This window comes from Pseudomonas sp. 8(2025) (assembly GCF_052665325.1).
In genome coordinates, this window is record NZ_JBQOIE010000001.1 from 56571 (window position 1) to 167257 (window position 110687).

Here is a 110687-nt window from a genome sequence, read left to right on the forward strand (position 1 = left end):
TGGCAAACAACGCGAGGCGAAATCCAGGTTTGGCCATGACGATGCCCTTATCCGATGTTCGACAGTTTCAGCAGGTGGCGCAGGTCGTTGAGCAGGTCCTTGCCCTTGACCCGGGCGTCGTAGCGCAGCACCAGGTTGCTGTGGGGGTCGACGATCCACAGCTGCGGCGCCTCCTTGTCGTTGGCGCCCTTGGTGAAGGTCGCCAGGTCCAGGGGGTAGCGTTGCAGTTGCGGGTATTCACGCTGCAGCTTGGCTTCGTATTCGGCGCTCAGGGGCCGGGCGCTGGCCAGGGCATGGCTGGCCCGCGAGGCATCACGGCCCAGGGCGATCTGGATCTGCCGCGCCAGGTACACCAGTTGCTGGCAATCCACTGCGCACTCCCCGGGCGCGGTGACCAGAACCTGCCAGCGATCCTCCTCGGCCTGCACGCCGATCTGGGCGCGGGTCTGGCCATTGCCGATCAGCTCGCCGTGATAGCTGCGGCTTTCCGGTACCCAGAACTGCAGCTTGTACATGCCGGTGGCAAGGATCATCGGGCCGATCACCATCAGCAGGATCAGCACCAGTTGCCAGCGGCCGCGCCGCCGGTTGGGCGCCTGGGCGTCAGAGATGTTGGGTGGATTCATGGCCGTTCCCATGGCGTTTCTCCCGAGTGTTGTGCCAGCCGAAATAGAGATAGAGAGCGAACAGCGCCAGGGCCATGGCGAACCACTGCACCGCATAGGCCTGGTGTTTTTCCGGGCCCATGGCGACCACCGGCCATTCGGTCAGGTAGGCCCCTGGGCCCGACTCCAGGCGCACTTCATGGTCGAAACCGCTGCGGCCCAGCTCGGCCCAGAGCGCCTGCGGAGCCACGGCGGTAATCAGCCGCGGCCAGCTTGCGCCGCTGGGGTCGGCGTGCAGCTGGAATGCCGCGCCCGGCGAAACGTAGACCCAGGCATCCAGGCTCAGGCTCTGCTGCGGGGTGCTGAATACGGGAGGCGTGCGCCGGTCGGGCCAGGGCAGCCAGCCGCGGTTGACCAGCAGCCAGCGACCGCTGGCCTGGTCGAGGAAGGGTTGCAGCAGCTCGACCCCGACCTTGCCGTCATGCAGGCGGTTATCCAGCAACAGGCTGTGGTCGGCATCGAAATGACCGTGCAGGCGTACCCGGCGAAAAGCCGGATCCTCGCTGGCCAACAGCTCGAACAGGGCCACCGGCTCCGCCGCACGGCGCTCGGCGTAGCTGGCCAGCAACTGGCGCTTCTGCTCGCCCCGGCCCAGTTGCCAGAAGCCCAGGGCAACCAGCACCGGCAGCAGCAAAAGCACCACCAGGGTCGGCCCGATGCCCGGCCGGAAGCCCTTCATGGCTGGCCTGCAAGGCTGAGAAATCCACTCGCTATACTGCTGTACATCGCGTTTCCCCCGGAGTCCCACCATGCTCAAAGCAGCCATCGTCCTGATGCTGATTGCCACGGTTGTCAGCCTGTTCAGCGGCCTGTTCTTTCTGGTCAAGGACGACAGTTCATCCAAGCGCCTGGTGACCTCACTGAGCATTCGGGTCGCGCTGGCCGTGGTCACCGTCGGCTTGATCGCCTGGGGTTTCTTCAGCGGCCAGCTGGTCTCCCACGCGCCCTGGTAGGGCGCCTCAGAGCACGTAGACGAAAACGAACAGGCCGATCCAGACCACGTCGACGAAGTGCCAGTACCAGCTGGCGGCCTCGAAGCCGAACTGGTGCTCGGCGTCGAAATGCCCGCGCATGATGCGCATCAGCATCACGAACAGGATCAGGGTGCCAATGGTCACGTGGGCACCGTGGAAACCGGTGAGCATGAAGAAGGTGGCGCCGTAGATCCCCGAACCCAGGGTCAGCCCCAGCTCGTGGTAGGCATGGATGTATTCCTCGGCCTGAAAGCCCAGGAAGGCGCAACCCAGCAGCACCGTCAGCGCCAGCCAGATCTTCAGCGCGCCGCGATGGCCTTTCTTCAAGGCGTGGTGGGCTATGGTCACGGTGACGCTGGAACTCACCAGCAGGATGGTGTTGAGCAGCGGCAGGCCCCAGGGGCTGATGGTGCCCTTGGGCGGCGGAAAGAGTTTCGGGTCGGGGTTGTTGAGCAGCGGCCAGACGAACTCGAAGTTCGGCCACAGCATGTGGGCGATGCCCTTGTGCCCCTCACCGCCGAGCCAGGGCCCGGACATGTGCCGCACATAGAACAGCGCACCGAAGAAGGCCATGAAGAACATCACTTCGGAAAAGATGAACCAGCTCATGCCCCAGCGGAACGAGCGATCGAGCTGGGCGCTGTAGAGCCCGGCGCGGCTTTCCTTGACCACCGCACCAAACCAGCCGAACAGCATGTAGGCCAGCAGCAGGCCGCCGACGAAAAAGATCAGCGGGCCGTGGGATTCCGGTCGCGCAGCCTTGAGGTCATTGAACCAGGTGCCTAGGCCCACCACGGTGACGAACATGCCCACCGTTGCGATGATCGGCCACTTGCTCTGGGCGGGAACGTAATAGTGCTCATGAGTCGCCATGGGTTGTTCTCCTTATCGGGCACGCTAGATCGTCTAGCCACCGTTCTTGGCGGCAACCGCCACCGGTGGATGACGCGCGGTGATATCGAACAGCGTGTAAGCCAGCGTCAGGTGCTTCACATCCTTGGGCATGTCACGGTCAACGATGAAACGCACCGGCATCTCGATCTTCTCGCCCGGCTGCAGCACCTGCTGGGTAAAGCAGAAGCACTCGGTCTTGTGGAAATACATGGCCGCGCTGCTGGGGGAGATGCTCGGGATCGCCTGGGCGCTCATCGGGTGGTCGCTGGGGTTGCGGGCGATGAAGATCATCTCGTTCACCGCCCCCGGATGGACCACGATGTCATCGGACTTGGGATAGAAATCCCAGACCATGTCGATGGCATTGGTGGACAGGAACTGCACCCGCACCTGGCGCGATACATCCACCTGCTGCCCCTGGTCCGCATACTGCCCACCGGTCTTGCCGTTGATCCCCAGGGCCTTGCACATCACGTCGTAGATCGGCACCAGGGCAAAACCGAAGACGAACATCGCCACCACCACCAGCAACAGGCGGGTCACCAGTTTCTTCAGCGTTACCTCGGCCATCTCAACGTCCTCCCAAGCCTGTAGGAGCCGGCTTGCCGGCGAAGCGGGCACCACCCTCTGGCGCCTTCGCGAGCGAGCTCGCTCCTACAGCACAGATGTTCATTTCACTTCCGGCGGGGTGACAAAGGTGTGGTACGGCGCCGGCGAGGGAATACTCCACTCCAGGCCTTCGGCACCTTCCCAGGGTTTGGCCGGAGCCGCTTTGCCGCCGCGGATGCACTTGATGACGATGAACAGGAAGAAGATCTGCGTCGCACCGAAAGTGAAGGCACCGATGGAGGACACCATGTTGAAGTCGGCGAACTGCAGGTTGTAGTCCGGGATCCGCCGCGGCATGCCCGCCAGCCCCACGAAGTGCATGGGGAAGAACGCCATGTTCATGCCGACGAAGGACAGCCAGAAGTGCAGCTTGCCCAGGGTCTCGTCGTACATGTGCCCGGTCCACTTGGGCAGCCAGTAGTAGGCCGAGGCGAAGATCCCGAAGATCGCCCCCGGCACCAGTACGTAGTGGAAGTGCGCCACCACGAAGTAGGTGTCCTGGTACTGGAAGTCCGCCGGAGCAATGGCCAGCATCAGCCCGGAGAAACCGCCGATGGTGAACAGGATGACGAAGGCCACCGCGAACAGCATCGGTGTCTCGAAGGTCAGCGAGCCCTGCCACATGGTACTCACCCAGTTGAACACCTTGACTCCAGTGGGCACGGCGATCAGCAGGGTGGCGTACATGAAGAACAGCTCGCCCACCAGCGGGATGCCCACCACGAACATGTGGTGCGCCCAGACGATGAACGACAGGAAGGCGATCGCTCCGGTGGCATAGACCATCGAGGTGTAGCCGAACAGTGGCTTGCGGCTGAAGGTGGGGATGATCGAGCTGACCGCGCCGAAGGCCGGCAGGATCATGATGTACACCTCGGGGTGGCCGAAGAACCAGAACACGTGCTGGAACAACACCGGGTCACCGCCGCCGGCTGCACTGAAGAAGCTGGTGCCGAAATGGATGTCCATCAGCATCATGGTCACCACCCCGGCCAGTACCGGCATCACCGCAATCAGCAGGAAGGCGGTGATCAGCCAGGTCCAGACGAACAGTGGCATCTTCATCAGGGTCATGCCCGGGGCTCGCAGGTTGAGGATGGTGGCGATCACGTTGATCGCGCCCATGATCGAGCTGACGCCCATCAAGTGGATGGCGAAGATGAAGAAGGTCACGCTTTCCGGGGCGTAGGTGGTGGACAGGGGGGCATAGAAGGTCCAGCCGAAGTTCGGCCCGCCGCCGGGCATGAACAGGGTCGAGATCAGCAACAGGAAGGCCGCCGGCAGCAGCCAGAAGCTGAAGTTGTTCATCCGCGGCAGGGCCATGTCCGGCGCGCCGATCATCAACGGGATCATCCAGTTGGCCAGGCCGACGAAGGCCGGCATCACCGCACCGAAGACCATCACCAGGCCATGCATGGTGGTCATCTGGTTGAAGAACGCCGGCTCGACGATCTGCAGCCCGGGCTGGAACAGTTCGGCACGGATCACCATGGCGAACGAGCCGCCCAGCAGGAACATGCAGAAGCTGAACCACAGGTACAGGGTGCCGATGTCCTTGTGGTTGGTGGTCAGTACCCAGCGCATCAGGCCCTTGGCCGGGCCATGGGCGTGGTCATCATGGCCGGCGTGGCCGTGGTCATCGATCACAGCACTCATGTCCTGTCTCCTGCGAGCGAATGGACTGGATGATCGGCGGCGAAACGCCGCGACCGGTTGCGCACATACCCCATGAGCCGGCTCATTTGCTTTCCGCCTGCTTCAGCGCCAGGACTTCCTTGGGCGTCACCATGTCGCCCTTGTTGTTGCCCCAGGCGTTGCGTTCGTAGGTGACGACGGCGGCGATGTCGACTTCCGACAGCTGCTTGCCGAAGGCGGCCATGGCGGTGCCCGGCTTGCCGTGGAACACCAGGCTCAGGTGAGCCTCCTTGGGACCGGTAGCGATCTTCGAGCCCTTGAGGGCCGGGAACATCGGCGGCAGGCCCTGGCCTTCCTCCTGGTGACAGGCAACGCAGGTGGTGTGGTAGATCTTGTCACCGCGGGCCACCAGCTCGTCTAGGGTCCATTCCTTGCTGGTCAGCTCCTTGAGCTTGGCCGCCTCGGCCTTGCGCTCGCCCATCCAGGTGTCGTAGTCGGCCTGGCTCTTGACCTCCACCACGATCGGCATGAAGCCGTGGTCCTTGCCGCACAGCTCGGCGCACTGGCCACGGTAGATGCCGGGCTTGTCGACCCGGGTCCAGGCTTCGTTGACGAAACCCGGGATAGCATCACGCTTGACCGCAAAGGCCGGCACCCACCAGGAGTGGATGACGTCGGCGGCGGTCACCAGAAAGCGCACCTTGGCGCCCACCGGAAGTACCAGCGGCTGGTCGACCTCCAGCAGGTAGTGCTCGCCCTTGGTGCTCTGGTTGTGGATCTGGTCGGCGGGGGTGGCCAGGTTGCTGAAGAACTCCACGTCCTGGCCGAGGTATTTGTAGTGCCACTTCCACTGGTAGCCGGTGATCTGGATATCCACGTCCGGCTCGCTGGTGTCGTACATCTTGATCAGCGTCGCCGTGGCAGGCACGGCCATGGCCACCAGGATCAGGAAGGGAATGATGGTCCAGAGGATTTCCACCGTGGTGCTTTCGTGGAATTTGGCCGGGACCTGGCCGACGGAACGGCGGTGAACGATCATCGACCAGAACATCGCACCGAAGACGATGACGCCGATCACCACACAGATCCAGAAGATGGTCATGTGCAGGTCGAATACCGCGTGGCTTATCTCGGTCGCCCCAGGCGTCATATTCACGGTCCAGGCGGCTTGCGCCTGGCTGAATACCGACCACAACAGGAGGCCCATCCAGACATGTGGATGTCGCATCATTGCGGGTTCCCCTTATCGTTCTTGTTATCCCGCCGGCTTAACACCTGCGGCAAGGGAGCGGCTGCCTAGACTACGAACTTAAACCGGCCGAGCCTTCGCTGCATTTGCAGTCGGGCGTCATCAGCTAACTTCATACAAGGGCGAGTATAGACAGCGACTCCCACCTCGCAACGCGAGGGCGTAAATCAGCTGAAACACTAATAAGGAGGTTTGCAGGCCACGGCGGGAAAGGGATCGAGTGCCCTGGATGGCGAAACGATATAACCGTGGTGACTAAGCATGAAATAATTATGACAAATGCGTCTTAAGCGCTTTTGTAAGCAGGCTAACTTATGTTCTCCCTATTCAATTGCCCTTGTTCCCTGGAGTTTTCATGAACACCGCCGCATTGCGCGAGCAGATCAAACTGGCCCAGCAGCACGAAGCCAGTACCGGCCTCCTGACCCGTCAGTTGGAGAGCCAATTGCCTCACCTGCACCCCGCCATCCAGCTGCCCGAAGTCGACGCCAAGGGCGTCATGACCCGTTTTGTCAGCGCCTATATCGACCAGGTTCCAGACCTTCTGGACGCCGCCAACTCTGTAGCCCGGGAAGCCGGCATCGAGTCGCAGATCAAGCCGGTGCTGAAGATCGCCGAGCAATTCTTCCTCCAGCCGCCGGCCATCATGGATGGCCACGTCGGCCTCGACGGCCTGCTGGATGAAGCCTATCTGGCCCACCGTCTGGTGGAAGAGGTCAACGACCTGTACATCAAGCATTTCGGCCGTCCGCTGATCCCCCTGGACATGACTGTCGCCAACCTCATCGCCCACCAACTGATCGGCGAAACCTTCGCCAACCAGCTGGACGAAGCGGTGCACCACGCCGTCGACGCCATGCTCGACGAAGAAAGCTTCGCCCTGGAGTCGGTGGAAGCCTACCGCGAGAAACTCAGCAGCCCGGACACCGAGGCAGCCTGGAAACGCTGGCCTTGCCTGTCACGCCAACTGGGCGTGGAACTGGAACTCGACCAGCCAGCCGCCTGACCCACTCCTCGCCAGCAAGGCTCGCAGCGAGCCTTGTGGCGAAGGGCCTGGCTCGCCCAAGCCCCTCTCGCCCACCCGGCGATTCAACCTCTCGCCGCAGCCGCCCCCACGCCGCTGGTGGTGGTCAACCGGCCCTCCAGGCGCCGCTTCAAGCCCCGCGTTTCGATCACCAGCCGCGAGCCCTTGGCACTGTTGGCCCGATTCCAGTCTTCCAGCAACTCCAGGCACGCATGGTCGATATAACTGAGGTTGCTGAGGGGCACATGCACAGTGGTGGCCGGGGGAATCGTCGCCAGTACCCGAGTCAGGGCCGGCACCTTGAGAAAGGTCGCAGCGCCCACCAGACGCAACTCCATCTCGCCTTCCTCTGCCAGGTCGATCAGGCTGATCTTCAAGCGCGACGCCTTGAACGCCAGCTTGGCCAGGGTCAGGGCAAAGCCGATCAGTACCCCGGTCAGCAGATCGCTGAAGACAATCGCCAGGGCCGTCACCGCGTAAGTCAGCATCGGCATGCGCCCGTAGCGCCCCAGGCCGCGAAAGACCTTGAGGTCCACCAGCTTGAAGCCGGTGTAGACCAGCACCCCCGCCAGGCTCGCCACCGGAATGCTCTGCAGCACGCTGGACAGCACCAGCACGAAACCCAGCAGCCACAGGCCATGGAAAATCGTCGAATAACGGGTCTGGGCCCCGGCCTGGACATTGGCCGAGCTGCGCACGATGACCCCGGTCATGGGCAGGGCACCCAGCAGACCGCAGAGCATGTTGCCCACGCCCTGGGCCGACAGTTCACGGTCGAAGTCCGAGCGCTGGCCGCTGTGCATGCGATCCACCGCGGCGGCGGACAGCAGGGTTTCGGCACTGGCGATAAAGGCCACGGCGAAGGCGGCGATCAGCAGGTTGGGGTCCGCCAGGTTGAGCAGGTCGGCGGGGCGCAGCCAGTCGATGGCCTCGGCCAGGTTGGCCGGCACCTCGACGCGCTTCACCGGCAGCGCCAGCAGCAGGCTGGCCAGGGTCGCCAGCCCGACACCGAGCAGGGCTCCGGGGATGAACCGCAGTGCCCGGGGCCGCCACTTGTCCCAGCCCCACATCACCGCGATGGTCGCCAACCCCAGCAAGCCTGCCTGCCACCCCAGGCTCGGCAAGGCCTGCGCCAGAGCCTGGGGAAAGCCCACAAGGTTATCCAGGCCCGAGGCCTGGGGCGCGGCATCGAGCATCACATGCACCTGGGACAGCACGATCAGCACGCCGATGCCCGCCAACATGCCGTAGACCACCGCTGGCGCCGTGACCCGGAACCAGCAACCCAGGCGCAGGCGCCCGGCCAGCAATTGCAACAGCCCGGCCAGCAGCAGGATCGGCCCGAGCATGGCCACCCCATGCTGGCGCACCAGCTCGAACACCAGCACCGCCAACCCGGCCGCCGGCCCGCTGACCTGCAAGGGCGAGCCCGCCAGCCAGCCCACCACCAGGCCACCGATGATCCCGGTGATCAGGCCCTTGGCCGGCGGCAGGCCCGAGGCAATGGCGATCCCCATGCACAGGGGCAGGGCCACCAGAAACACCACCACCGAAGCCAGCAGCTCCCGTGGCAGGACACTTTTCAACTGTGCTGCACGCATGACAGTTCTCCAGACTTTTCTTCAGGCGTGGCAAAGCCGGGCCGCCAGATGGCAGCCCTGGCTACAACCACTCAGGGGGATTGAGGTGGGATCAGAAACGCGCTTTGGGCGTCGCTACCGGGATCGGGTGGCTGCCATCCAGAGGCAGGAAACAACCCTTGTCGGCGTCGTAGGCCTTGATCGAGCTGGTCTCGATGTCATAGACCCAGCCATGGATGAACAACTGGCCGTTGGCCATGCGCGAGGCCACGGAAGGATGGGTGCGCAGGTGCTGCAGTTGAGCAATGACGTTCTCTTCGGTCAGCACATGCATGCTGGAGGATTCGTCGGCGCAATCGCAGTTCTCGTGGACCATGGTCCGCGCCACTTCGGCGTGGCGCAGCCAGGCCTTGACCGTGGGCATTTTCTCCAGGCTCTGCGGGTTGAGTACCGCGCGCATGGCGCCGCAATCCGAGTGCCCGCAGACGATGATGTGATGCACCCCCAGGGCCAGCACCGCGTACTCGATCGCCGTGGAGACACCACCGTTCATCTGCCCGTAGGGCGGCACCACGTTGCCCACGTTGCGGGTCACGAACAGATCGCCCGGGGAGCTCTGGGTGATCAGCTCGGGAACGATGCGCGAGTCGGCGCAGGCAATGAACATCGCTCGCGGCCGCTGAGCGGTGGCGAGTTTCTTGAACAGCTCTTCCTGCTGCGGGAAGACTTCATGATGAAAATGCAAAAAGCCGTCAACGATGTGCTGCAGCGCTGCATCGGCGGTCTCGGCGACTTCTGTGGGTGCCGGAGCCGACGCAGCCAACGGCTGTTTATCCTTGTCACTCATGATTCATCCTCTCTGTCGGATTTGGTGAATTTTCCAGAAATATCCGGCACGACGCCAGCCATCGATAAAAAAACCACCGACCCGCTGGCGGCGACCCATAGGTCACTCGATGAACAAGGTAGCCATGAATACTTAACTCAAACTGAACGGAAGGCTCTAGAACGCCACTATGAGCGATGGCAAAAGGCGACCAGAGTACCTCGGGAACGCTGCGCCCACTACTCAACGATAGGCCAATGCCGCTCACAACAACGACATCTGCCCGCCCGGCGGACAGAAGGCTGAACAGTCGAGATCGAAACCCTCGCGACGGTTGAGCCCCAGACGCTTGAGCGCCTTGGCAAAACGCTGGGCCAGCAGATCGGCGAAGGGCCCTTCACCGCGCATGCGGGCACCAAAACGGCTGTCGTAGAGCTCACCGCCACGGCTCTGGCGGATCAGGCTGAGCACATGGGCCGCCCTTTGCGGGTAATGCGCCGCCAGCCACTCCTCGAACAGCGGCGCCACTTCCAGGGGCAGGCGCAGCATCATGTAGGCCGCGCTCTGCGCCCCTGCGGCATGGGCCTCGCTGAGCAGGCTTTCCAGCTCGCTGTCGTTGATCATCGGGATCATCGGCGAACACAGCACGCCCACCGGGATGCCCGCCCCGCGCATCACCCGGATGGCCCGCAAGCGCGCCTTGGGCGCCGCCGCCCGGGGCTCGAGAATGCGCTTCAACTCATCGTCCAAAGTGGTCAGGCTGATCATCACCGCCACCAGGCGCTGGCGCGCCAGCTCGCTCAGCAGGTCCAGGTCCCGGAGGATCAACGAGCCCTTGGTGACGATGGTCACAGGGTGTCGATAGCGCAGCAGCACCTCCAGGGTGCGCCGGGTCAACTGCTGTTCGCGCTCGATGGGCTGGTAGGGATCGGTATTGGACCCCAGGTTGATCGGTGCGCAGCGATAGCCGGGCTTGGACAGTTGCTGTTCCAGCAAGGCCGCGGTGTTGCTCTTGGCGATCAGCTTGGTTTCGAAATCCAGCCCCGGGGACAGGTCCCAATAGGCGTGGCTGGGCCGCGCGTAGCAATAGATGCAACCGTGCTCGCAACCGCGATAGGGGTTGATGGAGCGGTCGAAGGGCAGGTCCGGCGAACTGTTGCGGGTGATGATCGACTTGGCCGTTTCAAAGCGCACCTCGGTGCCCTGGGTCAACGGCACTTCCTGGTACCAGCCATCATCCTCGGCCACCGAACGATTGGGCGCAAAACGGTTGTGCGGATTGCTCGCGGTACCGCGACCACGGGGAGGCAGGGGGTTGAACATGGAAGCACTCCATAACTGTATGCACATACAGTAATGGAGCCGGATTTACCTGACCAGCACCTTCGGACCGAAACCCACCCCTGCCAGCGGACGTTCCCCAGTGCGACACAAGGCGTCCCGCATCCTTGGCCGACAAGCCGGCTACTGCGGGCGTGTGGCGTTAGGGTATAAGGCAGGCTCAAAGAACAGGAGCACAAGCATGCCCAGGACACCCGGCACGCTGGAAAAGATTTTCTACGCCGCAGAGGCCTACCTCCCCAGCTACGAACAAGGTGCCGACCTGATCATCGTCAGGGCCCCCGACGGGCAGTTGTGGGGAGTGGCCTGCGAATTCGAGCTGTGCACCCAGGACATCGAAAAGGCCACTGTGAACGGCCAGCAACCCTTCGATGAAGCGGACCCGAAGTTCGCCGAGGTGCGCTGGAGCCCCTGCCACGACGGCATCGGCCTGCTCCCCGCAAGCTGGCAAGACCTGATGACCGCCGGGCTGGCGGACTGCATCGCCGGCTATCAACTGGAAAGCCGCCTGGGCATCCAGCGCTTCACCCAGGGCTGAACGGCCATCCCGGGCCGGCGCCCGCAGCGAGCGCCGGCCTTGGGGCTAGTGGCTGGTGACCTGCCCCAGGTCGTCGTTGGAGATGCTCTGCAAGTCGCCGTTGCGCAGCGCCGCCACATCCCCGGGCTTCACCGCCGAGGCCTGGTTGCCCCAGCTGCTGCGGATGAAGTTGACCACATCGGCCACCTCCTGGTCCGACAGACGCCAGGCGAAGGCCGGCATGGTGAAGGTCGAAGGCGCGCTGTGGGTCGCTGGCAAGGTGCCGCCCTTGAGCACGATATGGATCAGCGAGGTGGCATCCGCCGATTGCAGCACGGGGTTGCCCGCCAGCGCCGGGAACACCCGGGTGTAGCCGTGGCCGTCGGTGCGGTGGCAGGCCGCGCAGTTGTCGATGTACACCGCCGCGCCCGGCTTGCTGTCGTCACCGTTCCACAGGGCCTGGGCCACTTGCTTGTCGTACTGGTGCGGCTGGTCCTTGGGGTCATTGGCCGGCAGGGACTTGAGATAGCGGGCAATCGCCGTCAGGTCTGCGTCGGTCATGTACTGCATGCTGTGGACCACCACATCGCTCATGCCGCCGAACACCGCGCTGCGATCACTGCGACCGGTCTTGAGGAACTGCACCAGTTGCTCTTCGCTCCAGCTGCCCAGGCCATCCTTGTGATCGCCACGCAGGCTCTTGGCGATCCAGCCCTCCAGCGGCGCGCTGCCAGACAGGAAGTCGCTGCCATCGCTGGCGCTCAGGGCCTTCTCCTGCATGGTCAGGGCCCGTGGCGTGTGGCAGGCGCCGCAGTGGCCCAGGCCTTCCACCAGGTAGGCACCACGGCTGATCACCGGATCGCTGCCAGCCGCAGGTGCCGGGGTCTCCACGCTCGGGGCGAACATCCAGCGCCAGATGGACAACGGCCAGCGCATGCTCAGGGGCCAGGGAATGTCACTGTCCTGGTTGTCCCGGGCCACCGGTGCCACGCCCTTCATGAAGTAGGCATACAGCGCCTGCATGTCGGCGTCGCTGACTCGGGCGTAGGAGGGAAATGGCATGGCCGGGTACAGGGTGCTGCCGCCCTTGGCCACGCCATGGCGCACGGCTTTGTCGAAGTCCTCGAAGCTGTAGTCGCCGATGCCGGTCTTGTCCGGGGTGATGTTGGTGGAATAGATCACGCCGATGGGGGTCTCCATCGGCAGCCCGCCGGCGAACGGCTTGCCGTCCTTGGCGGTATGGCAGGCTACGCAGTCACCGGCGCGGGCCAGGTATTCGCCCTGTTGCACCAGGGCTTGCTGATCCGCTTCGGCAGCATTGGCGGCTGCGCTGCCCAGCAGCGCCAGGGTGGCGATAACGAGTGCTTTCATGGTCATCGCTCCTTATGCCTGAACCAGCGGGCCGGGGTTTTTCAGGTACTGCTCGCGGATCGCCCGGGCCGACCAGTAGGTCAACGCCGCCACCAGGCCGGTAGGGTTGTAGCCCAGGCCTTGAGGGAAGGCCGAAGCCCCGGGCACGAAGACGTTGTGCACGTCCCAGCTTTGCAGGTAGCGGTTCAGCGCGCTGGTCTTGGGGTCGGTGCCCATGATCGCGCCGCCGTTCAAGTGGGTGGTCTGGTAGGACGCAGTGTTGAAGTGCTCACCGACCTTCTTGCCCAGCAGGGCGATGGCCTTGGGGTTCATCGCCTCGGCGATCTTGCCCATTTTCTCCACCATGAAGCGGTTCATCTTGATGTCGTTTTCCTGCCAGTCGAAGGTCATCCGCAGCAGGGGCAAGCCGTAGGCATCGCGGTACACCGGGTCCAGATCCAGGTAGTTGCCCCGGTAGGACTGATGCGCGCCGTGGGCGTCCATCGACACCTGGTGGGTGTAGTAGTCGGCGGTGGCTTTCTTCCAGGCACTGCCCCAGGCCGGGGTACCCGGTGGGTTCGAGGTGCCGGCGATGGGCCGGCTGCCGGCCTGGTTGACCCACATCGGCGAGCCGCCGACAAAGCCGTGGGGGCCGTGGTCGAAGTTATCGGCGTTGAAGTCGTCCACCGCCACGCCGTTGCCGCCGGCGCCGATGAAGTTGTTGGTGTGCACGTCCTTGTCGAAGTAGGCCTTGATGGTGGCCATGTTCTGGTAGGCGAAGTTCTTGCCCACCACGCCTTCGCCGGTGATCGGGTCGTAGGGCTTGCCGATGCCCGACAGCAACATCAGGCGCACGTTGTGGAACTGGAAGGCACCGAGGATCACCAGGTCCGCCGGCTGCTCGATCTCGCGGCCCTGGCCATCGACGTAGGTGACGCCGGTGGCGCGGGTCTTGCTGCTGTCGAGGTTGACCCTGAGCACGTGGGAGTTGGGCCGCAGCTCGAAGTTCGGCAGCGGCTTGAGGGCCGGCAGGATGTTCACGTTGGGCGAGGCCTTGGAGTACATGTAGCAGACGTAGCCGCTGCAGAAGCCGCAAAAGTTGCACGGCCCCATCTGTGCGCCATAGGGGTTGGTGTAAGGCCCCGAGGTATTGGCCGACGGCAGGTTGTAGGGCTTGTAGCCCACCTCATTGGCCGCTTTCTGAAACAGCTGTGCGGAATAGGTGTTCTTCTGCGATTCCAGCGGGAAGTGGTCCGAGCGATCCGGCGCATAAGGGTTGCCGCCCTTGCCGTCGCCCACCAGTTGGCCCTTCACGGTCCAGGCCTGGCCCGAAGTGCCGAAGACCTTTTCCGCGTAGTCGAAGAACGGCTCCAGCTCTTCATAGCTGACGCCGAAGTCCTGGATGGTCATGTCCTTGGGGATGAAGTTCTTACCGTAGCGTTCTTCGTAGTGGCTGCGCATGCGCAGCTCGATGGGGTCGACCCGAAAGTGCACCCCGGACCAGTGCAGGCCGGCGCCGCCCACGCCATTGCCCGGCAGGAAGGCCCCCAGTTGCCGGTTGGGCAGGGCCACGTCGTTGACGCTGTGGCGGATGGTCACCGTCTCTTTGGAAATGTCCTGGAAGAGTTTCTTGCGCACGCTGTAGGTGAGTTCGTCGATCACCTGGGGATAGTTGCCATCCGGGTAGGTGTCCTGCATCGGCCCGCGTTCCAGCGCCAGCACATTGAGCCCGGCCTCGGTCAGTTCCTTGGCCATGATCGCGCCGGTCCAGCCGAAACCGACGATCACTGCGTCGACCTTCTTCATCACTGTTGCCATGCTCAAGCCCTCTCGCCGCGAATCGATACAGCCGGGAAGGGGTATTGCTCGTTGCGTTCCACCCAATCCATGAAATCGGCGCGAGCGCCGGGAAAGCCGATCAGGGTCCAGCCCACCAGGCCTTTATTGCCACCGTGGATCGGATCGCTGAAGAAGCCTTCCTTGGTGTTCTGCAACAGCAGATTGAAGAAAAGCTTGGCCGGGACCGCGTCGAACTGCGGGGTTCCGGCCTCCAGTTGCTTGAGCAAGTCGTCTCGGGTAGCGCTGTCTTGCGCAGCAAATGTTTGCCCCTTGAGCTCTTTGCACCACGCATCCGTGGCGGCAATGCCCAGGCGATAGATGTCCTTGGGCACCAGTTTGCTCTGCCAGCCCATCTCCGGTGCGGCATCGGCCTTGAACGGGCCTTGCATGTACCACAGGGCGCCAGCGGCGTAGGGGGTATTCATCTGCCGGTCGATGTATTCCGGCACGCCGGCTTCCAGGGCGCCCGGGCCCATTTCATCGGCAGGGATCAGGCGTTCCACCGCGGCCTTGATGAAGGCCCACTCCTCGGCGGTGAAATAGCCCGGCTCATAGCCCTGGCCGCTGCCGGCGGGCTGCTTGCCCGGCGTGGCTGGTGTGGCAGCGGCGGCCGTTTCAGGTGCAGCCGCCAGCAGGGAGCCGCCCAGGCCGGTGCTGGCGACGGTGACCACAGGGATCAAGGTCAGGGATTTACGCAAGAACTCACGCCGCGGGTTGTCTCGATCTTGATCAGACATGGGTGCACCTCATCAGGCATTGATGGATTGGTCAGCCGCGTCATGGCGCGACTTTGTGTTTTGGCAACGCAAAAGGCCGGGAAGACCCGGTTTTATGAACACATCAGCAAACTTTAGTTACAAATGGTAGCAGGCTAAGCATCCAGATGAATCGTTTCAGGCGGAAAAAAGATCAGAAATCGCCGGAAAAAGCGGATCAGCTTCACGATTCTTTGACAGAGGGCTCACGGGGCTTTGACCCCGGCAAATCGATACTGCGCGGCATTGAATCCCCTCATCGGTGATCCCGCGCATGTCGAGCATTCGTTTCATCCCGGCCCTTTGCCTGTCGTTGCTGGCGCTGCTGGCCGGGCCACAGGTACAAGCCGCAGAGGCCCCCTCCAGCCGCCCGGACCAATGGGCGCAGCCAGTGGAAAAGCAGTACAACCTGTACCAGATGTCCCCGACCCTGTATCGCAGCGCCCTGCCGGACAAAGGCGCGGTGCCGCTGCTGCAGCAGCTCAAGGTGGCAACGGTGATCAACTTCCTGCCGGAATCCGACGCCAGTTGGCTGTCGGCACCGGGCATCAACCAGGTGCAGTTGCCTTATCGCACCAACCATGTGGACGACGCCGATGTGCTCAAGGCCCTGCGCGCGATCCAGAGCGCCGAAGCCCAAGGCCCGGTGCTGATGCACTGCAAGCATGGTTCGGACCGCACCGGCCTGATGTCGGCCATGTACCGGGTGGTGATCCAGGGTTGGAGCAAAGAAGAAGCGCTGAATGAAATGACCCAGGGTGGGTACGGCGACAGTTCCCACTTCAAGGATGGCATTCGCTACATGATGCAGGCCGATGTCGACAAACTGCGCACCGCCCTGGCCAATGGCGATTGCAGCACCAGCGTATTCGCCACCTGTTCGGTGAAGAGCTGGTTCGAGACGGTGAGCGCGACCAAGCCGCTGAGCAACTGAGCGCCACACCCTGTGTAGGAGCGAGCCTGCTTGCGAAAACCCAGGGATCGAAAGAAGGGGGGCGAATCGCTTCGCCGGCAAGCCGGCTCCTACGGGGGAGCCGGCTTTTTACTGCGGGGTCAGTCAGTCTTTTTCTTCAACTTGGGGTTGGGGAAAAACTGCACCGATTGCACCTTGATGTCCGCCACCTTGGGCGTCGCGCTGTTGACCCGGGTCCCGAGTTCCTTGGGCACCGACAGCCCCTGTTCGTTGAGGGTGTCGGAGTAGCCACAGGCCACACACTCGCGATGAGGCACATCGTCCTCACTCCACATCATCAGCTTGTCCTGCTCACTGCACGCCGGGCATACCGCCCCGGCGATAAAGCGTTTCTTGGTCTTCACGGGTGCGTCACTCATGCTGCCGCGTCCTCGCTGAGGCCGCTGTGGCGCAAGAGTGCGTCAATCGACGGCGCGCGTCCGCGGAAATCGACGAACAGCACCATAGGCTCCTGGGAGCCGCCACGGGCCAGGATCGCCTCGCGGAACGCACGCCCGGTGGCCGAATTGAGCACACCCTCTTCCTCGAACCTGGAGAAGGCGTCGGCCGACAGCACTTCCGCCCACTTGTAGCTGTAGTACCCCGCGGCGTAACCGCCGGCGAAGATGTGCGCGAAGCTGTTGGGGAAGCGGTTGTAGGCCGGCGGGCGCATCACCGAGACTTCGTCGCGCACGGTTTCCAGCACTTGCAGCACGCTGCGGCCGTCGCCGTGGGTGGCGTGCAGTTCGAAGTCGAACAGGGAAAATTCCAGCTGGCGCACCATCATCAGCCCGGACTGGAAGTTCTTCGCCGCCAGCATCTTCTGCAGCAGGTCCTGGGGCAGCGGTTCGCCGCTTTCATAGTGGCCGGAGATCAGTGCCAGGCCTTCCGGCTCCCAGCACCAGTTTTCCATGAACTGGCTCGGCAGCTCGACGGCGTCCCAGGCCACGCCGTTGATCCCGGACACTCCGGCGTGCTCGACCCGGGTCAGCAGGTGGTGCAGGCCGTGGCCGAATTCGTGGAACAGGGTGGTGACTTCATCGTGGGTCAGCAAGGCCGGCTTGCCGCTGACCGCCGGAGTGAAGTTGCACACCAGGTTGGCTACCGGGCTTTGCAATACCCCGTCCAGCGTGCGACGGCGATCGCGGGCACCGTCCATCCAGGCACCGCCGCGCTTGTTGGCGCGGGCATAGAGGTCGAAGAAGAAGCGGCCGACGTGCTGGCCGTTTTCCTTGATCTCGAACAGGCGCACGTCCGGGTGCCAGGTATCGAAACCTTTCTGCTCGGCGATCTCGATGCCGTACAGGCGCTGGACAATGGCGAACAGCCCGCTCAGCACCTTGTCGATGGGGAAATAGGCGCGCAGGGCTTCCTGGGAAACGCTGTAGCGCTGCTCACGCAGCTTCTCGCCGTAGAAACCGCTGTCCCAGCTTTGCAGGTCGGGGCAACCCTGTTCGGCGGCGTAGGCCTTGAGCTGCTCCAGGTCCTGGGCGGCAAACGGCTTGCTGCGCTTGGCCAGGTCCCGCAGGAAGCTCAGCACCTGGTCGCTGGACTCGGCCATCTTGGTGGCCAGGCTCAACTCGGAGAAGCTGGCGAAACCCAGGAGCTTGGCCAACTCCTGACGCAGGTCGAGGATTTCTTCCATCACCGGACCGTTGTCGTTCTGACCGGCGTTAGGGCCCTGGTCCGACGCGCGGGTGCTGTAGGCGGCATAGACTTCTTCGCGCAGGGCACGGTCCTGGGCGTACGTCATCACTGCGTAGTAGCTGGGGAATTCCAGGGTGATCAGCCAGCCTTCCAGGTCCTTGGCCTGGGCGGCGGCAGCCATTTGCGCCTTGGCCGAGTCGGTCAGGCCGGCCAGGGCGGCTTCGTCGGTGATGTGCTTGGTCCAGGCCTGGGTGGCATCCAGCAGCTGGTTGGAGAACCGGCTGCCCAGCTCGGAAAGCTTGCTCTGCACCTCGGCATAACGCTTTTGCTGCTCGGGCGGCAGGTCGATGCCCGACAGGCGGAAGTCCCGCAGGGAGTGTTCGAGGATAGTCTTCTGCGCCACGTCGAAACCGGCGGCTTCCGGGCTCTTGGCCAGGGCGTCGAAGGCCTGGAACAGCTCGCGGTTCTGGCCCATTTCCGTGGAATAGGCGCTCAGGGCCGGCAGGCAGGCCTCATAGGCTTCACGCAGTTCGGCGCTGTTGCACACTGCGTTGAGGTGGCTGACCGGGCTCCAGGCAGCGCCCAGGCGATCATTGAGCTCGTCCATGGCCAGCACCAGGCCAGCCCAGGTCGGCTGGGTGGCTTGGGTCTTGAGGATGTCAGCGATGGCGGCGCGGTTGTCAGCCAGGATCTGTTCGATGGCCGGTTGCACATGCTCGGCGCGGATCGCCGAGAACGGCGGCAGGTCGTAGGGCTGCAGAAGAGGGTTGTTCACACTCACGGTGGGCACCTTGGCTGGAAGAAACATTGAGCCATCTTAATTACAATCGACGCCCACCGCAGCTATAGCCCCCATTAATAAATCTCAGAGAGGCATTCGCACTTGGCCATTCGCAGCTACCAGAACCACACCCCGAACCTGGGCGAGCGGGCCTTTGTCGACCACTCGGCGGTGGTCATCGGCGACGTGGAAATCGGCGCCGACAGCTCGGTCTGGCCGCTGACCGTGATCCGCGGCGACATGCACCGCATCCGCATCGGCGCGCGCACCAGCGTGCAGGACGCCAGCGTGCTGCACATCACCCACGCCGGCCCGTTCAACCCCGACGGCTTCCCGCTGCTGATCGGCGACGACGTGACCATCGCCCACAAGGTCATGCTCCACGGTTGCAGCATCGGCAACCGGGTGCTGATCGGCATGGGCAGCATTGTCATGGATGGCGCGGTGGTGGAGGACGATGTGATAGTCGGCGCCGGCAGCCTGGTGCCGCCGGGCAAGCGCCTGGAAAGCGGCTTCCTGTATGTCGGCAGCCCGGTGAGGCAGGCGCGCCCGCTGACCGACAAGGAGCGCGCCTTCTTCACCTACAGCGCCGCCAACTACGTGAAGCTCAAGGACCTGCACCTGGCCGAAGGCTACGACCGGCCCTGACCCCCCTTGCACAGCCCAGGAATCCCCATGCATTACCAAACCGTACTGTTCGACCTCGACGGCACCCTCACCGACCCTCGCGAGGGCATCACCCGTTCGATCCAGTTCGCCCTGGGCAAACTGGGCATCGACGAGCCGGACCTGAGCAAACTGGAGCACTTCATCGGCCCGCCGCTGTTGCAGGCCTTCATGCAGTTCTACGGCTTCGACGAGGCCCGGGCCTGGGAAGCGGTGAACTTCTATCGCGAACGCTTCAAGGTCACCGGCCTGTATGAAAACCGCGTCTTCGATGGCGTCACGCCGCTGCTGGAAACCCTCGGCGGGCAAGGGCGGCAACTGTACATCGCGACCTCCAAGCCCTGGATCTTCGCCCGGGAGATCGCCCGTCACTTCGACTTCGCCAAGCACTTCAAGGTGATCTACGGCAGCGAACTGGACGGCACCCGCACCGACAAGGTGGAGCTGATCGCCCATCTGCTGGAGCAGGAGCAACTCGACCCTGCCAGCACATTGATGATCGGCGACCGCAAGCACGACCTGATCGGCGCCAGGCGCAACGGGCTGGACGCGGCGGCGGTGGGGTATGGCTTTGGCAGCCATGAGGAATTGACTGCCGAAGCCCCGGCCTATCACTTCCAGACCCTGGGCGAGCTGCACCAGGCGTTTTTGCCGCGTTAGGGCAGAGGCTTCGCCGGCAAGCCGGCTGCTACAGGCCCGAAGCAGGAGCCGGCGCCAGGGCGACGGTGTCCTGCAACCGGATCAGGGCCGCCTTGCGCTCCTCGGCCGGCAAACGTCCCAGCGTCTCCACGGCGGCGAAGAATGCCGGCCAGTCCCCCTTCACCTGCATGAACAAGGCGGCAAACGCCGGCACCCATTGGTCATACAGGCCGAAGGGCAGCAGCCGGGCGTTGTTCAGCGGGGTGTTGATCCAGGCGTCATAGCGCTTGGAACCCGCCCATTGGCTGTCGCGCAACTGCCGATACTCGCTGCGCATGCGCTCGAACTCCGCGGCCTTGCGCTGGCGCATCTGCTCGGCGGGCAAGGGCAGGGCATACAGCTGCTCCAGGCGCTTGCGGGTATCGAGCACCAGCTGGGTGAACTGGTCACGCTGGCGCAACTCGCCGTCGCTCAATGGCGCCAGCCCGCGATAGGCGCGCCACTGACGGGTGCCTTCCTGCTCGACGAAGGTGGCGTAGGACTCGTTGAACTCGGTGTCGTCCTTCACATAGAAGCGCTGGTGCGCCAGCTCGTGGAAGATCAGAGTCGCCAGGCGCTCGTCGCCCCAGTGCATCATCGAACTGATGATCGGGTCGTCGAACCAGCCCAGGGTGGAATAGGCCTCGACCCCGCCGATCGCCACGTCCATGCCCTTCAACTGCTGCAACGCCGCCTCGCCCCGGGCCGCGCCCTGGCTGTAATAGCCGCGGTAAGCCACGCAACCGGCAATGGGAAAGCAGTGGGTTTGCGGGTTCAGGGAAAACTCCGGGGTGGCGAACACGTTCCACACCACATAGGGCCGCCCGATGTCGACGTACAGCCGATAGCTGCGGTTGTCCGGCAGGTGCAGGTGCTCGCTGGCAAAGCGGCGTGCCTGCTGCGACTGGGCCAGATGGGCGCGCAGGCTCGCATCGCGGCTCGGGTCGGCGACGACTTGCGCCACCGGCACACGGGCTCGCAGCAGCTGCAATTGGCCACTGGCCAGCTGGCTGTAATAACCGACGCTGCTGCAACCGTTGAGCAGCAAAAGCATCAGTGCCGGAAACAAAAGCCGTAAAAGAGGATCAAGTAACCCATGGCTTGAACACGGCCTAGTCAAATCGAATCATCCACAGAGAGTCTGTCCGCAAGACTATCTCGCCAGCCTGGAGTTTCGCCATGCGCGTGTTGCTGTTGACCACCGGCCTGCTGACCCTCGGCGGTTGCGCCGGCCTGCCCGACCCCGACCCGGCCCAGGCCTGGGTCGACCTGGCTCCGCCCCGGGACACCCACCTGCAGGCATTGGAGGTGGACGCCAAGAACATCGATGATCCGCGCTATTTCCAGGTCCAGCCCGGCAGCCATGAACTGACCCTGCGCTACCAGTTCGCCGTGCAACCCAGCAACATCGGGCCAGACGCCGAGCCGCTGTGGCGCGATTGCCAGCTGAACGTGAAATTCAAGGATTTCGGTGCCGGCCAGCGCTACCAGGTACAGGCCGGGAACATCGGTTTCCACCCCTGGGCCAGGCTCTACGACGAGCAGCACACCCTGCTCGACAAAGCCCGGCCGGCAGGCTGCCAGCGCAGTTGAACGGCGCTATGCTGAGGGCCTCTCGCTCACTCGGCCCCAGTCATGCGTCCATTTCTACTGTTTCTCGCCCTTGGCACCCTCAGCGCCTGCACTACGCCCCTGCCGGGCGTCGATCCGCAACAGGCCTGGATCGACCTGGCCACCCCGACGCCCGGGGGCAAGCTGGTCATGGCCGAACGCCTGGACAACCAGCGCCTGGACGACGGGCGCTTCTTCCAGGTCAGCCCCGGCAGCCACGAATTGATGGTGCGCTTCGATTTCGAAGTGTTCGCCGGCGGCATGGGCATGAACAACGATCCCCAGGAGCGCCTGTGCTACCTGAGCCTGCGCTACGACCATTTCCAGGCCGGCCAGCGCTATCGCCTGGAGGCGCGCAACCTGGGGTTCACCCCCAGCGCCCGGCTGTACAACGCCCAGCGCGAAATAGTCGCCGAGGAGCGCATGATCAACTGCGTGCCCTGAGTCGGGTCAGCGATCGTTCTTCTGATAGATGATCTTCCTGGTGCCGTTTTCACAGCTGCCTACCACCATGTTGTTGTCGTGGACCTCGTCGTTGGTGACGATTTCCAGGGTGTAGGAAGGTACGCCCTGGGCCTGGATCTTGGCTTCGATCTCGGCCTTGAGTTCCTCGCAGGGCTTGGGCGCGGCCAGGGCCGATGTGGCCAGCGCACAACTAACAACCGCCAAGGCAAAACGTTTCATGATCTAAAGCTCCCTTGCTGCGGTGCACACGGGGGTGCGCTGAAGCCGCAGTCGCGTATTCGACCACAGGTGCTTGTCCGCCGCACAGGCGCATTCGCCGGCAAGCCCGCTCCTACGGACCGGTGCAGGAGCCGGCTTTCCGGCCAAGCAGTTGCCTCAACTCAGCAGCGTCGCATCCAGGCTGATCTTGGCGTTGAGCACCTTGGACACCGGGCACCCTTCCTTGGCCTTCTTGCTCAGCTCATCGAACTGCTGCTGGCTGGCACCGGGGATCTTCGCCTTGAGGATCAGGTGCACCGCGGTAATGGCAAAGCCGCCATCGACCTGGTCCAGGGTCACTTCTGCCTGGGTGTCGATGCTGTCCGCCTTGAGCCCGGCCTCGCCAAGGATCATGGAAAAGGCCATGGAGAAACAGCCCGCGTGGGCCGCGCCAATCAGTTCCTCCGGGTTGGTGCCCTTGCCGCCTTCGAAACGCGCCTTGAAGCCGTAGGGCGCCTCACGCAACACGCCGGTTTCGGTCGAGATCGAGCCAATGCCGGTTTTCAGGTCGCCTTCCCAGTGCGCCGAGGCTTTCTTTTTGATGCTCATCGCTTTCTCCTCAAGAACCGGTGCGAAAGTTCGCACCCTGATGTTTTTTGCTGCCTAAGGGTTCTGAGGATAGATCCGATGGCAAAGTTCAGCCGTTGTCGCCGATGCCCGTTTACCCGACAAATTCACTCAGGCTATTGAAACTCGGGTATATGCCCACATTGCATAGATCTGACTTACAGACTTCGGCAGGTTTTGGCTCATGACAAAAGCCTGCGCACCCCAAGGAGAAGCAGGCTTATGAAACCGCTGTCCGCTGTTAAATACTCGACCCTCGACCTGGTGCCCGTGCGTGAAAACGGCAGCCCGGGGCAGTCCCTGCGCAACTCCCTGGACCTGGCGCAGCATGTGGAGAAGCTCGGTTACACGCGCTTCTGGGTCGCCGAGCACCACAACATGGACGGTATCGCCAGTTCCGCTACCTCGGTGCTGATCGGCTACCTGGCGGGTGGTACTTCGACCATTCGTGTCGGTTCCGGCGGGGTCATGCTGCCCAACCACGCGCCCCTGGTGATCGCCGAACAGTTCGGCACCCTGGAAAGCCTGTACCCGGGGCGCATCGACCTGGGACTGGGCCGCGCCCCGGGTTCCGACCAGATGACCGCCCGCGCCCTGCGCCGGGAACGTTCCGGCAGCGCCGACGATTTCCCTGAGGACGTGGCCGAACTGATGGCCTACCTGGGCCCGCGTACCCCCGAACAACGGGTGATCGCCATGCCGGGCACCGGCACCAACGTGCCGGTATGGCTACTGGGCTCCAGCCTGTTCAGTGCACAACTGGCCGGGGAACGGGGCTTGCCTTACGCCTTCGCCTCGCATTTCGCACCGCGCTACCTGCACGAGGCGATTCGCGTCTACCGCAACCACTTCAAGCCTTCGGCGGTGCTCGACAAGCCCTATGTGATGCTTGGCGTGCCGCTGGTGGCAGCCGACACCGATGAACAGGCCGATTACCTGGCGACTTCGGTGTACCAGCGCATCCTGGCGCTGATGCGTGGCCAGAGCCTGGTCCAGCGCAAACCGGTGCAAAGCATGGACGGCCTGTGGCTACCCCATGAGAAGGAAGCGGTCGCCAGCTTCCTCGGCCTGGCGATGGTCGGCAGCCCGGCGAAAATCCGCGCCAAGCTGCAGGTGCTGATCGAGCAGACCGGAGCCGATGAGCTGATCTTCACCTGCGATCTGTACGAACACGCCGATCGGCTGCACTCCTACGAGCTGCTGTCACAGGTAATGAAAGGCTGAAACGACAGGCATGAAAAAGCCGACGTTCTGCGTCGGCTTTTTTTTGACCATCCACAAGGCTCAACCGCGCTTGTAGACAATTTCCTTGGTACCGGCTTCGCAGGAGCCGACTACCTTGCCATCCGCCGCCGCGCCCTTGTCCACCACTTCCAGCGAGTAGTGCGTGGCGCCGTTGGCGTCGATCTTGGCGGCAATCTCGCTCTTGAGTTCTTCGCACGGCTTGCCAGCGGCAAGGGCTGTTCCCGCAAGACTCAACAAAGCAGCAGCTAATACTAGTTTTTTCATCGGTCACATTCCCTGGTCGGATCAAAAGAGGCGGCATTGACGCCTGCCTGACAGAGGCTCAAGACACTTGTAGCGCTTTGCCATTTCCTATGGCACTCGGCCAGCGCACAAGTTCCAGAGCCTAGCTCAAGCCTTCAACTATTGGCAATTCGGAAGCCCACCTTGAGCGTGACCTGAAAATGCGCCGCTTTGCCGTCCTTGATATGGCCCCGGGTTTCAGTCACTTCGAACCATTCCAGGTGCTTGATGCTCTTGTGCGCTTCCGCCAGCGCGTTGTTGATCGCATCTTCGATGCTGTTCGGCGACGAACCCACCAGTTCGACTTTCTTGTAAGTGTGATGATCAGTCATGGTGCTCTCCTTTTTAGCTGTGAATTACAGCCTAGCAGTGATTTTTCTTATTACTTGTGGCGCCTGCGCCCAAGGCTAAGTTCAGATTTTCTGCACTTTCCCAACACGCCGCAGTCGGAACCTACACAGCCCATTCACCACCCTGCAGGAGAGCCGACATGGCCAACACCTCGTTACGCAAAGCCTCACTGGAAAGTATGGAAGCCGAGATCTCCAGCCTGCTCAAATCGCTGGAAAGCCTGAAGGACGATGCGTCCGACGAGTCGCGCAAGACCCTCAAGGCGCTCAAGAGCAATGCCGAAAGCGCGCTGAAGCATTCGCGCAGCCTGCTCAGCGATGCCTATGAAGAAGTCAAAGTGAAAACCCGTGAAACCGGGATCGCGACCCGCGACTATGCCCAGGAACACCCCTGGACCACCGCCGGGGTCGCCGTGGGTGCCATCGGCCTGCTGGCCGCCTATCTGCTGTGCAAGCGCGGCGACTAAAGCTGCTGGCGCAGTTCGTTTTCCAGCCACTGCGCCAATTGCCGGGCGCGCCCATCCGCGGCGCGCTTGGGTAACCACAGCGCCAGTTGCCCCGGGGTGTCGGAAAAACCCCAGGGCGCAACCAGCCTGCCCGCCAGCAAGTCCTCGGCCACCAGCGGCTGCGGGGCAATTGCCACCCCCAGGCCCGCCACGGCCGCCTCCAGCAAATAATACAGATGCTCGAAACCCTGCCCGTACTTCAACGTTTCGGGATTCAGGTCGTTGCGCCGTGCCCAACTGGGCCAGGCCTGGGGGCGGGAAGTGGTGTGCAGCAGGGCCTCGCTGGCCAGGACGCCAGCCGGCGCCTGCCGCAGGCGTGGATAACCGGCGTAGCGCGGGCTGAGCACCGGGCCGATGCGTTCGCTGGCCAGTTCATAGACCTGCATGTCCGCCGGCCAGGGCGGCTCGGCAAAGACCAGCAAGGCATCCAGGCCCGGGCGCCGGGGGTCGAGGTCGCCTTCACCGGCCGAAAGGTGCAGGCGCAGGTCCGGCAGGTCGGCGTTCAGGCGCCCCAGGCGCGGGATCAGCCAGCGCGCCAGCAGGCTTCCGGAACAGCCCAGGACAAAGGGCGCATCGGCGCTGCCCTGGGTCAGCTCGGCGCAGACATCCCGCAGGCGCTCGAAGGCCTCGCTGCTGGCATCGCGCAGGCGAATGCCGGCATCTGTGAGTTTAAGGCCACGGCCTTCCTTGACGAAAAGGCTCAGCCCCAGGTGTTCTTCAAGCACCTTCAACTGCCGGCTGACCGCGCCGTGGGTGACGTGCAGCTGTTCGGCCGCGTGGCTGACGCTATTGAGCCGGGCAGTGGCTTCGAAGGCCCGCAGGGCATTCAGGGGAGGCAGGTCGCGGCTCATTTTATCTGTGAGTTTTTCTGACAGGTTGCGGCGATCTTATCGGTTTTCAGCATCGGATGTCAGGGGTAGAGTGGGCTCCATTGTGTTTCTACGAAGCGGTCTTTCCACCAGGCCTTCTTTCTCCAAACTTCCCCCGGGAGCGCTGCAATGACCCAGTCCCAATTACGCAATGGCCCTGACGACAACGGCCTGTTCGGCGCATTCGGCGGCCGTTACGTGGCCGAAACCCTGATGCCGCTGATCCTCGACCTGGCCCGCGAATACGAAAAGGCCAAGGAAGATCCCGAATTCCTCAAGGAGCTGGCCTACTTCCAGCGCGATTACGTGGGCCGCCCCAGCCCGCTGTACTTCGCCGAACGCCTGACCGAGCACTGCGGCGGCGCCAAGATCTACCTCAAGCGTGAAGAGCTGAACCACACCGGCGCGCACAAGATCAACAACTGCATCGGCCAGATCCTGCTGGCGCGGCGCATGGGCAAGAAACGCATCATCGCCGAGACCGGCGCCGGCATGCATGGCGTGGCCACCGCCACCGTGGCCGCGCGTTTTGGCCTGGATTGCGTGATCTACATGGGCACCACCGACATCGAGCGCCAACAGGCCAACGTATTTCGCATGAAGCTGCTGGGCGCCGAAGTGATCCCGGTGGTGGCCGGCACCGGCACCCTGAAGGACGCGATGAACGAAGCCCTGCGTGACTGGGTGACCAACGTCGACAGCACCTTCTACCTGATCGGCACCGTCGCCGGCCCGCACCCGTACCCGGCCATGGTCCGCGACTTCCAGGCGGTCATCGGCAAGGAAACCCGCGAGCAGATGCAAGCCCAGGAAGGCCGCCTGCCGGACAGCCTGGTGGCGTGCATCGGTGGCGGTTCCAACGCCATGGGCCTGTTTCACCCGTTCCTTGACGACAAGAGCGTCGAGATCATCGGCGTCGAAGCCGCCGGCTACGGCATCGAGACCGGCAAGCACGCCGCCAGCCTCAACGGCGGCGTACCCGGCGTACTGCACGGCAACCGCACCTTCCTGCTGCAGGACGACGATGGCCAGATCATCGACGCCCACTCGATTTCCGCCGGCCTCGACTACCCCGGCATCGGCCCGGAACACGCCTGGTTGCACGATATCGGCCGCGTCGAATACACCTCGGTGACCGACGACGAAGCCCTGGCCGCGTTCCACCAGTGCTGCCGCCTGGAAGGCATCATCCCGGCCCTGGAAAGCGCCCATGCCCTGGCCGAAGTCTTCAAGCGGGCACCGAACCTGCCCAAGGATCACCTGATGGTGGTCAACCTCTCGGGCCGTGGCGACAAAGACATGCAGACCGTGATGCACCACATGCAACAGTCCCAGCAGGAGAAACACTGATGAGCCGCCTGCAAACCCGTTTTGCCGAGCTGAAGGAAGCAAACCGCGCCGCCCTGGTAACCTTCGTCACCGCCGGCGACCCGAACTACGACACCTCCCTGGCGATCCTCAAGGGCCTGCCCGCAGCGGGCGCCGACGTGATCGAACTGGGCATGCCCTTCACCGACCCGATGGCCGACGGCCCGGCGATCCAGCTGGCCAACATCCGTGCCCTGGGGGCCAAGCAAAACCTGGCGAAAACCCTGCAGATGGTTCGCGAGTTCCGCGAAGGCAACAGCGACACCCCGCTGGTGCTCATGGGCTACTTCAACCCGATCCACCACTACGGCGTGCCGCGCTTCATCGCCGACGCCAAGGCCGCCGGTGTCGATGGCCTGATCGTGGTGGACATGCCGCCGGAACATAACAGCGAACTGTGCGACCCGGCCCAGGCCGCCGGCATCGACTTCATCCGCCTGACCACACCGACCACCGACGACGCCCGCCTGCCCAAGGTGCTCAACGGCAGCTCCGGTTTCGTCTACTACGTTTCCGTGGCCGGGGTCACCGGTGCCGGTGCCGCCACCCTGGAACACGTGGAAGAAGCCGTGGCCCGCCTGCGTCGCCACACCGACCTGCCCATCAGCATCGGTTTCGGCATCCGTACTCCGGAGCAGGCAGCCGCCATCGCTCGCCTGGCCGACGGCGTGGTAGTGGGCTCGGCGCTGATCGACCACATCGCCAGCGCCGAGTCTTCCGAGCAAGCGGTGGATGGGGTGCTGAGCCTGTGTGCGGCGCTGTCCGAGGGCGTACGTAAGGCCCGCGTCAGCTGAGGGTAAAGTTCCTGATACAGAGGAATTAGCGCCTCGAGACACAGACTAAACAGCAAGACCCGGGGGTTCGCGACCAAGGTGGCGAACCCCTTTTTGCTGTGTGTGTTGCGAGGAATACCTGATGAAAATGCCCAAACGTCTGATTGCCGGTGCCGCGGTGCTGATGCTCAGCGCCAGCCCGTTGCTGCAGGTCATGGCCGACGAGCGCGGCGGCTATGATCGTGGCGGGCCACAACAGGGCCATTGGGACAACCGTGGCAACGAGCACCGTGGCCCGGGGGATGATCGCCGCGGCGGCCCGCCACGGGATTTCGGCCCGGTGCGCCAGACCATCCGCGACAACCACGGCTACTTCGTCCGGGGCGCGCCGCCGCCTCCCGGCATCCACCTAGTGCGCGGCCAGCCACTGCCGCGCGGCTACTACGGCGAACGCCTGGAGCCCCGGGCCCTGTCGCGCCTGCCGGTGTACCCGGGGTACGAATGGCGACGCATGGGGGGCGACATCGTGCTGATCGCCGTGGGCACCGGCATCGTCTACGAGATCCTCGACGGCGTGCTCTATTGACCTCACCCGACCGGCCGGCCCCTGCAGGAGCCGGCTTGCCGGCGGTCCGCCGCCCTCAGAACCCCCTCAGGTCCAGTGGCCGCATAGCCCCCATCCAGATCGCATGGTCGGTGTGGTCCAGCAGGTCATCACCGGTATCCGGATGCAGGAACACCACCAGCCCCTGGCGATTGAGGGCCAGCCACGGCACCACCTGGGCAAACACCTCGGGGCCGAACGCCAACTGGCAGCTCCAGTCCGGATGCGGCCCCACCGGCCGCTCGTGGACCCGACCCATTTTCAGTTCGAACAGCTGCGCCGCCTGCTCGCACAAGGCCCGGGCCTGGTCGATGGTGCTGGCGTCAAAGTAGACATGGGCGTGGTAGCCCTTGATCCGTTGCATGCAAACCCTCGCAATCAAGACGAACCCTCAAGGCTCGCCACAGGTCACAACCGGTACCTGTGGAAAATAAGGAAGCCAGGCCATGAAAAATGCCGAAACTCCGGTGGTCAAACTGGTGCTCTATGGTGCCATGAGCAGCCTGGGCAGTGCGTTGATGGCAGAGAGCCTGAGGCGCCAGCATGAGGTGATCGCCATTCTCGACGACCTCACCGCACTGGCCCCGCGCCCAGGCCTGCGCGCCAAGGGCGGCGACCTGTTCGACCCGGACCGGGTCAAGCAGAGCGTAGCCGGTAGCTCGGCGGTGATCTGCCTGCTGGATGCCCCCGATCTGCCCGGCAGCACCACGCCCGGCCAGGCCCCCGACCCGGTGAACCAGGTACGGGCAGTGGATGCCCTGATCGAAGGCATGCAGGGCGCCGGCATCCGTAGGTTGATGCTGGTGGGGGAGTTCAGCGTTCTCGACAACCCGCCCTCCAGCACCAGCCTGCCTCACCATGCCGCGCAGGAAATCCTCGATGCACTGCGCAGCAGCGCGCTGGACTGGACCCTGATCAACGCGCCGCGGGGCGTGGCCGGGCTGGGTATCGAGCATTTCAACCAGGTTGGCGACAGCCTCGAGCCGGGGCTTGCCGAGCCGCTGCGACGGCTCAACGGCGTGGCAATCGGCATCAGCGACGAGCTGCGCCTGAATCTGCACCTGCGCGAGCATGTGAGTTTCATCGCCACCCAACCCCAGGCCGCCACCTAGCGGGCAATGGACGGCAGCGCCAGCCCCTTGAGGCTCTGGGCGCTGCCGGCCTGCTCGCTCATCAGCCAGTCGACGAAACGCTGGATCAGCGGGCCGCGGCGCTTGCGCTGGGGCAGCACCACGTAATAGCCGTAGGCGGACAGCGCGCTCTCGGCGATGGGCCGGCACAGCAGGCCCTGCTCCAGCAGGTCATCCACCAGGTGACGCCAGCCGATGGCCACGCCCTGGCCGCCGATGGCTGCCTGGATCAGCAGGGTGTAATTGTCGAAGCGCAATTGCCCTGGGGCCGGCGCACCCGCAAGGCCCAGCTCGCGAAATACCCCGCTCCAGTCGAACCAGTGGTTGCTGCCTTCACCCCGCAGGTGCAGCAGCGGCAGTTCCAGCAGGGAAGGGGCGGGCAGCGGCGCAACGCGGTCCTTGAGCAGCAGCGGGCTGCACACCGGAAACACTTCTTCGCTGAACAGCCAGTGGCTTTCCCCCTGCCTGAAGCGCCCGTCGCCGAACAGCACCGCCACGTCGATATCGCTGCGCAGCATGCTGTGGCTGCGCTCGCTGGTGACCAGGCTCACATCCACCTGGGGGTTGGCCTCATGAAAGCGATGCAGGCGGGGCATCAGCCAATAGGCGGCGAAAGCGAAATCCGTGGCCACCTGCAGCACCTCATGCTGATGCTGCTGGCTGAGGGCGCTGAGGCCGGCATCGATGCTCTGCAGGCCGGCCTGGACCTGATCCAGCAACAAGGCTGCAGACTCGGTGAGCTCGATGCCCCGGTAGATGCGGTCGAACAGGCGCACCCCCAGCTGTTCCTCCAGGCGCTTGATCTGCTGACTGATAGCCGGCTGGGTGGTGCCCAGTTCCACCGCCGCGGCGGTGAAGCTGCGCAGGCGCGCGGCTGCTTCGAACACTCGGAGCAGGTCCAGGGACAGGTCGCCAAGGGCTTCATACATAAGCTTTGCTTATCCTAGTCATTGCTGTACATGGGCTTTACCACCAACGGCATGGGATCCATGCTCGATTGCAGCACTTTCGCATAACCATCGACTATGGAATGCCGCGAATCCATGAAGCGCAAGAACATTCTTTTCATCATGGCCGATCAGATGGCCGCCCCCTTGCTGCCGTTCTACGGATCCTCGCCGATCAAGCTGCCTCACCTCAGCCGGCTGGCCGCCCAGGGCGTGGTCTTCGACGCCGCCTACTGCAACAGCCCCTTGTGCGCACCCTCGCGCTTCACTTTGGTCAGCGGCCAGTTGCCCAGCCGGATCGGCGCCTACGACAACGCCGCGGATTTCCCCGCCGACGTGCCTACCTACGCCCACTACCTGCGGCGCCTGGGCTACCGCACTGCGCTCTCGGGCAAGATGCACTTCTGCGGCCCGGACCAGTTGCACGGTTATGAAGAGCGCCTGACCAGCGATATCTACCCCGCCGACTATGGCTGGGCGGTGAACTGGGACCAGCCCGATGTGCGCCCCAGCTGGTACCACAACATGTCCTCGGTACTGCAGGCCGGCCCCTGTGTACGCACCAACCAGCTGGATTTCGACGAGGAGGTGGTGTTCAAGGCCCAGCAATACCTGTTCGACCATGTGCGCGAGGCCGGCGACCAGCCGTTCTGCCTCACCGTCTCCATGACCCACCCCCACGATCCGTACACCATTCCCAGGGCCTTCTGGGACCTGTACCGCGACGACCAGATTCCACTGCCGCAGACCCCGCCCCAAAGCGAGCTGGATCCGCATTCCCAGCGCCTGCTCAAGGTCTACGACCTGTGGGACAAGCCCTTGCCTGTGGATAAGATCCGCGACGCGCGCCGCGCCTACTTCGGCGCCTGCAGCTACATCGACAGCAACGTCGGCAAGCTGCTGCAGACCCTGGAAGACACCGGGCTGGCGGACGACACGCTGATCGTGTTTTCCGGCGACCACGGCGACATGCTCGGCGAGCGCGGCCTCTGGTACAAAATGCACTGGTTTGAAATGGCCGCCCGGGTACCGCTGCTGATCTGTGCACCGGGGCAGTTCACTGCCGGCCGGGTCAGCGCCGCTGTCTCCACCGCCGACCTGCTGCCGACCCTGGTAGAGCTGGCCGGCGGCCGGGTCGAGCCCGACCTGCCGCTGGATGGCCGCTCCCTGGTCCCGCACTTGCAAGGGCAGGGCGGGCACGACGAGGTGTTCGGCGAATACATGGCCGAAGGCACCATCGGCCCGCTGATGATGATTCGCCGCGGGGCCTACAAGTTCATCTACAGCGAAGACGACCCCTGCCTACTCTTCGACCTGCACCACGACCCGCAAGAGCGCTTCGACCTTGGCCAGTCGCCCGAGCATCGGCCGCTGTTCGCCGCGTTCCTGGCAGAGGCCCGGGCCAAGTGGGACATTCCGCGCATTCACCAACAGGTCCTGGCCAGCCAGCGCCGCCGCCGGCTGGTGGCCGAGGCGCTGAGCCGGGGCGAACTCAAGAGCTGGGACCACCAGCCGCTGGTAGACGCCAGCCAGCAGTACATGCGCAACCACATCGACCTCGATGACCTGGAGCGCAAGGCCCGTTATCCACAACCCTGCCAAAACCAATAAAACGTAAGGGGAAAAGCATGCAAAGGTTATCCACAGCACTGACGCTCGGGCTTCTGGCCCTGGGCAGCGCATCCGCTTGGGCCGACTCGTGCGAGACCGTGAAGATGGCCGACCCGGGGTGGAGCGATATCGCCGCCACCAATGCCATCACCGGCTTCCTGCTGGACGGCATGGGCTACAAGGCGAAGATCGACACCCTGGCCGTGCCCATCACCTTCGGGGGTCTGAAGGATGGCCGGGTGGATGTATTCCTGGGTAACTGGATGCCGGCGCAGCAAGGCTTCCATGACAAGTTCGTGGCCAATGGCGACGTCACCCAGCTGGCCAAGAACCTGGAAGGGACCGAGTTCACGCTGGCGGTGCCGGACTATGTGTGGGAGGCCGGAGTGCATGATTTTGCCGACCTGGACAAGTTCGCCGACAAGTTCGACAAAAAGCTCTACGGCATCGGCTCCGGCGCGCCGGCCAACCTGTCACTGCAGGAAATCATCAAGAGCAACCAGTTCAACCTGGGCCAGTGGAAGCTGATCGAGTCCAGTGAACAGGCAATGCTCGCCGAAGTGTCCCGGGCCACGAAAAAGCAGCGCTTCATCACCTTCCTCGGCTGGACCCCACACCCGATGAACGTGCAGTTGAAGATGCGCTACCTGACCGGCGGCGAGAAGTACTTCGGCGCCAGCGGCAGCGTCTACACCCTGACCCGCAAGGGTTATGCACAGGCTTGCCCGAACGTCGGCAAACTGCTGGGCAACCTGCGGTTCACCCAGGAGATGGAGAACAGCATCATGGCCGCGGTGGTCAACAGCAAACTCAGCAACACCGAGGCCGCCAAGGCCTGGATCAAGGCCCACCCGGCAGTGCTGGAGCAATGGCTGGAGGGAGTGCGAACCATTGATGACAAAGAGGCCCTGGCAGCGGTGAAGAGCAGGTTGTAGCCCGAGGTGCGCCGGCCATTCGCCGGCAAGCCGGCTCCTGCACCCAAAGCCTGGCAATGCTTTACCCTGGCCCACCGAATCAACCCACCCGTGAGGAACCATGGCCTGGCCCGACCGCCAATCTCTCCTGCCTTTGCTGAGCTGGCTGCCGCGCCAGACCCTGGCCAGCGTCGGCCGTGACCTGCTGGTGGGCCTGAGCGGCGCTATCCTCGCTCTGCCGCAATCCATCGCCTATGCCCTGATCGCCGGCCTGCCCCCGGAGTACGGGCTGTACGCGGCCATAGTCCCGGTGCTGATCGCCTGCCTGTGGGGTTCATCGTGGCACCTGATCTGCGGCCCCACGGCGGCGATTTCCATCGTTCTCTATGCCAGCGTCAGCCCCCTGGCAGTGCCGGCCTCCGAGGACTACATCACCCTGATCCTGCTCCTGACGCTGTTGGCCGGGGTCTTCCAGTGGCTGCTGGGAATGCTGCGCTTCGGCGCCCTGGTGAACTTCGTCTCGCACTCGGTGGTGCTGGGCTTCACCCTCGGCGCGGCGGTGGTCATCGCCCTGGGCCAGTTGCCCAACCTGCTGGGGCTGGAACTGCCGAACCAGGCCACTGCCCTCAACAGCCTCAGCCAGTTGCTGCAGCACCTGGGCGAGGTGGACCGGCCTTCGCTGCTGCTGGGGCTGGGCACCCTGGCGCTGGGGGTCGCCTTCAAGCTGCTGGCGCCGCGCTGGCCCGGCCTGCTGCTGAGCCTGGTGTTCAGTGCCCTGGTGGTATGGCTGCTGCCAGGGGTGTTTGGCCATGTGCAACTGGTCAGCGCCTTCGTCGGCCGGCTGCCGCCGTTTAGCCCATTGCCCCTGGACCTGGAACTGATCCTGCGATTGCTGCCCAGCGCAGTGGCGGTGGGCATGCTCGGGCTGGTCACCAGCCTGTCGATTGCCCGCTCGCTGTCAGCACGTTCGGAACAGTTGCTGGACGCCAACCAGGAAGTCCGCGCCCAAGGCCTGTCGAACATGGTCGGGGCGTTTTTCTCCGGCTACCTGTCCTCGGGCTCCTTCACCCGCTCCGGGTTGAGCTACGAGGCCGGCGCTTGCTCGCCCCTGGCCGGGGTGTTCTCGGCGCTGTGGGTGGCGCTGTTCGCCGTGGCCGGCGCCGGGCTGATCGCCCATATCCCGATCCCGGCCATGGCCGGCAGCATCCTGCTGATCTGCTGGGGGCTGGTGGACCACCGGGGCATTCGCGCGCTGTTCCGGGTCAGCCGCGCCGAGTTCGTGGTGATGAGCCTGACCTGCGTCGCCACCCTGCTCCTGGAGTTGCAGACCGCGATCTATGCCGGGGTCCTGGCGTCGCTGTTCTTCTACCTCAAGCGCACTTCGCAACCGCGGGTGCAGCAGTCCAGCGAAGGCGATGAAGACATCCTGCGGGTCGGCGGTTCGATTTTCTTCGGCGCCAGCCATTACCTGCAGGTGCGCATGCAGCGCTGCCACGCGCCCAGGCTGGTGATCGACGCACGGCAGATCAACTTTATCGACTATTCAGGGGTGGAGATGCTGCACCAGGAAGCACGCCGCCTCAGGCGCCAGGGGCGCAGCCTGATCCTGCGCCGGGCACGGCAGGCGGTGAAAGAAGAGTTGATCAAGCTCGAAGGCCCGGAACGCTGTCCGATCCACTTCGAAGACTGACCCCCATCCGTAGGAGCCGGCTTGCCGGCGAAGAGGCCCTTGGACCTGGCGCTAGTCTTGAAGCCGCCTTCGCTGGCAAGCCAGCTCCTACGGGGGGTTACAGGGCCAGCTGGCGACGCAGTTCAGCCAGCACCGGGGCACTGTCGGGGCGCACGCCGCGCCACAGGTAGAAGGCTTCCGCCGCTTGCTCGGCCAGCATGCCCAGGCCATCCAGCACCAGGGCCGCGCCCTGTTCACTGGCCCAGCGGCAGAACGGTGTCGGCTCCTTGGCGTACATCATGTCGTAGCACACGGTCTTGCCCGCCTCGATCAGGCTGCCGGCAATCGGCGGCAGCTCGCCCGAAAGGCTGGCGGAGGTGGCATTGATGATCAGGTCCACCGACTCCTGCAGCCAGTCGAAGCCGCTGGCCGATACCGGCCCCAGGTCGGCGAACAACTCCGCCAGCAGCTCAGCCTTTTCCACGGTGCGATTGGCGATCACCAAGGCCTCCGGCTGCTCGGCCAGCAACGGCTCCAGGGCACCACGGACCGCGCCGCCAGCCCCCAGCACAAGGATGCGCTTGCCCTTGAGGCTGACCCCGGCGTTCACCTTCAGGTCGCGCACCAGCCCGGCGCCGTCGGTGTTGTCCCCCAGCAGGCGGCCGTCGGCCTGCTTGCTCAGGGTGTTCACCGCGCCGGCGCGCTGGGCCCGTTCGGTCAGGCTGTCGCACAGGCGATAGGCCTCTTCCTTGAACGGCACCGTGACATTGGCCCCACGCCCGTGGGCGAAGAAACTGCGAGCGGTGCCGGCGAAGTCATCCAGGGGCGCCAGCAGGGTGTTGTACTCCAGCTGCTGGCCGGTCTGCTGGGCGAACAGCCGATGGATCAGCGGCGACTTGCTGTGGCCGATCGGGTTACCAAAGACAACGTACTGATCCATCTCTCATCCCATTTGCTCAACACAGGGGTAGGAACCGCATCCGCCTGAAGGCCTTTTCGCCGGCAAGCCGGCTTCTACACAGTGGCGTGCGGTTTAGTTGCTGGCTGCCAGCCAGTCGCGATCCTGCAGGAAGTATTCGGTCAGGCGCGCTTCTTCGCTGCCCGGCTCGGCCTTCCAGTCATAGCCCCAGCGCACTTGTGGCGGCAGCGACATGAGGATCGACTCGGTGCGCCCGCCCGATTGCAGGCCGAACAGGGTGCCACGGTCGTAGACCAGGTTGAACTCCACGTAGCGGCCCCGGCGGAATTCCTGGAATTCCCGCTGCTGCGCGGTGTAGGCCGCGGCCTTGCGGCGCTGGACGATGGGCAGGTAGGCCTCGATGTAGGCGTCGCCGATGGCGCGCATGAAGGCGAAACTGGTGTCGAAGTCCCATTCGTTCAGATCGTCGAAGAACAGGCCGCCGATGCCCCGCGGTTCATTGCGGTGCTTGATGTGGAAATAGCTGTCGCACCAGGCCTTGTAGCGCGGGTAGACATCGGCACCGAAGGGCGCGCAGGCCCGCTCGGCAACCCGGTGCCAGTGCACGCAGTCATCGATGTTGCCGTAGTAGGGGGTCAGGTCGAAACCGCCGCCGAACCACCAGACCGGCTCTTCGCCTTCCTTCTCGGCGATGAAGAACCGCACGTTGGCGTGGGAAGTCGGCACATGGGGGTTGTGCGGGTGGATCACCAGGGACACGCCCAGGGCCTCGAAGCCACGGCCGGCCAGCTCGGGCCGGTGGGCACTGGCCGATGGCGGCAGGCCGCTGCCGAATACATGGGAGAAGTTCACCCCACCCTTTTCGATCACTGCACCGTCGCCGATCACCCGGGTACGCCCGCCACCACCGGCAGGCCGGGTCCAGGCGTCCTCGATGAAGCGTGCGCCACCGTCTTCGGTTTCCAGTGCAGCGCAAATGCGGTCTTGCAGGTCGAGCAGGTAGGCTTTCACGGCCTCGGTGCGGGTAGTCATGGCATCACCTTGAATCGGGCAAAGCTACGCGGCGCTAGGGATGGAGCACGGGCCGGCGCAAATGGGCGCGTAGCATAACACCGCGCCGGGGCGCTCCGCAGTTGACGAAGGTCAAGCAGAGGAGTCCGATAGAGCACTTTCACGACACGTCCGAGGAGAGAATGCAGATGGCCAAACGTATCCAGTTCCGCGCCCATGGCGGCCCCGAAGTGCTCGAATATGTGGATTACCAACCGGCGGAACCGGGCCCGCAACAGGTTCGCGTCAGCAACAAGGCCATCGGCCTGAACTTCATCGACACCTATTTCCGCAGCGGTCTCTACGCACCGCCCGCCCTGCCTTCAGGCCTGGGGGCCGAAGGCGCGGGCGTGGTCGAGGCCGTAGGCAGTGCCGTGACCCGTTTCAAGGTCGGCGACCGCGTGGCTTACGGCAGCGGCCCACTGGGGGCCTACAGCGATGTGCATGTGCTGCCCGAAGCCAACCTGGTACGCCTGCCGGACGCCATCAGCTTCGAACAGGCCGCCGGGGTCATGCTCAAGGGCCTGACCGTGCAGTACCTGCTGCGCCAGACCTATGAACTCCAGGGCGGCGAAACCGTGCTGTTCCACGCCGCTGCCGGCGGTGTCGGCTCCCTGGCCTGCCAGTGGGCCAAGGCCCTCGGGGTAAAGCTGATCGGCACCGTCAGCTCGCCGGAAAAGGCCGCCATCGCCAAGGCCCTGGGCGCCTGGGAAACCATCGACTACAGCCATGAAGACGTGGCCCAGCGAGTGCTGGAACTGACCGGCGGGAAGAAGTGCCCGGTGGTCTACGACGGCGTGGGCAAGGACACCTGGCTGACCTCCCTGGATTGCCTGGCCCCACGCGGGCTGATGGTCAGCTTCGGCAACGCATCTGGCGCAGTGGACGGGGTCAACCTGGGGATTCTCTCGGCCAAGGGCTCGCTGTACGTGACCCGGCCGACCCTGGCCAGCTACGCCAACAATGCCGAGAACCTGCAGCGCATGGCCGACGACCTGTTCGGCATGATTGCCAGCGGCAAGCTGAAGATCGAGATTGGCCAGCGCTTCGCCCTGGCGGATGCGGCCAAGGCCCATATCGAACTGTCGGCGCGACGCACGACTGGCTCGACTGTGCTGCTGCCTTGAACGCCTTCGCCGGCAAGCCGGTTCCTACCGAGTATCGTAGGAGCCGACTTGCCGGCGAAGCGCTTCAGGAGGGCCGAACTACCTTGCCGGTAGCCAGGTCACGGATCAGGCTCGGGTTCTTGCGCCCGCCCAGGCTGCCACTGAGGACCAGATCCAGTTGCCCACGGAAATACTGCTCGATGCGCAGCCGCGTGCGCGCCGCCGGGCGCCCCTGGGGGTTGGCCGAGGTGGAAATCAGCGGGCCCACCAGGGAGCACAGTTCACGCACCAGCGGATGGTCGCTGACCCGCAGCGCCACCGTGTCATGGACCCCGGTGACCCACTCGGGCAACAGGTTCTGATGGGGCACCAGCCAGGTATTGGGCCCCGGCCAGGTGCTGGACATGCGATCGATCCAGGTGTCCGGGAAGTCCTCGAAGAGGAAATCGAACTGATGGATGTTGTCAGCGATCAGGATCAGGCCCTTGTCCACCGACCGTGACTTGATCGCCAGCAGGCGATCCACCGCCTCTTCATTCCACGGATCGCACCCCAGGCCCCAGACCGCTTCGGTTGGATAGGCAATCACCGCCCCTGCGCGAATCTCTCGTGCGGCTTGCTGCACGCGCCAACTGCTGACCATTGCCGACTCTCCAGATAAAAGCTGTGCGCAGTTTACCGATCCTGCTTATAAAACCTAGCTCAGACGCGCATACCAACGCCCATTTTCATGGACCGCACTGCCTTCGATCTCCAGCTCGGTCAGGGCCGCCAGCACCCGGGGCAGGGGCCAGCCGCTGGCGCTGGCCAAGGCTTCGCTGCTGTGGGGCGCCGCATGCAGCAAGGCCAGCAACGGGTGGGTACAGGCCGCTGTCGGCAGCGAGGCGCTGGGCGGCAGGTTCTGCCAGCCGGCCAGGGTCTCCAGGATGTGCTGCACGCTTTCCACCAGCACCGCGCCGTCGCGGATCAACTGGTGGCAGCCCCGGGCACCGGGGTGGTGGATAGAACCGGGGATGGCATACACCTCGCGGCCTTGCTCCGCCGCCAGCCGCGCGGTAATCAGCGAACCGCTGGCGACGCTGGCCTCCACCACCAGCACGCCCAGGGCCAGGCCACTGATGATTCGATTGCGCCGGGGGAAGTGTTCCGCACGCGCCGGGGTATCCAGAGGGAACTCGGAAACCACCGCGCTGCCCTGGTCGATCATGGCCCTGGCCAGGGCCCGGTGCCGCTGTGGATAAAAATTTTCCAGGCCAGTGCCCAGCACGCCCACGGTGCGCCCGCCAACATCCAGGGCCGCCTGATGGGCAGCGCCATCGACGCCCAGGGCCAGACCGCTGGTGATGACAAAACCGGCACGGGCCAAGCTGCGGGAAAAGGCCCCGGCGGTGTCCAGCCCCGGTCGCGATGCGCGACGGCTGCCCACCATCGCCAACTGCGGCCGTTCGAGAATCGAGGGGTCGCCGGCCACGAACAGCAGCGGTGGCGCATCCTCGAGTTGCGCCAGCAAGGGCGGGTAGCCGGGCTGGTCCCACATGAGCAAATGCTGGGCCTGGCTATCTATCCAGGCCAATGCGCGACGGGCGCCGTCGCGCACCTGGGGGCTGCGCCGGGCCTCGCTGCAGGCCGGCGGCAGGTCCAGGGAACGCCAGGCACTGGCCGGGGCACTGAGTGCTTTAGAAGCGCAACCGAATGCCTGAAGCAGGCGCTGAAAACGCATCGGCCCGAGTTCGGGCAGGACGTGCAAGCGCAATCGAGCTTCCAGTTCTGCCGGGGAAATGCTGCCGCTCATCGAGTTCGACATGGATCATCCTTGATCGTCAGGGCTCCAGCCTGAGCTGGAACAAGCTGTGGATAACTCTGTTGGTAACTTGTTGAGGAAAGATCTCCCTCAGGGGTTGCGGACCTTGTCCAGCACCGCCAGCGAACGCGTGGCCTTGAGTACCAATCCGTAGCTGAGCCTGTCGTAGCTGCGGAACACCATCAGCCAGCCGGCCGCCTCGTCGGGGATTTTCAGCGGCTCGCCGGTTTGCCGGTCGCGCACGGTTTCACCGGTCTTGATCACCGCCAGTACGTTGCCCTCCAGCAGGCCGTCGCGGCGCCCGCGGTTGAGGGTCACCACATCCAGGGCGCCGATCTGGGTGACCCCTCGGGGCACGTCGATGATCAGCCCTTCCACCGGCCGTTGCGGGGCACTGGGGCTGAAGGAGCCCGGCAACCCCGAAGTATCGGCGGCCAGCAAGCGATCACCCAGGCGCACTTCCTGGTTGCTGCTCTGCAAGGCGAGGGTGGCCAGGTCACCTTCGCTCGCCACCACCCGGGCGCTGCCGATGGCGTCGGCGTTGACCCCCAGCAGTTCCTGGCTCAGGGGGTCGCGGTAGACCTTGCCCTGGCGGAACAGCTCATAGACCGGCTGCTCAGGGTCCAGCCGGCCACGGGCGAAAAGCCGGTCGCCCATGCCACCCAGCACCCGCTCGCCCTCGCCGGCCACGATATACGGCGCCTGCTCCAGGGCCCCGGGCTGATCGACGATGCGGTTGTCCAGCAAGAAGCTGCTGATCGCTTGCAGGGGGATGCTCGGAATCGGGGCAGGGGGCAGGCGCCGGGCCTGGGGCGCGAGCTTGACCGTCGGCGGCGCCGCTGGTCGCTCCAGCTGCAGGCGTGGCGGGCCGTCATTGCGCACCAGTTGCAGGCGGTCACCAGGGAAGATCTGCCCGGCGAAGCCCGCCGGCCAGAGCTCGCGCCATTGCCAGGGCTGCTGCAGATACAGGCTGGCGACGCCCCACAAGGTATCACCCGGCTGCACCCGATAGTGCTGTGGATAACTGTCCCGCAGTTGCACCTGGGCCTGGCCGATGGCGGTCCAGCCCGCCAGCAGCAGGGCGAACAGTGATTTCCTCATGGGCTGAATCCCTTTATTATGTGCGTTCGCGTGAAACGCCAGAGCCTGCACGGCTCGCTCCATCCCAGAGCACGTTTTGCACCGGCGGCCCAGGTCCAGAACCTGCGCGGACGCCGACTCCGCCCTTACTTCACACGTGTAGCAATTACGCTTATGGCCATTTTAAACATCCTCGAATTCCCTGATCCGCGCCTGCGCACTATCGCCAAACCAGTGGCCGTAGTGGACGACGAAGTGCGTCAGTTGGTCGACGATATGTTTGAAACAATGTATGAGGCCCCAGGCATCGGTCTGGCGGCGACCCAGGTCAACGTGCACAAACGCGTGGTGGTCATGGACCTGTCCGAAGACCGCAGCGAACCACGGGTGTTCATCAACCCCGAGTTCGAAGCCCTGACCGACGAGATGGACCAGTACCAGGAAGGCTGCCTTTCGGTACCGGGCTTCTACGAAAACGTCGACCGCCCGCAACGGGTCAAGATCAAGGCCCTGGACCGCGACGGCCAGCCCTACGAACTGATCGCCGAAGGTTTGCTCGCCGTGTGCATCCAGCACGAATGCGACCACCTGAACGGCAAGTTGTTCGTCGACTACCTGTCCACGCTCAAGCGTGACCGGATCAAGAAGAAGCTGGAAAAGCAGCATCGCCAGCAGGCTTGATGACCGTCTTGCAAAGGCTTGCTACGGCAAGCCTTTTTCTTTTCCGCATGTTTAACATCGAGAATTCCCATGACTGAGCCACTGCGCATCGTCTTTGCCGGCACCCCCGAATTCGCCGCCGAACACCTCAAGGCCCTGCTCGACAGCCCTTACCAGATCGTTGCGGTCTACACCCAGCCGGACCGTCCGGCGGGGCGCGGGCAGAAGCTGATGCCCAGTCCGGTCAAGCAGCTTGCTCTGGAAAACGACATCCCCGTGCTGCAACCGCCGACCTTGCGCAATGCCGAGGCTCAAGCCGAACTGGCAGCGCTCAAGCCGGACCTGATGGTGGTGGTGGCCTACGGCCTGATCCTGCCCCAGGCGGTGCTGGATATTCCGCGCCTGGGTTGCATCAACAGCCACGCTTCGCTGTTGCCACGCTGGCGCGGTGCCGCGCCGATCCAGCGTGCGGTGCAAGCCGGTGACGCGCAAAGCGGGGTGACCGTGATGCGCATGGAAGCCGGCCTGGATACCGGGCCGATGCTGCTCAAGGTCAGCACCCCGATCAGCGCCGAAGATACCGGCGGCAGCCTCCACGACCGCCTGGCCGAGATGGGCCCGCCCGCAGTGCTGCAAGCCATCGAAGGCCTGGCCGCCGGCACCCTGGAAGGCGAAGTCCAGGACGACAGCCTGGCCACTTACGCCCACAAGCTGAACAAGGACGAGGCGCGCATCGACTGGAGCCGCCCGGCCGTGGAACTGGAGCGCCTGGTGCGGGCCTTCAACCCCTGGCCGATCTGCCACAGCAGCTTGAATGGCGAAGCGCTGAAAGTGCTGGCCGCCACCCTGGCCGAAGGCAAGGGCGCGCCGGGGGAAATCCTCGGCGCCAGCAAGGACGGCCTGATCGTTGCCTGCGGTGAGCAGGCGCTGTGCCTGACCCGCCTGCAAATGCCCGGGGGCAAGGCGCTGAACTTCAGCGACCTGTTCAACAGCCGCCGCGAGAAATTCGCCATCGGCACCCTGCTCGGCCCAGCAGCGGAGGCCCAATGAACCCGCGCCTGGCCGCCGCCAAGGCGCTGACTGCCGTGCTCAACGGCAAGGCCTCGCTCAACAGCTCGCTGCCGATCCAGCTGGACAAGGTCGAGGCCCGTGATCGTGGCTTCACCCAGGACCTGGCCTTCGGCACCGCACGCTGGCAGCCGCGGCTGTCGGCGCTGGCGGCCAAGCTGCTGCAGAAGCCGTTCAAGGCAGCCGACGCCGATGTCGAAGCATTGCTGCTGGTGGGCCTCTATCAGTTGCTCTACACCCGGGTTCCGGCCCACGCCGCCATCGGTGAGACCGTGGGCTGCGCCGACAAGCTGAAAAAGCCCTGGGCCAAGGCTCTGCTCAATGCCGTGCTGCGCCGTGCCCAACGCGAAAGCGAAACGCTGCTGGCTGAGCTTGAGCACGACCCGGTGGTGCGCACCGCGCACCCGCGCTGGTTGCAGAAATCCCTCAAGGCGTTCTGGCCCGAGCAGTGGGAAGCCATCTGCGCCGCCAACAACGCCCACCCGCCGATGATCCTGCGGGTCAACCGCCGGCATCACTCCCGCGATGCCTACCTGAAGCTGTTGAGCGAAGCGGGGGTTGCGGCCAAGGCTTGCGTCTATAGCCAGGACGGCATCGTCCTCGACGAAGCCTTGGATGTACGCAGCCTGCCGGGCTTTGCCGAAGGCTGGCTCAGTGTGCAGGACGAGGCCGCGCAACTGGCCGCCGAGCTGCTGGAACTGGCGCCGGGGCAACGGGTGCTGGACGCCTGCTGCGCCCCGGGCGGCAAGACCTGCCACATCCTCGAAGTGCAACCGGCCCTGGCCGGCGTAGTGGCGGTGGACCTGGAGGCCAAGCGCCTGGTGCGGGTACGGGAAAACCTCGACCGCCTGGGGCTCGACGCCCAATTGATCGCCGCCGATGGCCGCGACACCCAGGCCTGGTGGGACGGCAAGCCGTTCCAACGCATCCTGCTGGACGCTCCCTGCTCGGCCACCGGGGTGATCCGCCGCCATCCGGATATCAAGCTGACCCGCCAGCCCGAAGACATCGCCGCCCTGGCGCAACTGCAAGGCGAACTGCTGGATGCCATGTGGCAGGCCCTGGAAGTGGGCGGCATCCTGCTCTACGCCACCTGCTCGACCCTGCCCACCGAGAACACCGAGGTCATCGAGGCCTTCCTGGCCCGCACCCCGGGTGCTCGTGAATTGGACATCGGCGGCCAACTGGGGCAGCCTGCGGCCGGCCTTAAGCAGCCCCACGGGCGCCAGTTGCTGGCGCAAGAAGGCGGCCACGACGGCTTCTACTACGCCAAGCTGATCAAGATTGCCGCCGCACGCGGTTAAACGGTTTTAAGGGAGTGACTGGATGAAGATCATCATCCTCGGCGCCGGGCAAGTGGGTGGCACGCTGGCGGAACACCTGGCCAGCGAAGCCAACGATATCACCGTGGTCGACACCGACGGCGAACGCCTGCGCGACCTCGGCGACCGCCTGGACATCCGCACCGTGCAGGGCCGCGCCTCGTTCCCGACGGTGCTGCGCCAGGCCGGCGCCGACGACGCCGACATGCTGGTGGCGGTAACCAACAGCGACGAGACCAACATGGTCGCCTGCCAGGTGGCCCACACCCTGTTCCACACCCCGACCAAGATCGCCCGGGTGCGCGAAGCCGCCTACCTGACCCGCGCCGGGCTGTTCGACAACGATGCGATCCCGGTGGACGTGCTGATCAGCCCCGAGCAGGTGGTGACCAACTACATCAAGCGCCTGATCGAGCACCCCGGTGCGCTGCAGGTGATCGACTTCGCCGAAGGCAAGGCGCAACTGGTGGCGGTCAAGGCCTACTACGGTGGCCCGCTGGTGGGCCAGCAACTGCGCCAGCTGCGCGAGCACATGCCCAACGTCGACACCCGGGTGGCGGCGATCTTCCGTCGCGACCGGCCGATCATGCCCAAGGGCGATACGGTGATCGAGGCCGACGACGAAGTGTTCTTCATCGCCGCCAAGGCCCACATCCGCGCGGTGATGAGCGAGATGCGCCGCCTGGAGGAATCCTACAAGCGCATCGTCATCGCCGGTGGCGGGCAGATCGGCGAGCGCCTGGCCGAGGCCATCGAAAGCCGCTACCAGGTGAAGATCATCGAGATGAACCCGGCCCGCTGCCGCTACCTCTCCGACACCCTGGACAGCACCGTGGTGCTGCAGGGCAGCGCCTCGGACCGCGACCTGCTGCTGGAAGAGAACATCGCCGACGCCGATATCTTCCTGGCCCTGACCAATGACGACGAAGCCAACATCATGTCCTCGCTGCTGGCCAAGCGCCTGGGAGCGAAGAAGGTGATGACCATCATCAACAACCCGGCCTACGTCGACCTGATCCAGGGTGGCGACATCGACATCGCCATCAGCCCGCAGCTGGCCACCATCGGCACGCTGCTGGCCCACGTGCGCCGCGGCGATATCGTCAGCGTGCACTCCCTGCGCCGGGGCGCGGCGGAAGCCATCGAGGCCATCGCCCACGGCGACGCCAAGTCGAGCAAGGTGATCGGCCGTGCCATCGAGAACATCGGCCTGCCGCCGGGCACCACCATCGGCGCGATCATTCGCGACGAAGAAGTACTGATCGCCCACGACGACACGGTGATCGAAGCCGGCGACCACGTGATCCTGTTCCTTGTGGATAAAAAACACATCCGCGACGTGGAGAAACTGTTCCACGTCGGCCTGAGCTTCTTCTGATCAACAACTCTGTAGCCGCTGCCGAAGGCTGCGATCGACTGCGCAGCAGGCGCTGCCCTTGCGAAGGCTGTACGGGCCTGATCGCAGGCTACATGAGCCCACAGGAGTGACAACGATGCTTGAATCCCTGGAAAAAATGCTCGCCAAGGGTGTGGATAACGCCCTGCTGCGCTTCGGCCTGGGCAAGGGTTACCTGGATCAGGGCGATTTCGCCAAGGCCGCCGAGCACCTGCAACGTTGCGTGGCCTTCGACCCCAAGTATTCCGCGGCGTGGAAGTTGCTGGGCAAGGCCTGCCAGGGGCAGGGCGACCTGCCGGCAGCGCGCCAGGCCTGGGAACAGGGCCTGGAAGCGGCCCGGGGCCACGGCGACAAGCAGGCGGAAAAGGAAATGACGGTGTTCCTGAAAAAACTCGACCGCCAGTCTCAAGGCTGACCCCACCCCTCCTCGGTAGCCGCTGCTGCAGGCTGCGAACGAGCTGGGCGGCACTCCGATGCACTGCTCGCTAGCTCTGAAGACCCGCACAGGCTCGACAAGAGAGCGCCAAGCAAGGCCCTTCGGTCCTTTTCGCAGCCTCGCAGGCTCGGCAGCGGCTACAGAGCGATTTCACAGGTAGCGCAGGGCGATCCCTTCCGCGTCCACTTGCACCACTTCCATGCGCACCCGCGGCGCCGTCACCGGCAGGCCCTGGACCTGGCCGTAGACCACCGCGCCCTTGGGCAGTCTTGCCAGGGCCGGGCTCTGTACATAGACGCCGCTGGCGGACAGGTTGCGGGTCTGCCCCAGGCATTCGCCGATGCTTTCGTGGGAAATCTTGATGCGGAACGACTTGCGATGATCGGACATCTTCTGCGCCCTTGTTCGGTGTGCTGTGGATAACTCCCGGTGCGGGGTTATCCACAGATCGTGCCAGTTCCATCAGTACCAGCGCGCCTCGCCAGGCGGGCGCTTCTTGAAGCGTTTCATGCTCCACATGTACTGGCTCGGATAGGCCCCCACATAACGCTCGACCACCTTGCTCATGGCCGCGCAGGAGGTTTCGGTATCGGTGCTGTACATGTCTTCCGGCGCCGCTTCGAGGATCACCTTGTAGCCCGAGCCGTCGGGCAGGCGCAGGGCATGGAGGAACACGCCGACCGCCTTGCCGCCGGCCAGCATGTTCGGCACGAACTTGCTGGTCAGGGCCTGGGTGGCGAAGAAGGGCACGAAGATCCCGGCGGACTCGGCCGGTTCCGGGTCGGCGGGGATGCCCACTGCCCCCCCTTTGCGCACTTCCTTGATGACGCTGAGGATGCCTTCCTTGGTGGAAGCCGCCACGCGGTTGCCCAGTTGCACCCGCTGCTTGCGCAGCAGTTCGTCCACTGCCTTGAGCTTGGGCGGACGGTAGAAAATGATCGGTTTGCACTGGCTGCAATAGAAGTGGTTGAGCACTTCCCAGTTGCCCAGGTGGCTGGTAATGCCAACCACGCCCTTGCCCGAGGCCAGGGCGTCCTTGAGCACTTCCAGGCCCTCGACTTCACGCACCAGGGCAATGGAACGCTCGGCCGGCCAGATCCAGGCGCAGGCGCTTTCGGTCAGGGACTTGCCGATGTCCTTCAGGCTCTGGCCTACCAGGCGCTCGCGTTCCGCCGGGTCCATCTGTGGAAAACACTTGGCCAGGTTGATGCGCACCACCTCGCGGGAACGATTGGGCGTCTTCCACATGATCCAGCCGATGGCTGCGCCGACCGCCTGCACCGCGCGCCAGGGCAGCAGGGCAAACAACCGCAGAGCACCCACCAGCAGGGCGCCTTTGAACTTATCCACAAATGACTCCTGATCTTGGTCATGAAGCGTGTCGCCAGCCGGCTATTCTAACCGCGCATCGGCCAGGATGGCGTACCGATCACAGTCCAGGGTGTGGTCCATGACCATCCCCGAGGCCTGCATCAGCGCATAACAGATGGTCGGGCCGACGAAAGTGAAGCCGGCCTTGCGCAGGCCGCGGCTCATGGCTTCGGCCTCCGGCGTCACCGCCGGCACTTCGCTGCGGTCCTTGAAATGGTTGATCTTCGGCACACCACCGACGAAGGCCCAGAGAAAGGCCACCGGGTCTTCCAGCTCCAGCCAGGCCTGGGCATTGCGCCGCGCGGCGTTGAGCTTGAGGCGGTTGCGGATGATGCCCGGGTCCTGCATCAGGTCGTCGATCTCGGCATCGCTCATCTGCGCAACGCGCTGCACATCGAAGCCGAACAGCACCTGGCGATAGTGCTCGCGCTTCTTCAGCACGGTGATCCATGACAGCCCGGCCTGGAACCCTTCGAGCAATAACAACTCGAACAAGCGCTGCCCATCGCGCAGCGGCACGCCCCACTCCTGATCGTGATAAGCCATGTACAGCGGATCTTCGGAACACCAAAAGCAGCGTGGCATAAGGCTCCAGGGGGCGTGCGCAGGACTGAATCGGGTATACTCCCGCTCCTTAAATCGCAGCCCAAGTAACAGGTGAATTTCGTGAGCCAGCCTACGCCAGCCGTGCGTACCTTCCAAGACTTGATCCTCGCCCTCCAGCAGTACTGGGCCGAGCAAGGTTGTGTGGTACTTCAGCCCTACGATATGGAAGTAGGCGCCGGCACTTTCCACACCGCTACCTTCCTGCGGGCCATCGGCCCGGAAACCTGGAACGCCGCTTATGTGCAGCCCAGTCGTCGCCCGACTGACGGCCGCTACGGCGAAAACCCCAACCGCCTGCAGCACTACTATCAGTTCCAAGTGGTCTTGAAGCCCAACCCGGAGAACTTCCAGGAGCTGTACCTGGGTTCCCTGAAGCACGTGGGCCTGGACCCGCTGGTGCACGACATCCGCTTCGTCGAGGACAACTGGGAATCGCCGACCCTGGGCGCCTGGGGCCTGGGCTGGGAAGTCTGGCTCAACGGCATGGAAGTGACTCAGTTCACCTACTTCCAGCAAGCCGGTGGCATCGAGTGCTACCCGGTGACCGGTGAAATCACCTATGGCCTGGAACGCCTGGCCATGTACCTGCAGGGCGTGGATTCGGTATACGACCTGGTGTGGGCCGACGGCCCGTTCGGCAAGGTCACCTATGGCGATGTGTTCCACCAGAACGAAGTGGAGCAGTCGACCTACAACTTCGAACACGCCAACGTCGAGAAGCTGTTCGAACTGTTCGATTTCTACGAAAGCGAAGCCAAGCGCCTGATCGAGCTGGATCAGCCACTGCCGCTGCCGAGCTATGAAATGGTCCTCAAGGCCTCGCACACCTTCAACCTGCTGGATGCACGCCGGGCAATCTCGGTCACCGCACGCCAGCAGTACATCCTGCGTGTGCGCACCCTGGCGCGTTCCGTTGCGCAAGCCTACCTGCTGGCCCGTGCCAAGCTGGGCTTCCCGATGGCAACCCCGGACCTGCGTGATGAAGTGTTGGCTAAGTTGGAGGCGGCACAATGAGTGCGCAAGATTTTCTGGTTGAACTGGGCACTGAAGAACTGCCACCCAAAGCCCTGAACACCCTGGCCGAAGCCTTTCTGGCCGGCATCGAAAAAGGCCTGCAGAGCGCCGGCCTGAGCTTCCAGGCCAAGCACGTATACGCCGCGCCACGGCGCCTGGCGGTGCTGATCACCCAACTGGCCACCCAGCAGCCGGATCGCAGCATCAACCTCGACGGCCCGCCACGCCAGGCAGCCTTCGATGCTGAAGGCAACCCGACCCAGGCGGCCCTCGGCTTTGCCAAGAAGTGCGGCGTCGAACTCAGCGAGATCGACCAGAGCGGCCCGAAACTGCGCTACAGCCAGAGCATCAAGGGCAAGCCGACCGCCAGCCTGCTGCCAACCATCGTCGAAGATTCGCTGAACGACCTGCCGATTCCCAAGCGCATGCGCTGGGCCGCGCGCAAGGAAGAGTTCGTGCGCCCGACTCAATGGCTGGTGATGCTGCTGGGCGATGAGGTCATCGACTGCACCATCCTCGCCCAGAAGGCCGGTCGCGACTCCCGCGGCCACCGATTCCACCACCCGCAAAGCGTGCGCATCACCGCGCCGGCCAACTACCTGGCCGACCTGCGTGCCGCCTACGTGCTGGCCGACGCCAACGAGCGTCGCGAGCTGATCAGCAAGCGCACCGCGGAACTGGCGACCCTGCAGGAAGGCACGGCGATCGTCCCGGCGGACCTGCTGGACGAAGTGACTGCCCTGGTCGAATGGCCGGTGCCACTGGTGTGCTCGTTCGAGGAACGCTTCCTCGAAGTACCCCAGGAAGCCCTGATCACCACCATGCAGGACAACCAGAAGTACTTCTGCCTGCTGGACGTGGACGGCAAGCTGCTGCCGCGCTTCATCACCGTGGCCAACATCGAGAGCAAGGACCCGCGCCAGATCATCGAGGGCAACGAGAAAGTCGTGCGCCCACGCCTGACCGACGCCGAGTTCTTCTTCAAGCAGGACAAGAAGCAGAAGCTCGAAGACTTCAACCTGCGCCTGCAGAACGTGGTGTTCCAGGAAAAACTCGGCAGCGTCTACGACAAGGCCGAGCGGATTTCCAAGCTGGCCGCCTTCATCGCCCCGCGCATTGGCGGCGACGCGCAGCGCGCAGCCCGTGCCGGCCTGCTGTCCAAGTGCGACCTGGCCACCGAGATGGTCGGCGAGTTCCCGGAGATGCAAGGCATCGCCGGCTACTACTACGCCCTCAATGACGGCGAGCCGGAAGATGTGGCCCTGGCCCTGAACGAGCAGTACATGCCACGTGGCGCCGGCGCCGAGCTGCCCAGCACCGTGACCGGTGCCGCCGTGGCCATCGCCGACAAGCTGGACACCCTGGTGGGGATCTTCGGCATCGGCATGCTGCCCACCGGCAGCAAGGACCCCTACGCCCTGCGTCGCGCGGCACTGGGCGTGCTGCGGATCCTGATCGAGAAGAAGTTCGACCTCGACCTGAACGACGCCGTGGCCTTCGCCGTCAGCGCCTTCGGCAGCAAGGTCAAGGCCGCCGGCCTGGCCGACCAGGTGCTGGAGTTCATCTTCGACCGCCTGCGTGCCCGTTACGAAGACGAAGGCGTGGATGTGGCCACCTACCTCTCGGTGCGTGCCCTGAAGCCGGGTTCGGCCCTGGACTTCGACCAGCGCGTGCAAGCCGTGCAGGCCTTCCGCAAGCTGCCGGAAGCCGCCGCCCTGGCTGCGGTGAACAAGCGCGTGTCGAACCTGCTGAGCAAGATCGAAGGCAATGTGCCGACCACCATCGAAGCCAAGTACTTCGACAACGCCAACGAGTTCTCCCTGTACTCGGCGATCCAGCAAGCGGACCAGGCTGTACAGCCCATGGCCGCTGCCCGCCAGTACAGCGAGACCCTGGCCCGCCTGGCTGCCCTGCGCGAGCCGGTGGACGCCTTCTTCGAGGCGGTGATGGTCAATGCCGAGGACGCCAATGTACGGGCCAACCGCTACGCGCTGCTGGCGCGGCTGCGGGGCCTGTTCCTGGGCGTGGCCGACATTTCGGTACTGAGCTGATCAGGTAGGGAACTGCTGTGAAACTGCTGATACTCGATCGTGACGGCGTGATCAATCACGACTCCGATGCCTACATCAAATCGGTGCAGGAGTGGATTCCGCTCCCCGGCGCGATCGAAGCCATTGCGCAGTTGAGCAAGGCCGGCTGGACGGTGGCGATCGCCACCAACCAGTCCGGCATCGCTCGCGGCTACTACGACCTGGCCACCCTCGATGCCATGCACGCGCGCCTGCGCGAACTGGTGGCGGAGCAGGGCGGCGAAGTCGGGCTGATCGTCTATTGCCCCCATGGGCCCGACGAAGGGTGCGCCTGCCGCAAACCGAAACCGGGCATGCTGCGAACCATTGCCGAGCATTACCAGGCAGAACTGACAGGTCTATGGTTTGTCGGTGACAGTCTCGGTGACCTGGAAGCCGCAAAAGCCGTCGACTCTCAGCCAGTATTGGTAAAGACCGGGAAAGGCGAAAAGACTCTGGGGAAAACCCTGCCGGTAGGCACCTTGATTTTTGACGACCTGGCGGCCGTTGCCGCTGAACTTATCCACAATTAGGCCCCTTCTGGCATCCTGACCAAGGACTGTTCGGGAGAGCGCTTTTTAACAGGCGGGCAATGCCCGCAATGGTAAATGCCGCTATGTCGATCCTGCAGGCCATCAGAACCTTTTTCTTTTACCTGCTACTGGGCACCAGTTCCTTGCTGTGGTGCTCCCTGAGCTTTTTTATCGCGCCGTTCCTCCCATTCAAGGCGCGCTATCGCTTTATCAACGTCTACTGGTGTCGCTGCGCGCTGTGGCTGACCAAGGTATTCCTCAATATCCGCGTGGAAGTGAAGGGCGCGGAAAACGTCCCCGAGCGGCCTTGCGTGATCGTTTCCAATCACCAGAGCACCTGGGAAACCTTCTTTCTCTCGGCCTACTTCGAGCCCCTGAGCCAGGTGCTCAAGCGCGAGCTGCTGTATGTGCCGTTTTTCGGCTGGGCCATGGCCATGCTGCGGCCCATCGCCATTGACCGGGACAACCCCAAGGCTGCCCTCAAGCAGGTGGCGAGCAAGGGCGACGAGTTGCTCAAGGACAATGTCTGGGTACTGATTTTCCCTGAAGGCACCCGCGTGCCTTACGGCCAGATCGGCAAGTTTTCCCGCAGCGGCAGCGCCCTGGCGGTGAATGCCGACCTGCCGGTACTGCCGGTGGCCCACAACGCGGGCAAGTTCTGGCCGAAGACCGGCTGGGCCAAGCGCCCCGGCACCATCACCGTGACCATCGGCGCGCCGATGTATGCCGAAGGCAGCGGCCCGCGAGCCATCGCCGAGCTCAATGACCGGGTGGCGGCCTGGAATGAACAGGCTCAACGGGATATGGGCTCATTGCCACCATTGGCCACTTCTACGGATAAGGTTGCTGTATGAGCTTCTGTGGATAACCTGTGTACGACTTTTCCTACAAGGCTTGAAATCGAATTATAAATCACTGATTTATATATATATTTCCCAAGCTCATAAAATGTGGAAAAACGTGCATAAGTTTTTCAGCAGACAAAAAAACCGGCCTTTGAGCCGGTTTTTTTCACCTGGGATATTCCCGGCCCTTCATTCCTCCAGCAAAGGCAGTTCGAGGATGAAGCAAGAGCCCCGACCCACCACGCTCTGGCAACTGATACGGCCCTGATGCCGGTCCACCACCGCCTTGACCATGGACAAGCCCAAGCCCAGGCCATCAATGCCCTTGGCCGAAGCAAAGCGCTGGTACTGGCCGAACAGCTGGGGCAGATCCGCGGCATCGATACCCCGGCCTTCATCGCTGATCTCGCAGCGCAGCCAGCCTGGGGTACAACTGACCCGCACACTCACCCTGGACTCCACCGGGCTGTACTTGATGGCGTTTTCCAGCAGGTTGAACAGCGCCCGGGTCAGTAGCGACTGGTCCGCCAGCACCAGGCCTTCGGCCTCGTCGTCCAGGTCATGCTCCAGGTGAATGTCCTTCAACTGGGCCAGGGTCGTGGCCTGATCGAAGGCGTCCAGCACCAGCATGGCGAACATGCTCGGTTCGAACTGGTAGACCTCCGACTCGGCCTTGGCCAACTGCACGAAGGCCTCGGTCAGAGCCAGGGCCCGGCGTACCTGCTGCTCGATCTGGCCGTACACCTGCCGGGGCGTCGCCGGCTGATGGCGCTGCACATCCAGCAAGGCCAGGATCGCCGAATGGGGCGCGCGCAGATCATGGGACAGAAAGCGCAACAGCACGCTGCGTTGCTGTTCGGCGTCGCGCTCGACGCTGAGGTCGGTGAGGCTCAGCAGCCAGCCAATGGCGGTATCGCTGTCCACCGGCAGCAGCGGCGCCAGTTCCATGCGCAGGCTGCGCTGCTGAACATCACGGAACTCCACCGCCGGCAGTTGTTCCAGCCGGGGGTACAAGGCCGGTTCCGTCAGGCCCGGATAACCCAGGGCAGCCAACTGGGCAATCAGCCCTTCACCCACCAGGGAATGGGCAAACACTTCCCGTGCATTGCGGTTGGCCAGCAGGATCTTGCCGTCGGGGTCGCTGATCAGGGTCGCCACCGGCAGGTACTCCAGGCCATCGGCGATAAAACGCCGGGTGTCCCGGGTGCGGCTCAGGGCCTGCTCCAGAGCGACGATCTGCCCCTGCAGCACATCCCCGGCCGGGGCCTGGCTGCGCCGGCGTTCCGGCAACACCTTGGGCTCGCTGTCCAGGCGCGCCAGTTCCCAGCCGAAGTAGGCCAGGATCACGCTCAGCCGGCGCCAGTTCCAGATCAGGTAGGCCAGCAGCATGCCCAGCAGGCTGGCCACCGGCGACCACCAGTAGCCCAGCCGCAGCATCAATACCGAGCCCGCCAGGCCCAGCCCCATGCAACCCAGGGTTATCCACAGCGCGTGGCGCGGCCGCCACAGCAACAGGCCCAGCAACACAGCGGTCAGGGCCATGGACAGCAGCATCCCCGACCACTGGCCCAGGGCAACCACGCTGCGATGCTGGAGCAGGCCGTTGAGCAGGTTGGCCTGGATCTCCACCCCCGGGGTGGTGCCCTGGCTGCCGGATTGCGGGGTCACGTAGCGGTCCCCCAGCCCCGGGGCCGTGGAGCCCACCAGGATCAGCCGGTCGCGCAGCAGCTCCGGCGGCACTTCGCCCCGCAGCACGCTGACATAGGGCACGCTGGGAAAGCCGGCGTCGGCGCTGATAAAGGGAATGCGCACCGGGTTGGACCGCAGCCACCCCTGGGCCACGCGAGGTTTACCGGGCCCGGGCATATGGGGGAATGCCGGCTCGGCTTCGGTCAGTTGGTACAGCAGCCACGTCAGTTGCGCCCGGGGAGCCAGCACCGGGCCTTCGCGCAGGTACACGCTGCGCACCGTGCCATCGGCATCCGCTTCGGCATTGATATGGCCCAGGCCGCGGGCGCAATTGCGCAGCAGCGGCACCGGCGGGATTTCCTCAATGTCCTGGCCATAGCGGGCAACGCCCTGGCGCAGCACCGGCAGGAACACATTGCCGGCCCGGCACAGGGCGGCAGCCAGGCGGGTGTCGTTTTCCACCGTGCTGCCGGGTTCACTGAGGATCACATCGAACAGCACCCCTTTGGCCTCGGCCGCGCTCAGCCGGTCCAGCAGTTGGCCATGAATGGCCCGCGGCCAGGGCCAACGTCCCAGTTGCTGCAAGCTGTAGTCGTCGATGGTCACCAGCAGGATGCGCGGGTCCACCGGTAGCGGGGTGAAGCGCCGCAGGTTGTCGTAGAACAGATTGTTCAGGGCCAGGCCGTGGCTCAGGGACAACACCGCAGTCAGCGGCAGAAGAATCAGGCTGACCCACAGCCACTCCCGCACCAGCCCGCGGAACAGGCGCTGAGCCTGGGTCGGTTCACGGCCTTCGGCCCGACGGCGCCACACGCTCATGGACGGCCCACCGGAGCGTTATTCAACACGGGTGGTCCTGGGGTAATAAAAGATGTCATAGACCCCGGTTTCGCCTTCCAGGCCGTGCTCATCGAACGCCGAAAGACGCACGTGATAAAAAAATGCCTGCAAGCCGGTGAAGTTGACCTGCGGGGTGCTGGAGAACTGCTCCTGCTTGATGTTCAGGAAGTCCTTGTCGGTGGCGACCTGGGCCCGGTAGCGGCTGGCCCCGGGCAAAGGTTGCAGGATCAGTTGCCAGACGGGCAGGGCACCGGTCTGTCCGGCCTGCCCCAGCAGCCTCGGTGCGGCCAGCAGTTCCACCGGCTTGAGCTCGCCCTGTTTCTGGATCCGCAGCCCCTGGCGCGCCATGACCTGGACTTCACCCGGCACCGGGCCTGCCGGTTTATCCACAGGGCGCTGACGCGTACGCCGCGGTGCCGGCTGCGGCGCGTCCTCTTCGCGATTCACCGCCACCTGGCCATTGAGCACCTCCACCAGGGATTGCTGATCGTCATTGCGTACCCGGAAGTGAGTACCGCGAACCCCCAGCACGCCCACCGGCGTAACGATCTGGAAACGGTCGTGATCACTGGTGCGCTTGATCACGTAGGACTCGATCTGGCCCTGCTCCAGCACAACCTGAGGGATGGCGTACTGGTTATTGAGTTGCAGGGTGACCTGGGAACTGGAAGGCAGCACCACCCGCGAACCGTCTCCCAGGGACAGGCTGACGAAGGCCGACGGCGAGGTCCTGACCCCTTCCTTCTCATCGATGCTCATGCCTTCCTGCAGGAGCACCTCGCGTCCCTTGGCGTCCAGTTTCCAGGCTTCGCCGGTCAGGTGTTCCACCGTCGCCGGCAGGGGCTGGCCACGGCACTGCTGGTTGTCATCGATATAGGGCAGCCGTGGCGCAGCCGCCTGTGCCGCACACAACGGCAGAATCAGCCCGGCCAGCAGCAGGGCGACACGCGCGACCTGAGGCCGGCCGGTGGACGGAAAAGGGCAGAGGTCATTCATGGATGTGCTTAGAGCCTTTGGGAAAACCGCGGCGAAATCCTACGCACCATACCTGAGGCAGATCGTTGGCAGAAAGCCGAACGCTGCGGGATGTCGCCCAAAGACAGGAACCCGGTCGGGCGAGGGCGGAAACAGGACAGGGCGAGAAGAAAGTGACACGTCCCTGTGTCGGAACCGGAGCGACAGGTCGCCCGGCCCAAAGTCCTGAGGAGGCACTCCCTGTATTCCCCTTCAACGACGCGCGCGAGCGCGCGTTGTCCCGCCAGCCTGGCGGTTGACACTCCCTGTGTCGGAGCACTTCCAGGTGCCCCCGTGTGCCACTCAGCGGGAAGCAATGTAACGCTGGCCGCAAAGCTGCGACGGATTTGCAATATTTGTTCAGAATCATTGCCGCGGCCTCTAGAACACCCAGCGCGGGGCCGGTGGCTGCAGGTTCGTGGGTAGCGCTGTCCGACCGATCACGGGCTCGGCGTCCAGGGTCAGGTTGGAGTCACTGCCAGCGGGCAGGGCAGACGCCGGGTATTGCCCGATGCCGGAGGGCTGACAGCAGCCCGCTGTGGACGCTGGCACGGTACAGGCACTGATTCCCAGATAAGCCGCCAGCATCAAACTGAGAAGACGCACCGGATCATCGCCGCTGAATATTCTGACAAGCGCGACCTGGCCTTTCCTGAGCAGGTTCCCCATGGTTCTTTTCCTTGTTTGTACGAGCCGGTATCGTGCTGCTCAATAGCCCGACGGCCCGTGCTCCGGGCGCCTTACCGGCTATTTGATATCAGCGTACCGAGGGACCCGGGGCTCAAGAGCAATTCGCCACAATTGTTCAGATTCAGGTCAGGTGCCTAAACTTCCCCTCAGTCCGAGCCCGGCAGCCACGGCCCCGGGCGCTCTTGGAACCAAAAGGAACTGCCTCGCATGCGTGTCGCGATACTGGATGACGAACCTGCGGAACTGGCGCGGGTGGAACAGACACTGCGAGAGATTCCCGGCCCCGGCGAACAGCCCTGGACCTTGCACAGCTTCGAGCGCGGAGAAGACCTGCTGCGCCAGTTGCGCCGGGAAACCTTCGACCTGCTGATCCTCGACTGGCAAGTGCCGGACCTCAGCGGCCTGTCCCTGTTGCGCTGGACCCGGGAACACATGGATTCGCCGCCCGCGGCCATCATGCTCACCAGCCGCGATGCCGAGAGCGATATCGTCCAGGCCCTGAACACCGGTGCCGACGACTACCTGAGCAAGCCGTTTCGTCCCAACGAACTCAAGGCCCGGGTCAACGCGGTACTGCGCCGCCATGGCTTGCAGCGCAACCACAGCGAAGAAGTGCAGAGTTTCAACGACCTGAGCTTCGATGATGCGGAACTGACCGTCACCCGCGCCGGCGCTCCCATCAGCCTTACCGAGCGCGAGTACCGCCTGGCCCGCTGCCTGTTCGCCAACCTGGGCCGGCCGCTGTCCCGGGAATACCTGTACGAACGGTTCTGGACCCATGAGGAAATCGTTTCCTCACGGCCCCTGGATACCCACATCTACCGCTTGCGCAACAAACTCGGGCTGACCGCGGATCGCGGCTGGCAACTGTTGACGATCTACGGCTATGGCTACCGCCTGGAAAGTGTCGCGTCGCCTGAAGAACAGGGCAGCTGACTGCTTGCCTTCAAAAGCGGCTTGATATCATTCCGGGTCCCGCCAGACATCTTCATAGCCGGCGCGGTCGATGATGAAACGCGTCCCGCTCGGCAGGTACAGGTAATCGATCACCTCCGGCAACAGCTCGAGCAGATGCTCGGCACACAGAGGCTGGTAGAAATCCACCGCAGTGGAATGTTCGCCGCAGTGGATAAACCAACTGACCGTGCCGTTCTCCGGCAACTCGACCCGAGTGCCATAGATGGGCGATTGCGCAAGGGAGCCTATGGCCAGCGCAATCATCGGCTCAGGGGCCTGGGGAGCAAGGTCGTAGCGTTCACAGATAAGCTGCTGTCTTTCGTTCATAGGGCCAGCCACCAATCGAGCAGGGTCTCGTCATCGGTGTCATCGAGGTTTTTATAGATGTTGGCGTAGTACCACTCGCTGCCCGTGGTCTCGCGAAAGCGGTTGAAGAACAGGGCGATGTTGTCCATGCCGTTTCGCGCCGGCACCGACAATGTCAGATTGCCCTTGTAGCGCCCGTCGAGCATGCCACCCAATTCGCTCGCCACATCCTCCGCCAGGGCCATGATGTGTTCTTCAGGGATGTGATCCGAATAGATATGGATGCAGAAGTTGCCGCCACGCTTGAGCACCACGGCGGGGGCCTGCGGATCCTTGATCGAGATGATGTCGCCCTTGGCCAGGTTCAGCGCCAGCCCTGGAGAATAGAGAATCTCGTAACTGTCCTCATCAATGCGCCGGACATGCAGCGGCTCATAGACCGGGCCACGGCTGTTCTGCCCCGCAACAACCCGAATCGATATTTCCTGGTTTTCATCATCCATAACCCATTTCCGTGCGATTGCTGTTTCTACAAAGGGTGAAATGAGCCGAACCGGCCCAGCCGCGTAGCGGGGTCAACTGATCGATAAACACATCTCGAACGCGCCTGTTCGATGGCCGGATCGTCTCGCAGCTCAGGTGCCAGCACAGCACCTAGTGATCCCTCCAGGTGACGCACTCAAGTGAGGCCAGTGAAGAGCACTCGCTCAGGCGCGCAGGCTCAATGGCCTCGTGCTGTAAACAGGCATCTTCATAGGCGACATGTTGGTCGTCGGTGATGGAGGCCAGGTATTGGTCGATTGCGCAAAAACTGACCTCGGGCACGATATCCACAGTGAACAGCGACAGGCCCCGGGTAACCGTACAGCTGGCACCGAGGCTGCGCAGGTGCTGCACAATCCCCGAGCGCTCTGACTCGCGCTCGGCAAAAACCCGCAGCGTCGAGTGCCCGGATTGCCGCACCACGCCGGTCGCGATCCGCTCATGGGCCTCAGCGCGAGTCAGCACCCAGTCCCCCTTGCTCACGCCATAGAGATAGTAGGGCGTGTTATCCAACTGGTAGACATCTGCCCCCCGTTGAATGCCCCACATCGACTCATACTCCACCGGTGGATAACCGTCGGCGTCGACGGTGAGCTTGAAAATGATCTTGTGAAACTGTGCTGTCGAGGTATCCATTCCATCTCACCGAGGCGCAGCCATGGGCCTCATAAACTGCACGTAAAAGAAGTTTTCCTCGAAGGAAAATATGACCTCTGCGCTATTCGGCATGGCCAGGGCCGTATTCTCATCGGACGGATAGAAAAAGTCGTCCCAGCATTTTATAAAAATATCCTTGGACACCTGCGCTGCGCAGCACCTGCACCTCAGTACGGATGGGCCCGCTGAAGAGGCACTGTCTGATGGATCAACAGGGCGGTATCGGGCGTGGGTTGGTAGCGAAATGTCGATACCTCGCTGTGCGGCGACAGCAGTTGAAGGCGCAGACAAGCCCGTGGATCAAACCAGTCGACCCCATCAAACAGCACCAGCGCGTCGCTTGACCAATCAATACTCAACCGCTCGATCGGGGTCAGTGAACCAAGCTCAAGCCGCTCAAGCTGCGCCAGCACCTCGGCCTCAGATGGTGCGCAAATCCATCGGATAATCAGCAACGCGTCGTCTGCCGTGGCAATCGCCGTGTCCAAAGGCTCGTCACCCAGGACAAGAATATCGCCATCGATCCCCTCCAGCCGGCCGGCATAGTCATCAATCTGACACGCCCAGTGGTAATCCGAGGGATGGCCGTCGAGGCCACGCCACATACCGGCCAAGCCTTCACCCATCACCACCAAGGGGCCACCGGAACTGGACAGCCATGGAGAAATCTTGAATCGACTCATAGGCTCCTTGCCTTCCTGTTGAGCAGAACAGCTACATGATCCACTGACAACGCCATGATGTCCGCGCAAAAAAAAGCCAACGCTAGGCGTTGGCTTTTTAGGTGCCGCTGCGGATCAGAAGTCCAGGTTGGACACCGCCAGGGCGTTGCTTTCGATGAAGTCGCGACGAGGCTCGACCGCATCCCCCATCAGTGTGTTGAAGATCTGGTCGGCGCCGATGGCGTCTTCGATGGTCACCTTGAGCATGCGGCGCATGCTTGGGTCCATGGTGGTTTCCCACAGCTGGTCAGGGTTCATCTCGCCCAGACCTTTGTATCGCTGGATGGTGTGGCGCTTGGTGCTTTCCGCCATCAGCCAGTCCAGGGCCTCCTTGAACTCGGTGACGGCTTTCTTGCGTTCGCCGCGCTGAACATACGCGCCTTCGTCCAGCAGGGTGCTCAGTTGAGCGCCGAGGGAGACGACGGTCTTGTAGTCGTTGCTGCCGAAGAAGTCGCGGTTGAAGGTGACGTAGTTGGACAGGCCGTGGGAGATCAGCTCGACCTCTGGCAGCCACACATTGCGTTCACGGTCTTCGCGCAGGCTGGCCTTGTAGACCAGGCCGGACTTCTCGGAAGTGCGCAGGCGGGCGTCGTACTTGGCCAGCCAATCCTGCATGGCGGCGTGGTCGGACAGTTGCTCCATGGTCACGGCCGGCAGGTAGATGAAGTGCTCGGTCAGCTCCTGCGGGTACAGGCGCGACAGGCGCTTGAGGGTCTTCATCACCATGCGGAAGTCGTTGACCAGGCGCTCCAGCGCCTCGCCGGAGATCCCCGGGGCTTCTTCGTTCAAGTGCAGGCTGGCATCTTCCAGAGCCGACTGGGTCATGTAGTCTTCCATGGCGTCGTCGTCTTTGATGTATTGCTCTTGCTTGCCTTTCTTGACCTTGTACAGCGGCGGCTGGGCGATGTAGATGTAGCCGCGCTCGATCAGCTCCGGCAACTGACGGAAGAAGAAGGTCAGCAGCAGGGTACGGATGTGCGAACCGTCGACGTCAGCATCGGTCATGATGATGATGTTGTGATAACGCAGCTTGTCGATGTTGTACTCTTCGCGGCCGATGCCGCAGCCCAGCGCGGTGATCAGGGTGCCCACCTCTTGCGACGAGATCATCTTGTCGAAGCGTGCCTTCTCGACGTTGAGGATCTTGCCCTTGAGCGGCAGGATCGCCTGGGTCTTGCGGTTGCGGCCCTGCTTGGCGGAACCGCCAGCAGAGTCACCCTCCACCAGGTAGAGTTCGGACAGGGCCGGGTCCTTTTCCTGGCAGTCCGCCAGTTTGCCCGGCAGACCGGCGATATCCAGCGCGCCTTTGCGACGGGTCATTTCACGGGCTTTACGCGCCGCTTCACGAGCGCGGGCAGCGTCGATCATCTTGCCCACCACCAACTTGGCTTCGTTGGGGTTTTCCAGCAGGAAGTCGGAGAAGTACTTGCCCATCTCCTGTTCGACCGCGGTCTTCACTTCGGAAGAAACCAGCTTGTCCTTGGTCTGGGAGCTGAACTTCGGATCCGGCACCTTCACCGAGATGATCGCGGTCAGGCCTTCACGAGCGTCGTCACCAGTGGTGGCGACCTTGTGTTTCTTGGCCAGGCCTTCCTGCTCGATGTAGTTGTTCAGGTTACGGGTCAGGGCCGAACGGAAGCCCACCAGGTGGGTACCGCCGTCGCGCTGAGGAATGTTGTTGGTGAAGCACAACAGGTTCTCGTTGAAGCTGTCGTTCCACTGCAAGGCGATTTCCACGCCGATACCGTCTTCACGCTGGATGTTGAAGTGGAACACCTGGTTGACCGCAGTCTTGTTGGTGTTCAGGTATTCAACGAATGCACGCAGGCCGCCTTCGTACTTGAACAGCTCTTCCTTGCCGCTGCGCTCGTCCTTGAGGACGATGCCGACACCGGAGTTGAGGAAGGACAGTTCACGGATCCGCTTGGCCAGGACGTCCCAGCTGAAGTGGATGTTCTTGAAGGTTTCAGCCGAAGGCTTGAAGTGGATCTGGGTACCGGTGGTTTCGCTGTCACCAACGATCTTCATCCGCTCTTGCGGAACACCGTGGACATAGGTCTGTTCCCAGATCTTGCCGCTACGGCGCACAGTGAGGATCAGTTCTTCGGACAGGGCGTTCACTACCGACACACCTACGCCGTGCAGACCGCCGGAGACCTTGTAGGAGTTGTCGTCGAACTTACCGCCGGCGTGGAGCACGGTCATGATGACCTCTGCCGCCGAAACGCCTTCTTCTTTATGCACATCTACCGGGATACCGCGACCGTTGTCGCGCACGGTGATGGATTCATCCGGGTGGATGATGATGCTGATGTCGTCGCAATGGCCGGCCAGCGCTTCGTCGATGGAGTTATCGACCACCTCGAACACCATGTGGTGCAGACCGCTGCCGTCATCGGTGTCGCCAATGTACATACCGGGACGTTTGCGTACGGCATCCAAACCTTTCAGCACCTTGATGCTGGTCGAGTCGTACGTATTTTCTTCGCTCATGCCTTCACTCCCGATGGTCGTGGGTCTGGGTGATACGGCCTTGTTCCACGTGGAACAAAGCGACTGGCGTTTCCGTCTGCCAGCCTTCCCTCAATAATTCGTGGTCTACACAGGTGATAAACACCTGGCAGCGTAAGTCTTCCAACAAGCGACAAAGTGCGCGGCGATGCTGCTCGTCCAGCTCGGACGGCAAGTCATCCACCAGATAAATACACTGACCGCGGCGGGCCTGGCTCACCAGGTGCCCCTGGGCAATGCGCAAGGCACAGACCACCAACTTCTGCTGGCCACGGGACAAGATGTCCGCGGCGTTGTGTCCGCCTAAGCGCAGACGCAAATCAGCACGTTGTGGGCCGGCCTGGGTATGACCCATTTGCTGGTCACGGTGGAGGGCGGTCGCGAGCACTTCACTGAGCTCCCGGTCCTTGTCCCAACCACGGTAATAGCTAAGCGTCAGGCCCTCGAGCTGCAACAGTTCGCCCAAGGTCCGCTCAAAGACTGGTTTCAAGGCTTTGATATAAGCGCGGCGGTATTCATCGATTTCAGCGCTGGCCTGACATAGTTCCCGGTCCCAGGCCGCTTGCGAAGCGGCGTCAAGTGTACCATGCCGCAGCCATGAGTTCCGCTGCCGCAGGGCCTTCTGCAAGCGCTGCCAGGTGGACATGAAGCGTGGTTCCACATGGAACACTCCCCAATCCAGGAACTGCCGACGGATCTTCGGTGCGCCCTCCAGCAGGCGGAAGCTGTCCGGGTTGATCAACTGCAGCGGCAGGATCTCGGCTAACTGCGCCGCGCTGCGGGCATTCTGACCGTCGATGCGGATCTGGAATTCCCCCTGGCGATCACGGGATATCCCCAGGCTGCTATGGCCGCCCTGGGCCAACTCCACCTGGCCGAACACCGTGCAAGCCAGCTGCTCGTACTGGATCACCGGCAACAGGCGGGCACTGCGGAACGAGCGGGCAAGCCCCAGCAGGTGGATGGCTTCCAGCACACTGGTCTTGCCACTGCCGTTGGCGCCGTAGAGAAGGTTGATGCGGGGGGAGGGGGAGAAGGTCACCGGGTGCAGATTGCGCACCGCGGTGACCGAGACGCGACTGAGGGACATCTAGCTTCTGCTGAGCATGATTACAGGCGCATCGGCATGACAACGTAAGCCGAGTCGTCGTTGTCGGATTCCTGCACCAGCGCACTGCTGTTGGAATCGGACAGGATCAGGCGAACCTGTTCGGTGGTCATCACGCCCAGCACGTCCAGCAGGTAGCTGACGTTGAAGCCGATTTCCAGGGAACCGCCGTTGTATTCCACGCCCACTTCTTCTTCCGCTTCTTCCTGCTCCGGGTTGTTGGCCTGGATCTTCAGCTGACCATTGGCCAGTTGCAGACGGATGCCGCGGTACTTCTCGTTGGACAGGATCGCGGTACGGCTGAAGGCTTCGCGCAGCGCCTGGCGATCACCCAGTACCAGCTTGTCACCGCCTTTGGGCAGCACGCGCTCGTAGTCCGGGAACTTGCCGTCCACCAGCTTGGAGGTGAAGGTGAATTCGCCGGTGGTGGCACGAATGTGGTGCTGGCCCAGGACAATGCTGACGTTGCCATCGGGCTCGGTGAGCAGGCGCGCCAGTTCCAGGATGCCTTTGCGCGGCACGATCACCTGGTGGCGATCCGGCTGGCCGATGTCCGCCTGCATCGAGCACATGGCCAGACGGTGACCGTCGGTGGCCACGGCGCGGATGATCCCGGCGGACACTTCCAGCAGCATGCCATTGAGGTAGTAGCGCACATCCTGCTGGGCCATGGCGAAGCTGGTGCGTTCGATCAGGCGGCGCAGTCGGCTCTGCTCCAGCTGGCAGGTCAACGAGCCCGGGCCTTCTTCCACAGTCGGGAAGTCGTTGGCCGGCAGGGTCGACAGGGTGAAGCGGCTACGCCCGGCCTTCACCACCAGCTTCTGCTCGTCGACCTTGATGTCGATCAGGGCATCGTTGGGCAGGCTCTTGCAGATGTCCATCAGCTTGCGCGCGGGAACGGTGATTTCCCCCGGCTCGGCTGGCTCTTCAAGTTGCACACGACCGACCAGCTCGACTTCCAGGTCGGTACCGGTCAGCGACAGTTGCTGGCCTTCGACAACCAGCAGCACGTTGGAAAGCACCGGCAAGGTCTGGCGGCGTTCGACGACGCCGGCGACCAGTTGCAGGGGTTTCAACAGGGCTTCGCGTTGAATGGTGAAATGCATGGTCTAGTCCCTTGCCTTAATAAGCTGCGTTGGAGTCATCAAGTGGTCAGAGTACGCAGCAGGTTCTTGTAGTCCTCGCGGATGTCCGCGTCGGATTCCTTAAGTTCATTGATCTTGCGGCAGGCGTGCAGAACCGTGGTGTGGTCGCGACCGCCGAACACATCGCCGATTTCCGGCAGGCTGTGGTTGGTCAGTTCCTTGGACAGGGCCATGGCCACCTGACGCGGGCGGGCCACCGAACGGGAACGCCGCTTGGACAGCAGATCGGAAATCTTGATCTTGTAGTACTCGGCGACGGTGCGCTGGATGTTATCCACAGACACCAGCTTGTCCTGCAGCGCCAGCAGGTCCTTCAAGGATTCGCGAATCAGCTCGATGGTGATATCGCGGCCCATGAAGTGCGAGTGGGCGATGACCCGTTTCAGGGCACCTTCCAGTTCACGGACGTTGGAGCGAATGCGCTGGGCAATGAAGAACGCTGCATCATGAGGCAGCTCGACCTTGGCCTGGTCGGCCTTCTTCATCAGGATCGCCACCCGGGTTTCCAGCTCAGGCGGTTCGACGGCCACCGTCAGGCCCCAGCCGAAGCGCGACTTGAGGCGCTCTTCCAGGCCTTCGATCTCCTTCGGGTAGCGGTCGCTGGTGAGAATCACCTGCTGGCCGCCTTCGAGGAGGGCGTTGAAGGTGTGGAAGAACTCTTCCTGGGAACGTTCCTTGCGGGCGAAGAATTGAATGTCATCGATCAGCAGCGCATCGACCGAACGGTAGAAACGCTTGAATTCGTTGATGGCGTTGAGCTGCAACGCCTTGACCATGTCCGCCACGAAGCGCTCGGAATGCAGGTACACGACCTTGGCATTCGGGTTCTTCTTTAATAGGTGGTTACCCACAGCGTGCATCAAGTGGGTCTTACCCAGGCCGACGCCGCCATAAAGGAACAGCGGGTTGTAGCCATGCTTGGGGTTGTCCGCCACCTGCCAGGCCGCCGCGCGGGCCAGCTGGTTGGATTTACCCTCGACGAAATTCTCAAAGGTGAAAGTGCGGTTCAGGTAGCTGGTGTGCTTGAGCGCGCCTTCTACCTGGACAGTACGCTGTTCGGCGCGTACCGGTGCCTGCTGCGAGCTGGCGCCCGCCATCGGGTCGAAGCTGTCACGAGAGGGTTCTTCGCTGACTTCGGCAGCCTTCTGCGCGGCGGCTTTCTTGGCCGGGGCAGAAGTGGGTGCCGGAGCGGGCGCGGGAGCAGCAGCCGGGGCAGCATTGGCTGCTGCGGCTTGCAGGGCTTGCGAAGCGGCAGCGGCCAGTGGCGCGTTAGGTGCGGCGCGAGGCGCCGAACTGCGTTTGCTGCCTATTAATAAGGAAAGAACCGGTGCCATGCCGTTGCCGTGTTCATCCAGCAGCTCGAGCACACGCCCCAGGTACTTTTCATTGACCCAATCGAGAACAAAACGATTCGGTGCGTATACACGCAACTCGTCGCCTTCGGCTTCGACCTGTAGCGGACGGATCCAAGTGTTGAATTGCTGGGCAGGCAGCTCATCACGCAGAAGCTCCACGCACTGCTGCCAAAGTTCCACTGACACGGATATCCCCTAAGTTGAAAGCCGGTGAGGCAAAAACAAGCGGCCATTGTAGCGATCAGCCGCCCACTTATCCACATGTAGCGTGTCCTCAGGACACTAAGAATCAACGCCTTACCCCGAATAAACACGACCAGCGGTATGTGCATAAGCTCTGTGGATAACCCCACTTGAGGCCATTGCACAACTCGGGGCGAAACTCTGTGGGTAACTCGCCTGTGGATAACCAACCGTTCCACACACAGGTTTTCCGATGGCGCAGCACAGGCAGGACACCGTTTCTCAACCGTGTTGTCATTCTCTGTACAGTACGGACTAGAAGGGCTTGAGTCAGTTATCCACAGATGAGGACGTCCCTAGTCTTTATAAGCTTTACAGAAAAGCTTTAAATACTTTCCTTCTTTATTTTTATATCTAGCCGACCCTGGCTCACAACCCCGTACCCGGACATACATAGATAAAGGAAAAGCTGGTTGGAAATTGACCTAGAGGCTTGCTTTCTCTAGAATCGCCGATCTCTTAAAACGGGGGCCATTCCGGCCCGTTGTGGACGAACCAGGTAACACGACATGAAACGTACTTTCCAACCAAGCACTATCAAACGCGCTCGTACCCACGGTTTCCGTGCTCGCATGGCTACCAAGAACGGTCGTGCCGTCCTGTCGCGTCGTCGCGCCAAAGGTCGTGCGCGTCTGGCAGTTTGATAATCCGGCACTGGAGGTGAGTCAGGACTTCAGTCGGGAAAAGCGTCTGCTTACTCCCCGGCACTTCAAGGCGGTCTTTGACTCCCCTACCGGCAAGGTTCCGGGGAAAAATCTCCTGCTCCTTGCGCGCAACAACGATCTTGATCATCCCCGTCTGGGGCTCGTGATCGGGAAAAAGAGCGTAAAACTCTCCGTTGAGCGCAATCGCCTCAAGCGTCTGATGCGCGAATCGTTTCGTCTCCACCAGGACTCACTGGTCGGATGGGATATCGTTATCGTCGCGCGCAAAGGTTTGGGCGATGTAGAAAACCCCGAATTGATTCAGCATTTCGGCAAACTCTGGAAACGCCTGGCACGCAACAAGCCGGTACCAGCAGCCAACTCCGAAACTGTAGGGGTAGACAGTCCCGATGCGTAAACTGGCACTCGTTCCGATCCAGTTTTACCGCTATGCCATTAGTCCTCTGATGGCCAATCACTGTCGTTTCTACCCCAGTTGTTCCTGCTACGCGTTGGAAGCCATCGAAAATCATGGCCTTCTGCGCGGTGGCTGGCTGACCTTTCGTCGTTTAGGTCGCTGTCATCCGTGGAATCCCGGTGGTTATGACCCGGTTCCACCTATCCCTACCTCCCGTTCTTCTTCGATGGCCGAGTAATCATGGATATCAAACGCACGATCCTGATCGTCGCCCTGGCAATCGTGTCCTATGTCATGGTTCTTAAATGGAACCAGGATTATGGCCAAGCTGCCCTGCCGACTCAGAATGTTGCTTCCAGCACGACCGCCCCGGGCTTGCCGGATGCGCCAACAGGCACTTCCGCTGCCAACGACGACATTCCGCGCGCGGCAAGCGACACCACCGCACCCGCTGAAGCGCCTGTAGCGGCAAGCAAAGATCTCATTCAGATCAAAACGGATGTGCTCGACCTGGCTGTCGATCCACAAGGTGGGGATATCGCGCAACTGCGTTTGCCACTGTATCCACGTCGTCAGGACCACCCGGAAATCCCGTTCCAGCTGTTCGATAACGGCAACGAGCGGACTTATCTGGCACAAAGTGGCCTGATTGGCAGCAACGGCCCGGACGCAAGCCCGGCCGGTCGCCCGATCTACTCGGCCGAGAAGAAAAGTTATCAACTGGCTGACGGTCAGGACCAATTGGTGGTCGACCTGAAGTTCAGCAAGGACGGCGTCAACTACATCAAGCGCTTCACCCTGAAGCGTGGCCTGTATGACATCACCGTTTCCTACCTGATCGACAACGAAAGCGCGCAGCCCTGGACCGGTGCGATGTTCGCCCAGCTCAAGCGCGACGCCAGTTCCGATCCATCCTCCAGCACCGCCACCGGCACCGCGACTTACTTGGGCGCCGCCCTGTGGACAAGTTCCGAGCCGTACAAAAAGGTGTCCATGAAAGACATGGACAAGGTGAACGAGGACAAATCCAAGGCACCCATCACTGAAAATGTTCAGGGTGGTTGGGTTGCCTGGCTGCAGCACTACTTCGTGACCGCCTGGATTCCGCCAAAAGGCGAGAACAACCAGGTTCTGGCGCGTAAAGACAGCAAAGGCAACTACATCATCGGCTACACCGGCCCTTCGATGACCGTTGCTCCGGGTGCCAAGGCTGAAACCAGCGCCATTCTGTACGCCGGCCCGAAAAGCCAGGCCGTGCTGAAAGAGTTGTCCCCAGGACTGGAACTGACCGTGGACTACGGGTTCCTGTGGTTCATTGCCCAGCCGATCTTCTGGCTGCTGCAACATATCCACAGCCTGGTGGGTAACTGGGGCTGGTCGATCATCTTCCTGACCATGCTGATCAAGGGGATCTTCTTCCCACTGTCGGCTGCCAGCTACAAGTCCATGGCACGCATGCGTGCAGTGGCTCCGAAACTGGCCGCGCTGAAGGAAAAATTCGGCGACGATCGTCAGAAAATGTCCCAGGCGATGATGGAGCTGTACAAGAAAGAGAAGATCAATCCGCTGGGCGGCTGCTTGCCGATCCTGGTGCAGATGCCGGTCTTCCTGTCCCTGTACTGGGTACTCCTGGAAAGCGTGGAAATGCGCCAGGCACCGTTCATGCTGTGGATTACCGACCTGTCGATCAAGGATCCGTTCTTCATCCTGCCGATCATCATGGGCGCCACCATGTTCATCCAGCAGCAGCTGAACCCGACGCCTCCGGATCCGATGCAGGCCAAGGTGATGAAAATGATGCCGATCATCTTCACCTTCTTCTTCCTGTGGTTCCCGGCGGGTCTGGTGCTGTACTGGGTAGTGAACAACTGCCTGTCGATCGCTCAACAGTGGTACATCACTCGTAAGATCGAAGCGGCTACCAAGAAAGCAGCTGCCTGACCTACGCTGTGGATAACCACACAAGACGCCCCCTAGTGGGGCGTTTTGCTATCTGTCACTTTTGTCTGGATGTCGGGTTATGAATGTCCCTCGTGAAACCATCGCTGCCATTGCTACCGCCCAGGGCCGCGGCGGCGTGGGTATCGTACGGATTTCCGGGCCCCTGGCGGGCGCGGCAGCCAAATCCATCAGCGGCCGTGAGCTGAAGCCGCGGTTTGCCCATTACGGGCCGTTTCTCAGTGAGCAAGAAGAAGTCCTGGATGAGGGCATTGCCCTGTATTTCCCCGGGCCGAACTCCTTCACCGGCGAAGACGTGCTGGAACTGCAGGGCCACGGCGGCCCGATTGTTCTCGACATGCTCCTGCAGCGCTGCCTGGAGCTGGGCTGCCGCCTGGCTCGGCCGGGAGAATTCAGCGAGCGTGCGTTCCTCAACGACAAACTGGACCTGGCCCAGGCCGAAGCCATTGCCGACCTGATCGAGGCCAGTTCGGCACAGGCTGCGCGCAATGCCCTGCGTTCGCTGCAAGGGGCGTTCTCCCAACGTGTGCATAACTTGACCGAGCAACTGATCGCCCTGCGGATCTATGTCGAAGCGGCGATCGATTTTCCCGAGGAAGAAATCGACTTCCTTGCCGATGGCCATGTGCTGAGCATGCTCGATGCAGTGCGTGACGAGTTATCCACAGTACTGCGTGAAGCCGGACAGGGCGCCTTGCTGCGCGATGGCATGACCGTGGTGATCGCCGGGCGCCCAAATGCCGGCAAATCCAGCCTGCTCAACGCCCTGGCCGGGCGCGAGGCTGCCATCGTCACCGATATCGCCGGCACCACCCGGGACATCCTGCGCGAACATATCCACATCGACGGCATGCCGTTGCACGTGGTGGACACCGCAGGGCTGCGGGACACGGAGGACCAGGTGGAAAAGATCGGTGTCGAACGGGCCCTCAAGGCCATCAGCGAGGCCGACCGGGTGTTGCTGGTGGTGGACGCCACCGCGGCGGAAGCAGCGGACCCCTTTGCCTTGTGGCCGGAGTTTCTCGAACAGCGGCCAGACCCGGCCAAGGTCACGCTGATTCGCAACAAGGCCGATCTGACCGGTGAACCCATTGCCCTGGAAACCTGTGACGATGGCCATGTCACCATCAGCCTCAGTGCCATGGCCGCGGGTAGGGGGCTGGAACTGCTGCGGGATCACCTGAAAGCCTGCATGGGCTATGAACAGACATCCGAAAGCAGCTTCAGTGCGCGCCGCCGGCACTTGGAGGCATTGCGCTACGCCAGTGCCGCCCTGGAACATGGCCGGGCACAGTTGACCCTGGCAGGTGCCGGCGAACTGCTGGCCGAGGACTTGCGCCAGGCCCAGCAATCGCTGGGGGAAATCACCGGGGCCTTCAGTTCCGATGACCTGCTGGGGCGGATCTTCTCCAGCTTCTGCATCGGCAAGTAATCATCCTTCCGAGCAAGCGCCTGTGGACAACTCCCTCTGGGATACCGTCTGCGGGCGTTACCTTTATCCCCCATCCAAGCCCGCTGCGACATTGAGTAACAGCGCCCGCCTGAAAATAACTGCTTTATCCCCCGGTTAATCAGCCAATAACCGTCATATCGCAGAAGTTCGCATAAACGCCGACTTGGTTCCCTATTTGCATCCATTTTTTGTACAGGTTTATACATCTCGGGAAATTCCCCGGCATGCGTCGCCTGGGCCGACGGTTGGAAGCCGGCTGGTCTTCATGAACCTGCATTCAAGGAGCTGAAATGGCTGACGCGGGCACTGTTCTACAGCGTGGCCTGAGCACCCGGCACATCCGCTTCATCGCCCTGGGCTCTGCCATCGGCACAGGCTTGTTCTACGGTTCGGCGGCCGCCATTCAACGGGCGGGGCCTTCGGTCCTGCTGGCCTATCTGATTGGCGGCGCAGCCATCTACCTGACCATGCGCGCCCTGGGAGAGATGGCAGTCAGGACCCCTGTTTCAGGCTCTTTCGGACATTACGCCAGCAGTTATCTGGGACGTTTTGCGGGGTTTCTCACCGGTTGGAGCTACGCCTTTTCCATGCTCATGGTGTGCCTGGCTGACGTCACCGCATTCGGCGTCTACATGGGCCTGTGGTTTCCCGATACTCCCCGCTGGATCTGGGTGCTGAGCATTGTCCTGGGCATTGGCGCCTTGAACCTGTGCAGCGTAAAGGTGTTCGGCGAGCTGGAGTTCTGGCTGTCGCTGCTCAAGGTTGGCGCCATTGTGGCCATGATCGTCGGCGGCTTTACCCTGCTGTTCTTCGGCATCCAGCTTGGGGAGGAACAAAGCCGGGGAGGGCTGGCCAATCTCTGGGAATACGGCGGCTTTTTCCCTAACGGCGTGGAGGGCATGATCGCCTCCTTCACCATCGTCATGTTCGCCTTTGGTGGAATCGAAGTCATCGGCATCACCGCCGGCGAGGCCAAGGACCCGCAGCGCATGATCCCCAAGGCCATCAACTCGGTACCGCTGCGGATCCTGATCTTCTACGTACTGACCTTGCTGATTCTGTTGACCCTGGCGCCCTGGTCGAGCATCGGTAGCCATGGCAGCCCGTTCGTGCAGATCTTCAGCAGCCTGGGGATCAGTTCGGCGGCCACGGTGCTGAATATCGTAGTGATTTCCGCCGTGGTCTCGGCCATCAACAGCGATATCTTCAGTGCCGGGCGAATGATGTATGGCATGGCGGCGATCGGGCAGGCGCCGGCAGTGTTCGCCAGGACCTCCCGGTTCGGCGTGCCCTGGATGACGGTGTTGGTCATGTCGGTGGCATTGCTGCTGGGGGTGCTGCTCAACTACTGGATCCCGCAGGAACTGTTCCTGATCTTTGCCTCGCTGGTGACATTTTCCGTGGTCTGGGTCTGGCTGATGATCCTGCTGTCACAAATGGCCATGCGTCGTGGCATGAGTGCCAGGGAAATCCACGAACTGAAGTTCCCGGTGCCCCTGGGCACTGCGGGTCAGGCCTGTGCCGTGGTTTTCATGTTGTTCATCTTCGGTGTGCTGGGCGCATTTGCCGATACGCGCCTGGCTCTGTATGTGGGGCTGGGCTGGTTGGCGCTGCTGTCGCTGGCCTATTGGATATGGATCAAACCGGATACCACCGGCTCGGCCGCCGCCGAGCCCGGTATCGGAACTCAGGAAAAGGGATAACCCATGGGATCGTTCGAGTTGCCGCCTACAACCATTGAAGCCTTTCAGCGCGATGGCGCTGTGTGCATTCGCCAACTGTTCAGCAGCGATGAAGTCGGCCTGCTGGAGCAGGGGATCGAGCACAACCTGGCGTTTCCCAGCGAACGGGCCAAGGTCGCCAGCCGTCCGGACGACCCTGGCTGGTTCTTCGAGGACTTCTGCAACTGGCAAGAGAACCCGGCCTATCGGCAGTTCATCTTCCAGAGCCGGGTTGGCCATGTGGCTGCGCAACTGATGGGCAGCGATCAGGCTCGCCTGTATCACGACCACCTGCTGGTCAAGGAACCCAATACCCGGCAACGCACGCCCTGGCACCAGGACCAGCCGTACTACAACGTCGAAGGCCGTCAGAACTGCAGCATGTGGATGCCGGTGGACCCGGTGGCCCGGGAATCGACCCTGGAGTTCATTGCCGGCTCGCACCTGGGGCCCTGGCTGATGCCGCGAACCTTTCTCGCCAACCAGGCCAGGTGGTTCCCCGAGGGCAGCCTGGCTGATCTTCCGGACATCGAGGCCGATCGTTCAGCATGGAACATTCTGGGCTGGGAACTGCAGCCCGGCGACGCAGTGTTTTTCCACATGCTGACCCTGCATGGGGCCGGCGGTGTAGGCGGAAATAGACGACGGCGGGCATTTTCCCTGCGTTTTCTCGGAGAAGACATGCGCCATGCCCCGAGACCATGGCGAACCTCACCGGAATTCCCCGGCCTGGTCGAACAGTTGGCCGCCGGCGCCGCTCTGGAACATGAGCTGTTTCCACGTTTGTGGCCTCGCGACCTGGCCTGAACGGGCATTTATCCACCGGCAGGTCGCGCTCGCGGCCTGTCTTTTCGCGTTATCCAGCTTCCATTTTCGTTCTTTGCCCTGGGCGAAGGGGGGGGTAGCTGTGGGCGTCTATCAGTGGAAAGCAGGTTTTTCTGTGGATTAAGCCCTGTGAATAACTGCCCTTCAGCTCAGTTGATAACCGGGCTCCAAAACTGAGAAAAACCGCCCCTGTGGATAACAACCCCATTCATCCACAGGCTTAAACCGGTTATCCAAGGGCCTCATTGCCACCTAACCACAGACTTTAAAATCTCTGTACACATTGTAAATAAAGGGATACAGCGATCTATCCACAGATAGGGTGCTGTATAAGAATAAACATAAAAACAAGGTTTTAATAAATCTCTCTCTTTTAATTTCTATTGTCTGCCAGTCATCCACAGCTGGTTAAATTTTGTGCAAAGGGTTCTTTAGAAAGGTCGAAGTCCCTATACTTGCCGCCTTGGTCCAAAAGCCAACCCGACAATTACTCCTAATTACTCCTACTTGAAGCAGGCACGAGGTGCGTGGTGGATTTCCCTTCCCGTTTTGAAGTGATCGTCATCGGCGGCGGTCATGCCGGTACCGAGGCAGCACTTGCATCAGCACGCATGGGGGCAAAAACCCTGTTGCTGACGCATAACGTGGAAACCCTCGGTGCCATGAGCTGCAATCCCGCGATCGGCGGCATTGGCAAGAGCCACCTGGTCAAGGAAATCGATGCCCTGGGCGGCGCGATGGCCATGGCTACAGATAAGGGCGGCATCCAGTTTCGCGTGTTGAACAGCCGCAAAGGCCCAGCCGTGCGCGCTACCCGCGCCCAGGCCGACCGCATTCTGTATAAGGCAGCTGTTCGCGAGATTCTGGAAAACCAGCCCAACCTGTGGATATTTCAACAGGCGGCTGACGACCTGATCGTTGAACAGGATCAGGTCCGTGGTGTTGTGACCCAGATGGGCCTGCGTTTCTTCGCCGAATCCGTGGTGTTGACCACCGGTACCTTCCTCGGCGGACTTATCCACATCGGTATGCAGAACTACTCCGGCGGTCGTGCTGGTGATCCGCCCTCGATTGCCCTGGCGCAAAGACTTCGGGAACTGCCTCTGCGTGTCGGCCGCCTGAAAACCGGCACACCGCCGCGTATTGATGGCCGTTCTGTGGATTTCTCGGTAATGACCGAGCAACCCGGCGATACCCCGATTCCCGTGATGTCGTTCCTGGGGTCGAAAGAGCAGCATCCACCGCAAGTCAGTTGCTGGATTACCCACACCAACGCCCGCACCCACGAAATCATTGCTTCGAACCTCGACCGTTCGCCGATGTACTCCGGGGTGATCGAAGGTATTGGCCCGCGTTACTGCCCGTCGATCGAAGACAAGATCCATCGCTTTGCCGACAAGGAAAGCCACCAGGTCTTCATCGAGCCCGAAGGCCTGACTACCCACGAGCTGTACCCGAACGGGATATCCACCTCCCTGCCATTCGACGTGCAACTGCAGATCGTGCAGTCGATTCGCGGCATGGAAAACGCCCATATCGTGCGCCCGGGCTATGCCATCGAGTACGACTACTTCGACCCGCGGGACTTGAAGTACAGCCTGGAAACCAAAGTCATCGGTGGCCTGTTCTTCGCAGGCCAGATCAATGGCACCACCGGCTATGAAGAAGCCGGTGCCCAAGGTTTGCTGGCCGGGGCCAACGCGGCGCTGCGTGCTCAGGGCAAGGACAGCTGGTGCCCGCGTCGCGACGAGGCCTATATCGGCGTACTGGTGGATGACCTGATTACCCTCGGCACCCAGGAACCGTACCGGATGTTCACGTCCCGCGCGGAATACCGCTTGATCCTGCGTGAAGACAACGCCGACCTGCGTCTGACCGAAAAAGGTCGCGAACTGGGGCTGGTGGATGACGTGCGCTGGGCCGCTTTCTGCAAGAAACGCGAAGGCATTGCCCAGGAAGAACAACGTTTGAAGTCCACCTGGGTTCGTCCGGGTACCGAGCAGGGTGATGCCATTGCACAAAAATTCGGTACGCCGCTGACCCACGAATACAACCTGCTGAACCTGCTGAGCCGTCCGGAAATCGACTACGCTGGTCTGGTCGAAGTGACCGGGCAGGGCGCTGAAGATCCACAGGTCGCCGAACAGGTCGAGATCAAGACCAAGTACGCCGGCTACATCGATCGCCAGCAGGACGAAATTGCTCGCCTGCGCGCCAGTGAAGACACCAAATTGCCTGTGGATATCGATTACAGCGGTATTTCCGGCCTGTCGAAGGAAATCCAGAGCAAGCTCGGCGCGACCCGCCCGGAAACCCTGGGCCAGGCCTCGCGGATTCCCGGTGTAACCCCGGCAGCGATCTCCCTGTTGATGATTCACTTGAAAAAACGCGGCGCGGGCCGTCAGTTGGAGCAAAGCGCTTGAGTTCTATGGTCACCCCACAACACGCGGATGAGTTATCCACAGGCGCTCGCCAGCTCGGCGTCGAGCTGAGCCCGACCCAGCACCAATTGCTGCTGGGTTACCTGGCCCTGTTGATCAAGTGGAACAAGGCCTACAACCTCACTGCGGTGCGCGATCCCGATGAAATGGTCTCCCGCCATCTGCTCGATAGCCTGAGCGTGATGTCGTTCATCGAAAACGGCCGCTGGCTGGACGTCGGCAGCGGTGGCGGCATGCCCGGCATCCCGCTGGCGATCCTGTTTCCCGAGTCGCAAGTCACCTGTCTGGACAGCAACGGCAAGAAAACCCGCTTCCTGACTCAGGTCAAACTCGAACTCAAGCTCGAAAACCTGCAAGTTATCCACAGTCGGGTCGAAGCCTTTACTCCTGAGCAGCCTTTCAACGGGATCATTTCCCGGGCGTTCAGCAGCATGGAGAACTTCACCAGCTGGACCCGCCACCTGGGCGACCGCGATACACGCTGGCTGGCAATGAAGGGCGTCCATCCCTCGGATGAGCTGTTAGCATTGCCGGCAGACTTCCACCTCGATAGCGAACACGCCTTGGCCGTACCCGGTTGCCAAGGCCAACGCCATCTGCTGATACTGCGCCGCACGGCATGATTGGGAACACAAGCAAGAATGGCTAAGGTATTCGCGATAGCGAACCAGAAAGGTGGCGTGGGTAAGACCACCACCTGCATCAACCTCGCAGCATCCCTGGTAGCGACCAAGCGCCGGGTGCTGTTGATCGATCTTGATCCACAGGGCAACGCCACCATGGGTAGCGGTGTGGATAAACACGGTTTGGAAAACTCGGTCTATGACCTGCTGATCGGTGAGTGCGACCTGGCCCAGGCGATGCATTTCTCCGAGCACGGCGGTTACCAGTTGCTGCCGGCCAACCGCGACCTGACGGCCGCGGAGGTGGTGCTGCTGGAAATGCAGATGAAGGAAAGCCGTCTGCGCAGCGCCCTGGCGCCAATCCGCGAAAACTACGACTACATCCTGATCGACTGCCCGCCGTCGCTGTCGATGCTCACCCTCAACGCCCTGGTCGCCGCCGATGGGGTCATTATCCCCATGCAGTGCGAGTACTACGCGCTGGAAGGTTTGAGCGACCTTGTGGATAACATCAAGCGCATCGCCGAACTGCTCAACCCGGAGCTGAAGATCGAAGGCTTGCTGCGCACCATGTTCGACCCGCGCCTGAGCCTGATGAACGATGTTTCCGCGCAGCTCAAGGAACACTTCGGCGATCAGCTGTATGACACCGTGATTCCGCGCAACATCCGTTTGGCCGAAGCGCCGAGCTACGGTATGCCGGCGTTGGCGTACGACAAACAATCCCGTGGCGCGCTGGCCTACCTGGCCCTGGCGGGCGAGATGGTTCGCCGGCAACGTAAACAATCGCGCGTCGCAGCCGCCCAGCCAACTTAAGGAATCCCCATGGCCGTCAAGAAAAGAGGTCTCGGACGTGGACTGGATGCACTGTTGAGTGGTCCGACTGTCAGCGCACTGGAAGAACAAGCGGTGCAGGCCGACCAGCGTGAGCTGCAACACCTGCCCCTGGACCTGATCCAGCGCGGCAAGTACCAGCCGCGTCGGGACATGGACCCGCAAGCGCTGGAAGAACTGGCGAATTCGATCAAGAGCCAGGGCGTGATGCAGCCGATCGTGGTCCGGCCCATCGGTGGTGGTCGTTTCGAGATCATTGCCGGCGAGCGCCGCTGGCGGGCCAGCCAGCAGGCTGGCCAGGAAACCATCCCGGCGATGGTCCGCGATGTGCCGGATGAAACCGCTATCGCCATGGCTCTGATCGAGAACATCCAGCGTGAAGATCTCAACCCCATCGAGGAGGCGGTGGCCCTGCAGCGCCTGCAGCAGGAATTCCAGCTGACTCAGCAACAGGTCGCCGAAGCCGTGGGCAAGTCCCGCGTCAGCGTGGCCAACCTGCTGCGCCTGATCGCCTTGCCTGAGGTGATCAAGACCATGCTGTCCCACGGCGACCTGGAAATGGGTCATGCCCGTGCATTGCTCGGATTGCCGGAAAATCAACAGGTTGAAGGGGCGCGACACGTTGTCGCACGAGGCCTCACCGTGCGCCAGACCGAGGCCCTGGTTCGCCAGTGGCTGAGCGGCAAACAGGAACCTGCTGAACCGGTCAAGCCAGACCCGGATATCGCCCGTCTCGAGCAGCGTCTGGCCGAGCGCCTGGGCTCTGCGGTGCAGATTCGCCACGGCAAGAAGGGTAAAGGTCAGCTGGTGATCGGCTACAACTCCCTGGATGAGCTGCAAGGCGTCCTCGCTCACATCCGCTGAAACATTTCCTTATGTAGCGCGCAGTCGGAAATCACTACCCGGCAGTTGAATAGGGGCTGAACCGCCCCTATACTCTGCGCGCATTTTGTCGGCACAAATTATGCCAAGTTAATGAATTCTGGCAGCCGACCCTTGAGGAGCAAGAGCGATGGAAACCCGCACGCCAAACCGCTTGCCGTTTCATCGCTTGGCGGTTTTTCCGGTTTTACTGGCTCAGTTGATCATTTTACTGATAGCCGCTCTGGCGCTCTGGCAATGGCGTGGAGTCGTAGCCGGATACTCAGGCCTTTGCGGAGGACTGATAGCCTTGCTACCCAATGTGTATTTCGCTCACAGGGCATTTCGGTTTTCCGGCGCCCGAGCGGCCCAAGCCATCGTCCGGTCTTTTTATGCCGGTGAGGCGGGCAAACTGATTTTGACGGCGGTGCTGTTTGCACTGACGTTTGCAGGTGTGAAGCCATTGGCGCCGCTGGCTGTATTCGGCGTCTTCGTGCTGACCCAACTGGTCAGCTGGTTCGCTCCCCTGCTAATGAGAACAAGACTTTCGAGACCTTAGGGCGTTTGAGGCAACCATGTCAGCAGAAACAACCGCTTCGGGCTATATCCAGCACCACTTGCAGAACCTGACCTTCGGTCAGCTACCCAATGGGAGCTGGGGCTTTGCCCACTCCGCAGCAGAAGCCAAGGAAATGGGCTTCTGGGCATTCCACGTCGATACCCTCGGCTGGTCTGTCGCACTGGGTGTGATCTTCATTCTTCTGTTCCGCATGGCGGCCAAGAAGGCGACTTCCGGCGTGCCGGGCGCTTTGCAGAACTTCGTTGAAGTCATGGTTGGCTTCGTCGATGGCAGCGTGAAGGACAGTTTCCACGGCCGCAGCCCGGTGATCGCACCGTTGGCACTGACCATTTTCGTCTGGGTGTTCCTGATGAACGCCATCGACCTGGTACCGGTGGACTGGATTCCACAACTGGCCATGTTGATCTCCGGCGACCAGCACATTCCGTTCCGTGCCGTATCCACCACTGACCCGAACGCCACCCTGGGCATGGCCCTGTCGGTGTTTGCGCTGATCATTTTCTACAGCATCAAGGTCAAGGGCATCGGCGGCTTCATCGGCGAACTGACCCTGCACCCGTTCGGCAGCAAGAACATCCTGGTTCAGGCGCTGCTGATTCCGGTGAACTTCCTGCTTGAATTCGTGACCCTGGTTGCCAAGCCGATCTCGTTGGCACTGCGTCTGTTCGGCAACATGTATGCCGGCGAACTGGTGTTCATCCTGATCGCTGTGATGTTCGGCAGCGGCCTGCTGTGGCTCAGCGGCATGGGTGTGGTTCTGCAATGGGCGTGGGCTGTGTTCCACATCCTGATCATCACCCTGCAGGCCTTTATCTTCATGATGCTGACCATCGTCTACCTGTCGATGGCGCACGAAGAGAACCATTAAGACCAGTCTCGACTAGTCTGATGTCCCTCTCGTTGCGGCGAGAGGGGGCCCGTCTCGGGTCAATGAAACGATTTGTTTTACCGCTTTAATCTAAAAAACCTAAACCATACGACGTAAAAGTCGGGAGGAAAGATGGAAACTGTAGTTGGTCTAACCGCTATCGCTGTTGCACTGTTGATCGGCCTGGGCGCACTGGGTACCGCAATTGGTTTCGGCCTGCTGGGCGGCAAGTTCCTGGAAGGCGCAGCGCGTCAGCCAGAAATGGTTCCAATGCTGCAAGTTAAAATGTTCATCGTTGCCGGTCTGCTCGACGCCGTAACCATGATCGGTGTTGGTATCGCTCTGTTCTTCACCTTCGCAAACCCCTTCGTTGGTCAACTCGCTGGCTAATCACTCGATTCTTCGAGTTGATTGGTGTGACGGACAACGAACGAGCGAGGTGTTGGCGTGAACATTAATGCAACCCTGATTGGCCAGTCCGTTGCGTTCTTAATTTTTGTATTGTTCTGCATGAAGTTCATTTGGCCTCCGGTCATTGCAGCTCTGCACGAACGTCAAAAGAAGATCGCGGATGGACTGGACGCTGCCAGCCGAGCAGCTCGTGACCTGGAACTGGCCCAAGATAAAGCGGGTCAGCAACTGCGCGAAGCTAAAGCTCAGGCAGCTGAAATCATTGAGCAAGCCAAGAAGCGCGGTTCTCAGATCGTCGACGAAGCCCGTGAACAGGCTCGTGTCGAAGCTGAACGTGTGAAGGCTCAGGCTCAGGCCGAGATCGAACAGGAACTGAACGGCGTCAAAGACGCGCTGCGCGCCCAACTGGGCAGCCTGGCAGTCAACGGCGCAGAGAAGATCCTGGGTGCCACAATCGATCAAAACGCGCACGCAGAGCTGGTTAACAAACTGGCTGCTGAAATTTAAGCGAGGGCGATCATGGCAGAACTGACCACGTTGGCCCGACCTTACGCTAAGGCGGCCTTCGAGCACGCTCAGGCCCACCAGCAGCTGGCCTCTTGGTCAGCCATGCTCGGCCTGGCTGCAGCGGTGTCACAAGATGACACCATGCAGCGCGTGCTTAAGGCCCCGCGACTGACGAGCGCAGAAAAGGCCAGCACTTTTATCGAAGTGTGTGGCGACAAGTTTGATGCACAGGCACAGAATTTCATTCACGTTGCCGCCGAAAACGACCGTCTCCTGCTGTTGCCGGAGATCTCCGCTCTGTTCGACCTGTACAAGGCCGAGCAAGAGAAATCGGTGGATGTGGATGTGACCAGTGCGTTCGCATTGAACCAAGAACAGCAAGACAAACTCGCCAAGGTTCTCAGTGCACGGCTCGGCCGGGAAGTGCGACTGCACGCTGCGGAGGATGCCAGCCTTATTGGTGGCGTCGTAATCCGCGCCGGCGACCTGGTTATCGATGGCTCGATTCGCGGCAAACTCGCGAACCTTGCCGAAGCATTGAAATCTTGAGTTTGAAGGGGCAGCAGAGCAATGCAGCAACTCAATCCTTCCGAAATAAGTGAAATTATCAAGGGCCGCATCGAAAAGCTCGATGTGACCTCCCAAGCCCGTAACGAAGGCACTGTCGTCAGCGTATCTGACGGCATCGTGCGGATTCACGGTCTGGCCGACGTTATGTACGGCGAGATGATCGAGTTTCCGGGCGGCGTCTACGGTATGGCCCTCAACCTGGAGCAAGACTCCGTAGGTGCCGTTGTATTGGGCGCGTACACCAGTCTGGCTGAAGGCATGAGCGCCAAGTGCACTGGCCGCATCCTGGAGGTTCCGGTTGGTAAGGAACTGCTGGGTCGCGTAGTCGACGCACTGGGTAACCCAGTTGACGGCAAAGGTCCGCTGAACAACACCGAGACCGACGCGGTCGAGAAAGTTGCTCCAGGCGTGATCTGGCGTAAGTCGGTAGACCAGCCTGTACAGACTGGCTACAAGGCTGTCGATGCCATGATCCCAGTCGGCCGTGGCCAGCGTGAGCTGATCATCGGTGACCGTCAGATCGGTAAGACCGCTCTGGCGATCGACGCGATCATCAACCAGAAAGACAGCGGCATTTTCTGCGTCTACGTGGCTATCGGTCAGAAGCAATCGACCATCGCCAACGTGGTTCGCAAGCTCGAAGAAAACGGTGCACTGGCTAACACCATCATCGTTGCAGCGAGCGCTTCGGAATCTGCAGCACTGCAGTTCCTGGCTCCGTACTCCGGTTGCACCATGGGCGAATACTTCCGTGACCGCGGTGAAGACGCGCTGATCGTTTATGACGATCTGTCCAAGCAAGCAGTGGCCTACCGCCAGATTTCCCTGCTGCTGCGCCGTCCACCAGGCCGTGAAGCCTACCCAGGTGACGTGTTCTATCTCCACTCCCGTCTGCTGGAGCGCGCATCCCGCGTTTCCGAAGAGTACGTAGAGAAGTTCACCAACGGCGCAGTGACTGGCAAGACCGGTTCCCTGACCGCTCTGCCGATCATCGAAACCCAGGCTGGCGACGTTTCCGCGTTCGTTCCGACCAACGTGATCTCCATCACCGACGGTCAGATCTTCCTGGAATCGGCCATGTTCAACTCCGGGATCCGTCCTGCTGTGAACGCCGGTGTTTCGGTATCCCGTGTGGGTGGTGCCGCTCAGACCAAGATCATCAAGAAGCTGTCCGGTGGTATCCGTACCGCTCTGGCTCAGTACCGTGAACTGGCGGCATTCGCCCAGTTCGCTTCTGACCTGGACGAAGCGACCCGTAAGCAACTTGAGCATGGTCAGCGCGTTACCGAGCTGATGAAGCAGAAGCAATATGCGCCGATGTCCATCGCCGACATGTCCTTGTCCCTGTATGCCGCTGAACGTGGCTTCCTGACGGACGTCGAGATTGCCAAAGTTGGTAGCTTCGAACAGGCCATGATTGCTTACTTCAACCGCGATCACGCCGACCTGATGGCGAAGATCAACGTGAAGGGTGACTTCAATGACGAAATCGACGCTGGCCTGAAAGCCGGTATCGAGAAGTTCAAAGCCACCCAAACCTGGTAAGCCGCAGCGGGAGCCGCAAGGCTCCCGCTTGCTAACCTGATAGGTGTTACATGGCAGGCGCAAAAGAGATTCGCAGTAAGATTGCGAGCATCAAAAGCACGCAAAAAATTACCAGCGCCATGGAAAAAGTGGCGGTCAGCAAAATGCGCAAGGCACAAATGCGCATGGCTGCTAGCCGTCCTTATGCGGAGCGCATCCGCCAGGTTATTGGTCATTTGGCCAACGCCAACCCGGAATATCGTCACCCGTTCATGATCGACCGTGCTATCAAGCGCGTCGGTTACGTTGTGGTGAGCAGTGACCGTGGTCTGTGTGGTGGCTTGAACACCAACCTGTTCAAGGCCCTGGTCAAGGACATGGCGGTAAACCGCGAACAAGGCGTCGAGATCGATCTGTGTGTGGTCGGTAGCAAGGGTGCGGCCTTCTTCCGCAACTTCGGCGGTAACGTCGTTGCAGCTATCAGCCATCTGGGTGAAGAGCCGTCGATCAATGATCTGATCGGCAGCGTCAAGGTGATGCTGGATGCGTACCTGGAAGGCCGGATTGACCGCCTGTCCGTGGTATCCAACAAGTTCATCAACACCATGACCCAGCAGCCGACCGTGGAGCAGTTGATTCCACTGGAGGCAACCCCGGATCAAGAACTCAAGCACCACTGGGACTACCTCTACGAACCGGATGCCAAGGAGCTGCTGGACGGCTTGATGGTCCGTTACGTGGAGTCGCAGGTCTACCAGGCGGTGGTCGAGAACAACGCAGCTGAACAAGCGGCGCGGATGATCGCAATGAAGAACGCTACCGACAACGCCGGTGATTTGATCAGCGATTTGCAGCTGATCTACAACAAGGCGCGTCAGGCTGCGATCACCCAAGAGATCTCGGAAATCGTCGGCGGCGCTGCCGCGGTTTAACGGTTCAAATATTCAGAGGATCCAGCTATGAGTAGCGGACGTATCGTTCAAATCATCGGCGCCGTTATCGACGTGGAATTTCCACGCGACAGCGTACCGAGCATCTACGACGCCTTGAAGGTTCAAGGCGCCGAAACCACTCTGGAAGTTCAGCAGCAGCTGGGCGACGGCGTGGTGCGTACCATTGCGATGGGCTCCACCGAAGGCTTGAAGCGCGGTCTGGACGTCAACAACACTGGCGCAGCCATCTCCGTACCGGTCGGTAAAGCGACCCTGGGCCGGATCATGGACGTACTGGGCAACCCAATCGACGAAGCCGGTCCTATCGGTGAAGAAGAGCGTTGGGGCATCCACCGTCCAGCACCTTCCTTCGCAGAACAGGCAGGCGGCAACGACCTGCTGGAAACCGGGATCAAGGTAATTGACCTGGTTTGCCCGTTCGCCAAGGGCGGTAAAGTCGGTCTGTTCGGTGGTGCCGGTGTAGGCAAGACCGTAAACATGATGGAACTGATCCGTAACATCGCCATCGAGCACAGCGGTTATTCCGTGTTCGCCGGTGTGGGTGAGCGTACTCGTGAGGGTAACGACTTCTACCACGAGATGAAGGACTCCAACGTTCTGGACAAAGTGGCACTGGTCTACGGCCAGATGAACGAGCCGCCGGGAAACCGTCTGCGCGTAGCCCTGACCGGCCTGACCATGGCCGAGAAGTTCCGTGACGAAGGTAACGACGTTCTGCTGTTCGTCGACAACATCTACCGTTACACCCTGGCCGGTACCGAAGTATCCGCACTGCTGGGCCGTATGCCTTCCGCAGTAGGCTACCAGCCGACCCTGGCTGAAGAGATGGGCGTTCTGCAAGAACGTATCACTTCGACCAAGCAAGGCTCGATCACCTCGATCCAAGCGGTATACGTACCTGCGGACGACTTGACCGACCCGTCGCCAGCGACCACCTTCGCCCACTTGGACGCCACCGTCGTTCTGTCCCGTGACATCGCTTCCCTGGGTATCTACCCAGCGGTAGACCCACTGGACTCGACTTCCCGTCAGCTGGACCCGAACGTGATCGGCAACGAACACTACGAGACCGCTCGCGGCGTTCAGTACGTACTGCAGCGTTACAAAGAGCTGAAGGACATCATTGCGATCCTGGGTATGGACGAGCTGTCGGAAACCGACAAGCAGTTGGTATCCCGCGCTCGTAAGATCCAGCGCTTCTTGTCGCAGCCGTTCTTCGTGGCTGAAGTCTTCACTGGTTCTCCAGGCAAATACGTTTCCCTGAAAGACACCATCGCTGGCTTCAAAGGCATCCTCAACGGTGACTACGACCACCTGCCAGAACAAGCGTTCTACATGGTCGGCGGCATCGACGAAGCGATCGAGAAAGCCAAGAAACTGTAATCCCGGCGCCCGGCAACGGGCGCTAATTTAGGTTGAGGCAAGCAGATGGCTATGACAGTCCATTGCGATATCGTCAGCGCGGAAGGGGAAATCTTCTCCGGTCTGGTGGAGATGGTGGTTGCGCACGGTGAACTGGGTGATCTTGGTATCGCTCTGGGTCACGCACCGCTGATCACCAACCTGAAGCCAGGTCCGATCCGCTTGATCAAGCAGGGCGGGGAAGCCGAGGTGTTCTACATCTCCGGTGGTTTCCTCGAGGTTCAGCCGAACATGGTCAAGGTTCTTGCCGACACCGTGCAACGTGCTGCCGACCTGGACGAAGCCTCCGCTCAGGAAGCCGTCAAGGCTGCTGAGAAGGCCCTGAATGAAAAAGGCGCAGATTTCGACTACGGTTCTGCTGCTGCACGTCTGGCCGAGGCCGCAGCTCAGCTGCGTACCGTCCAGCAGATCCGCAAGAAGTTCGGCGGCTAAGTCGCAGGCTTTCTGTGTGATTGATTAAAAAGGGTAGCCTCGGCTACCCTTTTTATTTTCCGCCATTCACCCCCCTCTTGGTCGCAGTCTGACCTTCCAGGATTGGTAGCCAGTCATGTCTCTCGAAATCGTTATCCTCGCCGCAGGCCAGGGCACCCGCATGCGTTCGGCGCTGCCCAAGGTTCTTCACCCGGTCGCCGGCAACTCCATGCTCGGGCATGTTATCCACAGCGCCCGGCAACTCGACCCACAGCGTATCCATGTGGTGATCGGCCACGGTGCCGATGCGGTGCGCGAGCGGCTGGACGCCGACGACCTGAATTTCGTGCTGCAGGACAAGCAACTGGGCACCGGCCATGCGGTGGCCCAGGCCGTGCCTTTTATCACTGCTGACACGGTGCTGATCCTCTACGGCGACGTGCCGCTGATCGAAGTCGAGACCCTGCAGCGCCTGCTCAAGCAGGTGGGGCCGGAGCAACTGGGCCTGCTTACCGTCGAGCTGGACGACCCTACCGGCTACGGGCGCATCGTTCGTGATGCCGACGGCAAAGTCGTCGCCATTGTCGAGCAGAAGGATGCTGACGAAGCCACCCGCGCCATCACCGAAGGCAACACCGGCATTCTCGCAGTGCCCGGCAAGCGCCTGGGCGACTGGACCGGCCGGCTGTCCAACAACAACGCCCAGGGCGAGTACTACCTCACCGACGTGATCGCCATGGCGGTCAGCGACGGCCTGATCGTCGCCACCGAGCAGCCCCACGACGCCATGGAAGTGCAGGGCGCCAACGACCGCAAGCAACTGGCCGAGCTGGAGCGGCACTACCAGCTGCGGGCTGGCCGCCGGTTGATGGCCCAGGGCGTGACCTTGCGCGACCCGGCACGTTTTGATGTGCGTGGCGAAGTCATCGTTGGCCGTGATGTGCTGATCGACATCAACGTGATTCTCGAAGGCCGGGTAGTGATCGAGGACGACGTGATCATCGGCCCCAACTGCGTGATCAAGGACAGCACCCTGCGCAAGGGCGCGGTGATCAAGGCCAACAGCCACCTCGATGGCGCGGTGATGGGCGAGGGCAGCGATGCCGGTCCGTTCGCCCGGCTGCGTCCCGGTACCGTGCTGGAAGCCAGGGCTCATGTGGGTAACTTCGTCGAACTGAAGAATGCCCACCTGGGCCAGGGTGCCAAGGCCGGCCACCTGACCTACCTGGGCGACGCGGTGATCGGTGCGCGCACCAACATTGGCGCCGGCACCATCACCTGCAACTACGATGGGGTGAACAAGCACAAGACGATCATGGGCGAAGACGTGTTCATCGGCTCCAACAACTCGTTGGTAGCACCTGTGGATATCTCCTCCGGCGCCACCACGGCTGCCGGTTCCACCATCACCCAGGATGTGGCCCCGGCTCAACTGGCGGTCGGCCGCGCCCGGCAGAAGAACATCGATGGCTGGAAACGGCCGGAGAAGATCAAGAAGGACTGAGGTTATCCACAACCGCGGAACCCTGTTCGCCGGCAAGCTGGCTCTTACACCCATCTGTAGGAGCCGGCTTGCCGGCGATTTTTTTCACCTGCGCGCTTGACGAAGTTTCGATCTTGGGTTTTTATTGCTTCCGTTATCTTTCGAATCGAAACTTAAAGCCATCATGTCAAAACGCAACACACCTCAACGTCGCCACAATATCCTTGCCTTGCTCAATGAACAGGGCGAAGTGAGTGTCGACGAGTTGGCCAAGCGTTTCGAAACCTCTGAAGTTACGATTCGAAAGGACCTGGCCGCCCTGGAGAGCAATGGCTTGCTGCTGCGCCGCTACGGTGGAGCGATCACCATGCCCCAGGAACTGGTCAGCGATATTGGCCAGCCCGTATCCCTCTACAAGCAGGCCATTGCCCGCGCTGCGGTGCAGCGTATCCGTGAGCATGCCCGGATCATCATCGACAGTGGCAGCACCACCGCCGCGATGATCCCCGAGCTGGGCCTGCAGCCTGGCCTGGTGGTCATGACCAACTCGCTGAATGTGGCCAACGCCCTGAGCGAGCTGGAGCACGAGCCGGTGTTGTTGATGACCGGTGGCACCTGGGATCCGCATTCCGAGTCCTTCCAGGGCCAGGTGGCCGAGCAGGTTCTACGCTCATACGACTTCGACCAGCTGTTTATCGGTGCCGATGGCATCGATCTGGCCCGTGGCACTACCACTTTCAACGAACTGCTGGGTTTGAGCCGGGTCATGGCCGAAGTGGCCCGGGAAGTGGTGGTGATGGTCGAATCCGACAAGATCGGCCGCAAGATTCCCAACCTGGAGCTGCCGTGGAGCAGCGTCCATACCCTTATTACCGATGATCGCCTGCCCTTAGAGGTCCGCGACCAGATCCAGGCCCGCGGCATAACTCTGATTTGCGCGGCTGTCAGCTAGGAGAGAAACCATGTGTGGAATTGTTGGCGCCGTTGCTGAACGCAATATCACCGCCATTTTGCTGGAAGGCCTCAAGCGCCTCGAATACCGCGGCTACGACAGCGCCGGTGTGGCGGTCTATACCAATGCGGGCAAGCTGGAGCGCATGCGGCGCCCGGGCAAGGTCAGCGAATTGGAGCAGGCCCTGGCCAGTGAGCCGCTGGTCGGCCGCCTGGGCATCGCCCACACCCGCTGGGCCACCCACGGTGCGCCATGCGAACGTAATGCCCACCCGCATTTCTCCGGCGACCTGGCGATCGTGCACAACGGCATCATCGAGAACCACGAAGCCTTGCGCGCGCAGCTCGGCGCCCTGGGTTACGAGTTCACTTCGGACACCGACACCGAAGTCATCGCCCACTTGCTGAACCACAAGCTCAAGGACCTGGGAGACCTCACCAAGGCCCTCAAGGCCACCGTCAAGGAGCTGCATGGTGCCTACGGCCTGGCCGTGATCAGCGCCAGCCAGCCGGACCGCCTGGTTGCGGCCCGCAGTGGCAGCCCGCTGGTGATCGGCCTGGGCCTGGGGGAAAACTTCCTCGCCTCCGACCAGTTGGCCCTGCGCCAGGTCACCGACCGCTTCATGTACCTGGAAGAAGGTGATATCGCCGAAATCCGCCGCGACAGCGTGCAGATCTGGGACATCAACGGCAAGGCCGTGGAACGCGAAGCGGTGCAGTACCGCGATGGCGCCGAAGCGGCAGAGAAGGGCGAGTTCCGCCACTTCATGCTCAAGGAAATCCACGAGCAGCCATCCGTGGTGCAGCGCACCCTGGAAGGCCGCCTGAGTGCCAACCAGGTACTGGTCCAGGCCTTCGGTCCGCAAGCCGCCGAGCTGTTCGCCAAGGTGCGCAATGTGCAGATCGTCGCCTGCGGCACCAGCTACCATGCCGGCATGGTCGCCCGTTACTGGCTGGAAGAACTGGCCGGCATCCCCTGCCAGGTGGAAGTGGCCAGCGAGTTCCGCTACCGCAAGGTGGTGGTGCAGCCCGATACCCTGTTCGTGACCATCTCCCAGTCCGGCGAAACCGCCGACACTTTGGCCGCTCTGCGCAATGCCAAGGAGCTGGGCTTCCTCGCCAGCCTGGCGATCTGCAACGTCGGCATCAGCTCCCTGGTGCGTGAATCGGACCTGACCCTGCTGACCCAGGCCGGTCGCGAGATCGGCGTGGCCTCCACCAAGGCCTTCACCACCCAACTGGTGGGCCTGCTGCTGCTGACCCTGTCCCTGGGCCAGGTACGTGGCACCCTGGCCGCCGGCGTGGAAGCCGAGCTGGTGGAAGAGCTGCGTCGCCTGCCGATCCGCCTGGGCGAAGCCCTGGCCATGGATGGCGTGGTGGAAAAAACGGCCGAGCTGTTTGCCGACAAGCACCACACCCTGTTCCTCGGCCGTGGTGCCCAGTACCCGGTGGCGATGGAAGGCTCGCTCAAGCTCAAGGAGATTTCCTACATCCACGCCGAAGCCTATCCGGCCGGCGAGCTCAAGCACGGCCCCCTGGCGCTTGTGGATAACGACATGCCGGTGGTTACCGTGGCACCGAACAACGAGCTGCTGGAAAAGCTCAAGTCCAACCTGCAGGAAGTGCGCGCCCGTGGCGGCGAGTTGATCGTGTTCGCCGACGAGCAGGCCGGCATGACCAATGGCGAAGGCACCCACGTGATCCAGATGCCGCACATCCACGACATCCTCTCGCCGATCCTCTACACCATCCCGCTGCAGCTGCTGTCCTACTACGTGGCCGTGCTCAAGGGCACCGACGTCGACCAGCCGCGCAACCTCGCCAAGTCGGTGACCGTGGAGTGAGTTATCCACAGTGACCGCCCAGGTGCTCGCTCTTGCAACAAGGCGCTCCAGATGAGCGCCTTGTTGCAGGGGGCTGCTTCACATGGCGCCGACTCAGTTTGGCGCTAGCAGCGAGCGAAAGCGTGAATCGCTGCGGGTTGGGGCCAGGGTGTACAGCTGTTCTTTCTTGTCGATCCAGGTGTAGAGCGCGTATTCCTTGTCGCTGTCACCAACGTGTTTGCCCAGGCCATAAACCGAAAGATGACTGCTCGGGGTATTGCCATACGTGTAGAACATTGAGCAGGTGCGGTTACGTTGTTTGTCGCGCCAGGTGTAGTGATGGACAGCTTGATTGCCAATGTACAGGGGCTCGCCATCCACCGTCAGGTTGCCACGATCAAGGCGATCGAAGAGGAAGTTCATGGCTTCGATCTCGAAACCATCATGGTTGAATTGGTCAAGGTTGCCGACCAGCGTGATTGCAGGATTCAAAGTGGGCATATCAGGCCTCTCTCTACTGTGATGGGTTGCCAAAATGGCAAGCCCATCTCAGCGCCATGCCGCTGCCAGCATCAGTAGGAAACAATTCCGCGACAGCATTCGGGGCGATATTTCCTTGGGCTGGCGAGACAGTCTTTAATCTTCACGATCACTCAAGTGATGGTCCTGGATCATCGAAGCTGACACAGCAAGAGGGGAGCCCAACCGGGCTCCCCTCTTTGTTATTTCCCTTTGCCTGCCTGCAGCGCTCGTCGCTCAGGCGTGGCGGTGCTGAACAGCGCTCAGCGCGAATGCTGTATCGAAACAATGTCGCCAGTCGACGCGTCGATATCCACCCTGAACATTGCCTGGTCACGTTGACGGCTGAACATGCAGGTAAAGATGCTGGGCGAAACCTGCGGGAACTGCTCGAACCAGCTGTAGATACCTGCTTCGAGCTGGCCATTGATCAGTAACTGGTCGGCAATCCTGATCTGTTGCTGGCGGTCGCCGGAGACCACGTAGAGGGTTGCGGCCACGCCCGTATCGTCATCGTTCCACAGGATGGCCAGGTGTTGCCGATCCGGCACCACGATCGCCAGCAGGCCGCGGCTGTTGACCACGCTCAGGAGCTGTTCCTGCCAGCGCCAGCGAGCCTCGACGACCCGGCAAGGAGACCACCCCAGGGCGATCATCTGGTCCACCGTCATGTTTTCGTCGATGACCTTGCCGTCTTCGCGGATCCGCTCGAAATCACTAATCACAACTTTCACTCCACAGGCAGCACACCAGGCGTGCCGACAATTTTCAGATTCCTGTCACCGACGAACTCCACCTGCTGCACGCCGCCCTTGTAGTTCTCCAGCGGGCCGGTGATACCACTGTGAATCTTTTGCGGTGCGGTGGTTTCGACGGTGATCACATGGGATACGTCTGTCTTGAATCGATCGAGGATCACCAGTTTATCCCGAGCATAGGCCTGGCTGGGAATCGGCTCGGGGGCGGCGAAACCTCCGAAGGCTGGCTTGCCCTGCATGATGGCTTCGGCCTGGCCCTTGGCGACGACCATCTGGTATTGCCTTCCCGGTGGCACTATTTCGGTCTTGACCTGGGTGCCTTCCAGCCAAGCCGGCAAGTTGCCCTCGGCGACCATCGCCTCGTTGACCTGGGCGGCCGTGCGCACCTCGAGCACCTGCGACTGGTTGGCCAGTCGCGCGGCATTGCGTTCGGCGCTCAACTTGGCCATTTTCGGCCCGGCGCCGAGCAGCGCCAGGCCGGCGATACCTTGCAGCAGGTCACGGTAGCCCGGGCCGAGCCGGTCGCCGAGCTGGCCCAGCAACTCCATGCCGCCATAGATCGCGGCCCCCACCGCCACGGTGGTCAGCAGGGCCGCGAGGCCGGCCATGGCGGCCAGCACCAGCGCGCCGGCGGCGGCGACCAGGCCCAGCGCCTCCAGGCCGGTATGCAGCCAGCCCTCGATATCCAGCACGAATTCCACCTGCAGCGTCGGACCGCCGATGAAGGTGTTCGGGCTACCGGACTTGATATGCGCGCCGCAGGTCATCTTGCTGCTCAGTCGCGCCGCCGGCTTGCCGTTGATGTAAACGGTAGCGCTGCCTTCGGCGATGGTGACCGGGAAGGGCCAGGGGGGATGCGCCACGGGAAAGCCGGTACAGGAACTGGACACGTCCTCGCCGGCACGCATGGCATTGCGCAAGTTGACGAATACGTTGGGGCTGCCCCTTATGAGTTCACCGGTGGTTGGCTCGGGCAGATCGAAGATGGTCGAAAGTCCCTTTACCAGCTGGAACATCGACAAGCCGCCGGCGGCGACCGAACCCGCCAGGATCACCGCCGCCAGGCCGCCCGTTGCCGCGGTAGCCGCGATGATGGCCGCGCCTATGAGAGCGCCCGCGACCGCGCCGGCGAGCATGGCAGCAACTCCGAATCCATGGGCGATGTCGTCGCCCAACCGCGCTGCGGCCTGTACATCCATGCTGAGACTCCGCCTGCGATGCGATACGCATCTTCCCTGGGGCCAGTGGGTGGCCCGAGCGGCGGATTATCAAAGAGTAACCGGGGGCGCGGCAAGAGCTGGAAGGCAGTCTGTCGTCACAGGGGACCACTCGCGCTTCACGCCGCCGGCGGGAAGGAACCAAACGTCTGGGGTGCACCCTTGTCCTTGCTCGCCTGTCCGCGTTGGATCTTCGAAAAACAATTGAAATCAGAGCGTTATTTTTGTGCGACAGTTTTGGTTCTGCGAATCCACTGCGAGTGCCAGTGGACGCCCCGGCGAATCCCGACTTGTGCACAGGCCGGAATTTTTTAGCGCGCTAATGGAAAACCAATGAGACTTCGCCTGATTCATGGATGGATGATCGTTCTGATGGTGGCTGTCCTGGGCCTGGGAGTCCTGACCCCAGTGCTCTCCAACAGCCTCTTGCTGCTGATGGACCGAACCAATTTCATTCCTGCCGAATCGTCCATCTGGACCTTTGAACCGACCCTGATCAACCAGGGTTCCTCTTCCTATTGGCTATACGGTGAAGATCAGCAGTACTACTTCTATTTTTCCTACGCCCAAGACCAACCTTACCGGTTGATTGCCAAAACCAACCGTTGCCCCGGATTCGACAAGCACGAGGTGCAGACCTGGTGCGCTCCCTGACGTCGTGGCCGTGGATTATGCTGCGCGTGCGGGGCGCCTGTCGGGCGGGCGCTGCCAGGTGAGATAAGACATGGACAGGTTTCAGGAAATGCAGGTGTTCGTCTGTGTCGCCCAGGAGCAGGGGTTCGCGGCGGCTGCGCGGCGCCTTAACCTGTCGGCGGCCAGCGTCACCCGGGCCGTGGCAGCCCTCGAACAGCGCATCGGCACCCAGTTGCTGGTACGCACCACCCGCAAGGTGCACCTGAGCGAAGCCGGGCAACGTTATCTGGAGGACTGCCGACGCATTCTCGCCGAGGTGCAGGATGCCGAGGCCTCGGCCGCCGGCATCCACGCCCAGCCACGGGGGCAACTGAGCCTGACTGCGCCGGTGCTGTTCGGCGATCTGTTCGTCACCCCGCTGCTGGTGCGTTACCTGCAACGTTATCCACAGGTCAGCATCAACGCCTTGCTGGTGGACCGAGTGGCGAACATGGTGGATGAAGGCATCGATGTGGCGGTGCGCATCGGCGAATTGCCGGACAGCGGCCAGCACAGCATCCGAGTAGGCCAGGTGCGCCGGGTGGTCTGTGCAGCCCCCGGATTCCTGGCGGCCCATGGTTGCCCCCAGCACCCCGATGACCTGCGCCAGGCTCCGCTGATTGCGCCATCCTCCACCGGCCAGGCGCGCCACTGGCAATTCAACGACGCCGGGCGCGCTCTGAGCCTGCGCCCGGAACCGCGGCTGCTGGTGAGCGCCAACCAGGCCGCCATCAGTGCCGCCTGCCTGGGGCTGGGCCTGACCCGGGTGCTGTCCTATCAGGTGGCCGATCAGGTCGCTGCCGGCCAGTTGCAGATCGTGCTGGCGGATTTCGAGCTGCCGCCCTTGCCGATCCACGTGGTGTACCAGGGCGGTCGCAAGGCGCCGGCGCGGGTACGCAGCTTTGTCGATTTCGCCGTGCAGGCCCTGCGCGAGCATCCATCGCTCAATACTTGATCAGCTTTATTGCGCTGGCTGAAATGCCGGATTGCGATTTCTGGTGATTCTGTTGTTTTGCGTCATGGACCAAGATGGCCCTGCCAGCGCGGCCCTTCGACCGCGTCCCAGCCTGCGGAGTCGAGCATGTCCCTGCTTCCCATCAAGTTCTACAACTTTCCCCGGTCCGGCCACGCTCACCGCGTCGAGCTGATGCTGTCGCTGCTGGACCTGCCTACCGAAACCATCTTTGTCGACCTGGCCCAGGGTGCCCACAAGCAGCCCGAATTCCTGGCCCTCAACGCCTTTGGCCAAGTACCGGTGATCGATGACCAGGGCACGGTGCTGGCGGACTCCAACGCGATCCTGGTGTACCTGGCGCAACGCTATGGCCGCGGCCGCTGGTTGCCCACCGACCCGGTGGGCGCGGCGCAGGTACAGCGCTGGTTGTCGGTGGCGGCGGGGCCGATCGCCTTCGGTCCGGCGGCGGCGCGACTGATCACGGTGTTCGGCGCCACCTTCAATGCCGAAGAGGTCATTGCCCGCGCCCACGGCCTGCTCAAGGTCATGGACCAGGAACTGGCGAGCAGGCCGTTCCTGGTGGGTGAACAGGCGACCATCGCCGACGTCGCCGGCTACAGCTATATCGCCCACGCGCCGGAGGGCAACGTGTCCCTGGCCGATTATCCCAACGTGCGGGCCTGGCTGGCGCGGATCGAGGCCTTGCCGGGCTTCGTGCCCATGCCGTCCACGGCGGCGGGGCTCAAAAGCGCCTGAGGCGCACCTGCGGAGGCAGCACCATGAGCAGCAGTTCCCCCTGGCATGCCGGCGAGCGGCAGTTGCAGGCCCGGGCCGGAGTGGCCGAGCGCATGGAGGCCTTTGGCACCAAGGTGATCCGCCAGGCGATGCCGGATCAGCACCGGCAGTTCTACGGGCAACTGCCGTTCATCCTGGTGGGCGCGGTGGATGCCCAGGGCAACCCCTGGGCGAGCATTCTCGAAGGCCCGCCCGGTTTCGCCCAGGCCCCCGAGGCGACCCGGCTGCGCCTGGGCAGCCTGCCTGCCGCCGACGACCCCGTGCAGTTGCAGGAAGGTGCGGCCCTGGGCTTGCTGGGCATTGAACTGCACACCCGGCGGCGCAACCGCCTCAATGGCCGGGTCAGTGCTGTGGACCGCCACGGCTTCAGCGTGACGGTGCAACAGGCGTTCGGCAATTGCCCGCAATACATCCAGCAGCGCGAGCTGCAGCAGGTGCCCTTGAGCGACCCCGCCAGCCGGCCGGCACAGTATCGCGACGGCCTGGATCCTGAGGCTCGGGCCCTGATCGGTGGCGCCGACACTTTCTTTGTCGCCAGCTACGTCGACCTGGACGGCCAGCGCTCGGTGGATGTGTCCCACCGTGGCGGCCAGGCCGGGTTCGTCCGGGTCGAGGGCAATTGCCTGACCATCCCGGATTTTGCCGGCAACCTGCACTTCAACACCCTGGGCAACCTGCTGCTCAACCCCCGGGCCGGCTTGTTGTTCATCGACTTTCCCAGCGGTGAGCTGCTGCAGCTCAGCGGCCGCACCGAAATCATCCACGACGGGCCGCTGGTCAAGGCCTTCCAGGGCGCCGAGCGGTTGTGGCGCTTTACCGTGGAGCGGCTGGTACGGCGCCCGGCGGCGCTGTCCCTGCGTTGGCAGTTGCAGGGTTTTTCCCCCAACAGCCTGCTGACCGGCAGTTGGCCGCAAGCCGAGGCTCGGCTGCGCGCCACGGCCCTGGGCCAGCAGTGGCGGCCATTGCGGGTGACTCGGATCGAGGACGAAAGCAGCAGCATTCGCTCCTTCTACCTGGAACCGGCGGATGCAGCCGGCGCCCCGAGCTTTGTGCCCGGCCAGCACCTGCCCGTGCAAGTCGTGCTCGACGGCCAGCCGCTGATTCGCACCTACAGCCTGTCCAGCGCGCCTTCCGATGACTTTCTGCGTATCAGCGTCAAGCGCGAGGGCCAGGTTTCCCGCCACCTGCATCAGGCACTCAAGGTCGGCGACTTGCTGCAGGCCCGCGCCCCACAGGGGCGTTTCACTGCCGATGCGCTGTCGTCACAGCCACTGGTGCTGCTGGCGGCCGGGGTCGGCATCACACCGTTGCTGTCGATGCTGCGGGAGGTGCTGTACCAGGGCCTGCGCACCCGGCATACCCGGCCCACCTGGTTGATCCAGGGTTCGCGCACGCTTGCCGAGCAACCCTTTGCCAAGGAGCTGCAAACCCTGCTGGCGCAGGCTGGGGATTCAGTGCGGCTGCTGCGCCTGCTCAGCCAGCCGGAAGCCGGGGCCCGGCCGGGTGCTGGCTTCGATCATTGCGGGCGCATCGATGTGCAACTGCTGCTGGCGCAACCGGACCTGGATCTTGACCGCGCAGACTTCGTGCTCTGCGGCCCCGGGGCCTTTACCCAGGGCCTGTACGACAGCCTGCGGGACCTGGATATCGACGACCGGCAGATCCATGCCGAAACCTTCGGCCCTTCGACCCTGCGCCGCCGGCCGGACCCCGAGGCCGTGCCCTTTGCCCAACCGCCTGCCGCCACCCGGGCCGTGGCGGTGCGGTTCCAGCAGGCCGGCCGGGAGCTGTCCTGGGAGCCGGCCAGCGGCAGCCTGCTGCAACTGGCGGAGAGTGCCGGCCTGCATCCGCCATTCAGTTGCCGTGGCGGCTCCTGCGGCACTTGCCAGACTCGGTTGATCAGCGGTCAGGTGAATTATCCACAGGTGCCTGCACAGTTACCGGATCCGGGGCAGGTACTGATCTGCTGCGCGGTGCCGGCGGCTGTGGATAACCTGGTGCCAGCGTTGGTGCTGGACCTGTAGAAGCGGGAAAAACTCCTTGCGGCGATTGCTGCCAACCGCGCTGCTGCGTAGGCTGGCGGCTGCTTTGTCGCAGTAGCTGCGGGTTGTAAGTGAGGGGGGAAGGCCCTGCGGTTCTTTTCGCTGCCTCGCGGGCCCGGCAGCGGCTACAGGCGATGTCGATCAGGTGTATGGCGCCCGGTATTCCGGGGCTTTTGCGTTAAAGGGAATCAACGATTCATGCTCCCCCGGTTTTTGCTCCGTCTTTGCGCCGTGCTGGTCTGCGGGCTGCTGCTCAATGCCTGTCGTCATGAAGAGGGGCCGCCCCTGGATCAGCAGCTCTATATCTGGCAACGCCAGTGGACCCCGGCCCACGCCGACGCCCTGGCAGGCTCGCGGGCGGACTTTTCCACCGTCCGGGTGCTGGCCCTGCAGGCTTTTCCACAGGCCGGCTGGAGCCGGGCGCGGATCGACGCCGCCTTGCTCAAGCAAGACGGTCGCCCACTGATTGCGGTGGTGCGCCTGGATGGCCAACTGCCGTCCCTGAACCAGGACGACATCCTCCAGCAGGTGCAGCAACTGCTGGCCGACTGGCAAGGGCAGGGCCTGACCCTGGCCGGCCTGGAGATCGACCACGATGCCGGCAGCGCCCGGCTGCCGGCCTATGCCGGGCTTCTGCGGCGGCTGCGCGAGGTGCTGCCGCAGCAGCTGGCCCTGAGCATCACCGCGCTGCCCTCCTGGCTCGACAGCCGCGAGTTGCCCGGGCTGCTGGCTCAGGTCGACAGCAGCGTGCTCCAGGTACATGCGGTCAGCGACCCCCGGCGCGGGCTGTTCGACCCGCACCAGGCTGAACAATGGGCCAGGCGCTGGGCTGGGGTCAGCGACAAGCCGTTCTACCTGGCCCTGCCTGCCTACGGCGTGGCCTTGCTGCCCGGCACCGCCCAGGCTCCAGTGGTGGAAAGCGAGGCGCCCATTGCGCGCCGGGGCCAGCGCCGGGAGCTGATGGCCGACCCCGAGCAACTGAGCCAACTGGCCAAGACCCTGCGCAATGATCCGCCGGCCCATCTGGCCGGGCTGATCTGGTTTCGCCTGCCGCTCAAGGGCGATGTCCGCGCCTGGAGCCTGGATACCCTGCGCGCGGTGGCCCGTGGAGACGTGCTGGACAGCCGCTTGGGCATCAGCCTGCAGGAGCAGGACGGTCTCTTCGATATCCGCTTGGACAACCCGGGCAATCTCGACCGCCCTTTGCCTGAACAACTGACCCTGGCCGTTGCCCAATGCGACGGATTCGACGGGCTGGGCGGTTATTCCGCCGAGCTGCGTGACGGCCAGCTGCTATTGACCCGCCAGCAGGCCGGCCGTCTGGCGGCGGGCGGCACCCGGGCCGTGGGCTGGGCCCGCTGTACAAAAATTGACCAAGGAGCTGCACATGTTCGTCCCTAGATCCCGCTACCTGCTGTGCCTGAGCCTGTGCCTGCCCTTGGCCCCGGCCCTGGCCTGCGGTCCGACCTTCCCCATGCGCCTGCTGGAGGATCGCCCGCAGACCCTGGCGCAGTTGCCGGAAGGCAGCTTCCAGTTCGAAGTGTCCCGCCTGGGCAAGCCCATCGTCGGGCTCAAGCCAGTGGTCAAGGATGCCTTCAGCCGCGATTACAACCTGCCTGACAGCTACGAGGTACAGGCGCGCAACTGGGCGGAACAGCAAGGGCTGGACGACGCCCAGAAAGCCCTGGTCGGGCAGTTGCGCACGCTCAATGACGGGCGCGTGGCGGAGCAGCAAGGGGCCAGCCTGCCGCCGCAGATCAACCTCTACACCGCGGGCGCGGTGGCCTTCGGCGCCGGGGATCATGAGCTGGCGGCGGAGTATTTCCGCAAGGTGCTGGCGCTGCCCGCCGAGCAGCGGGCGCTGCGCAGTACCTGGGCCGCCTACTCCCTGGGCCGGGCCCTGCAAGCCATCAGTGAAGAGGCCAACGAGCTGGACGACCAGGGGCGCAGCGACACCTTGCTGGCGGCGCGCCAGGCCTTCGTCCAGACCCGCCAACTGAGCATCGACGGCTTCAGCGACCCCCTGGAGCTGGGCATCGCCAGCCTGGGGGAAGAGGCGCGCATTCTGAAGAACCAGAACCACTGGAGCGAGGCCATCGATCTGTATGCCAGCCAGAACCTGCTGGGGTCGGAGGTCGGCTACAGCTCGCTGAAGCAGGTGGTGGGCGAGTTGGGCGGCCTGTCGGACGCGCAATTGCTGGAGCAGCTCAAGCAGCCCTCGGTGGCGCGTTTGCTCACGGCTTCACTGGTTTCGCACCAGGGCTGGTCCTTCGGTGAAAAGCCGGAGGCCGAGCAAAAACTGATCAAGCTGCTGAGCCAGGGCACCGCCGGCACCTTCGACAACGCCGATCGCCTGGCGGCGCTGAATTACCAGAACGGCGATTTCGCCACCACCCGGTTGCTGCTCGAGCATGCCGGCGACGGTGGCCTGGCCTGGTGGCTGCGGGCCAAGCTGGCCGTGCGCGACGGCGACAAGGCTGCGGCCGCAGCCGCTTACGCCAAGGCCGCCGCGGCTTTCCCCCGGGACGAGAGCTGGGGCTTTCGCGGCGACTACGACGGCAACTATGAAGACCTCAAGCCGGGCTGCCGGGTAGAAGGCGAAAGCGCCTTGCTGGCCCTGGACCGTGGCGACTATGTGCAGGCGTTCGAGCTGCTCTACCGCAGTGGCGACATTTACTGGCACGACGCGGCAACCGTGGCTGAGCGAGTGCTGACCCTGGATGAACTCAAGCATTTCGTCGACGCCCAGGTTCCGGCGCCGCCGCTCGTCCCCCAGCAGCCCGATGCCTACTACGAGAGCCTGCCGATTGCCGCCCAGGTGCGCGAACTGCTGGGCCGGCGGCTGTTGCGCGAGGGCCGCTACGAAGAGGGCTGGGGCTACTTCTACACCCCCGAGCGCCAGGCTATCGCCAAGGCCTACGGCGAGTACCGGCGCAGCGCCGAGTCGGCCTGGCTGCCAACCCGGCGAGCCGAGGCCTATTACCAGGCGGGCAAGCTGGCACGGGCGTCGGGGATGGAGATCCTCGGCTACGAGATGGGTCCGGACTACCACAGCCTGTGGGGCAGCTACAGCCTGGAAATCCCGCCGGTACAGGCTGGCCCGCTGATCAGCGCCGACGAAGTGCAGCGCCAGCAGGCCACCACTGCCGAACCCGATGTGCGCTACCACTATCGCTACGTGGCCGGCGAGCTGGGCAACCAGGCGGCGGACTTCCTGCCCCACACCAGCCAGGCCTATGCCGCGGTGCTGTGCAAGGCGGCGCGCTGGACCCGGGGCAGCGATGCCGAGATCGAGTACTACCGGCGCTATGTGCAGAACGGTCCCTTTGTGGAGTGGGCCGGCAACTTCGGCATGAACTGTGAGGAACCGGACTTCGGCAGCGCCAACAAGCGCTACCTGACCCAGTGGCTGGACGCATCCCGTTCCGCGGTGGCCGAGCACAGGCTGGCTGCCGGCGCCGGTGCCGGCGTGCTGCTGTTGGGGACGGCCTACCTGTTCCGACGCCGCCGCGCGGTGTCCTCGCACAAGGCGACATAAAAGCGTGCCCAGGATCCTGTAGCCGCTGCCGCAGGCTGCGTACGAGCTGGGCGGCACTCCGACGCAGCGGTCGCGGCGATTTCTGGGGCGAATATTTTGCCGGGGATCGCCAGGCAAGGTCCTGCGGACCTTCGCGCAGCTTCGCCGAGGCTCGGCAGCGGCTACAGGTGCCGTCAGGCCTGCTGGACGAACGTCAGGCGCAGGGCGAAGCCGATCAGCAGGCTGCCGAACAGCCATTGCTGCACTCGTTGCGCCGACGGGCTGCGCTGCATCCAGCGGCCCAGCCCGGCACCGGCCAGGGCGTAGCAGCAGTCGAACAGGCCGCCCACGGCCACCAGCAGCACCCCCAGGGTCATGAATTGCGGGACCACCGCACCGGCCTGGGGATCGACGAACTGCGGCAGCAGTACCGAACAGAACAGCAATGCCTTGGGGTTCAGCAGGTTGGTCAACAGGCCGCGCTGGATCGCCTCGCGCCAGCGCAGGGGCGTGGCTGCGGCGGTGCCGGGCTCAAGGTTGGGCAACAGGTTCGCCCGCAGGCACTGGATACCAATCCACAGCAGGTAGGCGGCGCCCGCCAGGCGTACCAGGTCGAAGGTCCAGGGCGCGGCCTTGAACAGCGCCGCCAGGCCCAGCGCGGCCAGGGCCACATGGCAGCCGCGGGACAGGGCCAGGCCCAGCGCGGTGGCCAGAGCCTGGGCCCTGCCCTGGCGGGCGCCGGTTTGCAGCAGCAGGATCATGTCGGGGCCGGGCAGCAGGTAGACCACCGCCAGAGCCAGGAAATACATCCACAGTTGCGCCACCTTGCACCCCCTTCGTTGTCGAGTCGGTGCGCCCAGTTTAGGGCCACAGGGCAGGGCAGGTGCTTGCGTAATCAACCAACGGGAAAGCTGAAATTGGCATAATGTTCCACTAATGAAAGGAATCACCATCTGGATATGCCAAACATGAAACTTGATGCCTATGACCGCAAGATCCTCGCCGCGCTGCAGCGCGATGGTCGCCTGAGCAACGTGCAGCTGGCCGAAGAGATCGGCCTGTCGCCGTCACCCTGCCTGCGCCGGGTGCGCATGCTGGAAGAGGCCGGGGTGATCCGTGGCTACCAGGCCACCCTGGACCGCGACGAGGTGGGCCTGGGGCTGACCGTGTTCGTCGGGGTCAAGGTGGAGCGACACAACGATGCCGAGGCCGAAGCCTTCCGCCAGGCGGTATTGCAGTTGCCGGAGGTGATCTCGGCGTTCCTGGTATCGGGTGAATCGGATTTCCTGCTGCAAGTGGTGGTCCCGGACCTGCGTGGGTATGACCGCTTTCTGACCGGCCACTTGCTGAAGATCCCCGGGGTCAGCGACATCCGCAGCAACTTCGCGATTCACACGGTGAAAACCCCGGGGCCCCTGCCATTGGGGCATCTACCGGGCTGAAGGCTTCAGGTCCACCAGTAGCGCACCAGGTGGAAGAAGATCGGCGCGGCGAAACACACCGAATCCAGGCGATCGAGCATGCCGCCGTGGCCCTCAATCATGTGCCCCCAGTCCTTGACCCCGCGATCGCGCTTGATCGCCGACATGACGATGCCGCCGGCAAAGCCCAGCAGGTTGATCAGCAGGGCGATGAGGAACGACTGCCAGACATTGAACGGGGTGATCCAGAACAGCGCCCCGCCGATCATCGAAGCCAGCAGGATGCCGCCGACAAAGCCTTCCACGGTCTTGGACGGCGACAGGTTGGGGGCGATCTTGCGCTTGCCGAAGAGTTTTCCACAGACGTACTGCAGCACGTCCGAGAGCTGCACCACGATCACCAGGTAAGCGATCAGCAGCAGGTTGCGGCCTTCATAGCCGGCGATGTCCAGGGTCAGCAGGGCGGGCACGAAGGACACGCAGAACACCGCGATCATCAGCCCCCACTGGACCTTGGAGGCACGCTCCAGGAAGTGCGTGCTGTCGCCACCGAGCGACGCGAGGATCGGCAGCAGCAGGAACACGTAGACCGGAATGAAGATCGAGAACAGCCCGTACCAGTCGGAGTAGATCAGCAGGTATTGCAGGGGCAGGGCCAGGTAGAAGGCCGCCACCAGGGCCGGATAGTCGCTGCGCCGGGTCGGGGTCAGGGTGAGGAACTCGCGCAGGGCGTAGAACGACACCGCATAGAACAGCAGGATCACCGCCGCGGTGCCGAGCCAGAAGGCGATACCGATCACCAGCACCATCACCCACCAGGCATTGATCCGCGCATTGAGGTTGTCGATCACCGGGTTGGGCGCGCCACGGGTGCGCCACTGGAGGATGAAACCGATCAGCGAGGCCAGCACCAGAATGGCGCCGATGCCGCCGAATAACATCAGGGTCTGCTTATCCATCTCAGGCGTGCTCCGGGGCCAGGGCCAGCAGCGCGGCGCGGCTGCGTTCGAGGAAGTGTTCCTTGGTTTCGTCTTCTTCCAGGGTCAGGGGGGCGCCGAAACTGGTGGTGCACAGCAGCGGCAGGGGCAGGAAGCGGCCCTTGGGCATGACCCGGTTGAGGTTGGCGATCCACACCGGAATCACCTCAACCTGTGGATAACGTTTGGCCAGGTGGTAGATCCCGCTCTTGAACGGCAGCAGGCCGTCTTCGGGGTTGCGCGTGCCTTCCGGAAAGATGATCAGCGAGTCGCCGTTCTCCAGGGCATCGATCATGGGTTGCAGGGGGTTGTTATCCACAGCCTCCTTGCGCTCGCGGTCGATCAGCACGCCGTTGAACACCCGATTGATGATGTAGCGGCGCAGGTTGCTTTTCTGCCAGTAGTCGGCGCCGGCCACGGGCCGCGTCAGTTTGCGCAGGGCCGGCGGCAGGGAGGCCCAGAGCAGTACGAAGTCGCCGTGGCTGCTGTGGTTGGCGAAGTAGATCCGCTGCACCGCGCGCGGTGCCGAGCCCAGCCACAGGCTGCGGGCGCCGGTGATGCTGCGGGCGGCGGAGGTGATGAGATTGGCGACCAGGGGTTCGAACATGGGCATTCCTTATCCGGCAAAGGTCAGCCAGGGGCTGACCAGGATCACGCTCAGTATCACCAGCACTTGTGCTGCCAGCAGTAATGCCTGGCGGCGCAGCAGGCCCAGGGCCCCGCGGCTGCGTTGGTCCCAGGGCCGGCCGCCGCGCTGCGCGGGTTGCAGGCCGAGGGCGCTCAGGGCCTGGTCCAGGGCCTGGGTACTGTGTTCCAGGGTAGTTGGGGCGTCGGCCACGCGTTGAAACAGGTCGGCGTCGAAGGCTACCCGCAGCGCCAGGTACTTTTCCACAAGCCCCAGCAGCACCAGGGCCAGGCTGACCAGCAGCCCGCCCAGGGTGACGCTGGTCAGCAGGTACTGGCCCAGGCCATACAGCGCGCCGAGCAGGGTCAGGCCTGTGGATAACTGATCCAGGGCGCGGCCCCGGCGCAGCAGGCTGGCCACGCTGTAGAGCTGCATTTCAGTGGACATGGGCCGTTCTCCCGGCGCTGCTCAGGGCTTGCAGCGCCTGGCGGTGGGCGGGGTGCAGGACGATCTGCGGGCGGGCCCGCTGGATCTGCACGATGGCGGCATCCACCGTGGCTGCGCGGCCGCTGTGCAGCAGCCAGGCGGCAATCGCCGTGGCGCTGCGCGAATAACCCAGGGCGCAGCACACCAGCAGCGGCCCTTGCTGGCGCAGGCGTTCGATGGCGTGGGCGGCGGCCAGGCACTGCTCGGCACTGGGGGCGCACAGGTCCAGCACCGGCAGGCTCTGGTAGGCCCGCAGCCCGCGGCTGTCCAGGGACAGCTCGGCGCACAGGTCGAGCACGGCGTCGAACGGGCTGTCCTTGAGCTCGGCCGGTGTCGGCAGGCGCCCGAGCCAGACGTTATCCACAACCGGGTCCGGCTGTGGATGTTTTCTTGTCCACAGCCGCGAGTTGATCCAGGCCGCCGCCAAGTAAGGCGCCAGCAACCAGCGTGCAGCGGGGCTGAGGCTGCCGTCCTGGCGCTTCTGGAAACCCTCGGCACCCAGCAGGGCGTAGTTCAAGGCCACCAGCAACAGCGCCACCGCGGGCCAGATCAGCCACAGCGCGGCGCCGCCCCAGGCAAAGGCTGCCCCGGCGAACAGCGCCGCACCCAGGCCATAGCGCAGGGCCAGCTGGCGGCGCTTCGGGTCCTGGGCCGCACGGGCACTGAACAGCGGGCTGGGACGGTCCAGCGGCCATAGCCAGACACACAGCCAGCCGGCCAGGGCGCCTGTGGGTACATCGATGAAGTGGTGTTGATAAGTGCTCAGCACCGAGACCCCGATCAGCGCGAACCAGCCATGCACCAGCCAGCGCCAGAAGCCCTGGGTATGCCGTGCGTAGCAGACCCAGAGCACCACCAGCAGGGCGATGTGCAGCGACGGCGCCTGGTTGAAGGGCTTGTCGAAGCCGGCCAGCACCGCGAACAGCCAGCCGAAAACCCCGTCCAGTTCCGGCCTGGAGAAGGTAAAGCTCAGCGGCCAGAGCAGGAAGCAACTGACCGCGATTACCTGGGCGGTGAGCAGGCGCAGGGCGTGGCGCTTGAGCTCGTCACGGCTGCGCGGCAACAACAGGGAGAAGCCGTAGAGCAGGTCGATGGACCAGTAGGGCACGATGGTCCAGGCCCAGAACGGCATGTGCCGTTCCCAGTCGAAGACCATGCTGCCGACGTCGTCGCGCTGGGCGGTGACCCAGGTGGCGAAGCCGTAGGTGCTGAAGAACAGCGGTGCCAGCAACAGCAGCCAGAGCACCGCGGGTTTCAGCAGCCCCGGCTCCCGGGCCGGCAAGGCGCCTGCGGCCATCATTGCACCCGTTGCGCCAGGGATACGCTGAAGATCCCCCATTCATCCACACGCATGGTGACCTTGCGAAAGCCGGCGGCCTCCACCAGTTGGTCCATCTCCGCCTGGGTGCGGCGGCGCATGACCCAGGCCTGGCCTTCGCGGTGGCTGGTCAGGGCGCGGGCGATCAGTTCCAGCTGCGGGTGCCACGGCTGGCCGGTGTACACCAGGTAGCCGCCGGGCTCCACGGCACTGGCCAGGCCCGCCAGGGAGCCGCCGACCATCTGGTTGTCGGCGAACAGCTCATAGAGCCCGGAGACCACCGCCAGGGTGGGTTTCGGGTCCAGGGCTGCGAGGTCCTCGCGGTCGAAGGCGTTGCCTTTGACGAAGCGGGCGATGTCCCCCAGGCCTTTCTCCTGGATCAGCGCACTGCCGTCGCGCACGTTGATATCGCTGTAGTCGCGCAGCAGGATCGACTCCGGCAGCGGGCTGACCCCTTGCAGGGCTTCGAGGATGTAGCGGCCGTGGCCGGCGGCGATATCGACGATGCGCACTTCGCTGTTTTGCTCACGGAGTTTTTCCATGGCCAGGCGCAGCAGTTCTTCCACATGCAGCTTGCGCTGGCGGATGCCGCGCCAGCCGATGGAGTTCAGGTAGTTCTGGTCGATCATGCGGCCCAGTGCGGAATGCCCGGTGGGGCGGTTGCGGTAGACGTAGTCCAGGGTGCTGCCGGAGTCGAAACCGGTGTCGAAGCCCAGCTTGACCCCCGCCGACAGCTGGCTGCCCAGGCGCATGCTGGCACGGGTGGCGCGCCAGTACAGGTCGCGCAGGGAATTGTGCGGCAGCGGCGCGGCCAGGGCTTCGGACTCGGCGCAGGTAACGCCCAGGCGGTCGGCGTCCAGCAGGGCAGGGCGGTTCAGCGGGCGCTCGAAATTCTGCAGGATGAAGCGACGGATGCTGGCCATGGCCGGCGCCCGGTTCTTTTCCCCCAGGGTGTCGTGGAAGAAGCCCGGGAGGATGTGCTTTTCCTTGTGCAGGCTGCCCAGGCGCTCGAAGAACTGCTCCTGGGGCTTGCGATGCACCACGAAGTCGGAGCCGGAGATCAGCAACTGGGTCGGCACCTGGATCGCCTGGGCGTCGGCTACCACCCGGTCTGCCGCTTCATACAGGCCCAGCAGTACATTCACCGAGATCGCCTTGGTGATCAGCGGGTCGCTGTCATAGCTGCGGACCCGCTCCGGGTCGTGGCTCAGGAAGCGCGCCTTGACGTAGCTGTTGACGAAGAAGTTGCCACGAAAGCGCCGCATCAGGGCCAGGCCGGGCCGGGCGAAGGGCACGTACAGCTTGACCTTGAACGCCGGCGAGGCCAGCACCAGGGAGCGGATGCGCGGCGCGTAGTCGTGGACCCAGGTGGACGCGATCACCGCGCCCACGCTCTGGGCCACCACGGCGATGTTTTCCTCGGCGATCCCATGAGCGCTGCCCAGGTGATCACAGAAGGTCTGCACGTCGCGCACGCTGGTAGCGAAGCTCGGGCTGTCGCCACGGGCGCCCGGCGACTGGCCATGGCCACGGGCATCCCAGGCGAAGAAATCGAACTGGGGCAGGTTCAGCTCTTCCACCAGGTGGGCAATGCGCCCGGAGTGTTCGTGACCGCGGTGGAACAGCATCACCGCTTGCCGCGGTTCGCCAGGGGCCACTTCAGTGGCTGGCCAGTGGCGGTAGAACAGTTCGACACCGTCATGGGTTCGGAACGTCTGGTGTTGAGCGTCGCGCATAGCCATTTCCTTATGCAGAGGGAGCATTGTGCTGAACTTCTTTGAGGCCCTGGCGGACCCGATTGATCAGGGTGTAGACCAGCAGTGCGGCCACCAGTGCCAGCACGCCGTTTATCCACAGGGCGCTGAGCCAGCCCAGGGCGATGCCGGTGGCCAGTACGCCGAGGATGAAGGCGCGGTCGCTCTTGCCCATGGGCCCGTCGTAGCGCCGCGAGGCCCCGACCATGGGCCCGAGCACCCCGGCGTATTCACTGAACAGCGCCAGCAGGGTCACGGCCAGCACCAGCAGCAGGCTGGCCCCGGGCAACAGGGCGAAAGGCAGGATCAGGGCGCTGTCGGCGACCACGTCGCAGAGTTCGTTGAGGTAGGCCCCCAGGCGCGATTGCTGGCCGAATTCCCGCGCCAGCATGCCGTCGATGGCATTGAGCGCCATGCGCAGGATCATCCACAGGGGAATCAGGGCGAACAGCCAGGCATGGCCGGGGAACAGGGCAATGACGGTGCCGACCAGGACCGAGATGACGGCGGCCAGGACAGTGATCTGGTTGGCCGTGGTGCCGTTGTCGTACAGGCGCTGCACCAACGGCCGCAGCAGGTTCTGAAAGCGCGGTTTGAGCTGGTAAATCGAGAGCATGATGGGACGGTTCCTTGTCGCACGCGGTGAGCAGGGCTGGATTATTGCCTTAAATGCCAGGGGGCTGACATCAGAAGTTTTGTCATGAGCAAACAGCTGTCTCTGTGTCTACGACGTACGCAATAGATGAAAAGGCATGGCGCGGGACAAAAATTTCACTCGGCTCGTTATATAGTAACGAATTGTTTCGAATTTCTTCGGCCCGTGGGTTTATCCACAGGGCCGGACCAGAGCGGCGGGGTGGTATGCAAGTCGATCTTGAGACGCAAGGTGGCGAGGTGGCTGCCTTGCCACGGTTTCAGCAGGCGGCGTCCCATGCGGCGCGTTTGCAGCGCTGGGGCGCCGCTTTGCTGGGCCTGGCGGTGCTGGGGCTGGTGGCGGCGGTGTTTGTCGATCTGTTTGCGGCGCTGACCATCTGGCCGGCACTGCTGGTGAACCTTTCGTGTGCCTTGCTGGTGGTGGTGGCCGGGCTGCAATCGGCGTGCTGGGTCAGCCGCTGGCGCGAAGAGGTGATCGCCCCGGCGCCGGTTGTCACGCCCGAGGCCGGGGAGGATCGGCAGCCACAGGGCCGGCTGGCGGCTGCCCTGACCCTGCGCGGGCGGCGCCTATTGCAGCAGATCGGCGCGCCTACCCTGTGGCTTGGTGGCTGGTCGCTGCTGATCCTGTATAGCGTGGTGCAGGTGTTCAACCTGTCGTTGCCCGCCACCGCCCTGGGCCTGAGTGCCAGCGTGGTGGCGGTGCTGGCTCTGCTGCTGGCGTTTGCCCTGCTGGTGCTGGAACGCCAACTGGCCCAGGAGCACCCAGGGGAATGGCCGGAAGCCGGCGCCCTGGCGCAGCTGCTGCGGGTGGCGATTATCTGTTTGCTGGTGAGCGCCCTGTGCCTGTTGTTCAGCAGCGACACGGCCTTGTGGCCAGTACGGCTGGCGGTGCTGACGGGGCTGCTGCCGGCATTGGTGGCCGGCGAGTTGTTGTTGCGCGCGGTGCTGTCGCTGTTCAGCCCACAGCGCGAACAGCTGGAGCCACGGCTTCTGGCCCACAGTTTTGTTGCCGACATGCTGCGTTGGCCGCCCCAACCCCTGCTCAGCCTGCAGCATGAATTGCACAACCGTTTTGGCATCGATCTGCGGCAGATCTGGGCCTTCGCCTATATGCGCCGGGCCTTTGTACCGGTATTGCTGGTGGTGTTGGCGGTAGGTTGGCTGTTGACCGGCGTTCATGAACTTTCCATGCAAAATCGCGGTATTTACGAGCGTTTCGGCAAGCCGGTACAGGTCTTTGGCCCGGGCCTGCATCTGGGCCTGCCCTGGCCCCTGGGGCGGGTACTGACGGTGGAAAACGGCGTGGTCCATGAGTTGGCCACCAGCGTGGGCGAAAACTCGCAGCCGCTTCAAGCGGCCCCCGCCGAAGGCCCGGCCCCCGCCATTGCCAACCGCCTGTGGGATGCCAGCCACGTGAACGACAAATCCCAGGTGATCGCCAGCGGCAATGCCCAGCAACAGAGCTTTCAGATCGTCAACATGGATGTGCGCTTCGTCTACCGCATCGGCCTGGGCGACGCTGCGGCGCTGGCCGCCACTTACAACAGCAGCGATGTGCCGACGCTGATCCGCAGCACCGCCAGCCGCGTGCTGGTGCACGACTTTGCCTCGCGCACCCTCGATGGCCTGCTGGGGCAGGACCGCACCGGGCTGGCCGATGACATCGGCAGGGCCGTGCAGGGCGATCTGGACCGGCTCGACAGCGGGGTAGAGATTCTTGCCACGGTAGTCGAGGCCATCCATCCACCGGCTGGCGCGGCCAATGCCTACCACGGTGTGCAAGCGGCGCAGATTGGCGCCCAGGCGCTGATTTCCCGGGAACGTGGAGCGGCTGCCGAGCAGACCAACCAGGCGCAGTTGCAAGCCAGCGTGGCCCGCGACCAGGCCCAGGCCGATGCGCGCGAAGTGCAGGCGGCGGCCCAGGCTGCCGACCTGCGCTTTGCCGCCGAACAGAAAGCCTTCGCCAGTGCGGGGCAGGCCTTCGTCCTCGAGCAGTACCTGAGCCAACTGAGCCAGGGCCTGAGCCAGGCCAAGCTGCTGATTCTTGATCACCGTCTGGGGGGCGACAGCGCGCCGACCCTCGACCTGCGTACGTTCACCTTGCCGGCCGACCCTTCGGCGCCGCGTAAAGCCGCTCAGCCAGGAGCCGTCCATTGAGCCAGTCCTCCCATTCCCACGATCACGCCGGCCACGACCACGGGCACGGCCATCACCACCATCACGGGCATCACCACCATCATCATGGGGCGCCGGCCGAGGCCGGGCCTTTCCCCTGGCGGCGCATGGGCTGGGCCGTGCTACTGGTGCTGTTTGCCGTGGCCGCGGCGAGCCTGGTGCAAGTGCGCTCCGGCGAAGCCACGGTAATCACCCGCTTCGGCAACCCGGCGCGGGTGCTGCTGGAGCCGGGCCTGAACTGGTGCTGGCCGGCACCCTTTGAAGCGGCGATCCCGGTGGACCTGCGCCTGCGCACCACGTCCAGTGGCTTGCAGGATGTGGGCACCCGCGACGGTTTGCGGATTATCGTCCAGGCCTACGTGGCCTGGCGGGTCCAGGGCGACGCGGACAATGTGCAGCGTTTCATGCGGGCGGTGCAGAACCAGCCGGACGAAGCGGCGCGGCAGATCCGCACCTTTGTCGGTTCGGCCCTGGAAACCACCGCCAGCAGCTTCGATCTGGCCAACCTGGTGAACACCGATGCCAGCCAGGTGCGCATCGCTGATTTCGAAGCGCAACTGCGCCAGCAGATCGAACAGCAATTGCTTTCCACTTATGGAGTGCGAGTGGTGCAGGTGGGAGTGGAGCGTCTGACCCTGCCCTCGGTGACCCTGACCGCCACCGTGGACCGCATGCGCGCCGAGCGTGAAACCATCGCCACGGAACGCACCGCCATCGGCAAGCGCGAAGCGGCGCAAATCCGCTCTGGCGCCGAACGCGATGCGCGGATCGTCCAGGCCGATGCCACGGTGAAGGCCGCGGATATCGAGGCGCAATCCCGGGTTGAAGCGGCGCAGATTTATGGCCGCGCCTACGCCAGTTCCCCGCAGCTGTACAACTTGCTGCGTTCACTGGACACCCTGGGTACTGTGGTGACTCCGGGCACCAAGTTGATCCTGCGCACCGACGCGGCGCCTTTCCGGGTGCTGGTGGATGGCCCGCCAAACCTGCCGGGCAAAGCCGCTGGTTCGCAACCATGAATAAGGTTCCACGTGGAACAAATGAGTTGAGCAGCCCGTGGATCCAGGCCGGGCGTCTGGCATTCATCGCCTTGTACGGGGTGACAGTACTGGCGGCGCTGGCCTGGGCCTTCTCCAATGTGCGGCAGATCGACCCGCAGAACCGGGCCATGGTCTTGCACTTTGGCAAATTGGAAAGGGTGCAGAGTGCCGGATTGCTCTTGGCCTGGCCCCAGCCTTTTGAGCAGGTGGTGCTGCTGCCCGCCGCCGACCGGGTACTGGAGCGGCGGGTGGAGGGTTTGCTGCGTTCCGAGG

113 protein-coding genes (2 of these 113 cut by a window edge) are annotated in these 110687 nt (G+C 63.0%); 61 read left to right on the plus strand and 52 right to left on the minus strand.

All coding sequences use genetic code 11. The features are described 5' to 3' along the window. The 3 genes in view from ACUXVH_RS00265 to ACUXVH_RS00275 are tightly spaced (at most 10 nt apart) and all read right to left on the minus strand, a layout consistent with a single transcriptional unit that may run on beyond the window. Positions 1 to 37, minus strand: the start of a protein-coding gene (locus tag ACUXVH_RS00265) for a COX15/CtaA family protein (RefSeq protein WP_011058456.1). Its footprint begins 1043 nt before the window's first position; the window shows 37 of its 1080 coding nt (coding positions 1-37); its start codon is at positions 35 to 37; its stop codon lies beyond the left edge, outside the window. 10 nt (positions 38 to 47) lie between these two features. Then, positions 48 to 638: a hypothetical protein gene (locus ACUXVH_RS00270; protein ID WP_015633644.1), complete on the minus strand. Its 591-nt coding sequence runs from the start codon at positions 636 to 638 to the stop codon at positions 48 to 50. Beyond that, on the minus strand, positions 604 to 1344 hold the full coding sequence (locus tag ACUXVH_RS00275) for an SURF1 family protein (RefSeq protein WP_065364960.1): 741 nt from the start codon (positions 1342 to 1344) through the stop codon (positions 604 to 606). Before ACUXVH_RS00275 ends, ACUXVH_RS00270 begins: the two co-directional genes overlap by 35 nt. 70 nt (positions 1345 to 1414) lie before the next feature. On the opposite strand from ACUXVH_RS00275, the gene ACUXVH_RS00280 reads away from it, so the two are divergent. Further along, entirely contained in the window at positions 1415 to 1618 is a 204-nt protein-coding gene (locus ACUXVH_RS00280) for a twin transmembrane helix small protein (protein ID WP_011058453.1), read from the plus strand. Positions 1619 to 1624: 6 nt separating this feature from the next. On the opposite strand, the gene ACUXVH_RS00285 is transcribed toward ACUXVH_RS00280, so the two are convergent. The 4 genes from ACUXVH_RS00285 to coxB form a co-directional block, all read right to left on the minus strand. Beyond that, positions 1625 to 2512, minus strand: a complete 888-nt coding sequence (locus tag ACUXVH_RS00285) for a cytochrome c oxidase subunit 3 (protein WP_019095612.1) — start codon at positions 2510 to 2512, stop codon at positions 1625 to 1627. A gap of 33 nt (positions 2513 to 2545) precedes the next feature. Next, positions 2546 to 3103 (minus strand): cytochrome c oxidase assembly protein, encoded by a 558-nt coding sequence (locus ACUXVH_RS00290; protein ID WP_011058451.1) that lies wholly within the window; start codon positions 3101 to 3103, stop codon positions 2546 to 2548. Positions 3104 to 3202: 99 nt separating this feature from the next. Further along, positions 3203 to 4798, minus strand: coding sequence for a cytochrome c oxidase subunit I (gene ctaD / locus ACUXVH_RS00295; protein WP_011058450.1), 1596 nt, complete (start codon positions 4796 to 4798; stop codon positions 3203 to 3205). 82 nt (positions 4799 to 4880) lie between these two features. Beyond that, a complete protein-coding gene (gene coxB, locus ACUXVH_RS00300) occupies positions 4881 to 6008 on the minus strand; it encodes a cytochrome c oxidase subunit II (RefSeq protein ID WP_065364961.1) in 1128 nt (375 codons plus the stop codon). Between the two features lie 373 nt (positions 6009 to 6381). Here coxB and ACUXVH_RS00305 point away from each other — a divergent pair, with 373 nt between their 5' ends. Further along, entirely contained in the window at positions 6382 to 7032 is a 651-nt protein-coding gene (locus ACUXVH_RS00305) for a hypothetical protein (RefSeq protein WP_015633641.1), read from the plus strand. Between the two features lie 83 nt (positions 7033 to 7115). On the opposite strand, the gene ACUXVH_RS00310 is transcribed toward ACUXVH_RS00305, so the two are convergent. The 3 genes from ACUXVH_RS00310 to ACUXVH_RS00320 form a co-directional block, all read right to left on the minus strand. Further along, the gene (locus tag ACUXVH_RS00310) at positions 7116 to 8651 is read right to left on the minus strand and encodes a SulP family inorganic anion transporter (protein WP_065364962.1); all 1536 of its coding nucleotides are present in this window, start codon (positions 8649 to 8651) and stop codon (positions 7116 to 7118) included. Between the two features lie 91 nt (positions 8652 to 8742). Further along, entirely contained in the window at positions 8743 to 9477 is a 735-nt protein-coding gene (locus tag ACUXVH_RS00315) for a carbonic anhydrase (protein WP_011058446.1), read from the minus strand. 243 nt (positions 9478 to 9720) lie between these two features. Next, complete coding sequence (locus ACUXVH_RS00320) at positions 9721 to 10779, minus strand: PA0069 family radical SAM protein (RefSeq protein WP_011058445.1); 1059 nt, start codon at positions 10777 to 10779, stop codon at positions 9721 to 9723. Positions 10780 to 10978: 199 nt separating this feature from the next. Here ACUXVH_RS00320 and ACUXVH_RS00325 point away from each other — a divergent pair, with 199 nt between their 5' ends. Further along, positions 10979 to 11335, plus strand: a complete 357-nt coding sequence (locus ACUXVH_RS00325; protein ID WP_065364963.1) for a hypothetical protein — start codon at positions 10979 to 10981, stop codon at positions 11333 to 11335. A 45-nt stretch (positions 11336 to 11380) separates the two neighbouring features. Here ACUXVH_RS00325 and ACUXVH_RS00330 read toward each other — a convergent pair whose 3' ends face one another. Genes ACUXVH_RS00330 through ACUXVH_RS00340 form a run of 3 tightly spaced genes read right to left on the minus strand, consistent with a single transcriptional unit; the run spans position 11381 to position 15240 of the window. Then, positions 11381 to 12685, minus strand: a complete 1305-nt coding sequence (locus ACUXVH_RS00330; RefSeq protein ID WP_065364964.1) for a cytochrome c — start codon at positions 12683 to 12685, stop codon at positions 11381 to 11383. Positions 12686 to 12697: 12 nt separating this feature from the next. Next, positions 12698 to 14482 (minus strand): GMC family oxidoreductase, encoded by a 1785-nt coding sequence (locus tag ACUXVH_RS00335; RefSeq protein ID WP_015633637.1) that lies wholly within the window; start codon positions 14480 to 14482, stop codon positions 12698 to 12700. Between the two features lie 2 nt (positions 14483 to 14484). After that, the gene (locus ACUXVH_RS00340) at positions 14485 to 15240 is read right to left on the minus strand and encodes a gluconate 2-dehydrogenase subunit 3 family protein (RefSeq protein ID WP_041114967.1); all 756 of its coding nucleotides are present in this window, start codon (positions 15238 to 15240) and stop codon (positions 14485 to 14487) included. A gap of 292 nt (positions 15241 to 15532) precedes the next feature. Between ACUXVH_RS00340 and ACUXVH_RS00345 the strand changes: the two genes are divergently transcribed. Continuing rightward, the gene (locus ACUXVH_RS00345) at positions 15533 to 16192 is read left to right on the plus strand and encodes a phosphatase domain-containing protein (protein WP_019095605.1); all 660 of its coding nucleotides are present in this window, start codon (positions 15533 to 15535) and stop codon (positions 16190 to 16192) included. Between the two features lie 119 nt (positions 16193 to 16311). On the opposite strand, the gene ACUXVH_RS00350 is transcribed toward ACUXVH_RS00345, so the two are convergent. Beyond that, on the minus strand, positions 16312 to 16590 hold the full coding sequence (locus tag ACUXVH_RS00350; protein WP_011058440.1) for a YheV family putative zinc ribbon protein: 279 nt from the start codon (positions 16588 to 16590) through the stop codon (positions 16312 to 16314). Next, on the minus strand, positions 16587 to 18638 hold the full coding sequence (prlC, locus tag ACUXVH_RS00355) for an oligopeptidase A (RefSeq protein ID WP_011058439.1): 2052 nt from the start codon (positions 18636 to 18638) through the stop codon (positions 16587 to 16589). Before prlC ends, ACUXVH_RS00350 begins: the two co-directional genes overlap by 4 nt. Before the next feature lie 102 nt (positions 18639 to 18740). On the opposite strand from prlC, the gene ACUXVH_RS00360 reads away from it, so the two are divergent. Together ACUXVH_RS00360 and ACUXVH_RS00365 are read left to right on the plus strand one after the other, a co-directional pair. After that, positions 18741 to 19286 (plus strand): gamma carbonic anhydrase family protein, encoded by a 546-nt coding sequence (locus ACUXVH_RS00360; protein ID WP_047338214.1) that lies wholly within the window; start codon positions 18741 to 18743, stop codon positions 19284 to 19286. A 27-nt stretch (positions 19287 to 19313) separates the two neighbouring features. Continuing rightward, positions 19314 to 19964, plus strand: a complete 651-nt coding sequence (locus tag ACUXVH_RS00365) for an HAD family hydrolase (protein WP_065364965.1) — start codon at positions 19314 to 19316, stop codon at positions 19962 to 19964. Positions 19965 to 19992: 28 nt separating this feature from the next. Here ACUXVH_RS00365 and ACUXVH_RS00370 read toward each other — a convergent pair whose 3' ends face one another. Next, positions 19993 to 21102 carry an aminopeptidase gene (locus ACUXVH_RS00370; RefSeq protein ID WP_065364966.1) on the minus strand — a complete coding sequence of 370 codons (1110 nt, stop codon included), beginning with the start codon at positions 21100 to 21102 and terminating at the stop codon, positions 19993 to 19995. A 59-nt stretch (positions 21103 to 21161) separates the two neighbouring features. On the opposite strand from ACUXVH_RS00370, the gene ACUXVH_RS00375 reads away from it, so the two are divergent. Together ACUXVH_RS00375 and ACUXVH_RS00380 are read left to right on the plus strand one after the other, a co-directional pair. Then, positions 21162 to 21575, plus strand: coding sequence for a PA0061/PA0062 family lipoprotein (locus ACUXVH_RS00375; RefSeq protein WP_011058435.1), 414 nt, complete (start codon positions 21162 to 21164; stop codon positions 21573 to 21575). A 42-nt stretch (positions 21576 to 21617) separates the two neighbouring features. Further along, entirely contained in the window at positions 21618 to 22037 is a 420-nt protein-coding gene (locus ACUXVH_RS00380; protein ID WP_011058434.1) for a PA0061/PA0062 family lipoprotein, read from the plus strand. Positions 22038 to 22043: 6 nt separating this feature from the next. Here the strand turns inward: ACUXVH_RS00380 and ACUXVH_RS00385 are convergent, their stop codons facing one another. Further along, the gene (locus ACUXVH_RS00385) at positions 22044 to 22277 is read right to left on the minus strand and encodes a DUF1161 domain-containing protein (RefSeq protein WP_011058433.1); all 234 of its coding nucleotides are present in this window, start codon (positions 22275 to 22277) and stop codon (positions 22044 to 22046) included. Positions 22278 to 22433: 156 nt separating this feature from the next. Beyond that, the gene (locus ACUXVH_RS00390) at positions 22434 to 22865 is read right to left on the minus strand and encodes an OsmC family protein (protein ID WP_011058432.1); all 432 of its coding nucleotides are present in this window, start codon (positions 22863 to 22865) and stop codon (positions 22434 to 22436) included. Positions 22866 to 23105: 240 nt separating this feature from the next. On the opposite strand from ACUXVH_RS00390, the gene ACUXVH_RS00395 reads away from it, so the two are divergent. After that, positions 23106 to 24107, plus strand: coding sequence for an LLM class flavin-dependent oxidoreductase (locus tag ACUXVH_RS00395; protein ID WP_015633630.1), 1002 nt, complete (start codon positions 23106 to 23108; stop codon positions 24105 to 24107). Between the two features lie 60 nt (positions 24108 to 24167). Here ACUXVH_RS00395 and ACUXVH_RS00400 read toward each other — a convergent pair whose 3' ends face one another. Both ACUXVH_RS00400 and ACUXVH_RS00405 read right to left on the minus strand, forming a co-directional pair. Next, complete coding sequence (locus ACUXVH_RS00400) at positions 24168 to 24392, minus strand: DUF1161 domain-containing protein (RefSeq protein WP_011058430.1); 225 nt, start codon at positions 24390 to 24392, stop codon at positions 24168 to 24170. Between the two features lie 134 nt (positions 24393 to 24526). Next, positions 24527 to 24742: a dodecin gene (locus ACUXVH_RS00405; RefSeq protein ID WP_011058429.1), complete on the minus strand. Its 216-nt coding sequence runs from the start codon at positions 24740 to 24742 to the stop codon at positions 24527 to 24529. Between the two features lie 158 nt (positions 24743 to 24900). Between ACUXVH_RS00405 and ACUXVH_RS00410 the strand changes: the two genes are divergently transcribed. Further along, positions 24901 to 25227: a DUF883 family protein gene (locus ACUXVH_RS00410; RefSeq protein ID WP_011058428.1), complete on the plus strand. Its 327-nt coding sequence runs from the start codon at positions 24901 to 24903 to the stop codon at positions 25225 to 25227. Here the strand turns inward: ACUXVH_RS00410 and ACUXVH_RS00415 are convergent. Continuing rightward, positions 25224 to 26117 carry a LysR family transcriptional regulator gene (locus tag ACUXVH_RS00415; RefSeq protein ID WP_065364967.1) on the minus strand — a complete coding sequence of 298 codons (894 nt, stop codon included), beginning with the start codon at positions 26115 to 26117 and terminating at the stop codon, positions 25224 to 25226. The genes ACUXVH_RS00410 and ACUXVH_RS00415 overlap by 4 nt on opposite strands. 147 nt (positions 26118 to 26264) lie before the next feature. Between ACUXVH_RS00415 and trpB the strand changes: the two genes are divergently transcribed. From trpB to ACUXVH_RS00430, 3 genes are all read left to right on the plus strand, one after another. Then, a complete protein-coding gene (trpB, locus tag ACUXVH_RS00420) occupies positions 26265 to 27485 on the plus strand; it encodes a tryptophan synthase subunit beta (RefSeq protein ID WP_011058426.1) in 1221 nt (406 codons plus the stop codon). After that, positions 27485 to 28297: a tryptophan synthase subunit alpha gene (gene trpA, locus ACUXVH_RS00425; RefSeq protein ID WP_053154810.1), complete on the plus strand. Its 813-nt coding sequence runs from the start codon at positions 27485 to 27487 to the stop codon at positions 28295 to 28297. The genes trpB and trpA overlap by 1 nt, the downstream gene beginning before the upstream one ends. Positions 28298 to 28418: 121 nt before the next feature. Continuing rightward, a complete protein-coding gene (locus tag ACUXVH_RS00430) occupies positions 28419 to 28862 on the plus strand; it encodes an anti-virulence regulator CigR family protein (RefSeq protein WP_065364968.1) in 444 nt (147 codons plus the stop codon). A gap of 55 nt (positions 28863 to 28917) precedes the next feature. On the opposite strand, the gene ACUXVH_RS00435 is transcribed toward ACUXVH_RS00430, so the two are convergent. Continuing rightward, positions 28918 to 29244 (minus strand): DOPA 4,5-dioxygenase family protein, encoded by a 327-nt coding sequence (locus tag ACUXVH_RS00435; RefSeq protein WP_065364969.1) that lies wholly within the window; start codon positions 29242 to 29244, stop codon positions 28918 to 28920. A gap of 82 nt (positions 29245 to 29326) precedes the next feature. Between ACUXVH_RS00435 and ACUXVH_RS00440 the strand changes: the two genes are divergently transcribed. After that, positions 29327 to 29992 carry an NAD(P)-dependent oxidoreductase gene (locus ACUXVH_RS00440; RefSeq protein ID WP_041774015.1) on the plus strand — a complete coding sequence of 222 codons (666 nt, stop codon included), beginning with the start codon at positions 29327 to 29329 and terminating at the stop codon, positions 29990 to 29992. Here ACUXVH_RS00440 and ACUXVH_RS00445 read toward each other — a convergent pair. Further along, complete coding sequence (locus ACUXVH_RS00445) at positions 29989 to 30939, minus strand: choline sulfate utilization transcriptional regulator (RefSeq protein WP_065364970.1); 951 nt, start codon at positions 30937 to 30939, stop codon at positions 29989 to 29991. The two genes, ACUXVH_RS00440 and ACUXVH_RS00445, sit on opposite strands and share 4 nt — an antisense overlap. 114 nt (positions 30940 to 31053) lie before the next feature. Between ACUXVH_RS00445 and betC the strand changes: the two genes are divergently transcribed. From betC to ACUXVH_RS00460, 3 genes are all read left to right on the plus strand, one after another. Then, positions 31054 to 32568 (plus strand): choline-sulfatase, encoded by a 1515-nt coding sequence (betC, locus tag ACUXVH_RS00450; RefSeq protein WP_065364971.1) that lies wholly within the window; start codon positions 31054 to 31056, stop codon positions 32566 to 32568. A 17-nt stretch (positions 32569 to 32585) separates the two neighbouring features. Further along, positions 32586 to 33503 carry a choline ABC transporter substrate-binding protein gene (gene choX / locus ACUXVH_RS00455; protein ID WP_011058419.1) on the plus strand — a complete coding sequence of 306 codons (918 nt, stop codon included), beginning with the start codon at positions 32586 to 32588 and terminating at the stop codon, positions 33501 to 33503. Positions 33504 to 33603: 100 nt separating this feature from the next. Then, positions 33604 to 35172 (plus strand): SulP family inorganic anion transporter, encoded by a 1569-nt coding sequence (locus ACUXVH_RS00460; protein ID WP_065364972.1) that lies wholly within the window; start codon positions 33604 to 33606, stop codon positions 35170 to 35172. Positions 35173 to 35269: 97 nt separating this feature from the next. Here ACUXVH_RS00460 and aroE read toward each other — a convergent pair whose 3' ends face one another. Together aroE and hemF are read right to left on the minus strand one after the other, a co-directional pair. Continuing rightward, the gene (aroE, locus tag ACUXVH_RS00465; RefSeq protein ID WP_065364973.1) at positions 35270 to 36091 is read right to left on the minus strand and encodes a shikimate dehydrogenase; all 822 of its coding nucleotides are present in this window, start codon (positions 36089 to 36091) and stop codon (positions 35270 to 35272) included. Positions 36092 to 36184: 93 nt separating this feature from the next. Next, positions 36185 to 37102: an oxygen-dependent coproporphyrinogen oxidase gene (gene hemF, locus ACUXVH_RS00470; RefSeq protein WP_011058416.1), complete on the minus strand. Its 918-nt coding sequence runs from the start codon at positions 37100 to 37102 to the stop codon at positions 36185 to 36187. Positions 37103 to 37269: 167 nt separating this feature from the next. Between hemF and ACUXVH_RS00475 the strand changes: the two genes are divergently transcribed. After that, positions 37270 to 38247, plus strand: a complete 978-nt coding sequence (locus tag ACUXVH_RS00475) for an NADPH:quinone reductase (RefSeq protein ID WP_026020270.1) — start codon at positions 37270 to 37272, stop codon at positions 38245 to 38247. Between the two features lie 64 nt (positions 38248 to 38311). On the opposite strand, the gene ACUXVH_RS00480 is transcribed toward ACUXVH_RS00475, so the two are convergent. The 3 genes from ACUXVH_RS00480 to ACUXVH_RS00490 all read right to left on the minus strand — a co-directional run bounded on the left by ACUXVH_RS00480 (position 38312) and on the right by ACUXVH_RS00490 (position 41128). Further along, the gene (locus tag ACUXVH_RS00480; protein WP_011058414.1) at positions 38312 to 38869 is read right to left on the minus strand and encodes an L-threonylcarbamoyladenylate synthase; all 558 of its coding nucleotides are present in this window, start codon (positions 38867 to 38869) and stop codon (positions 38312 to 38314) included. 54 nt (positions 38870 to 38923) lie between these two features. Next, positions 38924 to 40030, minus strand: coding sequence for a DNA-processing protein DprA (gene dprA / locus ACUXVH_RS00485; RefSeq protein ID WP_065364974.1), 1107 nt, complete (start codon positions 40028 to 40030; stop codon positions 38924 to 38926). A gap of 87 nt (positions 40031 to 40117) precedes the next feature. Beyond that, entirely contained in the window at positions 40118 to 41128 is a 1011-nt protein-coding gene (locus tag ACUXVH_RS00490; RefSeq protein ID WP_065364975.1) for a LysM peptidoglycan-binding domain-containing protein, read from the minus strand. Between the two features lie 153 nt (positions 41129 to 41281). Between ACUXVH_RS00490 and def the strand changes: the two genes are divergently transcribed. From def to ACUXVH_RS00515, 5 genes are all read left to right on the plus strand, one after another. Next, the gene (def, locus tag ACUXVH_RS00495) at positions 41282 to 41788 is read left to right on the plus strand and encodes a peptide deformylase (protein ID WP_011058411.1); all 507 of its coding nucleotides are present in this window, start codon (positions 41282 to 41284) and stop codon (positions 41786 to 41788) included. A 69-nt stretch (positions 41789 to 41857) separates the two neighbouring features. Beyond that, the gene (gene fmt / locus ACUXVH_RS00500) at positions 41858 to 42817 is read left to right on the plus strand and encodes a methionyl-tRNA formyltransferase (RefSeq protein WP_065364976.1); all 960 of its coding nucleotides are present in this window, start codon (positions 41858 to 41860) and stop codon (positions 42815 to 42817) included. Further along, a complete protein-coding gene (gene rsmB, locus ACUXVH_RS00505) occupies positions 42814 to 44139 on the plus strand; it encodes a 16S rRNA (cytosine(967)-C(5))-methyltransferase RsmB (protein ID WP_065364977.1) in 1326 nt (441 codons plus the stop codon). The genes fmt and rsmB overlap by 4 nt, the downstream gene beginning before the upstream one ends. Before the next feature lie 22 nt (positions 44140 to 44161). Then, on the plus strand, positions 44162 to 45535 hold the full coding sequence (gene trkA, locus ACUXVH_RS00510) for a Trk system potassium transporter TrkA (protein ID WP_011058408.1): 1374 nt from the start codon (positions 44162 to 44164) through the stop codon (positions 45533 to 45535). A 115-nt stretch (positions 45536 to 45650) separates the two neighbouring features. Further along, positions 45651 to 45968: a tetratricopeptide repeat protein gene (locus tag ACUXVH_RS00515; RefSeq protein ID WP_011058407.1), complete on the plus strand. Its 318-nt coding sequence runs from the start codon at positions 45651 to 45653 to the stop codon at positions 45966 to 45968. A 171-nt stretch (positions 45969 to 46139) separates the two neighbouring features. On the opposite strand, the gene ACUXVH_RS00520 is transcribed toward ACUXVH_RS00515, so the two are convergent. The 3 genes from ACUXVH_RS00520 to ACUXVH_RS00530 form a co-directional block, all read right to left on the minus strand. Continuing rightward, complete coding sequence (locus ACUXVH_RS00520) at positions 46140 to 46379, minus strand: PilZ domain-containing protein (RefSeq protein ID WP_011058406.1); 240 nt, start codon at positions 46377 to 46379, stop codon at positions 46140 to 46142. Positions 46380 to 46451: 72 nt separating this feature from the next. After that, the gene (locus tag ACUXVH_RS00525) at positions 46452 to 47339 is read right to left on the minus strand and encodes a lysophospholipid acyltransferase (RefSeq protein ID WP_011058405.1); all 888 of its coding nucleotides are present in this window, start codon (positions 47337 to 47339) and stop codon (positions 46452 to 46454) included. Positions 47340 to 47381: 42 nt separating this feature from the next. Then, positions 47382 to 47945 carry a DNA-3-methyladenine glycosylase I gene (locus ACUXVH_RS00530; protein ID WP_047290171.1) on the minus strand — a complete coding sequence of 188 codons (564 nt, stop codon included), beginning with the start codon at positions 47943 to 47945 and terminating at the stop codon, positions 47382 to 47384. An 81-nt stretch (positions 47946 to 48026) separates the two neighbouring features. Between ACUXVH_RS00530 and glyQ the strand changes: the two genes are divergently transcribed. The 4 genes from glyQ (at position 48027) to ACUXVH_RS00550 (ending at position 52436) form a co-directional block, all read left to right on the plus strand. Continuing rightward, complete coding sequence (gene glyQ, locus ACUXVH_RS00535; RefSeq protein WP_003177094.1) at positions 48027 to 48980, plus strand: glycine--tRNA ligase subunit alpha; 954 nt, start codon at positions 48027 to 48029, stop codon at positions 48978 to 48980. Continuing rightward, a complete protein-coding gene (glyS, locus tag ACUXVH_RS00540; RefSeq protein WP_015633612.1) occupies positions 48977 to 51031 on the plus strand; it encodes a glycine--tRNA ligase subunit beta in 2055 nt (684 codons plus the stop codon). Before glyQ ends, glyS begins: the two co-directional genes overlap by 4 nt. Before the next feature lie 17 nt (positions 51032 to 51048). Continuing rightward, a complete protein-coding gene (gene gmhB, locus ACUXVH_RS00545; protein WP_011058402.1) occupies positions 51049 to 51582 on the plus strand; it encodes a D-glycero-beta-D-manno-heptose 1,7-bisphosphate 7-phosphatase in 534 nt (177 codons plus the stop codon). Positions 51583 to 51665: 83 nt separating this feature from the next. Continuing rightward, positions 51666 to 52436, plus strand: coding sequence for a lysophospholipid acyltransferase family protein (locus tag ACUXVH_RS00550; RefSeq protein WP_041114926.1), 771 nt, complete (start codon positions 51666 to 51668; stop codon positions 52434 to 52436). 180 nt (positions 52437 to 52616) lie between these two features. Here the strand turns inward: ACUXVH_RS00550 and ACUXVH_RS00555 are convergent, their stop codons facing one another. The 3 genes from ACUXVH_RS00555 to ACUXVH_RS00565 all read right to left on the minus strand — a co-directional run bounded on the left by ACUXVH_RS00555 (position 52617) and on the right by ACUXVH_RS00565 (position 56639). After that, positions 52617 to 54935, minus strand: a complete 2319-nt coding sequence (locus ACUXVH_RS00555; protein ID WP_445493603.1) for a CHASE2 domain-containing protein — start codon at positions 54933 to 54935, stop codon at positions 52617 to 52619. 18 nt (positions 54936 to 54953) lie between these two features. After that, positions 54954 to 55952 (minus strand): FecR family protein, encoded by a 999-nt coding sequence (locus ACUXVH_RS00560; RefSeq protein WP_015633608.1) that lies wholly within the window; start codon positions 55950 to 55952, stop codon positions 54954 to 54956. Between the two features lie 399 nt (positions 55953 to 56351). After that, positions 56352 to 56639: a hypothetical protein gene (locus ACUXVH_RS00565; RefSeq protein ID WP_041114921.1), complete on the minus strand. Its 288-nt coding sequence runs from the start codon at positions 56637 to 56639 to the stop codon at positions 56352 to 56354. 228 nt (positions 56640 to 56867) lie between these two features. Here ACUXVH_RS00565 and ACUXVH_RS00570 point away from each other — a divergent pair, with 228 nt between their 5' ends. Next, a complete protein-coding gene (locus ACUXVH_RS00570; RefSeq protein WP_011058398.1) occupies positions 56868 to 57596 on the plus strand; it encodes a response regulator transcription factor in 729 nt (242 codons plus the stop codon). 27 nt (positions 57597 to 57623) lie between these two features. Here the strand turns inward: ACUXVH_RS00570 and ACUXVH_RS00575 are convergent, their stop codons facing one another. The 8 genes from ACUXVH_RS00575 to dnaA all read right to left on the minus strand — a co-directional run bounded on the left by ACUXVH_RS00575 (position 57624) and on the right by dnaA (position 66150). Next, the gene (locus ACUXVH_RS00575) at positions 57624 to 57944 is read right to left on the minus strand and encodes an immunity protein Imm33 domain-containing protein (protein ID WP_169892327.1); all 321 of its coding nucleotides are present in this window, start codon (positions 57942 to 57944) and stop codon (positions 57624 to 57626) included. Continuing rightward, complete coding sequence (locus ACUXVH_RS00580; RefSeq protein ID WP_065364978.1) at positions 57941 to 58426, minus strand: DUF4265 domain-containing protein; 486 nt, start codon at positions 58424 to 58426, stop codon at positions 57941 to 57943. Before ACUXVH_RS00580 ends, ACUXVH_RS00575 begins: the two co-directional genes overlap by 4 nt. 151 nt (positions 58427 to 58577) lie before the next feature. Continuing rightward, entirely contained in the window at positions 58578 to 59102 is a 525-nt protein-coding gene (locus ACUXVH_RS00585) for a DUF4265 domain-containing protein (RefSeq protein ID WP_015633605.1), read from the minus strand. Positions 59103 to 59290: 188 nt separating this feature from the next. Then, entirely contained in the window at positions 59291 to 59806 is a 516-nt protein-coding gene (locus tag ACUXVH_RS00590) for an Imm21 family immunity protein (protein ID WP_065364979.1), read from the minus strand. A gap of 114 nt (positions 59807 to 59920) precedes the next feature. Further along, the gene (gyrB, locus tag ACUXVH_RS00595) at positions 59921 to 62338 is read right to left on the minus strand and encodes a DNA topoisomerase (ATP-hydrolyzing) subunit B (protein ID WP_011058394.1); all 2418 of its coding nucleotides are present in this window, start codon (positions 62336 to 62338) and stop codon (positions 59921 to 59923) included. 4 nt (positions 62339 to 62342) lie between these two features. Beyond that, positions 62343 to 63446 (minus strand): DNA replication/repair protein RecF, encoded by a 1104-nt coding sequence (gene recF, locus ACUXVH_RS00600; RefSeq protein WP_011058393.1) that lies wholly within the window; start codon positions 63444 to 63446, stop codon positions 62343 to 62345. Positions 63447 to 63466: 20 nt separating this feature from the next. After that, complete coding sequence (gene dnaN / locus ACUXVH_RS00605) at positions 63467 to 64570, minus strand: DNA polymerase III subunit beta (RefSeq protein WP_011058392.1); 1104 nt, start codon at positions 64568 to 64570, stop codon at positions 63467 to 63469. Positions 64571 to 64608: 38 nt separating this feature from the next. After that, a complete protein-coding gene (gene dnaA, locus ACUXVH_RS00610; RefSeq protein WP_011058391.1) occupies positions 64609 to 66150 on the minus strand; it encodes a chromosomal replication initiator protein DnaA in 1542 nt (513 codons plus the stop codon). A gap of 566 nt (positions 66151 to 66716) precedes the next feature. On the opposite strand from dnaA, the gene rpmH reads away from it, so the two are divergent. The 23 genes from rpmH (at position 66717) to glmS (ending at position 89510) form a co-directional block, all read left to right on the plus strand. Further along, complete coding sequence (gene rpmH, locus ACUXVH_RS00615) at positions 66717 to 66851, plus strand: 50S ribosomal protein L34 (protein WP_003213577.1); 135 nt, start codon at positions 66717 to 66719, stop codon at positions 66849 to 66851. 16 nt (positions 66852 to 66867) lie between these two features. Further along, complete coding sequence (gene rnpA / locus ACUXVH_RS00620; protein ID WP_026020269.1) at positions 66868 to 67269, plus strand: ribonuclease P protein component; 402 nt, start codon at positions 66868 to 66870, stop codon at positions 67267 to 67269. Beyond that, on the plus strand, positions 67262 to 67507 hold the full coding sequence (yidD, locus tag ACUXVH_RS00625) for a membrane protein insertion efficiency factor YidD (RefSeq protein WP_003213574.1): 246 nt from the start codon (positions 67262 to 67264) through the stop codon (positions 67505 to 67507). Before rnpA ends, yidD begins: the two co-directional genes overlap by 8 nt. 2 nt (positions 67508 to 67509) lie before the next feature. Further along, positions 67510 to 69210: a membrane protein insertase YidC gene (gene yidC, locus ACUXVH_RS00630; protein ID WP_011064394.1), complete on the plus strand. Its 1701-nt coding sequence runs from the start codon at positions 67510 to 67512 to the stop codon at positions 69208 to 69210. Between the two features lie 79 nt (positions 69211 to 69289). Further along, positions 69290 to 70660 carry a tRNA uridine-5-carboxymethylaminomethyl(34) synthesis GTPase MnmE gene (gene mnmE / locus ACUXVH_RS00635; protein ID WP_065364980.1) on the plus strand — a complete coding sequence of 457 codons (1371 nt, stop codon included), beginning with the start codon at positions 69290 to 69292 and terminating at the stop codon, positions 70658 to 70660. Between the two features lie 311 nt (positions 70661 to 70971). After that, the gene (locus tag ACUXVH_RS00640) at positions 70972 to 72384 is read left to right on the plus strand and encodes an amino acid permease (RefSeq protein WP_065364981.1); all 1413 of its coding nucleotides are present in this window, start codon (positions 70972 to 70974) and stop codon (positions 72382 to 72384) included. 3 nt (positions 72385 to 72387) lie between these two features. Next, positions 72388 to 73209 carry a phytanoyl-CoA dioxygenase family protein gene (locus tag ACUXVH_RS00645; RefSeq protein ID WP_065364982.1) on the plus strand — a complete coding sequence of 274 codons (822 nt, stop codon included), beginning with the start codon at positions 72388 to 72390 and terminating at the stop codon, positions 73207 to 73209. Positions 73210 to 73757: 548 nt separating this feature from the next. Continuing rightward, positions 73758 to 75650, plus strand: coding sequence for a tRNA uridine-5-carboxymethylaminomethyl(34) synthesis enzyme MnmG (mnmG, locus tag ACUXVH_RS00650; protein WP_011064390.1), 1893 nt, complete (start codon positions 73758 to 73760; stop codon positions 75648 to 75650). 5 nt (positions 75651 to 75655) lie between these two features. Then, positions 75656 to 76291 (plus strand): 16S rRNA (guanine(527)-N(7))-methyltransferase RsmG, encoded by a 636-nt coding sequence (gene rsmG / locus ACUXVH_RS00655; RefSeq protein ID WP_015637574.1) that lies wholly within the window; start codon positions 75656 to 75658, stop codon positions 76289 to 76291. Positions 76292 to 76309: 18 nt separating this feature from the next. Continuing rightward, the gene (locus ACUXVH_RS00660) at positions 76310 to 77107 is read left to right on the plus strand and encodes a ParA family protein (protein WP_011064388.1); all 798 of its coding nucleotides are present in this window, start codon (positions 76310 to 76312) and stop codon (positions 77105 to 77107) included. 9 nt (positions 77108 to 77116) lie between these two features. Beyond that, on the plus strand, positions 77117 to 77989 hold the full coding sequence (locus ACUXVH_RS00665) for a ParB/RepB/Spo0J family partition protein (protein WP_011064387.1): 873 nt from the start codon (positions 77117 to 77119) through the stop codon (positions 77987 to 77989). Between the two features lie 148 nt (positions 77990 to 78137). Further along, positions 78138 to 78545 (plus strand): F0F1 ATP synthase subunit I, encoded by a 408-nt coding sequence (locus ACUXVH_RS00670; protein WP_015637573.1) that lies wholly within the window; start codon positions 78138 to 78140, stop codon positions 78543 to 78545. 16 nt (positions 78546 to 78561) lie between these two features. Further along, entirely contained in the window at positions 78562 to 79434 is an 873-nt protein-coding gene (gene atpB, locus ACUXVH_RS00675) for a F0F1 ATP synthase subunit A (protein WP_011064386.1), read from the plus strand. 132 nt (positions 79435 to 79566) lie between these two features. After that, positions 79567 to 79824: a F0F1 ATP synthase subunit C gene (gene atpE / locus ACUXVH_RS00680; protein WP_002555987.1), complete on the plus strand. Its 258-nt coding sequence runs from the start codon at positions 79567 to 79569 to the stop codon at positions 79822 to 79824. A 57-nt stretch (positions 79825 to 79881) separates the two neighbouring features. Further along, on the plus strand, positions 79882 to 80352 hold the full coding sequence (locus tag ACUXVH_RS00685; protein WP_011064385.1) for a F0F1 ATP synthase subunit B: 471 nt from the start codon (positions 79882 to 79884) through the stop codon (positions 80350 to 80352). A 12-nt stretch (positions 80353 to 80364) separates the two neighbouring features. Then, positions 80365 to 80901, plus strand: a complete 537-nt coding sequence (locus ACUXVH_RS00690) for a F0F1 ATP synthase subunit delta (protein ID WP_011064384.1) — start codon at positions 80365 to 80367, stop codon at positions 80899 to 80901. Positions 80902 to 80922: 21 nt separating this feature from the next. Then, a complete protein-coding gene (gene atpA / locus ACUXVH_RS00695) occupies positions 80923 to 82467 on the plus strand; it encodes a F0F1 ATP synthase subunit alpha (RefSeq protein WP_011064383.1) in 1545 nt (514 codons plus the stop codon). A gap of 50 nt (positions 82468 to 82517) precedes the next feature. Beyond that, positions 82518 to 83378, plus strand: a complete 861-nt coding sequence (gene atpG, locus ACUXVH_RS00700; protein WP_011064382.1) for a F0F1 ATP synthase subunit gamma — start codon at positions 82518 to 82520, stop codon at positions 83376 to 83378. Between the two features lie 27 nt (positions 83379 to 83405). After that, complete coding sequence (atpD, locus tag ACUXVH_RS00705) at positions 83406 to 84782, plus strand: F0F1 ATP synthase subunit beta (RefSeq protein WP_011064381.1); 1377 nt, start codon at positions 83406 to 83408, stop codon at positions 84780 to 84782. Positions 84783 to 84827: 45 nt separating this feature from the next. After that, the gene (locus tag ACUXVH_RS00710; RefSeq protein ID WP_011064380.1) at positions 84828 to 85253 is read left to right on the plus strand and encodes a F0F1 ATP synthase subunit epsilon; all 426 of its coding nucleotides are present in this window, start codon (positions 84828 to 84830) and stop codon (positions 85251 to 85253) included. Between the two features lie 115 nt (positions 85254 to 85368). Beyond that, positions 85369 to 86736 (plus strand): bifunctional UDP-N-acetylglucosamine diphosphorylase/glucosamine-1-phosphate N-acetyltransferase GlmU, encoded by a 1368-nt coding sequence (gene glmU / locus ACUXVH_RS00715; RefSeq protein ID WP_011064379.1) that lies wholly within the window; start codon positions 85369 to 85371, stop codon positions 86734 to 86736. Positions 86737 to 86896: 160 nt separating this feature from the next. Continuing rightward, complete coding sequence (locus tag ACUXVH_RS00720; protein WP_169892547.1) at positions 86897 to 87667, plus strand: DeoR/GlpR family DNA-binding transcription regulator; 771 nt, start codon at positions 86897 to 86899, stop codon at positions 87665 to 87667. Positions 87668 to 87677: 10 nt separating this feature from the next. Continuing rightward, complete coding sequence (glmS, locus tag ACUXVH_RS00725; RefSeq protein ID WP_019095991.1) at positions 87678 to 89510, plus strand: glutamine--fructose-6-phosphate transaminase (isomerizing); 1833 nt, start codon at positions 87678 to 87680, stop codon at positions 89508 to 89510. Between the two features lie 93 nt (positions 89511 to 89603). Here the strand turns inward: glmS and ACUXVH_RS00730 are convergent, their stop codons facing one another. From ACUXVH_RS00730 to ACUXVH_RS00740, 3 genes are all read right to left on the minus strand, one after another. Further along, positions 89604 to 89990, minus strand: coding sequence for a hypothetical protein (locus ACUXVH_RS00730; protein ID WP_015637570.1), 387 nt, complete (start codon positions 89988 to 89990; stop codon positions 89604 to 89606). 281 nt (positions 89991 to 90271) lie between these two features. Then, positions 90272 to 90733, minus strand: coding sequence for a hypothetical protein (locus ACUXVH_RS00735; RefSeq protein WP_011064375.1), 462 nt, complete (start codon positions 90731 to 90733; stop codon positions 90272 to 90274). 5 nt (positions 90734 to 90738) lie between these two features. Then, a complete protein-coding gene (locus ACUXVH_RS00740) occupies positions 90739 to 91965 on the minus strand; it encodes a PAAR domain-containing protein (RefSeq protein WP_065364983.1) in 1227 nt (408 codons plus the stop codon). A 351-nt stretch (positions 91966 to 92316) separates the two neighbouring features. Between ACUXVH_RS00740 and ACUXVH_RS00745 the strand changes: the two genes are divergently transcribed. The 6 genes from ACUXVH_RS00745 to ACUXVH_RS00770 all read left to right on the plus strand — a co-directional run bounded on the left by ACUXVH_RS00745 (position 92317) and on the right by ACUXVH_RS00770 (position 99985). Beyond that, on the plus strand, positions 92317 to 92637 hold the full coding sequence (locus tag ACUXVH_RS00745) for a hypothetical protein (RefSeq protein WP_019093392.1): 321 nt from the start codon (positions 92317 to 92319) through the stop codon (positions 92635 to 92637). Between the two features lie 70 nt (positions 92638 to 92707). Then, positions 92708 to 93610 carry a LysR family transcriptional regulator gene (locus ACUXVH_RS00750; RefSeq protein ID WP_011064372.1) on the plus strand — a complete coding sequence of 301 codons (903 nt, stop codon included), beginning with the start codon at positions 92708 to 92710 and terminating at the stop codon, positions 93608 to 93610. Positions 93611 to 93736: 126 nt separating this feature from the next. Further along, positions 93737 to 94366, plus strand: a complete 630-nt coding sequence (locus tag ACUXVH_RS00755; protein WP_053154760.1) for a glutathione S-transferase family protein — start codon at positions 93737 to 93739, stop codon at positions 94364 to 94366. A 23-nt stretch (positions 94367 to 94389) separates the two neighbouring features. Then, positions 94390 to 96429, plus strand: coding sequence for a 2Fe-2S iron-sulfur cluster-binding protein (locus ACUXVH_RS00760; RefSeq protein WP_065364984.1), 2040 nt, complete (start codon positions 94390 to 94392; stop codon positions 96427 to 96429). A gap of 216 nt (positions 96430 to 96645) precedes the next feature. Continuing rightward, entirely contained in the window at positions 96646 to 97848 is a 1203-nt protein-coding gene (locus ACUXVH_RS00765; RefSeq protein ID WP_065364985.1) for a DUF3142 domain-containing protein, read from the plus strand. Then, complete coding sequence (locus ACUXVH_RS00770; protein ID WP_065364986.1) at positions 97835 to 99985, plus strand: hypothetical protein; 2151 nt, start codon at positions 97835 to 97837, stop codon at positions 99983 to 99985. Before ACUXVH_RS00765 ends, ACUXVH_RS00770 begins: the two co-directional genes overlap by 14 nt. A 173-nt stretch (positions 99986 to 100158) precedes the next feature. On the opposite strand, the gene ACUXVH_RS00775 is transcribed toward ACUXVH_RS00770, so the two are convergent. Further along, positions 100159 to 100773 carry a LysE family translocator gene (locus tag ACUXVH_RS00775; RefSeq protein WP_370505724.1) on the minus strand — a complete coding sequence of 205 codons (615 nt, stop codon included), beginning with the start codon at positions 100771 to 100773 and terminating at the stop codon, positions 100159 to 100161. A gap of 159 nt (positions 100774 to 100932) precedes the next feature. On the opposite strand from ACUXVH_RS00775, the gene ACUXVH_RS00780 reads away from it, so the two are divergent. Next, positions 100933 to 101406, plus strand: coding sequence for an Lrp/AsnC family transcriptional regulator (locus tag ACUXVH_RS00780; protein WP_011064366.1), 474 nt, complete (start codon positions 100933 to 100935; stop codon positions 101404 to 101406). 5 nt (positions 101407 to 101411) lie between these two features. Here ACUXVH_RS00780 and ACUXVH_RS00785 read toward each other — a convergent pair whose 3' ends face one another. Genes ACUXVH_RS00785 through ACUXVH_RS00810 form a run of 6 tightly spaced genes read right to left on the minus strand, consistent with a single transcriptional unit; the run spans position 101412 to position 107161 of the window. After that, on the minus strand, positions 101412 to 102344 hold the full coding sequence (locus ACUXVH_RS00785) for a phosphatidate cytidylyltransferase (protein ID WP_011064365.1): 933 nt from the start codon (positions 102342 to 102344) through the stop codon (positions 101412 to 101414). A 1-nt stretch (position 102345) separates the two neighbouring features. Then, positions 102346 to 102969: a lysophospholipid acyltransferase family protein gene (locus tag ACUXVH_RS00790; RefSeq protein ID WP_011064364.1), complete on the minus strand. Its 624-nt coding sequence runs from the start codon at positions 102967 to 102969 to the stop codon at positions 102346 to 102348. A gap of 9 nt (positions 102970 to 102978) precedes the next feature. Next, positions 102979 to 103434: a hypothetical protein gene (locus tag ACUXVH_RS00795; protein WP_015637562.1), complete on the minus strand. Its 456-nt coding sequence runs from the start codon at positions 103432 to 103434 to the stop codon at positions 102979 to 102981. Then, positions 103424 to 104770, minus strand: a complete 1347-nt coding sequence (locus ACUXVH_RS00800; RefSeq protein ID WP_065365151.1) for a phosphatase PAP2/dual specificity phosphatase family protein — start codon at positions 104768 to 104770, stop codon at positions 103424 to 103426. Before ACUXVH_RS00800 ends, ACUXVH_RS00795 begins: the two co-directional genes overlap by 11 nt. Next, positions 104770 to 106527, minus strand: a complete 1758-nt coding sequence (locus ACUXVH_RS00805; protein ID WP_011064361.1) for a bifunctional alpha/beta hydrolase/class I SAM-dependent methyltransferase — start codon at positions 106525 to 106527, stop codon at positions 104770 to 104772. Before ACUXVH_RS00805 ends, ACUXVH_RS00800 begins: the two co-directional genes overlap by 1 nt. A 10-nt stretch (positions 106528 to 106537) precedes the next feature. Further along, entirely contained in the window at positions 106538 to 107161 is a 624-nt protein-coding gene (locus ACUXVH_RS00810; protein ID WP_011064360.1) for a CDP-alcohol phosphatidyltransferase family protein, read from the minus strand. A 245-nt stretch (positions 107162 to 107406) separates the two neighbouring features. On the opposite strand from ACUXVH_RS00810, the gene hflK (ACUXVH_RS00815) reads away from it, so the two are divergent. The 3 genes in view from hflK (ACUXVH_RS00815) to hflK (ACUXVH_RS00825) are tightly spaced (each overlapping or abutting the next) and all read left to right on the plus strand, a layout consistent with a single transcriptional unit that may run on beyond the window. Beyond that, entirely contained in the window at positions 107407 to 109356 is a 1950-nt protein-coding gene (hflK, locus tag ACUXVH_RS00815) for a protease modulator HflK (RefSeq protein WP_065364988.1), read from the plus strand. Continuing rightward, on the plus strand, positions 109353 to 110393 hold the full coding sequence (hflC, locus tag ACUXVH_RS00820; protein ID WP_065364989.1) for a protease modulator HflC: 1041 nt from the start codon (positions 109353 to 109355) through the stop codon (positions 110391 to 110393). The genes hflK (ACUXVH_RS00815) and hflC overlap by 4 nt, the downstream gene beginning before the upstream one ends. Further along, positions 110390 to 110687: the 5' portion of a protease modulator HflK gene (gene hflK / locus ACUXVH_RS00825; RefSeq protein WP_065364990.1), read on the plus strand. 761 nt of this gene lie beyond the right edge of the window; only the first 298 of its 1059 coding nucleotides appear in the window; it begins with the start codon at positions 110390 to 110392; its stop codon lies off the right edge, out of view. The genes hflC and hflK (ACUXVH_RS00825) overlap by 4 nt, the downstream gene beginning before the upstream one ends.

Bases quoted from the DNA above. Each gene is read 5' to 3' on its own strand.
- ACUXVH_RS00270 (WP_015633644.1), bottom strand. From the start codon at position 638: ATGGGAACGGCCATGAATCCACCCAACATCTCTGACGCCCAGGCGCCC.
- ACUXVH_RS00275 (WP_065364960.1), bottom strand. From the start codon at position 1,344: ATGAAGGGCTTCCGGCCGGGCATCGGGCCGACCCTGGTGGTGCTTTTG.
- ACUXVH_RS00280 (WP_011058453.1), top strand. From the start codon at position 1,415: ATGCTCAAAGCAGCCATCGTCCTGATGCTGATTGCCACGGTTGTCAGC.
- ACUXVH_RS00285 (WP_019095612.1), bottom strand. From the start codon at position 2,512: ATGGCGACTCATGAGCACTATTACGTTCCCGCCCAGAGCAAGTGGCCG.
- ACUXVH_RS00290 (WP_011058451.1), bottom strand. From the start codon at position 3,103: ATGGCCGAGGTAACGCTGAAGAAACTGGTGACCCGCCTGTTGCTGGTG.
- ctaD (WP_011058450.1), bottom strand. From the start codon at position 4,798: ATGAGTGCTGTGATCGATGACCACGGCCACGCCGGCCATGATGACCAC.
- coxB (WP_065364961.1), bottom strand. From the start codon at position 6,008: ATGATGCGACATCCACATGTCTGGATGGGCCTCCTGTTGTGGTCGGTA.
- ACUXVH_RS00305 (WP_015633641.1), top strand. From the start codon at position 6,382: ATGAACACCGCCGCATTGCGCGAGCAGATCAAACTGGCCCAGCAGCAC.
- ACUXVH_RS00310 (WP_065364962.1), bottom strand. From the start codon at position 8,651: ATGCGTGCAGCACAGTTGAAAAGTGTCCTGCCACGGGAGCTGCTGGCT.
- ACUXVH_RS00315 (WP_011058446.1), bottom strand. From the start codon at position 9,477: ATGAGTGACAAGGATAAACAGCCGTTGGCTGCGTCGGCTCCGGCACCC.
- ACUXVH_RS00320 (WP_011058445.1), bottom strand. From the start codon at position 10,779: ATGTTCAACCCCCTGCCTCCCCGTGGTCGCGGTACCGCGAGCAATCCG.
- ACUXVH_RS00325 (WP_065364963.1), top strand. From the start codon at position 10,979: ATGCCCAGGACACCCGGCACGCTGGAAAAGATTTTCTACGCCGCAGAG.
- ACUXVH_RS00330 (WP_065364964.1), bottom strand. From the start codon at position 12,685: ATGAAAGCACTCGTTATCGCCACCCTGGCGCTGCTGGGCAGCGCAGCC.
- ACUXVH_RS00335 (WP_015633637.1), bottom strand. From the start codon at position 14,482: ATGGCAACAGTGATGAAGAAGGTCGACGCAGTGATCGTCGGTTTCGGC.
- ACUXVH_RS00340 (WP_041114967.1), bottom strand. From the start codon at position 15,240: ATGTCTGATCAAGATCGAGACAACCCGCGGCGTGAGTTCTTGCGTAAA.
- ACUXVH_RS00345 (WP_019095605.1), top strand. From the start codon at position 15,533: ATGTCGAGCATTCGTTTCATCCCGGCCCTTTGCCTGTCGTTGCTGGCG.
- ACUXVH_RS00350 (WP_011058440.1), bottom strand. From the start codon at position 16,590: ATGAGTGACGCACCCGTGAAGACCAAGAAACGCTTTATCGCCGGGGCG.
- ACUXVH_RS00365 (WP_065364965.1), top strand. From the start codon at position 19,314: ATGCATTACCAAACCGTACTGTTCGACCTCGACGGCACCCTCACCGAC.
- ACUXVH_RS00375 (WP_011058435.1), top strand. From the start codon at position 21,162: ATGCGCGTGTTGCTGTTGACCACCGGCCTGCTGACCCTCGGCGGTTGC.
- ACUXVH_RS00380 (WP_011058434.1), top strand. From the start codon at position 21,618: ATGCGTCCATTTCTACTGTTTCTCGCCCTTGGCACCCTCAGCGCCTGC.
- ACUXVH_RS00385 (WP_011058433.1), bottom strand. From the start codon at position 22,277: ATGAAACGTTTTGCCTTGGCGGTTGTTAGTTGTGCGCTGGCCACATCG.
- ACUXVH_RS00390 (WP_011058432.1), bottom strand. From the start codon at position 22,865: ATGAGCATCAAAAAGAAAGCCTCGGCGCACTGGGAAGGCGACCTGAAA.
- ACUXVH_RS00395 (WP_015633630.1), top strand. From the start codon at position 23,106: ATGAAACCGCTGTCCGCTGTTAAATACTCGACCCTCGACCTGGTGCCC.
- ACUXVH_RS00400 (WP_011058430.1), bottom strand. From the start codon at position 24,392: ATGAAAAAACTAGTATTAGCTGCTGCTTTGTTGAGTCTTGCGGGAACA.
- ACUXVH_RS00405 (WP_011058429.1), bottom strand. From the start codon at position 24,742: ATGACTGATCATCACACTTACAAGAAAGTCGAACTGGTGGGTTCGTCG.
- ACUXVH_RS00410 (WP_011058428.1), top strand. From the start codon at position 24,901: ATGGCCAACACCTCGTTACGCAAAGCCTCACTGGAAAGTATGGAAGCC.
- ACUXVH_RS00415 (WP_065364967.1), bottom strand. From the start codon at position 26,117: ATGAGCCGCGACCTGCCTCCCCTGAATGCCCTGCGGGCCTTCGAAGCC.
- trpB (WP_011058426.1), top strand. From the start codon at position 26,265: ATGACCCAGTCCCAATTACGCAATGGCCCTGACGACAACGGCCTGTTC.
- trpA (WP_053154810.1), top strand. From the start codon at position 27,485: ATGAGCCGCCTGCAAACCCGTTTTGCCGAGCTGAAGGAAGCAAACCGC.
- ACUXVH_RS00430 (WP_065364968.1), top strand. From the start codon at position 28,419: ATGAAAATGCCCAAACGTCTGATTGCCGGTGCCGCGGTGCTGATGCTC.
- ACUXVH_RS00435 (WP_065364969.1), bottom strand. From the start codon at position 29,244: ATGCAACGGATCAAGGGCTACCACGCCCATGTCTACTTTGACGCCAGC.
- ACUXVH_RS00440 (WP_041774015.1), top strand. From the start codon at position 29,327: ATGAAAAATGCCGAAACTCCGGTGGTCAAACTGGTGCTCTATGGTGCC.
- ACUXVH_RS00445 (WP_065364970.1), bottom strand. From the start codon at position 30,939: ATGTATGAAGCCCTTGGCGACCTGTCCCTGGACCTGCTCCGAGTGTTC.
- betC (WP_065364971.1), top strand. From the start codon at position 31,054: ATGAAGCGCAAGAACATTCTTTTCATCATGGCCGATCAGATGGCCGCC.
- choX (WP_011058419.1), top strand. From the start codon at position 32,586: ATGCAAAGGTTATCCACAGCACTGACGCTCGGGCTTCTGGCCCTGGGC.
- ACUXVH_RS00460 (WP_065364972.1), top strand. From the start codon at position 33,604: ATGGCCTGGCCCGACCGCCAATCTCTCCTGCCTTTGCTGAGCTGGCTG.
- aroE (WP_065364973.1), bottom strand. From the start codon at position 36,091: ATGGATCAGTACGTTGTCTTTGGTAACCCGATCGGCCACAGCAAGTCG.
- hemF (WP_011058416.1), bottom strand. From the start codon at position 37,102: ATGACTACCCGCACCGAGGCCGTGAAAGCCTACCTGCTCGACCTGCAA.
- ACUXVH_RS00475 (WP_026020270.1), top strand. From the start codon at position 37,270: ATGGCCAAACGTATCCAGTTCCGCGCCCATGGCGGCCCCGAAGTGCTC.
- ACUXVH_RS00480 (WP_011058414.1), bottom strand. From the start codon at position 38,869: ATGGTCAGCAGTTGGCGCGTGCAGCAAGCCGCACGAGAGATTCGCGCA.
- dprA (WP_065364974.1), bottom strand. From the start codon at position 40,030: ATGTCGAACTCGATGAGCGGCAGCATTTCCCCGGCAGAACTGGAAGCT.
- ACUXVH_RS00490 (WP_065364975.1), bottom strand. From the start codon at position 41,128: ATGAGGAAATCACTGTTCGCCCTGCTGCTGGCGGGCTGGACCGCCATC.
- def (WP_011058411.1), top strand. From the start codon at position 41,282: ATGGCCATTTTAAACATCCTCGAATTCCCTGATCCGCGCCTGCGCACT.
- fmt (WP_065364976.1), top strand. From the start codon at position 41,858: ATGACTGAGCCACTGCGCATCGTCTTTGCCGGCACCCCCGAATTCGCC.
- rsmB (WP_065364977.1), top strand. From the start codon at position 42,814: ATGAACCCGCGCCTGGCCGCCGCCAAGGCGCTGACTGCCGTGCTCAAC.
- trkA (WP_011058408.1), top strand. From the start codon at position 44,162: ATGAAGATCATCATCCTCGGCGCCGGGCAAGTGGGTGGCACGCTGGCG.
- ACUXVH_RS00515 (WP_011058407.1), top strand. From the start codon at position 45,651: ATGCTTGAATCCCTGGAAAAAATGCTCGCCAAGGGTGTGGATAACGCC.
- ACUXVH_RS00520 (WP_011058406.1), bottom strand. From the start codon at position 46,379: ATGTCCGATCATCGCAAGTCGTTCCGCATCAAGATTTCCCACGAAAGC.
- ACUXVH_RS00530 (WP_047290171.1), bottom strand. From the start codon at position 47,945: ATGCCACGCTGCTTTTGGTGTTCCGAAGATCCGCTGTACATGGCTTAT.
- glyS (WP_015633612.1), top strand. From the start codon at position 48,977: ATGAGTGCGCAAGATTTTCTGGTTGAACTGGGCACTGAAGAACTGCCA.
- ACUXVH_RS00550 (WP_041114926.1), top strand. From the start codon at position 51,666: ATGTCGATCCTGCAGGCCATCAGAACCTTTTTCTTTTACCTGCTACTG.
- ACUXVH_RS00555 (WP_445493603.1), bottom strand. From the start codon at position 54,935: ATGAGCGTGTGGCGCCGTCGGGCCGAAGGCCGTGAACCGACCCAGGCT.
- ACUXVH_RS00560 (WP_015633608.1), bottom strand. From the start codon at position 55,952: ATGAATGACCTCTGCCCTTTTCCGTCCACCGGCCGGCCTCAGGTCGCG.
- ACUXVH_RS00565 (WP_041114921.1), bottom strand. From the start codon at position 56,639: ATGGGGAACCTGCTCAGGAAAGGCCAGGTCGCGCTTGTCAGAATATTC.
- ACUXVH_RS00570 (WP_011058398.1), top strand. From the start codon at position 56,868: ATGCGTGTCGCGATACTGGATGACGAACCTGCGGAACTGGCGCGGGTG.
- ACUXVH_RS00575 (WP_169892327.1), bottom strand. From the start codon at position 57,944: ATGAACGAAAGACAGCAGCTTATCTGTGAACGCTACGACCTTGCTCCC.
- ACUXVH_RS00580 (WP_065364978.1), bottom strand. From the start codon at position 58,426: ATGGATGATGAAAACCAGGAAATATCGATTCGGGTTGTTGCGGGGCAG.
- ACUXVH_RS00585 (WP_015633605.1), bottom strand. From the start codon at position 59,102: ATGGATACCTCGACAGCACAGTTTCACAAGATCATTTTCAAGCTCACC.
- ACUXVH_RS00590 (WP_065364979.1), bottom strand. From the start codon at position 59,806: ATGAGTCGATTCAAGATTTCTCCATGGCTGTCCAGTTCCGGTGGCCCC.
- gyrB (WP_011058394.1), bottom strand. From the start codon at position 62,338: ATGAGCGAAGAAAATACGTACGACTCGACCAGCATCAAGGTGCTGAAA.
- recF (WP_011058393.1), bottom strand. From the start codon at position 63,446: ATGTCCCTCAGTCGCGTCTCGGTCACCGCGGTGCGCAATCTGCACCCG.
- dnaN (WP_011058392.1), bottom strand. From the start codon at position 64,570: ATGCATTTCACCATTCAACGCGAAGCCCTGTTGAAACCCCTGCAACTG.
- rpmH (WP_003213577.1), top strand. From the start codon at position 66,717: ATGAAACGTACTTTCCAACCAAGCACTATCAAACGCGCTCGTACCCAC.
- yidD (WP_003213574.1), top strand. From the start codon at position 67,262: ATGCGTAAACTGGCACTCGTTCCGATCCAGTTTTACCGCTATGCCATT.
- yidC (WP_011064394.1), top strand. From the start codon at position 67,510: ATGGATATCAAACGCACGATCCTGATCGTCGCCCTGGCAATCGTGTCC.
- mnmE (WP_065364980.1), top strand. From the start codon at position 69,290: ATGAATGTCCCTCGTGAAACCATCGCTGCCATTGCTACCGCCCAGGGC.
- ACUXVH_RS00640 (WP_065364981.1), top strand. From the start codon at position 70,972: ATGGCTGACGCGGGCACTGTTCTACAGCGTGGCCTGAGCACCCGGCAC.
- ACUXVH_RS00645 (WP_065364982.1), top strand. From the start codon at position 72,388: ATGGGATCGTTCGAGTTGCCGCCTACAACCATTGAAGCCTTTCAGCGC.
- rsmG (WP_015637574.1), top strand. From the start codon at position 75,656: ATGGTCACCCCACAACACGCGGATGAGTTATCCACAGGCGCTCGCCAG.
- ACUXVH_RS00660 (WP_011064388.1), top strand. From the start codon at position 76,310: ATGGCTAAGGTATTCGCGATAGCGAACCAGAAAGGTGGCGTGGGTAAG.
- ACUXVH_RS00665 (WP_011064387.1), top strand. From the start codon at position 77,117: ATGGCCGTCAAGAAAAGAGGTCTCGGACGTGGACTGGATGCACTGTTG.
- ACUXVH_RS00670 (WP_015637573.1), top strand. From the start codon at position 78,138: ATGGAAACCCGCACGCCAAACCGCTTGCCGTTTCATCGCTTGGCGGTT.
- atpB (WP_011064386.1), top strand. From the start codon at position 78,562: ATGTCAGCAGAAACAACCGCTTCGGGCTATATCCAGCACCACTTGCAG.
- atpE (WP_002555987.1), top strand. From the start codon at position 79,567: ATGGAAACTGTAGTTGGTCTAACCGCTATCGCTGTTGCACTGTTGATC.
- ACUXVH_RS00690 (WP_011064384.1), top strand. From the start codon at position 80,365: ATGGCAGAACTGACCACGTTGGCCCGACCTTACGCTAAGGCGGCCTTC.
- atpA (WP_011064383.1), top strand. From the start codon at position 80,923: ATGCAGCAACTCAATCCTTCCGAAATAAGTGAAATTATCAAGGGCCGC.
- atpG (WP_011064382.1), top strand. From the start codon at position 82,518: ATGGCAGGCGCAAAAGAGATTCGCAGTAAGATTGCGAGCATCAAAAGC.
- atpD (WP_011064381.1), top strand. From the start codon at position 83,406: ATGAGTAGCGGACGTATCGTTCAAATCATCGGCGCCGTTATCGACGTG.
- ACUXVH_RS00710 (WP_011064380.1), top strand. From the start codon at position 84,828: ATGGCTATGACAGTCCATTGCGATATCGTCAGCGCGGAAGGGGAAATC.
- glmU (WP_011064379.1), top strand. From the start codon at position 85,369: ATGTCTCTCGAAATCGTTATCCTCGCCGCAGGCCAGGGCACCCGCATG.
- glmS (WP_019095991.1), top strand. From the start codon at position 87,678: ATGTGTGGAATTGTTGGCGCCGTTGCTGAACGCAATATCACCGCCATT.
- ACUXVH_RS00730 (WP_015637570.1), bottom strand. From the start codon at position 89,990: ATGCCCACTTTGAATCCTGCAATCACGCTGGTCGGCAACCTTGACCAA.
- ACUXVH_RS00740 (WP_065364983.1), bottom strand. From the start codon at position 91,965: ATGGATGTACAGGCCGCAGCGCGGTTGGGCGACGACATCGCCCATGGA.
- ACUXVH_RS00745 (WP_019093392.1), top strand. From the start codon at position 92,317: ATGAGACTTCGCCTGATTCATGGATGGATGATCGTTCTGATGGTGGCT.
- ACUXVH_RS00750 (WP_011064372.1), top strand. From the start codon at position 92,708: ATGGACAGGTTTCAGGAAATGCAGGTGTTCGTCTGTGTCGCCCAGGAG.
- ACUXVH_RS00755 (WP_053154760.1), top strand. From the start codon at position 93,737: ATGTCCCTGCTTCCCATCAAGTTCTACAACTTTCCCCGGTCCGGCCAC.
- ACUXVH_RS00760 (WP_065364984.1), top strand. From the start codon at position 94,390: ATGAGCAGCAGTTCCCCCTGGCATGCCGGCGAGCGGCAGTTGCAGGCC.
- ACUXVH_RS00765 (WP_065364985.1), top strand. From the start codon at position 96,646: ATGCTCCCCCGGTTTTTGCTCCGTCTTTGCGCCGTGCTGGTCTGCGGG.
- ACUXVH_RS00770 (WP_065364986.1), top strand. From the start codon at position 97,835: ATGTTCGTCCCTAGATCCCGCTACCTGCTGTGCCTGAGCCTGTGCCTG.
- ACUXVH_RS00775 (WP_370505724.1), bottom strand. From the start codon at position 100,773: ATGTATTTCCTGGCTCTGGCGGTGGTCTACCTGCTGCCCGGCCCCGAC.
- ACUXVH_RS00780 (WP_011064366.1), top strand. From the start codon at position 100,933: ATGAAACTTGATGCCTATGACCGCAAGATCCTCGCCGCGCTGCAGCGC.
- ACUXVH_RS00785 (WP_011064365.1), bottom strand. From the start codon at position 102,344: ATGGATAAGCAGACCCTGATGTTATTCGGCGGCATCGGCGCCATTCTG.
- ACUXVH_RS00790 (WP_011064364.1), bottom strand. From the start codon at position 102,969: ATGTTCGAACCCCTGGTCGCCAATCTCATCACCTCCGCCGCCCGCAGC.
- ACUXVH_RS00795 (WP_015637562.1), bottom strand. From the start codon at position 103,434: ATGTCCACTGAAATGCAGCTCTACAGCGTGGCCAGCCTGCTGCGCCGG.
- ACUXVH_RS00800 (WP_065365151.1), bottom strand. From the start codon at position 104,770: ATGGCCGCAGGCGCCTTGCCGGCCCGGGAGCCGGGGCTGCTGAAACCC.
- ACUXVH_RS00805 (WP_011064361.1), bottom strand. From the start codon at position 106,527: ATGCGCGACGCTCAACACCAGACGTTCCGAACCCATGACGGTGTCGAA.
- ACUXVH_RS00810 (WP_011064360.1), bottom strand. From the start codon at position 107,161: ATGCTCTCGATTTACCAGCTCAAACCGCGCTTTCAGAACCTGCTGCGG.
- hflK (WP_065364988.1), top strand. From the start codon at position 107,407: ATGCAAGTCGATCTTGAGACGCAAGGTGGCGAGGTGGCTGCCTTGCCA.